89 protein-coding genes, 1 tRNA gene and 6 pseudogenes (1 of these 96 running past the window's edge) are annotated in these 115,343 nt (G+C 57.6%); 62 read left to right on the forward strand and 34 right to left on the reverse strand.

Annotated elements, in window-relative coordinates; genetic code table 11:
• Positions 1–724: 724 nt before the first annotated feature.
• From ACQ4N7_RS12285 to ACQ4N7_RS12395, 23 genes and pseudogenes are all read left to right on the forward strand, one after another.
• A pseudogene (locus ACQ4N7_RS12285) lies at positions 725–922 on the forward strand (response regulator transcription factor); the annotation flags it as partial.
• Positions 923–963: 41 nt separating this feature from the next.
• Positions 964–1,734 (forward strand): winged helix-turn-helix domain-containing protein, encoded by a 771-nt coding sequence (locus tag ACQ4N7_RS12290; protein ID WP_430711797.1) that lies wholly within the window; start codon positions 964–966, stop codon positions 1,732–1,734.
• Positions 1,735–1,993: 259 nt separating this feature from the next.
• Positions 1,994–2,466: pseudogene (locus ACQ4N7_RS12295) on the forward strand (SDR family NAD(P)-dependent oxidoreductase).
• Between the two features lie 74 nt (positions 2,467–2,540).
• A complete protein-coding gene (locus ACQ4N7_RS12300; RefSeq protein ID WP_430711798.1) occupies positions 2,541–2,735 on the forward strand; it encodes a hypothetical protein in 195 nt (64 codons plus the stop codon).
• Between the two features lie 230 nt (positions 2,736–2,965).
• On the forward strand, positions 2,966–5,380 hold the full coding sequence (locus tag ACQ4N7_RS12305) for a filamentous hemagglutinin N-terminal domain-containing protein (RefSeq protein ID WP_430711799.1): 2,415 nt from the start codon (positions 2,966–2,968) through the stop codon (positions 5,378–5,380).
• 78 nt (positions 5,381–5,458) lie between these two features.
• Entirely contained in the window at positions 5,459–8,056 is a 2,598-nt protein-coding gene (locus ACQ4N7_RS12310; protein WP_430711800.1) for a CHAT domain-containing protein, read from the forward strand.
• A 4-nt stretch (positions 8,057–8,060) separates the two neighbouring features.
• Positions 8,061–8,867: a DUF928 domain-containing protein gene (locus ACQ4N7_RS12315; protein ID WP_430711801.1), complete on the forward strand. Its 807-nt coding sequence runs from the start codon at positions 8,061–8,063 to the stop codon at positions 8,865–8,867.
• 155 nt (positions 8,868–9,022) lie between these two features.
• A pseudogene (locus ACQ4N7_RS12320) lies at positions 9,023–10,033 on the forward strand (CHASE2 domain-containing protein); the annotation flags it as partial.
• Between the two features lie 201 nt (positions 10,034–10,234).
• Positions 10,235–11,308 (forward strand): annotated as a pseudogene (locus ACQ4N7_RS12325) (PAS domain-containing sensor histidine kinase); the annotation flags it as partial.
• 79 nt (positions 11,309–11,387) lie between these two features.
• Positions 11,388–16,442 carry an AAA family ATPase gene (locus ACQ4N7_RS12330; RefSeq protein WP_430711802.1) on the forward strand — a complete coding sequence of 1,685 codons (5,055 nt, stop codon included), beginning with the start codon at positions 11,388–11,390 and terminating at the stop codon, positions 16,440–16,442.
• A complete protein-coding gene (locus ACQ4N7_RS12335; protein WP_430711803.1) occupies positions 16,439–17,071 on the forward strand; it encodes a response regulator in 633 nt (210 codons plus the stop codon). Before ACQ4N7_RS12330 ends, ACQ4N7_RS12335 begins: the two co-directional genes overlap by 4 nt.
• Positions 17,072–17,611: 540 nt before the next feature.
• Entirely contained in the window at positions 17,612–18,610 is a 999-nt protein-coding gene (locus tag ACQ4N7_RS12340) for an alpha/beta hydrolase (RefSeq protein ID WP_430711804.1), read from the forward strand.
• A gap of 181 nt (positions 18,611–18,791) precedes the next feature.
• Positions 18,792–19,772, forward strand: a complete 981-nt coding sequence (locus ACQ4N7_RS12345; protein WP_430711805.1) for a zinc-dependent alcohol dehydrogenase family protein — start codon at positions 18,792–18,794, stop codon at positions 19,770–19,772.
• A gap of 157 nt (positions 19,773–19,929) precedes the next feature.
• A pseudogene (locus tag ACQ4N7_RS12350) lies at positions 19,930–20,043 on the forward strand (oxidoreductase); the annotation flags it as partial.
• Positions 20,044–20,119: 76 nt separating this feature from the next.
• Entirely contained in the window at positions 20,120–20,632 is a 513-nt protein-coding gene (locus ACQ4N7_RS12355) for a nuclear transport factor 2 family protein (RefSeq protein ID WP_430711806.1), read from the forward strand.
• 16 nt (positions 20,633–20,648) lie between these two features.
• Complete coding sequence (locus ACQ4N7_RS12360; protein WP_430711892.1) at positions 20,649–21,674, forward strand: zinc-binding dehydrogenase; 1,026 nt, start codon at positions 20,649–20,651, stop codon at positions 21,672–21,674.
• Positions 21,675–21,686: 12 nt separating this feature from the next.
• Entirely contained in the window at positions 21,687–22,790 is a 1,104-nt protein-coding gene (locus tag ACQ4N7_RS12365; protein ID WP_430711807.1) for a Gfo/Idh/MocA family protein, read from the forward strand.
• A 163-nt stretch (positions 22,791–22,953) separates the two neighbouring features.
• Entirely contained in the window at positions 22,954–23,601 is a 648-nt protein-coding gene (locus ACQ4N7_RS12370) for a cysteine hydrolase (RefSeq protein WP_430711808.1), read from the forward strand.
• A 347-nt stretch (positions 23,602–23,948) separates the two neighbouring features.
• Positions 23,949–24,296 carry a DUF302 domain-containing protein gene (locus ACQ4N7_RS12375; protein ID WP_430711809.1) on the forward strand — a complete coding sequence of 116 codons (348 nt, stop codon included), beginning with the start codon at positions 23,949–23,951 and terminating at the stop codon, positions 24,294–24,296.
• A 274-nt stretch (positions 24,297–24,570) separates the two neighbouring features.
• The gene (locus ACQ4N7_RS12380) at positions 24,571–25,482 is read left to right on the forward strand and encodes an SDR family NAD(P)-dependent oxidoreductase (protein WP_430711810.1); all 912 of its coding nucleotides are present in this window, start codon (positions 24,571–24,573) and stop codon (positions 25,480–25,482) included.
• Positions 25,483–25,653: 171 nt separating this feature from the next.
• Positions 25,654–25,878 (forward strand): FAD-dependent oxidoreductase, encoded by a 225-nt coding sequence (locus tag ACQ4N7_RS12385; protein ID WP_430711811.1) that lies wholly within the window; start codon positions 25,654–25,656, stop codon positions 25,876–25,878.
• A 29-nt stretch (positions 25,879–25,907) separates the two neighbouring features.
• Positions 25,908–26,252: an FAD-dependent oxidoreductase gene (locus tag ACQ4N7_RS12390; RefSeq protein WP_430711812.1), complete on the forward strand. Its 345-nt coding sequence runs from the start codon at positions 25,908–25,910 to the stop codon at positions 26,250–26,252.
• 91 nt (positions 26,253–26,343) lie between these two features.
• Positions 26,344–26,652, forward strand: a pseudogene (locus ACQ4N7_RS12395) (transposase); the annotation flags it as partial.
• 45 nt (positions 26,653–26,697) lie between these two features.
• Here the strand turns inward: ACQ4N7_RS12395 and ACQ4N7_RS12400 are convergent.
• From ACQ4N7_RS12400 to ACQ4N7_RS12415, 4 genes are all read right to left on the reverse strand, one after another.
• Positions 26,698–27,162 carry a hypothetical protein gene (locus ACQ4N7_RS12400; RefSeq protein ID WP_430711813.1) on the reverse strand — a complete coding sequence of 155 codons (465 nt, stop codon included), beginning with the start codon at positions 27,160–27,162 and terminating at the stop codon, positions 26,698–26,700.
• A 269-nt stretch (positions 27,163–27,431) separates the two neighbouring features.
• Entirely contained in the window at positions 27,432–28,016 is a 585-nt protein-coding gene (locus ACQ4N7_RS12405) for a hypothetical protein (protein ID WP_430711814.1), read from the reverse strand.
• A gap of 153 nt (positions 28,017–28,169) precedes the next feature.
• Positions 28,170–28,577 (reverse strand): hypothetical protein, encoded by a 408-nt coding sequence (locus ACQ4N7_RS12410; protein WP_430711815.1) that lies wholly within the window; start codon positions 28,575–28,577, stop codon positions 28,170–28,172.
• 400 nt (positions 28,578–28,977) lie between these two features.
• Complete coding sequence (locus ACQ4N7_RS12415) at positions 28,978–30,228, reverse strand: alpha/beta hydrolase fold domain-containing protein (protein WP_430711816.1); 1,251 nt, start codon at positions 30,226–30,228, stop codon at positions 28,978–28,980.
• A 283-nt stretch (positions 30,229–30,511) separates the two neighbouring features.
• Between ACQ4N7_RS12415 and ACQ4N7_RS12420 the strand changes: the two genes are divergently transcribed.
• From ACQ4N7_RS12420 to ACQ4N7_RS12430, 3 genes are all read left to right on the forward strand, one after another.
• Complete coding sequence (locus ACQ4N7_RS12420; RefSeq protein WP_430711817.1) at positions 30,512–31,282, forward strand: sterol desaturase family protein; 771 nt, start codon at positions 30,512–30,514, stop codon at positions 31,280–31,282.
• A gap of 164 nt (positions 31,283–31,446) precedes the next feature.
• Positions 31,447–32,232: a transglutaminase family protein gene (locus tag ACQ4N7_RS12425; protein ID WP_430711818.1), complete on the forward strand. Its 786-nt coding sequence runs from the start codon at positions 31,447–31,449 to the stop codon at positions 32,230–32,232.
• A 394-nt stretch (positions 32,233–32,626) separates the two neighbouring features.
• On the forward strand, positions 32,627–34,210 hold the full coding sequence (locus tag ACQ4N7_RS12430) for a B12-binding domain-containing radical SAM protein (RefSeq protein ID WP_430711819.1): 1,584 nt from the start codon (positions 32,627–32,629) through the stop codon (positions 34,208–34,210).
• On the opposite strand, the gene ACQ4N7_RS12435 is transcribed toward ACQ4N7_RS12430, so the two are convergent.
• The 5 genes from ACQ4N7_RS12435 to ACQ4N7_RS12455 all read right to left on the reverse strand — a co-directional run bounded on the left by ACQ4N7_RS12435 (position 34,196) and on the right by ACQ4N7_RS12455 (position 39,730).
• A complete protein-coding gene (locus tag ACQ4N7_RS12435; protein ID WP_430711820.1) occupies positions 34,196–35,512 on the reverse strand; it encodes a diguanylate cyclase domain-containing protein in 1,317 nt (438 codons plus the stop codon). The genes ACQ4N7_RS12430 and ACQ4N7_RS12435 overlap by 15 nt on opposite strands.
• A 99-nt stretch (positions 35,513–35,611) precedes the next feature.
• Entirely contained in the window at positions 35,612–36,730 is a 1,119-nt protein-coding gene (locus ACQ4N7_RS12440; protein ID WP_430711821.1) for an EAL domain-containing protein, read from the reverse strand.
• A 131-nt stretch (positions 36,731–36,861) separates the two neighbouring features.
• Positions 36,862–37,104: a hypothetical protein gene (locus tag ACQ4N7_RS12445; protein ID WP_430711823.1), complete on the reverse strand. Its 243-nt coding sequence runs from the start codon at positions 37,102–37,104 to the stop codon at positions 36,862–36,864.
• An 84-nt stretch (positions 37,105–37,188) separates the two neighbouring features.
• The gene (locus tag ACQ4N7_RS12450) at positions 37,189–37,566 is read right to left on the reverse strand and encodes a response regulator (RefSeq protein ID WP_430711824.1); all 378 of its coding nucleotides are present in this window, start codon (positions 37,564–37,566) and stop codon (positions 37,189–37,191) included.
• A 73-nt stretch (positions 37,567–37,639) separates the two neighbouring features.
• Positions 37,640–39,730, reverse strand: a complete 2,091-nt coding sequence (locus tag ACQ4N7_RS12455; protein WP_430711825.1) for a response regulator — start codon at positions 39,728–39,730, stop codon at positions 37,640–37,642.
• A 563-nt stretch (positions 39,731–40,293) separates the two neighbouring features.
• Between ACQ4N7_RS12455 and ACQ4N7_RS12460 the strand changes: the two genes are divergently transcribed.
• The 3 genes from ACQ4N7_RS12460 to ACQ4N7_RS12470 all read left to right on the forward strand — a co-directional run bounded on the left by ACQ4N7_RS12460 (position 40,294) and on the right by ACQ4N7_RS12470 (position 50,581).
• Positions 40,294–44,526, forward strand: coding sequence for a response regulator (locus ACQ4N7_RS12460; RefSeq protein WP_430711826.1), 4,233 nt, complete (start codon positions 40,294–40,296; stop codon positions 44,524–44,526).
• A gap of 93 nt (positions 44,527–44,619) precedes the next feature.
• Positions 44,620–45,756: a sensor histidine kinase gene (locus ACQ4N7_RS12465; RefSeq protein ID WP_430711827.1), complete on the forward strand. Its 1,137-nt coding sequence runs from the start codon at positions 44,620–44,622 to the stop codon at positions 45,754–45,756.
• 43 nt (positions 45,757–45,799) lie between these two features.
• The gene (locus ACQ4N7_RS12470) at positions 45,800–50,581 is read left to right on the forward strand and encodes a PAS domain S-box protein (protein WP_430711828.1); all 4,782 of its coding nucleotides are present in this window, start codon (positions 45,800–45,802) and stop codon (positions 50,579–50,581) included.
• A gap of 9 nt (positions 50,582–50,590) precedes the next feature.
• Here the strand turns inward: ACQ4N7_RS12470 and ACQ4N7_RS12475 are convergent, their stop codons facing one another.
• Together ACQ4N7_RS12475 and ACQ4N7_RS12480 are read right to left on the reverse strand one after the other, a co-directional pair.
• Complete coding sequence (locus tag ACQ4N7_RS12475; protein WP_430711829.1) at positions 50,591–51,454, reverse strand: DMT family transporter; 864 nt, start codon at positions 51,452–51,454, stop codon at positions 50,591–50,593.
• A gap of 18 nt (positions 51,455–51,472) precedes the next feature.
• Entirely contained in the window at positions 51,473–52,108 is a 636-nt protein-coding gene (locus ACQ4N7_RS12480) for a class I SAM-dependent methyltransferase (protein WP_430711830.1), read from the reverse strand.
• 70 nt (positions 52,109–52,178) lie between these two features.
• Here ACQ4N7_RS12480 and ACQ4N7_RS12485 point away from each other — a divergent pair, with 70 nt between their 5' ends.
• Positions 52,179–53,744: a metallophosphoesterase family protein gene (locus ACQ4N7_RS12485; protein WP_430711831.1), complete on the forward strand. Its 1,566-nt coding sequence runs from the start codon at positions 52,179–52,181 to the stop codon at positions 53,742–53,744.
• An 82-nt stretch (positions 53,745–53,826) separates the two neighbouring features.
• Here ACQ4N7_RS12485 and cobU read toward each other — a convergent pair whose 3' ends face one another.
• From cobU to ACQ4N7_RS12500, 3 genes are all read right to left on the reverse strand, one after another.
• Complete coding sequence (gene cobU, locus ACQ4N7_RS12490; RefSeq protein ID WP_430711832.1) at positions 53,827–54,402, reverse strand: bifunctional adenosylcobinamide kinase/adenosylcobinamide-phosphate guanylyltransferase; 576 nt, start codon at positions 54,400–54,402, stop codon at positions 53,827–53,829.
• 19 nt (positions 54,403–54,421) lie between these two features.
• Positions 54,422–55,012 carry a Uma2 family endonuclease gene (locus ACQ4N7_RS12495; protein ID WP_430711833.1) on the reverse strand — a complete coding sequence of 197 codons (591 nt, stop codon included), beginning with the start codon at positions 55,010–55,012 and terminating at the stop codon, positions 54,422–54,424.
• A 126-nt stretch (positions 55,013–55,138) separates the two neighbouring features.
• Positions 55,139–56,503, reverse strand: a complete 1,365-nt coding sequence (locus tag ACQ4N7_RS12500) for a serine/threonine protein kinase (RefSeq protein ID WP_430711834.1) — start codon at positions 56,501–56,503, stop codon at positions 55,139–55,141.
• A 277-nt stretch (positions 56,504–56,780) separates the two neighbouring features.
• On the opposite strand from ACQ4N7_RS12500, the gene mgtE reads away from it, so the two are divergent.
• The 11 genes from mgtE (at position 56,781) to ACQ4N7_RS12555 (ending at position 70,242) form a co-directional block, all read left to right on the forward strand.
• Positions 56,781–58,187: a magnesium transporter gene (gene mgtE / locus ACQ4N7_RS12505; RefSeq protein WP_430711835.1), complete on the forward strand. Its 1,407-nt coding sequence runs from the start codon at positions 56,781–56,783 to the stop codon at positions 58,185–58,187.
• 400 nt (positions 58,188–58,587) lie between these two features.
• On the forward strand, positions 58,588–59,361 hold the full coding sequence (locus tag ACQ4N7_RS12510) for a DUF502 domain-containing protein (RefSeq protein WP_430711893.1): 774 nt from the start codon (positions 58,588–58,590) through the stop codon (positions 59,359–59,361).
• A 108-nt stretch (positions 59,362–59,469) separates the two neighbouring features.
• Positions 59,470–60,132, forward strand: coding sequence for a transcription antitermination factor NusB (gene nusB / locus ACQ4N7_RS12515; protein WP_430711836.1), 663 nt, complete (start codon positions 59,470–59,472; stop codon positions 60,130–60,132).
• 273 nt (positions 60,133–60,405) lie between these two features.
• Positions 60,406–62,136, forward strand: a complete 1,731-nt coding sequence (ftsY, locus tag ACQ4N7_RS12520) for a signal recognition particle-docking protein FtsY (protein WP_430711837.1) — start codon at positions 60,406–60,408, stop codon at positions 62,134–62,136.
• 246 nt (positions 62,137–62,382) lie between these two features.
• The gene (mfd, locus tag ACQ4N7_RS12525) at positions 62,383–65,940 is read left to right on the forward strand and encodes a transcription-repair coupling factor (RefSeq protein WP_430711838.1); all 3,558 of its coding nucleotides are present in this window, start codon (positions 62,383–62,385) and stop codon (positions 65,938–65,940) included.
• 17 nt (positions 65,941–65,957) lie between these two features.
• Positions 65,958–66,236, forward strand: a complete 279-nt coding sequence (locus ACQ4N7_RS12530) for a BrnT family toxin (protein ID WP_430711839.1) — start codon at positions 65,958–65,960, stop codon at positions 66,234–66,236.
• Positions 66,217–66,432 carry a hypothetical protein gene (locus ACQ4N7_RS12535; protein WP_430711840.1) on the forward strand — a complete coding sequence of 72 codons (216 nt, stop codon included), beginning with the start codon at positions 66,217–66,219 and terminating at the stop codon, positions 66,430–66,432. The genes ACQ4N7_RS12530 and ACQ4N7_RS12535 overlap by 20 nt, the downstream gene beginning before the upstream one ends.
• A 92-nt stretch (positions 66,433–66,524) precedes the next feature.
• Positions 66,525–66,791: a hypothetical protein gene (locus ACQ4N7_RS12540; protein ID WP_430711841.1), complete on the forward strand. Its 267-nt coding sequence runs from the start codon at positions 66,525–66,527 to the stop codon at positions 66,789–66,791.
• A 271-nt stretch (positions 66,792–67,062) separates the two neighbouring features.
• Complete coding sequence (locus ACQ4N7_RS12545; RefSeq protein ID WP_430711842.1) at positions 67,063–68,115, forward strand: DNA topoisomerase IB; 1,053 nt, start codon at positions 67,063–67,065, stop codon at positions 68,113–68,115.
• 7 nt (positions 68,116–68,122) lie between these two features.
• Complete coding sequence (locus ACQ4N7_RS12550) at positions 68,123–69,358, forward strand: sulfotransferase family protein (RefSeq protein ID WP_430711843.1); 1,236 nt, start codon at positions 68,123–68,125, stop codon at positions 69,356–69,358.
• Positions 69,359–69,363: 5 nt separating this feature from the next.
• Positions 69,364–70,242, forward strand: a complete 879-nt coding sequence (locus ACQ4N7_RS12555) for an S-methyl-5'-thioadenosine phosphorylase (RefSeq protein WP_430711844.1) — start codon at positions 69,364–69,366, stop codon at positions 70,240–70,242.
• Positions 70,243–70,281: 39 nt separating this feature from the next.
• On the opposite strand, the gene ACQ4N7_RS12560 is transcribed toward ACQ4N7_RS12555, so the two are convergent.
• Entirely contained in the window at positions 70,282–72,045 is a 1,764-nt protein-coding gene (locus tag ACQ4N7_RS12560; protein ID WP_430711845.1) for an SUMF1/EgtB/PvdO family nonheme iron enzyme, read from the reverse strand.
• Positions 72,046–72,524: 479 nt separating this feature from the next.
• Between ACQ4N7_RS12560 and ACQ4N7_RS12565 the strand changes: the two genes are divergently transcribed.
• Positions 72,525–75,026 carry a ligase-associated DNA damage response DEXH box helicase gene (locus ACQ4N7_RS12565; RefSeq protein ID WP_430711846.1) on the forward strand — a complete coding sequence of 834 codons (2,502 nt, stop codon included), beginning with the start codon at positions 72,525–72,527 and terminating at the stop codon, positions 75,024–75,026.
• A 182-nt stretch (positions 75,027–75,208) separates the two neighbouring features.
• Here the strand turns inward: ACQ4N7_RS12565 and ACQ4N7_RS12570 are convergent, their stop codons facing one another.
• The 3 genes from ACQ4N7_RS12570 to ACQ4N7_RS12580 form a co-directional block, all read right to left on the reverse strand.
• Entirely contained in the window at positions 75,209–75,730 is a 522-nt protein-coding gene (locus ACQ4N7_RS12570; protein WP_430711847.1) for an NADPH-dependent FMN reductase, read from the reverse strand.
• An 87-nt stretch (positions 75,731–75,817) separates the two neighbouring features.
• A complete protein-coding gene (locus tag ACQ4N7_RS12575) occupies positions 75,818–77,713 on the reverse strand; it encodes a GTPase family protein (RefSeq protein ID WP_430711849.1) in 1,896 nt (631 codons plus the stop codon).
• 181 nt (positions 77,714–77,894) lie between these two features.
• Positions 77,895–78,764, reverse strand: coding sequence for a class I SAM-dependent methyltransferase (locus ACQ4N7_RS12580; RefSeq protein ID WP_430711850.1), 870 nt, complete (start codon positions 78,762–78,764; stop codon positions 77,895–77,897).
• A 149-nt stretch (positions 78,765–78,913) separates the two neighbouring features.
• On the opposite strand from ACQ4N7_RS12580, the gene ACQ4N7_RS12585 reads away from it, so the two are divergent.
• A complete protein-coding gene (locus ACQ4N7_RS12585; protein WP_430711851.1) occupies positions 78,914–79,408 on the forward strand; it encodes a GNAT family N-acetyltransferase in 495 nt (164 codons plus the stop codon).
• Positions 79,409–79,440: 32 nt separating this feature from the next.
• Here ACQ4N7_RS12585 and ACQ4N7_RS12590 read toward each other — a convergent pair whose 3' ends face one another.
• The 4 genes from ACQ4N7_RS12590 to ACQ4N7_RS12605 all read right to left on the reverse strand — a co-directional run bounded on the left by ACQ4N7_RS12590 (position 79,441) and on the right by ACQ4N7_RS12605 (position 83,121).
• On the reverse strand, positions 79,441–80,016 hold the full coding sequence (locus ACQ4N7_RS12590) for an SMI1/KNR4 family protein (RefSeq protein ID WP_430711852.1): 576 nt from the start codon (positions 80,014–80,016) through the stop codon (positions 79,441–79,443).
• A 470-nt stretch (positions 80,017–80,486) separates the two neighbouring features.
• Positions 80,487–80,987 carry a crossover junction endodeoxyribonuclease RuvC gene (gene ruvC, locus ACQ4N7_RS12595; RefSeq protein ID WP_430711853.1) on the reverse strand — a complete coding sequence of 167 codons (501 nt, stop codon included), beginning with the start codon at positions 80,985–80,987 and terminating at the stop codon, positions 80,487–80,489.
• An 8-nt stretch (positions 80,988–80,995) separates the two neighbouring features.
• Positions 80,996–82,102, reverse strand: a complete 1,107-nt coding sequence (bchI, locus tag ACQ4N7_RS12600) for a magnesium chelatase ATPase subunit I (RefSeq protein WP_430711854.1) — start codon at positions 82,100–82,102, stop codon at positions 80,996–80,998.
• 323 nt (positions 82,103–82,425) lie between these two features.
• The gene (locus ACQ4N7_RS12605; RefSeq protein ID WP_430711855.1) at positions 82,426–83,121 is read right to left on the reverse strand and encodes a DJ-1/PfpI family protein; all 696 of its coding nucleotides are present in this window, start codon (positions 83,119–83,121) and stop codon (positions 82,426–82,428) included.
• A gap of 93 nt (positions 83,122–83,214) precedes the next feature.
• On the opposite strand from ACQ4N7_RS12605, the gene ACQ4N7_RS12610 reads away from it, so the two are divergent.
• Positions 83,215–83,928, forward strand: a complete 714-nt coding sequence (locus tag ACQ4N7_RS12610) for a LuxR C-terminal-related transcriptional regulator (protein ID WP_430711857.1) — start codon at positions 83,215–83,217, stop codon at positions 83,926–83,928.
• Positions 83,929–84,123: 195 nt separating this feature from the next.
• On the opposite strand, the gene ACQ4N7_RS12615 is transcribed toward ACQ4N7_RS12610, so the two are convergent.
• Positions 84,124–84,444 (reverse strand): hypothetical protein, encoded by a 321-nt coding sequence (locus tag ACQ4N7_RS12615; RefSeq protein WP_430711858.1) that lies wholly within the window; start codon positions 84,442–84,444, stop codon positions 84,124–84,126.
• On the reverse strand, positions 84,426–85,481 hold the full coding sequence (locus tag ACQ4N7_RS12620) for a ParM/StbA family protein (protein WP_194050975.1): 1,056 nt from the start codon (positions 85,479–85,481) through the stop codon (positions 84,426–84,428). The genes ACQ4N7_RS12615 and ACQ4N7_RS12620 overlap by 19 nt, the downstream gene beginning before the upstream one ends.
• Before the next feature lie 432 nt (positions 85,482–85,913).
• On the opposite strand from ACQ4N7_RS12620, the gene ACQ4N7_RS12625 reads away from it, so the two are divergent.
• From ACQ4N7_RS12625 to ACQ4N7_RS12660, 8 genes are all read left to right on the forward strand, one after another.
• A complete protein-coding gene (locus tag ACQ4N7_RS12625) occupies positions 85,914–87,203 on the forward strand; it encodes a glucose-1-phosphate adenylyltransferase (RefSeq protein WP_430711859.1) in 1,290 nt (429 codons plus the stop codon).
• Between the two features lie 34 nt (positions 87,204–87,237).
• Positions 87,238–87,756 carry an AAA family ATPase gene (locus ACQ4N7_RS12630; protein WP_430711860.1) on the forward strand — a complete coding sequence of 173 codons (519 nt, stop codon included), beginning with the start codon at positions 87,238–87,240 and terminating at the stop codon, positions 87,754–87,756.
• A gap of 76 nt (positions 87,757–87,832) precedes the next feature.
• On the forward strand, positions 87,833–89,563 hold the full coding sequence (locus tag ACQ4N7_RS12635) for a peptide ABC transporter substrate-binding protein (protein ID WP_430711861.1): 1,731 nt from the start codon (positions 87,833–87,835) through the stop codon (positions 89,561–89,563).
• 84 nt (positions 89,564–89,647) lie between these two features.
• A complete protein-coding gene (locus ACQ4N7_RS12640; RefSeq protein ID WP_430711862.1) occupies positions 89,648–89,935 on the forward strand; it encodes an MSMEG_0570 family nitrogen starvation response protein in 288 nt (95 codons plus the stop codon).
• A gap of 135 nt (positions 89,936–90,070) precedes the next feature.
• Positions 90,071–90,144 (forward strand) — tRNA-Asp (locus ACQ4N7_RS12645).
• Between the two features lie 167 nt (positions 90,145–90,311).
• A complete protein-coding gene (gene ftsH, locus ACQ4N7_RS12650; RefSeq protein ID WP_430711863.1) occupies positions 90,312–92,216 on the forward strand; it encodes an ATP-dependent zinc metalloprotease FtsH in 1,905 nt (634 codons plus the stop codon).
• 274 nt (positions 92,217–92,490) lie between these two features.
• A complete protein-coding gene (locus ACQ4N7_RS12655) occupies positions 92,491–92,838 on the forward strand; it encodes a hypothetical protein (RefSeq protein WP_430711864.1) in 348 nt (115 codons plus the stop codon).
• Positions 92,839–92,950: 112 nt separating this feature from the next.
• The gene (locus tag ACQ4N7_RS12660; protein WP_430711865.1) at positions 92,951–93,760 is read left to right on the forward strand and encodes a Nif3-like dinuclear metal center hexameric protein; all 810 of its coding nucleotides are present in this window, start codon (positions 92,951–92,953) and stop codon (positions 93,758–93,760) included.
• An 85-nt stretch (positions 93,761–93,845) separates the two neighbouring features.
• Here the strand turns inward: ACQ4N7_RS12660 and ftsH3 are convergent, their stop codons facing one another.
• From ftsH3 to ACQ4N7_RS12675, 3 genes are all read right to left on the reverse strand, one after another.
• On the reverse strand, positions 93,846–95,687 hold the full coding sequence (gene ftsH3 / locus ACQ4N7_RS12665; RefSeq protein WP_430711866.1) for an ATP-dependent zinc metalloprotease FtsH3: 1,842 nt from the start codon (positions 95,685–95,687) through the stop codon (positions 93,846–93,848).
• A 199-nt stretch (positions 95,688–95,886) separates the two neighbouring features.
• The gene (locus ACQ4N7_RS12670; protein ID WP_430711867.1) at positions 95,887–96,687 is read right to left on the reverse strand and encodes an aminotransferase class IV; all 801 of its coding nucleotides are present in this window, start codon (positions 96,685–96,687) and stop codon (positions 95,887–95,889) included.
• Between the two features lie 7 nt (positions 96,688–96,694).
• Positions 96,695–98,230: an N-acetylmuramoyl-L-alanine amidase gene (locus tag ACQ4N7_RS12675; RefSeq protein ID WP_430711868.1), complete on the reverse strand. Its 1,536-nt coding sequence runs from the start codon at positions 98,228–98,230 to the stop codon at positions 96,695–96,697.
• Positions 98,231–98,369: 139 nt separating this feature from the next.
• On the opposite strand from ACQ4N7_RS12675, the gene ACQ4N7_RS12680 reads away from it, so the two are divergent.
• Together ACQ4N7_RS12680 and ACQ4N7_RS12685 are read left to right on the forward strand one after the other, a co-directional pair.
• A complete protein-coding gene (locus ACQ4N7_RS12680) occupies positions 98,370–99,599 on the forward strand; it encodes a DNA double-strand break repair nuclease NurA (protein ID WP_430711894.1) in 1,230 nt (409 codons plus the stop codon).
• A 616-nt stretch (positions 99,600–100,215) separates the two neighbouring features.
• The gene (locus ACQ4N7_RS12685) at positions 100,216–101,262 is read left to right on the forward strand and encodes a WD40 repeat domain-containing protein (protein ID WP_430711869.1); all 1,047 of its coding nucleotides are present in this window, start codon (positions 100,216–100,218) and stop codon (positions 101,260–101,262) included.
• Positions 101,263–101,305: 43 nt separating this feature from the next.
• Here ACQ4N7_RS12685 and ACQ4N7_RS12690 read toward each other — a convergent pair whose 3' ends face one another.
• Positions 101,306–102,049 (reverse strand): succinate dehydrogenase/fumarate reductase iron-sulfur subunit, encoded by a 744-nt coding sequence (locus ACQ4N7_RS12690; RefSeq protein WP_430711870.1) that lies wholly within the window; start codon positions 102,047–102,049, stop codon positions 101,306–101,308.
• A 158-nt stretch (positions 102,050–102,207) separates the two neighbouring features.
• Here ACQ4N7_RS12690 and ACQ4N7_RS12695 point away from each other — a divergent pair, with 158 nt between their 5' ends.
• Positions 102,208–102,582 carry a translation initiation factor gene (locus tag ACQ4N7_RS12695; RefSeq protein WP_430711871.1) on the forward strand — a complete coding sequence of 125 codons (375 nt, stop codon included), beginning with the start codon at positions 102,208–102,210 and terminating at the stop codon, positions 102,580–102,582.
• Between the two features lie 14 nt (positions 102,583–102,596).
• Complete coding sequence (locus tag ACQ4N7_RS12700) at positions 102,597–104,666, forward strand: glycoside hydrolase family 10 protein (protein ID WP_430711872.1); 2,070 nt, start codon at positions 102,597–102,599, stop codon at positions 104,664–104,666.
• A 1-nt stretch (position 104,667) separates the two neighbouring features.
• Here ACQ4N7_RS12700 and ACQ4N7_RS12705 read toward each other — a convergent pair whose 3' ends face one another.
• Positions 104,668–105,078, reverse strand: coding sequence for a cupin domain-containing protein (locus ACQ4N7_RS12705; protein WP_430711873.1), 411 nt, complete (start codon positions 105,076–105,078; stop codon positions 104,668–104,670).
• Between the two features lie 311 nt (positions 105,079–105,389).
• Between ACQ4N7_RS12705 and ACQ4N7_RS12710 the strand changes: the two genes are divergently transcribed.
• The gene (locus ACQ4N7_RS12710; RefSeq protein ID WP_430711874.1) at positions 105,390–105,674 is read left to right on the forward strand and encodes a DUF3493 domain-containing protein; all 285 of its coding nucleotides are present in this window, start codon (positions 105,390–105,392) and stop codon (positions 105,672–105,674) included.
• A 9-nt stretch (positions 105,675–105,683) separates the two neighbouring features.
• Positions 105,684–106,676: a ligase-associated DNA damage response exonuclease gene (locus ACQ4N7_RS12715; RefSeq protein WP_430711875.1), complete on the forward strand. Its 993-nt coding sequence runs from the start codon at positions 105,684–105,686 to the stop codon at positions 106,674–106,676.
• Positions 106,677–106,723: 47 nt separating this feature from the next.
• On the opposite strand, the gene ACQ4N7_RS12720 is transcribed toward ACQ4N7_RS12715, so the two are convergent.
• Both ACQ4N7_RS12720 and ACQ4N7_RS12725 read right to left on the reverse strand, forming a co-directional pair.
• Complete coding sequence (locus ACQ4N7_RS12720; protein WP_430711876.1) at positions 106,724–107,335, reverse strand: hypothetical protein; 612 nt, start codon at positions 107,333–107,335, stop codon at positions 106,724–106,726.
• A 120-nt stretch (positions 107,336–107,455) separates the two neighbouring features.
• On the reverse strand, positions 107,456–108,427 hold the full coding sequence (locus tag ACQ4N7_RS12725; protein WP_430711877.1) for a DUF4349 domain-containing protein: 972 nt from the start codon (positions 108,425–108,427) through the stop codon (positions 107,456–107,458).
• A gap of 162 nt (positions 108,428–108,589) precedes the next feature.
• Here ACQ4N7_RS12725 and ACQ4N7_RS12730 point away from each other — a divergent pair, with 162 nt between their 5' ends.
• From ACQ4N7_RS12730 to ACQ4N7_RS12745, 4 genes are all read left to right on the forward strand, one after another.
• Positions 108,590–108,880, forward strand: a complete 291-nt coding sequence (locus ACQ4N7_RS12730; protein WP_430711879.1) for a hypothetical protein — start codon at positions 108,590–108,592, stop codon at positions 108,878–108,880.
• Between the two features lie 40 nt (positions 108,881–108,920).
• Positions 108,921–109,178, forward strand: a complete 258-nt coding sequence (locus ACQ4N7_RS12735; protein ID WP_430711880.1) for a MoaD/ThiS family protein — start codon at positions 108,921–108,923, stop codon at positions 109,176–109,178.
• 225 nt (positions 109,179–109,403) lie between these two features.
• The gene (locus ACQ4N7_RS12740) at positions 109,404–109,889 is read left to right on the forward strand and encodes a MerR family transcriptional regulator (RefSeq protein WP_430711881.1); all 486 of its coding nucleotides are present in this window, start codon (positions 109,404–109,406) and stop codon (positions 109,887–109,889) included.
• 80 nt (positions 109,890–109,969) lie between these two features.
• Complete coding sequence (locus tag ACQ4N7_RS12745) at positions 109,970–110,206, forward strand: hypothetical protein (RefSeq protein WP_430711882.1); 237 nt, start codon at positions 109,970–109,972, stop codon at positions 110,204–110,206.
• Positions 110,207–110,273: 67 nt separating this feature from the next.
• Here ACQ4N7_RS12745 and ACQ4N7_RS12750 read toward each other — a convergent pair whose 3' ends face one another.
• The 3 genes from ACQ4N7_RS12750 to ACQ4N7_RS12760 form a co-directional block, all read right to left on the reverse strand.
• Positions 110,274–112,091, reverse strand: a complete 1,818-nt coding sequence (locus tag ACQ4N7_RS12750; protein ID WP_430711883.1) for an ABC transporter ATP-binding protein — start codon at positions 112,089–112,091, stop codon at positions 110,274–110,276.
• A 164-nt stretch (positions 112,092–112,255) separates the two neighbouring features.
• Positions 112,256–112,903, reverse strand: a complete 648-nt coding sequence (locus tag ACQ4N7_RS12755; RefSeq protein WP_430711884.1) for a DUF1294 domain-containing protein — start codon at positions 112,901–112,903, stop codon at positions 112,256–112,258.
• Positions 112,904–113,033: 130 nt separating this feature from the next.
• A protein-coding gene (locus tag ACQ4N7_RS12760; RefSeq protein ID WP_430711885.1) for a PAS domain-containing protein crosses the window boundary here: on the reverse strand, positions 113,034–115,343 show its 3' portion. Its footprint extends 330 nt past the window's final position; the window shows 2,310 of its 2,640 coding nt (coding positions 331–2,640); its start codon lies off the right edge, out of view — the gene reads right to left on this strand; its stop codon occupies positions 113,034–113,036.

A 115,343-nucleotide genomic window follows, 5' to 3' on the forward strand; every position in this document is an offset into this window, starting at 1 on the left:
GCCCCTTGCTCTTCAGGGTCGATCTCCGGCAGGTTTGGCTCTGGACGTGGCTGTATCGTCATGCCCCTTATGCTACAAACTTTTGCCCCATTCCCAGTAGGTCAGCTTTGTTGCGGTGACTAATTACCATTTTGCTTTTTCTCAAGGGCGCAAGGTCTGCGTCCCCTGGGGCATGCGGTTCGGGTTTGAAATTAAATCAATGTTGAAGGTTCACTGAGCTGGCCAACTCTAACGCGATCAGATTGGGGCCTGGGGATGGGGCTCAAGTTCCAACCTCAGGTGGGGTGAACCGTCCGGTAGGAGATGGACGATTGGGTCAATCACGCTGTGGGACAGAAGTGCCAACTCTGAGTGGACGACAGGGCAGCGAAAGTTTCCTATATTGAACCCATACAAACGCAGGTTTCAGAAGATTTTTATTCTCTGAAATGGTCTGATATCAATTGCGACATTAAAGCTGGATAGGGTTTCAAATTAATATATCACTGGAGATAGTATTATGATGTCTGCTTCAGCAGTGGGCTGTGGTGAGCGCGAATTTCTAGAGCGCTCGGCCCAGATTAGTTCATTCGATAAAGCCTTGATTAATCAAGCCTTAACCACCGTTGCTCAGGAGGTGACAGAGTTATTGAGTCATTCTCATTTGAGCCACTCTGATCATGTCAACTATGTTGAGATGGTTATGATTCGGGCCGTGGAGCCAAAGTATAAAGAAATTATTGCGACGGCCTCCTTGACGCCCCGCGAACTGGAGGTGTTGCAGCTCATTGTCGATGGGCTCAGCAATTCTATGATTGCCAAAAAGCTCTACATTACAACAGGCACTGTCAAAAGCCATGTGCGAAATGTTCTAACTAAGCTCTGCGTGAGCGATCGCACCCAGGCTGCAATTCGAGCGCTGCGGTCTGGTCTGGTTCATTAAACCAAATCAGGGGTTAGTTGAGCTTGAACAGGAGTGAACCTATGAATATTCAGATTTTGTTAATTGATGCCAATATTCAGCGAGTTCAATTACTGGCATCACATTTGCTCAAATCATCAGAGTGCGATCTGGGCAGTCATATCTACCTTGCCGTAGCTTACAGCGGCGCAGAAGGCGTGATCTACGGGCATGAATTGCAGCCCGATCTGATTCTTTTGGGTGCGAGTCTGCCTGATTTTTCGGGCCTGGAGATTTGTCGTCAGCTGCGCTCAACGGGTAATCGGGTTCAGCTCATTTTGCTGGGCGCAAGCCAAAATATTGAAGATTGTGTTGCCGGTCTAGATGCTGGAGCCAATGATTATGTGTTTCCTCAGATTTCAATGGAAGAATTAATGGCCAGGGTGCGATCGCGCCTGCGCCGGGCCAGACTAGAAACTCAGCGCAATCGCCTGCATTTTGGCGAATTAATGCTCGATCGACTGACCCATGAGGTCTATCGTTATCGCTATGCGATCGCCCTTACGGCCAGAGAATTTTCTCTTCTAGAGTATTTTATGGAGCATCCGCAGCGGGTGATGACTCGCGATCAGATTCTTGAGCAGGTCTGGACTAAAAATTCTGATATTGACTCCAATGTTTTAGATGTCTATATCCGCTATCTCCGCGTGAAGCTAGAGCAGCATCAAATGCCCCGACTAATCCATACGGTGCGAAGTGTGGGGTATGTGCTTCGAGCACCTACCCCAAGACAGGCTTCACCCTTAAATCTAGTCAAATCTGATGTTCAGCCAGCCTTTTCAGTGGCAAGCTGAATAGCCACTGCTAACTTGCTAAAGGCAAGGGTTTGGGTTGTCAGTTTGTTTTACGGCTAATAGTCTCCAACTTTAGTTGGAATGCACACTCCAACTTTAGTTGGAGTGTTTTTACCTTTTTAGGAAGGACAGGCTCATCCATCTTTATGGGGTACAAAAACCTCAACTCAGAAGGGAAGACGGATTAGAGCAGGTTGTTTACAGTTAGCTCACATCAGCTACTTAAACGCCTACACAATGCATATTCCAGGTATTGACCATGACCCACCCCCTTAAGACCAAGCGTGCCCTCGTTACGGGTGGCAGTCGCGGCATTGGGGCTGCGATCGTCAAACAATTAGCGGCTGAAGGCGCTGATGTTGCCTTTACCTACGCCAGTTTCCCCGATTCGGCCAAAGCCGTCCTCCAGGCCGCACAAGATTTTGGCGTGCAGGCGATCGCCATTCAGACCGACAGCGCCGATGCCAGTGCGGTGGTCGCCGCTATTGAACAGACCGTGGACAAGTTAGGGGGTATCGATATCCTCGTCAATAGCGCTGGGGTGCTGGCGATCGCCCTCGTAGCATGACCATCAACAGCGTTCAACCCGGCCCGATCGCCACCGACATGAATCCTTCAGAGGGGAAAACGGCGGAAATGCTCAAAACCCATATCACTGTGGCCCGCTTCGGCACGGTCGAAGCGGTGGCGGGCATGGTCGCCTATCTAGCAGGGCGAGGGGAAATATTTTAACCAGACTAGCCAGCTATATATCCCCGGCAGCGCTCTCAATTTATTCAATCCACTTCAGATTGAGGACTGTACCGATGCCAAAAATTTTCGTGATAACCCACACCATCATTGCTGTGACAACTCCAGTTCTGGTGTTGCTCAACAGCCTGCTAATTACAGAAGCTTCCGTTACATCAGCTTTGGCGCAGCCTTTTTTGTCAATGTCATTTGATCAAAATCTAATACAGGTAAAAGACGAAAGTCTCCAGCGGTTTTTGGGAGAATCCTAGCTAACCTCATTGTCAAAAGCGTGTCTTATATAAATATTGGCGTTGAATCAAGTCAATACTGTTCCTTGTCGTTGTTTTGATTAAAACGAGCCACTTTTAAGCCAGTTAGCTTCGATTAAACCCTAACTAAAGGTGGAAGTGAAGACCATTAAATGAGCCAATTCTACTGGAACACGTTGTTAGTGATAGTGTGCAGCGTACTAGGCGTTTTAGAGCCCTCTCAACCCATCGTGGCCCAGGTGGTTTCTGACGACACGCTGCCCGCAGGGGAGCGATCGCAGGTTTCAGGCGATCCCAACTTTCAGGTGGATGGCGGGGCCAGGCGCGGGGGCAATTTGTTCCACAGTTTTAGTCAGCTTTCGGTGCCCACCGGAGGATCTATTTACTTCAACAACGCCGCCGATGTGCAGACCATTTTCAGCCGAGTTACGGGTGGTGCGGCCTCTAATATTGATGGATTAATTCGGGCGAACGGCACTGCCAACCTGTTTCTGCTCAACCCCAACGGCATTTTGTTTGGCCCTAATGGAGAATTGAATATAGGAGGATCTTTTGTAGCCACAACGGCCAACGACATCAATTTTGCCGATGGATTTCAGTACGGCGCTACCAACCCTCAAACAGCACCACTCTTAACCATAAGTGCTCCCATTGGTTTGCAGTTGGGAGAAAATTCGGGGCAGATTGAAGTGCAGGGAAACGGATATGACTTATCCGTTATTATCCCTATTTTTACCCCTTTGATTAGAGGGAGTGGTGCAGCAGGGTTGCAGGTGCCAGCAGGTCAGACTCTTGCTTTGATTGGGGGAGATGTAGACGTTGATGGAGCCACGCTGACGGCAGAACAAGGCCACATTGAGTTGGGCAGCGTGCGCGATGGACAAGTAAGCCTCAGGGCTATGACTTCTGGCTTTGCGTTTGCTTATCAAGGAAGCCAACGTTTTGGAAATATTCGTCTCTCGCAGCAGGCATTAGCAGATGCCAGCGGCGGCGGTGTGATTCAGGTGCAGGGAAATCAGGTGTCGCTGGCGGATGGCTCACTGCTGTTGATTCAAAATCAAGGGGTACAACCAGGGGGAAACATTCGTATCCAGGCTGCCTCTAGTCTCAATGTGAGTGGGGAAAGCCCAACGCAGAACATATTAAGTGGCTTACACAGTGAGACGACGGGCAGTGGTGGTGGGGCCAATATCGCTGTGTTGACGCCGATGTTGGTCGTTCAGGAAGGAGGAGAAATAGTGACGTATTCCTTCGGTTCTGGTAGAGGAGGGAATGTGACGGTTTCCGCCCCTAATAAAGTGCAAATCAGTGGAGTCTCGCCTTCTGGTATTAGCAACAGCCGTATTATTTCTTTCGCTCTCAGTTCTGGAACTGGGGGAGATATCACGCTATCAACTAGAGGGTTAATTATCGATAGCGGAGCAACCATATTAACCATAACTCCGACTGGGACGGGCCGCGGTGGAGATGTGGTGGTAGATGCTGCTGACTCTATAGCCATCAATGGTGCAAACATCATTGGTGCAAGTAGTGACACGATCAGTAGTTTGGGTACTTCTTCGGGGACTGGCGATGCTGGCAACTTGATTGTCAATACGCGAAGACTGACACTTAGCGAGGGCGGAAGCATTTTGACTTCCACTTTCTCAAATGGTGATGCGGGTAGTCTGACTATTAACGCGTTAGAGTCCGTGGACATAACCGGGAGAGCGCAGCTAACCATTCCCGTTTCCAGCCAGATTAGTTCGTCAGGATTTCTTTTTCCCTTCCCAGGACGAACCTTGACAGGAGGTGCCGGAGATATAGCCATCACCACCGGACACTTGAGCGTAACTGATGGTGCCAAAATCGATGTAAGCAATCAAGGGACAGGGGATGCTGGGACACTCCGGTTAGTTGCCAACTCTGTAGTTCTAGACGGGGGCGGTTCAATTACTGCGGCGACAGCCTCTGGCGAAGGCGGTAACCTTGACCTCAACGTGCGAAATTTTCTGCTGCTGCGAAACAACAGTTCGATCACCGCATCTGCTAGCGGCACAGGTAATGGTGGCAACATTGATATTAACGTAGGCTCAATCGTTGCCATTCCTAACGAAAATAGCGACATCCGTGCCAACTCAGTGAACGCTCGGGGCGGCAACGTCACCATTAATACGTCGGGCATTTTTGGCCTTCAGTTTCGCTCTCAGGAGACGCCTTTGAGCGATATCACCGCGACCGGAGCCAATTCGGCCTCCAGCGGCACGGTGCAGCTCAACATTAATCAGCTCGACCCCACCTTTGGCTTGGTTGAGCTACCAGATAACCTGATCGATCCATCTCGGCTGATTGCCCAGGGCTGTCTGGCCAGCCAGGGCAATTTCTTTGTGGTCACGGGGCGAGGTGGCCTGCCGCCTAACCCAGAACAGCAGCTGGATGACGATGCCGACTGGCAAGACCGCCGCCGGCTGGTGGCACGGTCAGCCTCGCTACCTGAGTTAGCCCCCTCTCCCACACCCACGTCCGATGGGCGACGCTCGACTTCACCCCTGATTGAAGCCACCGCATTGCAGATTGCCCCCAATGGAGCCGTTCGGCTCGTTGCCCCAGAGGCCGCTGTCCATGACCCAGTAGGTTTATCTATCGCCTGTCAGGGAGGCGAGTAGATGCATGAGACTCACCAGACGAGGCAAAACATATTTGGGGGATGCGGGCGATCGCCCATCCAGGCCCAGGCAAGATGGTTGAGATGGTTGCAGTTGGCGGCTTTAGGGTTTTTGCTAACCATTACCCTGCACGCCAATATGGCGATCGCTGAGCAGAATGCTGGCGGCGAACGATCGCTACCGCTCAATCAGCTGGTGCAGCAGGCCGAGGATTACTACCAGGCGGGTCAGCCGACGCAGGCGATCGCCCTCTGGCAGCAGGTCGTCACGGGCTACGAGCAGGCGGGTGATGCCCTCAATCGGGCGTTGATTCTAAGTTTTCTGGCCCAGGCCTTTGACGATTTAGCCCAGTGGACCGCCGCTAATGATGCCATCACGCAGGCGATGTCTCAGCTCAATGCGCTCCCCCCAGCCTCCAGTTCAGAGGCGGCAGGGGTGCGGGCGCAGGTGCTCACCATTCAGGGCCAGCTACAGCTTGATCAGGGGCTGGCCTCAGACGCATTGACCACCTGGCAGGCGGCGGAAGCAACCTACCGGGCCACCGATGATGCCGACGGCATCGTGGGTAGCCAGATCAATCAGGCCAGAGCCTTGCAGTCAGCCGGATTTTATCGGCAGGCCAGAGCCCTGCTAACCCGGGTCGAGCAATCCTTGCAGGTGCAGCCCGACTCGCCGCTAAAGGTGACGGGGTTGCGCAACCTGGGCAAGGTGTTGAGATGGGTGGGGGACCTGGGGCGATCGCGCCAGGTTTTAGAGCAGAGTTTGGCGATCGCCCGGCAGATTCCGTCAGCGCCCGCAGCCGACATCAGCGGCATTCTGCTCAGCCTGGGCAACACGGCGCGTGCCCAGGCAGACCCCGAGGGGGCCATGGCTTTTTACCAGCAGGCGGCGGCGATCGCGCCCTCCCCCGCAGCGGTGGCTCAAGCGCAGTTGGCCCAGCTCAGTCTTTTGGTGGAAGCCCAGCAGTGGGCTGAGGCTGAACGATTGGTATCGCCTATTCAGGCCCTTCTGAGCCGCTTGCCGTCCGGAAATTTGGCCGTTTATGGGCAAATTAATCTGGCCCAGAACGTGGTCAAGCTGAGCGGCAAAGCCGCCAGCGCCGCCGGAGAAACGCTGCCTCCCGAGCTGTTCAAAACCTCAGCTCAAGGCCTGGCCACAGCGGCTCAGTACGTTCACCAGGCGGGCAATACTCGGGCTGAATCCTATGCCCTGGGTACTCTGGGCAGCCTATATGAAACCACCCGCCAGTGGGACCAGGCTCAGGATTTGACCCAGCGGGCCCTGGAGCTGGCCATGGCCATGGGTGCCGCTGATATTGCCTACCAGTGGCAGTGGCAGCTGGGCCGCATCGGCTGTCGCGACACTCAGCCCTGCACCGGCCATGTGCCTCAGGCCACGGCGGCCTATGGGGACGCGGTTAAATCGCTGCAATCGCTGCGCAGCGATCTGGTGGCGATTAGTCAGGATGTGCAGTTTTCCTTCAGGGAGAGCGTGGAGCCGGTCTATCGCCAGTTTGTGGAACTGCTGCTGCAATCTGACACATCCAGCCCAGACCCAGTACCCAGTCAGGAAAATCTGAAACAGGCGCGGGAGGTGATCGAAGCGCTGCAGCTGGCCGAACTCGACAACTTCTTTCGGGAGGCCTGCGTGAATGCGCGCCCGGTTGGCATCGACCAGATTGATCCCCACGCCGCTGTGATTTACCCGATCATTCTGCCGAGCCAGCTGGCGGTGATTCTGGCGTTGCCCAACCAGCCGCTGCACTACCACAAAACCCAGCTCTCCCAGACGGAGGTTGAAGGCATTCTGACCGAAATGCGCCAGTCGCTCAGGCCGACCGCCTTTGTCGAAGACTGGCTGCCTGCCGCCCAGCGGGTCTACGATCTGCTGCTGCGCCCGATCGCCGATCAGCTCACGGCCAGCGGCATCACCACGCTGGTTTTTGTGCCCGATGGCCCGTTGCGAAACTTGCCCATGACCGCCCTCCACGACGGCGATCGCTACCTGGTTGAAACCTACAGCGTTGTGCTCACCCCTGGGCTACAGCTGCTGCAACCCCAGGCGCTGGAACGGCAGCGCCTGCGCCTGCTGTTGGCGGGGCTGAGTCAGGCCCGCGAGGGGTTTTCGGCCCTGCCCAACGTGGCGGTGGAAATTGACCAGATCAAGGCCGAACTGCCGGGCCAGGTGCTGCTGGATCAAGCTTTTACCAGTCAATCGTTTACCACTCAAGTAGAGTCTACCCCGGCCTCTGTGGTGCACCTGGCTACCCACGGTCAATTTAGCTCCAGGGCAGAAGACACGTTTATCTTGACCTGGAATGGCCGCATTGACGTGAAGCAGCTCGATCAGATCCTGCGCTTTCGCGAAGGCGATCGCACTCCGATTGAGCTGCTGGTGCTGAGCGCCTGCCAGACCGCTACAGGCGATCGCCGGGCCGCCCTGGGCATGGCCGGGGTGGCGGTGCGATCGGGGGCGCGCAGCACCCTGGCCTCGCTGTGGTCGGTGGGCGATCGCTCTACCGCCGCCCTGATGATTGAGTTTTACCGCCAGCTGGGGTTGCCCGGCGTCACCAAGGCCGAGGCCCTGCGCCGCGCCCAGGTTACCCTGCTGCACCAGGACGACTACCTCTCTCCCTACTATTGGGCACCGTTTATTCTGCTAGGAAATTGGCTATAAAACCATGATTAAGCTCCTCGTTTATAGGGCTCTCGTTTATGGGGCTGCCGCTGGCGTTCTCCTGGGGCTAGACCTGGGGACGAGGGTCAACGCCTCTCCCCAGCTTGGGGCCAACAATCCCTCAGCGGCCTTGACTGGGTCTCCCGTAGTCAGAGATACCCGCCTGAAGCAGAGCAACCCGCCGCCACCGCCGACCAATCCGGGCAGCTCGGCCCCAGGGGGACGCCGAGCTGCCGCCGCCTGTCCGCAAGACACCGCGACATCCTCCAGTTCAACGACTCCAACCCCCTTACTGACGGCGCTGAGCCCGATCGCGCAACCAGGCATCGCCCTAGTGACCCACCCCACCTTTCTGGTCTACGTGCCCACCACGAATGCTGAAAACGCAGAATTTAGTCTCCGCAATCAGGCTGGTCAGGGCCTTTATCGCACCACCGTGCCTCTGCCTACCACGCCCGGCATTGTCAGCATCAGCCTGCCCGCGCAGACCACTGCTTTAGAAGTAGGCAAGACCTATACCTGGACGTTTGCAATCATTTGCGACCCGACCGATCGCCTGGAAGATCAGTTTGTCACCGGCACCGTTCAGCGCCGCGATCTTGACCCGGCTCGGGCGGCGCAGCTAGAGCAGTCTTCCGCCAGCGATCGCCTGGCGCTATACCAGCAAGACGGCGTTTGGTACGATGCCCTCGCCCTTTTGCTGGAGCTACGGCGCACCGATCCAGAAGATACCAGCCTCACTACAACCTGGCATGAGCTGCTGCAATCGGGTGGAATCAATATACCTGGCGAAAGCGACTCGATTCCATAGTTAAGAATGCCGAAGTGCTGAAAGTTGAGGGTTGAGGTTTGAATTCAGCGGCTCACTCAAACTTCAAACCTCAAAATCAAACTTTAAAAACCTAACCTATTCAATTTCAGTTCCTCAACCATCTGCCTTGAGCGATCGCACTAGAGTTAGAGTCTATGTGGACAACCTTAAACCAGCATCTAAGACAATGGCGGCACTGGCGCGGCGTTTTTGTGACCGTTCCCAGTGTCGCCAGTGGCTTGCTGATTTTGCGTCTGGCCGGGGCCTTTCAGTTCATGGAATTGGTCGCTCTGGATCAGATGTTTCGGCTGCGTCCGCCGGAACCGGTAGACCCGCGCATCATTCTGGTCACGATTGATGAATCGGATGTCAAACAGCTGGGGCAGTGGCCCATGTCGGATGCCACCCTGGCGCAGACTCTGTTGCTCATCCAGCAGCAGCAGGCGAGCGTCGTGGGTCTCGATCTCTTTCGCGACCTCCCGGTCGAGCCTGGTCATTCAGAACTCACCCATGTTTTTGCCACCATGCCCAATCTCTTTGGCGTGGAGAAGGTGATCAAAACGGCCCAGGGGGAACGAATTCAGGCCCCCTCTGTGTTGAAGCAGAACGATCAGGTCACCGCCAGCGATCTGCTCTTAGACTCCGACAACCGCATTCGCCGCAGCCTGCTCTATCTGAGAACGCCAGACGATCGCTCGATCTTTACCCTGGGGGCACGGTTGGCCTTTGCCTATCTAGATCAGCAGGGCATCGAGCGGCAGCCCCTGACCCCCGATCAGATGACGTTTCGGCTGGGGCGGGCCACCTTCACTCCCTTAACCTCCAATGCGGGGGGGTATGTAGGTATGGATGCGGGGGGGTATCAAATCCTGGCCAATTTTCCTCGATTTCGCCATGGGTTCCCCACGATTTCGCTCACGGATTTGCTCCAGGGCAACGTGCCGCCGAATTTAATACGCGATCGCATTGTTCTGATTGGGCTCACCGCAGAGAGCATCGAAGACAGGTTTTTCACGGCGTACACGACCGATACCCTGACGGCCCCGGCTGGGGTTGAGGTGCATGCGCTGCTCACCAGTCAATTGCTCAGCGCCGCCCTGGAGGGTCGCCCGCTGCTGCGGGTCTGGCCAGACCTGCTGGAGTGGCTGTGGATTATCGCTTGGTCAGCGATCGGAGCCGTGATCGGCTGGACCTCTTCATCCCCACGTCAGACCGTTCTGCGGGTGGTGGTGCTGGGGGGGGCGCTGCTGGGGGTCGCCTACGCCATGTTTCTGGTCGGCTGGTGGGTTGTTGTGGTGCCGTCGCTGTTGGCCTTAGTCGGCGCGGCGATTTCTAGCCATAGCTACCTGCTGTGGGACAACTTCAACGACTATGCCCGCACCCTGGAGCACAAAGTAGATGAACGCACCCTGACCCTACAGCAGGAAATTGTTGAGCGTCAGCAGGCCGAACGCGACCTGGGGGAGAGCGAAGCCCGGTTTCGCCAGCTGGCAGAGGCCGCTGTAGAGGCCGTCGTCGTCATGGAGCAGGCGCACATTCTAGATGTCAATGCCGCCTTTACTCGGATGTTTGGCTACGCGCTGGCTGAGGCCGTAGGTATGCCGGTGGGCGATCTGGTGGTTGCAGACGATCGCGACCGGGTGATCCAGCAGCTGCAAGCCGGGGATGAAGGATTTCAGGAGACTACCTGTCTACGCAACGATGGCACCACCTTTCCCGCCGAGCTGCGGGTCAAGGGGGCAACCTACCGGGAGCGGAGGGTTAAAATCGCTTCAATTTACGACATCAGCGATCGCAAAAAAGCCGAGGCTGCCTCAATTCTGGACGAGCGCAACCGGATGGCGCGCGAAATTCACGATACCCTGGCCCAGTCGTTTACCGGCATTTTGCTTCAGGTTGGAGCCGCCACGCAGGTGGTGGCAGACGATTCGGATGCGACCCTGCTCCACCTAGACATGATTGATGCACTGGCCCGCACAGGGTTGATGGAGGCGCGGCGTTCGGTCACCGCCCTGCGGCCCCAACTGTTAGAAGATGGCAATTTGCGCAGTGCCATTCAAAGTCTGGTGGCTCAAATGCAAACGACGGTCGACGCTAAGCTGACCTACACCATGAAGGGTACGGCCTACCCTTTATCTATCGATGTTGAAAATAACCTGCTGCGCATTGGGCAAGAAGCCCTCACCAATGCCGTCAAATATGCAAATGCTAGCGAAATTCGAATTTCGCTATTGTATGAAGCTGATCAATGTAGTCTGCATATTAAGGATGATGGAGAGGGCTTCGGCGTGGGCAGTCTTCCTACCACAGGCGGCTTTGGTCTATTGGGTATGAGCGAACGGGCCGAGCGTATAGGTGCCCAGCTAACGATTCAAAGCCAGCCCGGGCAGGGCACCGAAATTGTTGTCATAGTCAATCCATCGTCGGCCCCTCAATCGTGATTTCTAACCAGGCTAAGAGAATGCCATAGATCTACTAGATAATCGTTTCAGGGCTTTTATGCCTATCCAGAGGAATTCTATGGTTACTCTACCGGGTATCACCATCCAGGCCAAGATCTATGAAAGCTCTAATTCCCTGGTGTATCGCGGTACGCGAGAGGATGGGCTGCCGATTATCGCCAAACTGCTTAAGCAAGAGTATCCCTCTGCCCAAGAAATAGCCCGCTACCGACAGGAATACGACATCACTCGTTCCCTCAATCTGCCAGGAGTTGTCAGGGCCTACGGTCAACAAACCTATCAGCGCACCCCTGCCATTTTGCTAGAAGATTTTGGCGGCGAATCGCTAGAGCAATGGCGGCAGCAACGCCCAGACGTTTACCCGATGCCCCTACCGCTATTTCTATCCCTCGCCGTTAATCTAGTGGATAGTCTAGGCAGCATTCATAACGCCACTATTATTCATAAAGATATTAACCCCAGCAATATTGTCTTTAATTCCGATACGGGGGTTGTAAAAATTATTGACTTTGGCATTGCCACCCGCTTTAACCGCACCAATCCAACCTTCAAAAGCCCCCACGGGTTAGAAGGGACGCTCGCCTACCTGTCGCCGGAGCAAACCGGGCGCATGAACCGGGCGATCGACTATCGCACTGATTTTTACTCCCTTGGCGTGACGTTCTATGAGCTGCTGACCGGGCAATTGCCGTTTCTCACAACAGACATTCTTGAACTGGTCCACTGCCATATTGCCAAGTCGCCCATACCGCCCCAGGATTTGAATGCAGCAATCCCTGAAGCTGTTGCAGCCATCATTTTGAAATTGATGGCAAAGAATGCCGAGGATCGCTATCAGAGCGCTTGGGGCATCAAGGCAGATTTAGAAGACTGTGCCGAGCAGCTAAAAACAAGGGGGCAAATCAATGCCTTTCCCCTGGGTCGGCAAGAGGTTGCTGATCAGTTGCAGATTCCTCAAAAACTCTACGGGCGGGAGGAAGAGATCGCGGCATTAGTCGCGGCGTTTGAGCGGGTCGCAGGCCGTTCTGCGTCGCCAGATTTGACGTCTGACTTAGAAGATTCAGCTCAAACCTTGAGCCCTACCACTCAACCTTCAAAACTAGAAATTATGCTGGTTTCTGGCCCGGCGGGGGTTGGTAAATCAGCCTTAGTCCAGGAGCTTTACAAAGCTATCACCGCCAGGCGCGGCTATTTTATCGCTGGCAAGTTTGACCAGCTCCAGCGCAATGCTCCCTACAGTGCGATCGCAGATGCCCTCAGAAATCTGGTGCAGCACCTGCTGGGCGAACCTGATCAGCAGGTGCAAAAATGGCGATCGCAACTTCTGGCTGGCCTGGGCAGCAACGGACAACTCATCATTGATGTCATTCCAGAAGTCGAACTAATTATTGGCAAGCAATCCCTCGCACCAGAAGTTGGGCCAACTGAAGCTCAAAATCGCTTCAATCAAGTTTTTCAGCAATTCATTCGGGTGTTTTGTTCTGATGGGCATCCGCTTGTGGTCTTCCTGGATGATTTGCAGTGGATCGACTCAGCTACGATTCAGTTGATTGAACTGATGCGGCTAGATGAGCAAACTCAATCTCTGTTTTTGATTGGAGCCTATCGAAATAATGAAGTGAGTCCAACTCATCCACTCGCATTAATGCTGGAGAGACTACGAACTCAAGGAACAATACTTCAGGAGATTATCCTGGAGCCTTTAACACTGATGCCGTTAACTCAATTGATTGCCGAGACAATACATCAAGATGTTAATACGGCTCATACCTTGACTGAGCTAGTGCGGCATAAAACCGAGGGAAATCCCTTCTTTGTGGGTGAATTTTTACAATTCCTGTATAGTGAAAATTTATTGAGCTTTGATGCAGATGACTTGAATTGGCAGTGGAGCCTTGCTCAGATTCAAGCTCACAATGTCACCAACAATGTGGTGGAGTTGCTGCTGATCAAGCTGAAGAAATTACCAGAGGTGACGCAACAGCTTCTTCAATTGGCCGCATGCATCGGGGCTGAATTTGATTTAGAAACGTTAGCGATTGCATGTGAACGATCGCCTAAAACGGTTTTTCAGGATTTATTAATAGCGATACAATCCGGATTCATTCAACCTGTCTCTGAACTAAGCGAGGACTTGTTAGTTCAAGATTATAAGTTCTTGCACGATCGCGTGCAGCAAGCGGCCTATGCTTTAATCGATGGGTTGCAAAAGCAAATTGCTCATCTCCAAATTGGTCGCAATCTTTTCAAAAAAATGCTGTCAGAACGACTGTCAGAGCGGCTGTTTGAAATCGTGGATCATCTCAATCATGGGATTGAACTAGTTACTGATCAGACTGAACGAGATGAAATCGCTCAACTGAATTTGAGGGCGGCACAGAAGGCAAAAGGTGCGATCGCCTACAGTGTAGCTCAAACCTATTTGACCAGCGCCAGATCCTGGCTGCCAACCTCTAGCTGGCAAACAAACTATGATCTGACGTTGAGTATATATCTGGAAACCACAGAAGTTGCGTATTTGTGTGGCGAAGAGGTTGAGAGCTTATTCTATTTGCCAGAGATAACCGAGTCGGCTCAAGCTGTTGAAAATGCAGCCCTGGTAGAGAGCTATTTGATCCGACTAACGGGCACGCCGCTTCAACCTTTGTACTATTTCTACGATGCTCTAGCAAGACTCGCAATATATTCTGAAAGCAGCGCTCAAGTCCAGGATCAAATCCTTGAGAGAGTTGCAGTTAGCCTGGCAAAAATGAAGCAGTGGGCCTATGATGCGCCCATGAACCATTTGCATAAATATCATCTGGTGGAGGCAGAGAAAGCGCGAGTGTTGGGTCAGCTGCTGGAGGCTGAAGAGTTCTACGAGCAGGCAATTCAGGGAGCTAGAGATCATGAGTATCTACAAGAAGAAGCTTTAGCCTATGAATTAGCCGCCAAGTTTTACCTGTCTCGCGGCAGAGAAAAATTTGCTCAAACCTACATGAAAGAAGCCCACTATTGCTACGAACGCTGGGGAGCAATGGCAAAGAGGAAGGATTTGGAAACTCGCTACCCTCAGTTCTTTGCTCAAGCCTCAGGTCAGCTTGAAGTGCCAATATTTGATCCCTCCAGAACGACCTCTAATCACTTAGACGATACGTTTGATCTGGCCGCAGTCTTAAAAGCATCCCAGGCGATTTCGAGCGAAATTGAGCTGGATCAACTACTCCACTCCTTAATGCAGATCTTGATCGAGACTGCTGGAGCACAAACTGGCTGTCTACTCCTGGAAAACTCAGGAGAATGGGTGATTGAAGCGGCTTGTGAGCTCAATGATGGTGGTAAGGTCTGTGCGATCCAGGTGCTGCAATCGATTTCAGTGGCTAATCATTTACCTGAGTCCGTAATTCAATATGTGATTCGGACGCAGGAATCAGTGATCTTGAATGATGCAGCCCATGAAGGAAATTTCGTCGATGATCCCTACATTCAGCACCACCAAACTCAATCCTTGCTCTGTTTGCCGCTGCTAAATCAGAGCAAACTCGTTGGGGTGCTTTATCTAGAAAATCAGCTAACAGCGGGAGCATTCACTCCCGATCGCTCGCAAGTGTTGAACTTGCTCTCCACTCAGGCGGCGATCGCGATTGCAAATGCCAAACTTTACTCAAGGCTGCGCGCTAGCGAAAGTCAAATGGCTCAATTTCTAGAAGCGATTCCGGTGGGAATTGCCATCCTTGATGCGACAGGTCACCCCTACTATGTCAATCAGCAAGGAATCGAGCTATTGGGTAAAGGGGTTGATCCTGCCGCGACGCCGGAGCAACTTTCAGAAGTTTATCAACTCTATGTGACGGGAACAGATCAAATTTATCCATCAGAGAGACTGCCCATTATTCGAGCGTTGAGTGGCGAACGCACCAGGACTGATGATGCCGATATTCACCAGAACAACGCAATTATTCCCGCTGAAGCCTGGGGCACCCCCGTCTTTGATGAACAGGGCAATGTCGTGTATGCGATCGCCGCCTTTCAAGACATCACGGAGCGGAAACAAGCAGAACACCTCTTAGCAAATTACAACCGCACTTTGGAACAGGAGGTTGCGGAACGAACAGCGGCGTTACAGCAAAGTGAAGCAGAACTGCGCGCTCGTGAACAGGAATTGCGGCTCATTACAGACGCTCTCCCGGTTGGTATTGGTTACATTGATGCCGAGCAACGCCACCGCTTCGTTAACCATACCTATGAGATTTGGCGCAACTGTAGTCGAGATGAAATTTTAGGCAAGTCGATTCGTGAACTGGTAGATCATACGTCGTATCAAGTATTAGAACCCTATGTTAATCAGGCTTTAGCAGGACAAACAACAACTTTTGAAGCAGAAATACTCCTGCCAACAGGCAAAAAGTATCTGAGTACAACCTTAATTCCCGATTTTAACGTCAATGCTCAAGTGATCGGGTTCTATGCCCTCAACACAGACATTGGCGATCGCAAGCGCGCTGAAGCAGCGTCAATTTTAGAGGAACGTAACCGCATGGCGCGAGAAATTCACGATACGCTGGCCCAGTCTTTCACCGGCATTTTGGTTCAGATCAGCGCCGCCACGCAGGTGCTCACCGACGATCTACAGGCGACTCAGACCCATCTGGAAATCATAGATGAACTGGCTCGCACTGGACTGGCTGAAGCGCGGCGATCAGTGGTCGCTCTGCGCCCCCAACTTCTAGAGGAGGGCGATTTAAGCAGCGCTCTGCATCGTTTAGTGACTCAAATGAGAGCGACCGCCGACACTGCCTTGATCTATGACGTTTACGGCACAGCCTATCCCCTCCCCACTGAGATCGAAAATCACCTGCTGCGGATAGGACAGGAAGCTCTGACCAATGCGGTCAAATACGCCAGTGCCCGTGAAATTCGGATTGAATTACGGTACGAAGATGGCCAATGTCGCTTGCGGATTCAAGACGACGGCATTGGTTTCAGGATGGATAGCCTGCCAGCGGAAGGGGGCTTTGGCCTGCTGGGCATGAGTGAGCGGGCCGAGCAGATGGGTGCACAACTGACGATTCAGAGTCAGCCGGGGCAGGGCACCGAAATTGTTGTTGTGTTTTCCCAAGAGCGAGCATCATGATAGACCCATCCAGTTCGATTCGCATTTTGATTGCCGACGATCATTCCATCGTCAGGCAGGGGTTGGCGACCATCATCAACCGGGTTCCAGAGATGACGGTGGTGGCCCAGGCCGAAGACGGACAGCAGGCGATCGCCCTCTTTCGAGAACACCAGCCCGATGTGACGCTGATGGATCTGCGAATGCCGCAGATGACTGGAGTAGAGGCGATCGCTGCGATCTGCACCGAATTTAAGCAGGCGCGAGTGATTGTGCTGACCACCTACGACAGCGATGAAGATATCTATCGCGGTTTGCAGGCCGGTGCCCAGGGCTACCTGCTCAAGGATGCTAAGCCCGACGAACTGCTCAAGGCGATTCGCACGATTTATAGCGGTCAGAAGTACGTGCCGCCAGAGGTGGGGGCTAAGCTGGTGCAGCGGATGAGCAATCCAGAGCTGAGTGAGCGAGAGCTAGAGGTACTCCGCTCGATGGCGCAGGGGATGAGCAATCTAGAGATTGGCACCGCCTTATGTATTGGTGAAAGCACCGTTAAGTCCCACGTCAATCGCATCTTAAGCAAACTGGGTGTCAACGATCGCACCCAGGCGGTGATTGTAGCGGTTAAACGCGGCATTGTCAGTCTCTAGCGGTCACTGAGGTTGATAGCAGATTCCAACTCAAGTTGGAGTTCCCCATCCGGTGGGAGATGGATGGGGCTATCAATCTGGTTAGGGGGTAAAAGTAGCAACTCTGAGTGGGCGACAGGTCAGCGGTCAGCCCCTATATTGAACCCAGTGGATGAACACCGATTCTCTCAGGTCCAGCTATAAATGAATCTTTTTGTAGGGGCACAAATTTTGCCCTCGGCATAGTATTTGTAGCTTTGTTGAAGAGAATTATTGTCCTATCTCTATCGAATACTTCTCAAAAGAATTCGATAGAGAGAGCAACTGGCTTGAGCATGGCGGGGAGGATGAGGCTCTGAAAGAAGATGGGGATGCGATCGCCAGCTACATTTCGCAGTTTTTGACCGCCCGCCTGCAACCCGTCCCAGTCTGACAGGCGCGAACCGGCAGTCGGTTTATGACTCGCTCTCACACCGTTTCGATCAATTGTTCGACTAATTGATCGCGTTTAGTGATTTCGATTCAACAGATTTTCACTTTCACTAACTAGAGGAAACCACAATGATTAGTCAAGCTAAGTCCCAAGCAATCCGTACTCAAGACGTTGCTACAGATTCCCGTCTTACCAGCGAAGTGAAAGCATTCTTAAACATGCTGAACTCAGACGATGGGCCACCGTTAGAGGCCATGACTCCCCTGGAAGCGCGTCAGGTGTTGGTGGATGCACAGGCGTCTGTTGACGTTGATCTGTCAGGCATTGACGAGTCTGAAAAAACAATTACCGCCGATGGATATTCGATTGTGCTCAACATCGTCCGACCTGAGGGCGTTCAAGGAATTTTGCCTGTATTCATCTTCATTCACGGTGGCGGCTGGGTACTGGGCGATTACCCGACGCACAAGCGCATGGTGCGCGATCTGGTCGTGCTGTCGGGGTTTTCAGGGGTTTTTGTCAACTACACGCGCACGCCCGATGCCCAGTATCCCCAGGCGATTAATGAGATTTATGCGGCGACCAAATGGGTGGCTGAGCATGGCGCAGAAATCGGGGTTGACGGCAGCAATCTGGCCGTGGTCGGCAACAGCGTCGGCGGCAATATGACAGCAGTTACGACGCTAATGGCCAAGGCCAGCGGCGGGCCAAACATTAAGCTGCAAATCATGATGTGGCCGATTGTAGACGCCAATTTTGAAACAGAATCGTATCAACAATTTGGTGAAAACCGCTTCTTGACCACACCGCTGATGAAGTGGATGTATGACATGTATATCGCTGACCCTGAAAAGCGCAAAGACATCTATGCTTCGCCCCTCCAGGCAACAGTCGAACAACTGAAAGGATTGCCCCCGGCCCTCATTCAGATTGCCGAAAGCGATGTTTTGCGAGATGAGGGGGAAGCCTACGGACGCAAACTCAACGAAGCCGGAGTCCCTGTTACAACGGTGCGCTACAACGGCATGATTCATGACTTTGGCCTGCTGAATGGGTTAGCGGAAATTCCGGCAGTGCGATCGCTCTTCGTTCAAGCGGCAGCCGAACTGAAAAAGCATCTGCAATAGAAAATTATTGTCCCATCCGTATTACTCGCAGGTTGGGTGGCGCGGCAGCAAAACCCAACAAGACTATCTTTAGTGTTGGGTTCCACTGCGTTTCACCCAACCTACCTCTAGCTTTTGTGTTGTCAGGTTTCGGCTGAGTCCTCTACAAATATGGAGTTGAATCGTGAAAGCATCATCAACAATGCGTGCGTTGATTGTCGATGATTTTCAAACGGCGTCATTTCGCAACGCCGAGATCCCACGACCAGAGCCTGATGACAATCAAGTCTTAGTCCGGATTAAGGCCAGTGGCGTTAACCCGCTCGACAGCAAAATCCGCACCGGCAAAGCGCCCCATGCAAAGCCCGTTCTCCCTGCCGTATTGGGCACTGATCTGGCTGGAATCGTTGAAGCCGTGGGGCGAAATGTCACCGCGTTTCAGGTTGGCGATCACGTCTATGGGCTAACCGGTGGCGTGGGTGGGCTGCAAGGTTCATTGGCTGAATTTGCGGCGGTCGATGCTGATCTGCTCGCCAAAGCACCCGCCAACCTGACCTTGCGGGAGGCAGCTGCCCTACCGCTCGTGTTTTTAACCGCGTGGGAAGGGCTGGTTGATCGAGCAAACGTGCATCAGGGGCAAACCGTTCTGGTGCTGGGTGGGGCAGGCGGGGTCGGCCATGTTGCGGTGCAAATTGCCAAGGCGCGGGGTGCCACTGTGTTTGCAACCGCGTCGGCGGCAAAACATGACTTAGTGCAACAGCTGGGTGCTGTGCCCATCGACTATCGCACCACTGCGATCGAGCAGATTGTGCAGCAGTTTACAGCCGGGCAGGGGTTTGATGTGGTCTATGACACCGTGGGTAGCGCCACGTTGGACGACGCATTTCAGGCTGTCTGTCGCTACGGTCACGTCGTCAGCAGCTACGGTTGGGGAGCCCATTCCCTGATGCCCCTTTCGCGGAAGGGGGCCACGTATTCTGGCGTGTTTGTCCTGCTGCCGCTATTGACGGGCATGGGTCGCGCCCATCATGGGGAGATTTTGCGTCAAGCGACTCAGTGGGTAGACGCGAATCTATTGCGTCCGGTGGTTGATCCGCGTCAGTTCACGTTAGATACAGCCCTGGCTGCCCACGAAGCGGCGGAGCAAGGCACAGCGATTAGCAAAATCGTGATTGATTTGTAGCCCAGATCTATAGCTCACATTCACTGCGAATCTTGTTTGCAATCTCAACGCTTATGAACAAGCTATAGGGTAAAGGCGCAGTGGGGCTTCTATTATCCTGAATGCCTCGATCATATCAATCAAAGGTACTCTAACGTTCAGTGTTTGTAGTGCAATCAAAGTCGGCACACTGGATGAGATGGCCAAAGCTGTGGCTTTTCTCGCGTCAGACGGCAGCAGCTTTGTCAACGGCATTGAGCTATTTTTTGGTAGCGGCATAGCGCAGATTTGAAACGTAAAAAGCAGAGAGCGAACAGCTTTTTGCCAAGATTGAGTAGGGATTTTGCAAGCCTGATATCCGATCAACAATGTCAGATTTCGTGGATTTTTGGGATGGAGCTTTAGCCCTAGAATTATCAAGAACCCTGGCAAAAGGAGAAAATATGAATCTTCACCAACTCACAGCGCTTGAAGACATTCGTCAGGCCAAAGCACGCTATTGCCGATTCATAGATTTGAAGCAGTGGGACAACCTCAAAAACTTATTTACGCCGACTGTGAATCTTACTTTTTATGGGGTTCAAGGAGAGCTGTTATACCAATTTACAGATCTTCAAATTTTTATTGACCAAACAGCAGCCATGTTAGACAACGCTCAGACTATCCATCAGGTTCATAACCCTGAAATTCAATTGACTTCGGAAACGACAGCACAAACGATCTGGTCAATGGAGGACTGGATTACTTATCCCGAAGATGTAAACGGGCTTTTCAAAACGCTTCATGGATTTGGACATTATTATGAAACGCTCGAATTTAGGAAGGGCTGCTGGCTCACCACGACACTCAGCTTAAAAAGAACCATTCTAACTATTGCCTGAGCGGCAAAAGGAAAAAATGTTGCCGAAAATGAAAGCGGTCATTATGACTAAACCCGGCGGTCCTGAGGTGTTGACCTACACAGAAGTCGATATGCCGCGTATTGAGCATCCAACCGATGTACTCGTGGCAATCAAAGCGGCAGGCGTTAATCCAGGCGATTGTCAAAACAGAAAGTTCGGGGTTCCTGCCTATGCAGCAGGGAAAGGGAAACAGGGCTTTAGCATTCTGGGGATGGACGGAGTTGGCGTCGTTAAGGCAGTGGGAACAGGCGTCACGCACATCAAGCCGGGTGATGAAGTGTGGTATTACGACGGCGGCTACGCAGATAAACACGGTAGCTACGCGCAATATAAGGTCGTTAATAGTCATTATCTAGCCCCCAAGCCGAAGTCGATCGATTATGTAACAGCCGCAGCGTTACCCGTCGTCGCCCTAACCGCATGGGAGGCAGTAGTCGAACGCGCAAACGTACAATCCGGGGACTTTGTATTGGTACATGGCGGTGCTGGTGGACTCGGGCATATCAGCATTCAGCTGGTGTTAAATCGCGGTGGACGTGTGGCGACGACAGTCACTGGTACTGCAAAAGAAAAATTAGTACGTGCACTAGGCGCTGAAGTGCTTATTGACTATAAAAAAGAGAATGTGAAGCAGGCGCTAATTAACTGGACAGGCAAAGACGGTGCAGATGTTGTGTTTGACTACGTTGGTCATGAAAATTTTGCCAACAGCATCGACCTGGTTGCGCCGTATGGAACGCTCGTCAATACAGTCGTCTCTGATTGGCCTAGTGGGACTAATCTCGTGGCTGAATATAAAAATTTGAGCATCAAGTTCGTCAATATCGGTCTGCCGCAAGTGTCTAAAAACCATGAATTTCGACTTCGCCAAACGCAGGTTTTGAAAGAAATTTCACGACTTGTCGATGCCGGCCAATTGCAGGTTCACCTCGACCGAATTTTTCCACTGCAACAAGTAGCAGAAGCGCAGCGATCGCTAGAGGCTGGTGAAATCATTGGGCGCGTTGTCATTGAAATATAATGAGGAGTTAGGATGAAAAACGGAAAAATCGGCGTGGGTATCATTGGTGTCCATCCTTCGCGTGGATGGGCAATGACCGCACATCTACCCGCATTGAAAGCATCACCCGACTTTGAAGTTGTTGCATTAACGAATTTAGATCCAGATATCGCGAGCAAAGCAGCGCTCAAATTTAATGTTCCTTACGCCTTCCAACTTCACGAAGATCTATTGGCTTGTCCGGATGTGGACTGGGTTGTCGTTACGGTCAAAGTGCCATATCACTTTGAATTAGTGAGTGCCGCAATCCGGTCTGGAAAATCGGTTTATTGCGAATGGCCTTTAGGCAACGGGCTGCAAGAGGCAGTAGAACTAGAGCAACTCGCTCAAAAATATAAGGTTCAGACGGTAGTGGGATTACAGTCTCGCACAACGCCAGAGGTGAATTTCATTCGGGACTTAATTCGTGACGGCTACGTTGGTGAGGTTCTGTCCGTTTCACTAATTGGTTCGGGGATGATCGGCGGAGCCATGATTCCTGAACAATTTGTTTACACGTTGAATTCGAAGAATGGCGCTGGCATGATAAATGTTGCCTTTGCCCATGTAATCGATACTGTCAGCTACATGCTGGACTCGGGCATCATTGAGGTGGTGGCAACCTTAGATAGTCGGAGAAAGACTGCACAAATTATTGAAACAGAAGCGATCGTGGCGATCGAAACGCCAGATCAAATTGCCGTTAGCGGCAAGATGAAAAGCGGTTCTGTGATTTCTGCCCATTTTCGAGGAGGGTTATCACGTGGCAGCAATTTCAGATTGGAAATTAATGGAACGCAGGGCGATCTAATCCTTACTAGTTCGCTTGGATATCCTGGACTGGGTGAAACAAAGGTTCAAGGTGCTCAAGGTAAAGCCGCCGCTGTGCAAGATATCAAAATGCCGCAAAACTACAAGACGGTAGATGCAGACCTTGAAATTATGGCAACGACTGTTGCTAGTAACTACGCCCTGCTCGCTGCCGACCTTAAAAATGGGACAAAAACAGTACCTACATTTGCAGATGCTGTCAAGTTACACCGTCTTATTTTTGCAGTTGAACAATCGGCTGCAACAGGTAATAGGCAGCACCTCTAGAATTGCCGCGACAGATCGACTAAGGGCTGTCTGTCAATTACAAGAAACAGCATTGTCTTTTTTTTGATTTCCGATTCAGCCGATATCACAAAAGAAAAATTAGCTATTTCAGGTGAGTTTTAGTCTAGAAAACTATGAACATCAGCAATTAAGGAGACATGGCATGAATATCAACAAGAATGATACCGCCGTAGTTGTAATTGACCCACAAAACGATGTTTTAAGTGAAAAGGGAGTTTCCTGGCACTTAGTGGGCAACAGTGTGAAGGAGAACAAAACCGTTGAGAACATTGAGCGCATCTTTAAAGCCGCAAAGCAAAATGACTTTGAGGTTTTTATCTCTCCCCACTACTACTATCCCACCGATTATGGCTGGAACTTTGCTGGAACTGTAGAGCACATGATGCTAGATATCAAAGAGTTCGATCGCAAGGGCGCGTTGAGCCTTGACGGTTTCTTAGGATCGGGTGCTGATTGGCTCGATCGCTACAAACCGTTCATTGAGGATGGCAAGACGATCGTCGTGAGTCCTCATAAAGTTTACGGACCGCAGACTAACGATCTTGTTTTGCAGCTGCGAAAGCGCAATATCAGCAAAGTCATTCTGCTAGGAATGCTGGCAAATCTTTGTGTTGAAGCTCACCTGCGAGACTTAATCGAACAGGGCTTTGAGGTACTCATCGTTAAGGATGCAACAGCTGCTCCCCATCATCCAGAGCTGGGCGATGGCTATAAGGCTGCGTTGATCAACTTTGGCTATCTTGCTAACGCCGTTTTGTCTACAGACGACGTTCTCAAAGCCCTAGCCTAAGCATCGCAGAAATTTAAACTTTATCATCAATGAAGAAACCATGAATAAAAAATGTCCCAATCCATCTCCCAGCAAACGACAGAATCTCAAAGGTACTAGCTCAGAAATAAGAAATCCCAGTCGTGAGGTAGCAGAAAACCAAACTGAATTGGCACTCGAAGAATTACTCAATGCTGAAGATCTTTCGCACGTTGTCGGTGGGGCGCATGATGAGTCTGCTCATGTAGAGAGCCAAACAGTTTTATCCCCTCCCAGAAGGAACGATAGCCCCTTTGAACCATCTCCGACCTATCCACCTGTACCGAATACAGGTATCCCTCCGGGCCATTCACCTGGGGAGTAACGCTATGGTTTTGACTGAAATTAACGGCATTATTAATCAGCCCAGTCCGTATTCAGTGTCTGAAACCCTCGATCGCCTGGTCACTGTTTTACAGGCAAAAGGCATCACTATTTTTGCCCGCATTGATCAAAAGATAGAAGCTGAAAAACTTGAGTTAAGCCTGCACCCGACCCAGCTATTGTTATGCGGTAGCCCCCAGACAGGGACGCCATTAATGGTCGCAGAACCAGCGATCGCCCCCGAATTACCCCTAAAAGTACTGGCCTGGGAAGCGGCGAACGGTAACGTATGGCTGAGCTACAACGATTTCCTTTACCTACAGCAGTGGTTCTCGCTATCGGATGAGCAGTGAAAAATATTGCGGTGATTGCGCCATTAATTCATCAGGCGTTTCTCTAAGCGCTCTTTATCGATTAGTAGGTCGAAAAAGCCACCGATTTAATCAAGGAAAGTTCTACCAGTCAAGCTATTCCCGCCCAATACAGCATTCAAAACTCAACTTATTCATTGATTTAGAAACCTGTGATAGAGCTTTGAGCGATCGCAAATCCCACACGTGGTGAGCTTTATCTGCTGATATCAAATAATAGCAAACAGAATAACCCAATATTTGAAAAGAGGATCTAATGGCACAGATCACAACACCATTTGGGCGGCATTCCACTGCCGCTGAAGTAGTAGAAGGAAACAATCTTTCTGGCAAACGAGCGATCGTCACGGGGGCCGCTTCAGGGATTGGCATTGAGACGGCACGGGCACTGGCTCAAACTGGAGCTGAAGTTACTCTGGCGGTACGTAACACTGCTGCCGGGGCGACGACAGCGGCTGATATCACCACCACCACAGGGAATGAGAATATTCATGTTGCCCCTCTTGATTTGGCTGACCAAGCCTCTATTGCCGCGTTTATTGCCGCGTGGTATGGCCCGCTGCACATCCTAGTTAATAACGCAGGGGTAATGGCATTGCCCGAACAGTACACCCCTGAGGGTTGGGAAATGCAGTTTGCCACTAACTATCTCGGCCACTTTGCCCTAGCTCTCGGACTTCATGATGCACTGGCGGAGGCTGGGGCGGCCCGTATTGTATCCGTCAGTTCTAGCGGACATTTGCTATCGCCAGTTGTCTTTGACGACATCCATTTTGCCTTTCGCCCCTACGATCCGTGGTTAGCCTATGGACAATCTAAGACCGCCAGTATTCTTTTTGCTGTAGGCGCTACTGTGCGCTGGTTTAGGGATGGCATTACTGCCAATGCGTTGATGCCGGGAGCGATCGCCACCAACCTCCAGCGCCATGTCGGCAGTATTCAGACCCCGCCAGAGCGACAAAAAACTCCGGCTCAGGGCGCTGCTACATCAGTGCTGCTCGCAACCTCTCCACTGCTAGAGGGCATCGGCGGGCGTTATTTTGAAGACTGCAACGAAGCCGCGATCGTGACTCGACGAACCAAAGACTACACTGGCGTTGCTCCTTACGCCCTCAACCCAGAAAACGCTGATCGCCTCTGGGCAGAATCGCTTTTAATGCTCGCTTGAACTGATTAATTTGAATAGGAGACACATGACTATCGCGTGGTTGAATGGTCAGTTAATTTAGACTTTTTGCTCACGCAATAACCCAAAGCAGCTATGTCAGGCTTTCTCAGCTTTTGCGATCAGTAAGTTGACAATACTATCGTTCGATTATCCTACCCAGAGGAGTGAGCCGTGGGCATTGAATATTACGACGACATTATTATCGGCGGCGGCAAAGCGGGTAAAACGCTGGCTCCCGCATTGGTTGCAAGTGGCCGCAACGTTGCTCTAGTAGAACGCAGTCTAAGCATGATTGGGGGCGGATGCATCAACGTAGCCTGTATTCCGACCAAAACGATAGTGGCGAGTGCAGCGGTTGCTCACACCATGCGCCACAGCGCAGCCTATGGCGTTTAAGCGGATGCCCCCATCGTTGATTTAGCCGCGTGGTTGAGCGCAAGCGATCGGTGGTGCAGTCGCTGCGGGCGATCAATTTGCACAATCTGGAAACGGCTCTAGGTCACGAACTGATTATTGGCCTGGGTCGGTTTGTGGCTCCTAAAACCATCGGAGTGGCAACGGCGGAGGGCGCTATTCGACACCTTACCGCCGAGCGAATCTTCATCAATACGGGGACACGACCGCTGATTCCATCGGTGCCGGGGCTGAAAGAGGCCGGTTTTTTGACCAGCGAGTCAATCATGGAACTGGAACAGTTACCTGAGCACCTGATCGTGCTGGGCAGCGGTTACATTGGGCTGGAGTTTGCCCAGATGCAGGATGCCGCCTAGCTTCTAGCCATACACCAGATTTGACAATATCTCGAATGGGCTTTTTGCTGCTGCCCAAAGCTATGCCTTTTCGGCTGTGGCTAAGACATAACTTGCCGACTACCGCTTACGGTGGGGCATTGAAACCCTCTTTGCGGCGTTGAAAAGTTGGGGCTTTAACCTTGAATCGACCCATTTCTGCCACGCTGAGCGCTTCAGTAAGTTGATAGCGCTGCTGGCGTTGGCCATGCTCACCGGGCTCTGGCAACACCAGCAGCAGCCGATTCCACTGAAGTCTCATGGCCGCAGGACCAAGAGCCTGTTCTGCCTTGGTTGTGATTTCCTGCGGCGTATCTGCTGCGATCTCACGTTGCGCACCACTGAGTTTAATCAGGCGCTTCAACTTTTGTCCCTGTACTGAGAGCTAAGCCAAGTCCTCTCTTGTTAGGTGTTAACTCAGCAATTTCTACATTAAGAAAATGGTGCCAGACTCTAGCAAAACGATAGAATTATCGTCTTCACTTAAAGTAGGTGCTTGAGTAAATTCAACCGTGAAGGCGTCATCTCGGGCGGCAAGATCTGAGATCGTAGCCTGAGTTAACCCGCCATCCTTTTCATAAAAAGCGATCGTGGTGGGAGCGCTGAGACCAGACAAAACCACCTCTTCGCCACTGGCCAGGGTACGTGGATCGGTAGCGGCGATCGCCTCATAGGTGATTTCAGAGGCACCCATATTTCGCAGGGTGATGGTTACTTCTCCACGAACTGGCGCAATCGATCCCCTGGGGGTTAAGCGAGCGCGCAGTGGCGGCAGGGTGTCTGTCGTCTGGGCGAGCAGATTGGTATTAGCGAAAGCAGGCTCAAAAGGCTGAACTGCGGGCGTGGTTTCGGCATTTACTTTGGCGACCCCTAGCACCGACAGCAGCAGCAAGCTATTGCCTAAAATTGATAGCCCTCGTCCCGCAGGATTAGATTTTGATACTGTAGACATGGTGTTTAAACCTTCCTTGTTAGTGTGCTGTCTCTATTGTTAGAAAGATGAATTTATAAGCCGTCCATCAGTCGAAGGAAATGGCTCTCTATCATCAGTCGGGCAATAGAGACGTTGTTATGCTTTAGTTTTAAGTGGATTGTTCACAGCGCACGTTGAGCTTTGGCGACGCTCTGCGATCGCCCCTAATTCTCAACTCATGGATCAACCTATAGATATAGATCGATAGTCGTGTTAGGCTCCACTACGACCACGCGATCGGCGGTAAGATTGCCGGTTGCTGCACCCGCCGCCGCACCGCCGACAATAGCCCCTAGTCCAGCATCGCCCAAAATTTCACCCAAAACCAGGCCACCGGCAGCGCCAATCCCTGCGTCTTCGGCGATTGAACCAACGGTGGTATCGCGGGGGTCTTTGATGTCCTCAATGACGCTAGATGAAGCGTTGAGAGGATAGCTGCGCCCGTCCACAACCACCGAGCTAGCGTCGTAGCGTAGCCCACCCTCGGCGGGTACGTACTGCCCCTGAATTTCTGCACCGGGGGGCAGATATAGACCATTTACGGTCACGCCCTGTTCAACGGTGAGGTTATAAGAATACGTGCGATCGGTGTTGAGGTACAGGGTTTCTTGCTGCACGCTGCTGGCCGGAATGACAGCGGCTTGGGCAATCGCAGCGCCGGGCAGAGCAACTGCCCTATCTGCGATCAAGGTTGTCCCCGTTATTACGGTTGAACTAACGGCTACAGCCGCGATCGCAGCGCGAAGAGTAAAAAAATGAAACTGAAAAATCATGAAAAAACGAAACTTTTGATATCGGCTAACTACACCTTGACAGGTTAGCCCCCCGCTTGACATCCCAAAATCGGGAGAGAAGCGGGGGGCTATAGCTTCATTCAGCCGAGTTCAGCCCAGCAGAGCCAAATCTTCTCGGCCTAGGCCGTTGCCTTATTGATTGTAGGGAGGGGTCAAATCGTCTACGATTTCGTTCTCTTGAGTAATTTCTTCTAAATTGAGCTTGTCTTTAACCTTTTCACCAACTGAACCTTCTGCCTCAATTTCTGTGTCGGCATTGGCTGATACTTCACTCTGCCACTTGCGACGCTGTTCGCGCATTTCCTCAAGTCTCGATTCAGAAATTTTTGGTTCTTCGCCGTTAAACGCGGCTTCGGCAGCAAAGCGAGACGATGCTGCTAGTGCGACTAGGGCGCTGGAGTTAGATCCCAATTCTGGCAGCGTCGGATTTGCCAGCGCCGCAGTTTGGGAAAAGCCAAACAGCACCATTACACTCACCAACAGCACAGAAAGGCGTTTGGCAATAGCTTTTAGCGAGGCATAAAACGTACGGTCTGCCATGATTTTATCCTTCCAAAAAAGAAAATAGATTGGAGGTTAACGGGTCGTCGATCGCCAGAGTTTAATCCGCAAAGAAGGTTGCCTCCTATGCAGGCAAAACCCTGTCTACGAGAACGATATCAGCCACTTCTTGCAGAAACTATTTCTCACAGGGCACAAAGCGAGTTTGCTAACTCTCCAATTTCAGTAGCGTAAGCAAAAGCGCTAAATCTAACGTCCTCCTCCAGATAGACCCAGTCCCCAGAAGCAGTCACACACAACGAAGAAGAGGAAAACCACCTCTGAGGCCAGGTATTTATGGAAACTGTTAGATAGACCGTTGGAGTAGGCTAAATTTATGAATCAGAGCAAAACGTTAAAGCTGACTTAAGAGGTTGTCAGGCCTGTGAGTTGGGCTGATCTACATAGGGCTGGCATAGAGCGCCCAGGCTAAAAAACGTTCGGTGTAGTAAAGGGCTATCTGATTGCCGACGCCGCTAAACAGAATGTCAAAAGCATGTTCAGACCACGGGAGCTTAAGCCAAACGGCTTGATTGCCGGTGACCTGAAGCTGGCGGTACAGCTGGTGGCCATATTTGGCCTGCACTAAATGATCGCGCCCCGCATACACCAGCAGGGTGGGGGGCAAGCCGGGCTGAACATAGTTGATGGGCGATGCCTGGCGGTACAGGCTGGGCTTTTGGTCGGGGGTGCCGCCCAAAAAAGCTCTGAGTACGGCGCGGGTATCAATGGGGTCTGGAACCGGGGGATCGTCGTAGCCTGCGGTCAAGTCTACCGGGCCGTAATAGTTGATCACGGCTCGAATCGGCAGAATGGAGGGCTGTTGGTAGGCGGCGATCGCGGCCAGCTGTGCCCCGGCCGATCGGCCCATGATGGCCAGGCGGCTGGGGTCGGCACCCAGCTCGGCCCCGTGGCTTTTCAGGTAGGTGAGGGCCGCGCGCACGTCCTCAATTTGAGCGGGAAAGGGATACTGCGGCGCATGGCGGTAGTCGATCGCGACCACGGTATAGCCCTGGGCCGCCATGTAGCGGCTAAAGGTTTCGTGGCTGTCGGGGCTGCCCCCCTGCCACGCGCCGCCGTAGATGACTACCAAGGTGGGGTAAGTGCTCGCTGCCGATGGCCGGTAGACATTGAGCCGCAGCGGTACGCCAGCCGGAGCGGCAAACACCAGCCCTCGCTGGATCGCCAGCGGCTCGGGGACAGGGTCAATGCTGCCAAAGACATCCCAGAGTCGAAACGGCTGAGGTCGCAGCTTTTTTTGGAGCGAAGGCGGAATTTGAGCCAGGTAGTCTGACCCCAAAACGGCCCGCATTTCTGCCGCGATCGCATTGCTGGTGCCAGTGACCTGCATCAGCGGCAGCAGGCTCAGGAGCAAGGCGATCGCGCAAAGGCCCAGGGCAATCGCGGCTGTTTTGGCCCAGCGCTGGGTGAGCCAGACGGCTACGGCGGCGATCGCACTCAGGCCTGCCAGCCAGGGGCTAACCTCTGGTGCCCCCACGCCCAGCGGCAGCAGCCATCGGGTGGGGGCTGGCACCACAATCCAAAGGCTTAGGCCGAGACTGACGCCGACCAAAAGCCAGGCCAAGGCCTGAGCGCCACGGGCAAACCATAGAATTGGCCGCTGCTGAGCGGTGCGCCGGGCGGCAGGCATAGGGTTTTCTCGCAATTAAGGACCGCAGATGATCCCAGTCTGGAGGGGAATGGCCATACTTTCAATCAGCGGCTCAAGCAATGGCCTCACTTCACCACACAATCAGCGGGTTGCAGGGCATAGCTGAGGCTGGCAGACAAACCATTACGATCGCCCGCCCAGGCCAGTTCAAACTCGACCGCCCCCTCTCTAGCGAGAGAATTTGCGCCCACCTCCAGGAAAATTGCTGCATTATGCACTAGTAAGAGGCACTAGTTAAGAGCAACGTAAGGACCTAAAGCGGTTGAGAGAACGCTCCTTTGAGTTTTACAGCATCGCCCTGTGGGGAATCATTCTGTGCCGCTACTTTCTCGTGGCGGGGCTTACCTACTGGTTTTTTTATTCGCCAATCGGTCGAGCGTTTCGTCGCCCCAGATGTCAGTCGCCATCCTGGCGGACAATCTGGCACGACATCAAGCTTTCTGCGATCGCGGCGGTGGTGTTTGCCCTGGCCGCCGCCTTCGTGCTCTCCGCTTACCAGGAGGGCGCAACCCGTCTCTACGTCAATCCGCAAGACTATGGGCTGTGGTATTTGGGGGTCAGCTACGCCGCCGCGCTAGTGCTGCAAGATACCTACTTTTATTTCACCCATCGGCTGTTTCATCACCCCAAGCTGTTTGCCTGGCTGCACCAGGGACACCACCGATCGCGCTATCCCACCCCCTGGACATCCTTCGCCTTTGACCCCCTAGAAGCCGTCGTTCAGGCCCTCTTTTTAGTCGGTATTGTCTTCGTGCTGCCGCTGCACATCATCACCGTCATCGCTGTGATGATCACCATGACCCTGTGGGCCGTACTCAACCACCTCGGCCCCGATCGCCTGCCGACGGTGTTTCCGCACCACTGGCTGGGGCGGTGGGTGATTGGCCCAGCTCACCATTCGGTGCACCACCTCAGATATACCCTGCACTACGGGCTGTACTTTACCTTTTGGGATCGGCTGCTGGGCACCCAAGATCCTAGGTACGTGCAGATGCTCAATCACCCTGTGGCCGATCGCCCCGATCGCCACTAGCCTGCCCGGTCTTTGCCACTGCCCGCGCTGGTTGGGAACGGCAGCGGACGAAAATCCTTAAAACCCGCCATACTCTAACTAGCCATCGACTGATTGGGCGCTGGCTGGGCGATCGCGGCAACCCTCTGCCCTGATCGCGATTGTACTGTGCTGCTGGAGAGACCATGCGACTAAGTGCGGGGTGCGAGCTTTTGTACGAAACGACCGAGCCTGCTCCGCTCATCCTGATGCTGCAACCGCGCAGTGGGGCGGCTCAGCAGGTTGTTCATGCAAACTGCCAGCTAGAACCCCCGGTGCCGATGACCGACTACATCGATAGCTACGGCAACCTGTGCCAGCGGCTGGTAGCGCCAGCGGGTGAGCTGCGAATCAGGAGTACCGTGACGGTTGACACCGCCGATGCGATCGATGTTCAGCCCGGAGCGGCGTTTGTGCCCGTGCAAGATCTGCCCGACTACGTGCTGCAGTTTCTCCTGCCCAGCCGCTACTGCCAGGCTGATTTGCTAGCTCAACTGGCCAGCCAGATCGTTGGCGATATTGAGCCCGCCTACGACCAGGTAGAAGCCATTCGCCACTGGATTCATACCCACATTGAGTACCGCTACGACACCAGCGACGCCTCTACCTCTGCGATAGACACTGAAAAAACTCGCGTCGGCGTCTGCCGTGATTTTGTGCATTTAGGTATGGCCCTCTGCCGCAGTCTGAGCATCCCGGCCCGGATGGTGGTGGGCTACTTCTACCAGCTCGACCCGATGGATATGCACGCCTGGTTTGAAGCGTTTGTGGGCGATCGCTGGTATACCTTTGACCCCACCCAGTCCACGCCCCGAGGCAACCGAATTGCGATCGCCTACGGTCGAGATGCCGCCGATGTTGCCCTGGCTACCCAGTTTGGTCCCCTCCAGTTGACCGAGATGAGGGTTTGGGTAGAACCAGCTCAACAGTAGCCAATTAGTCAGTATTAATAAGTGCTTATTGTTCTCCAGTAAAAAAGCTCTAGCTAGATTCATTCGCCGCAAAAATTTTGCCGACGGTTTTATCGAAATGACACAGTCTTATTCGACAGTGGCCATTATTTTTCTTTTTCAAAATCATTTGAAATTTGCTTTTTGCCTCTATCTTTTGATAGGTGCCCACAGCCAAAGTGCCCCCTAACCTACTGAAGCATACGCAGGAATTTGCAGCTAAAGACTTGTGGTATATCCAAACTTTTTTAACAATTTAATCGGCGTTATAGCAGCGAAAACCATAGCTTAGGACGGTATTAAGCAACCAGGATGCGCTCAGGCTGAAGCATTTGGCGACACAACCTCAGGCTCTCTTATCCCACCGCATAAACCTATGAAAGCACTCTTGCTCTATCCTAAATTTCCTCAGTCCTTCTGGTCCTACGATCGCTTTATGCAGCTGGCCGGGCTCAAGGCCACCATTCCGCCTCTGGGAATTATTACGGTGGCGGCCCTGCTGCCTGCGGACTGGGAAATTCGCTTTCGCGATCGCAATGTCACCCCCGAAACCGACGCTGACTGGGCCTGGTGCGACCTGGTGATTATCTCCGCCATGCTGGTGCAAAAACCAGACTTTCAGGCGCTAATTCAAAGGGCGGTGCGGCTGGGCAAGCGCGTGGCTGTGGGCGGCCCCTACCCCACCTCGGTACCCCAGGATGCCCTCGCTGTCGGCGCTCAGTTCTTGATTTTGGACGAAGGTGAAATCACCGTACCCCAGTTTTTAGAGGCCCTGGAGCGGGGCGAAACCGAAGGCATTTTTCGCTCTCTCGAAAAACCCGATGTCACCCATAGCCCAATGCCCCGATTTGACCTGCTAGAGCGCGAGGCCTACCTGGCAATGGCGATGCAGTTTTCGCGCGGCTGCCCGTTTAACTGCGAGTTTTGCGACATTATTTCGCTCTATGGCCGCAAGCCCCGCACCAAGGAAACGGCTCAGGCGCTGGCGGAGCTGCAAACCCTCTACGATCTGGGCTGGCGCGGCTCGCTATTTATTGTGGACGACAATTTCATTGGCAACCAGCGCAATGTCAAGCGCTTTTTGCGCGCGCTCATTCCCTGGATGCAGGATCGCCAGTATCCCTTTACCTTTATCACCGAGGCGTCGGTCAATTTGGCCGAAGACGACGAACTGCTGCAGCTGATGGCCGATGCCGGGTTCTACGCTGTTTTTCTCGGCATTGAAACCCCCGATCAAGACAGTTTGCAGGTGACGCGCAAGGTGCAAAATATCCGCAACCCGCTGGTGGAAGCCTGCCGCAAAATCAACGAGGCGGGCCTGCTAATCTACGCCGGATTTATTTTAGGGTTCGACGGCGAGCGAGCGGGGGCGGGCGATCGCATTCAGGCTTTTGTTGAGCAAACCAGCATTCCCCAGCCCATGCTGGGTCTGCTGCAAGCCCTACCCAATACCGCCCTCTGGGAGCGTCTCAAGCGCGAAGATCGACTGCTCGACGACAGCAGCCACCCCACGGGCGACCAAAACACCCTGATGAATTTTGTTCCCACTCGTCCGGTGGCAGACCTGGCCCAAGATTACGTAGAAGGGTTTTGGCAGCTCTACGAACCGAGCCGCTACCTGAACCGCTGTCTCCAGCAGTGTCTCAACATTCGATCGCCCCAGCGCCCTCGCCAAACCATGCAGTTCCCGTTAAACAAGGGCTTGCAGCTAGTCGCTAAAATTCTCTGGCACCAGGGCATTCGCCGTCCTGACATTCGCCGCCAGTTCTGGCACCAGCTCTGGATCATTCTGCGCCGCAAACCACAGATGCTCAACATGTATCTGGGACTGTGCGCCGCTGGTGAGCACTTTTGGGAATATCGGGCTTTAGCCCGCCAGCGCATCACGCAACAGCTCGGCTACGACCCGCTGCAAGCGCCCAGGGTAGAAGCCCCAGCCCTGGCCTTAGTTAGCCGGTGACGGGTGTTCCTGACCTGACGCCAGCGGCGACTCGTCTAGGGTGGGGGCAAACAGAGCGTACTGCGATCGCCCGGCGGCCTTAGCCCGGTACATCGCCACATCGGCGTGGTGCAGTATGGCCTCAACGCTGTCGTACTCACCATCGCTATAGGCAATGCCAATGCTGGCGCTGGGAAACACCTCGCGATCGTCGAGCCGCAGGGGCATCGCCAGACTCTGCTGAATCTGGCTGGCCAGCTCAAGGGCGATCGCCACTGACGGAATATCGTGCAGCAAAATGGCAAACTCGTCGCCCCCCAGTCGGGCTACGGTGTCGTAAGAGCGCAGCCCCGCTTTAAATTTGAGGGCAATTTCGATCAGCAGCTGGTCGCCCACCAGGTGGCCCAGGCTGTCGTTCACCACCTTAAAATTATCGAGGTCAACAAACAGCACCGCAAAGTTGTAGGCGGCGCTGCTCTTTTTGAGCGCGATCGCCTGGGCGGCTTTTTCCATAAACGCGCTGCGGTTGAGCAGCCCGGTCAAACTGTCATGGATAGCGTCGGCCAGCAGCGCCTGCTCCAGCCGCTTGCGCTCCGTAATATTGCGAATAATGGCGATGTGCTCCCCCTGCCCAGCGGGTACCAGCCTGACCTCGCAGAAAAGCTGCTGGTTGTCGAGGGTAATGGCGGCCTCAAAACTTTGCAGCGATCGCGTTTTGGTGGCCCGCTGACCGTGGCCAAACAGGTTGGCAATAAAGCTGGCGTCAAAGCATTCGCTCAATGATTGGCCTACGGTGCAGGTCAACCGACACAGGTCAGGGTCTATGGCAGCCTGAACCTCCAAAATGTTGCCATTGGTGTCGAAGCGAAGAATGAGGTCAGGAAAAAACTCAATCAGGCCGCAGCTGGGTTGCCCTTCCATCGCCGGGGGCCGCAAGAATAGGGGCGGGGGCACCGGGGGGGCAGGCCGCACCGCGACCAGGCGGGCGCGCACCTGCTGACCAAACACCAGCGAGTCGCCAGGGCTGAGATGGCCAGCCACCAGCGGTTTGCCATTGATGGTTAGGCTGCTGTTGCCGGGGTTTTCGCCGCCGTCGCTGGTTTGAATAAAGTAGTGATCGCCCAGCCACACCAGGCTGGCGTGGTAGCGAGAAACGCCCTGAGAAGCCAACCGAATATCGTTATAGCCGTCGTGGCCGATGGAATAGTAGCACTTGTTCAGCGGCACAATTTGACGGCGCTTGCCATCTTGAATCAGCAAAGCCAGATGCGGTCGTTCTGTCGTTGTTCCCTCGCAGGGCGTCTTACGGGCGTTAGTCATCATGGCGGTAGAGCACAGAGAGAAACAGCGTGGCCTAGACAATGAGGCTTGAGGGCGGCGGCTAGCCCAAGATCAAACCGATAACTGGACTGGGCTGCCGCCCTAGGATTGGGCCGGGCTCAGCGGTGCCAGACTGAGCGGAGCCGTGCCCCTGAGTGCCTGACGCAGCAGTAGACCTGTCATGCTGGTGCTGTCGAGGGGTTTTGAGAAGTAGTAGCCCTGCATTTTTTGGTAGCCTAGCTCCTTAAGGCAGAGCAAGTCTTCCAAGGTTTCTACCCCTTCGACAATGACATCGAGCCGCAGCCGCTCGGCCAGCATCAAAATGGCCTCGCTCATGGCCCAGTTTTTGTTGCGAACAAACGAACGATCGATCTTGAGGGTGTCGAAGGGCAAATCCTGCAGCCGCCCCAGCGACGAGTAGCCGGTGCCAAAATCGTCGATGTAGAGCTGAATGCCGAGCTGCTGTAGCTCGACTAGGGTGGCCAGGGCCAGGGCTTTGTTTTCAATCAGAGCGCTCTCGGTCACTTCGAGCTTGAGGCTGCTGGGGGAAATGTCGTTTTGCTGCAAAATATGACGAATGCGATCGACCAGCTGCGGTTGAAGCAGCTGCACCGCCGATAGGTTGACGCTCACGCTCAGGGGCAGCAGGCTCGGAAACTGGGTTTGCCAACGGTGCAGCTGCTGGCAGGCCTGCTCTAGCAAAAATAGGCCCAGACCATTGATCAACCCTGCCTTTTCGGCCAGAGGAATAAACACCTCGGGAGAAATGTCTCCCCGCTGGCCGTGTCGCCAGCGAGCCAGGGCCTCAAAGCCAATAATTTGGCCCATGTCCTGGTCTTGGTCGATGGCCACAATCGGCTGGTAGTCTAGGTAGAGCTGCTGCTGCTCTACGGCCTGGTGCAGGTCATTTTCCAGCTGCAGCAGCTCCATCTCGGCAGTAGAGAGCAGGGTGAGCAGCGGCGCGGGCTGGCTCTCCAGGGCGTTGGCCAGGCGGGTCAGGCGGTCGGCGTTATTGATGGCGATCGCGAGCAGCCTCTGGCCGTCGTCGGAGAGCGACCCCGACTGCTGATAGCCCAACAGCTTGAGCGCTCCCTGAATTGAGGCGAGGGGAGTGCGCAGCTCGTGGCAGATCAGCAGCGAGACATCGTCAAAGGGGTGCGTTGAGCAGTCGGCAAAATCACACAGGTCTTGACTGAAGCGGGCCGGGGTAAGGTGTGCCATGGAAGATGCTCAACAGGTTAAAAAACATAGGCTTGGGGGGGCAAGGAACAGACCAGACTGGAACGGTTTGACGCTTCGGGGGAGGAGCTAGGGCCAGGGGGAAGGCTGAGCAAGAGAGAGCGGGAGAATGGCTAGGTCAAATGCGATCGCATTTCTACCCATACCGTGTAGTGAGTCTTTGAAACCGTTACGCAAACCTTAAACCCCTTATTGCTTTCCTGGGTGGCGCGGTGGTAGGCCTCTGCGCGATCGGCCAGGGCAAACTGGCATCGGCTGACGTAGAAGTCATTGCGGTAGAGCATGCCGTCGTGGATGCCCTCATTCCAGAATTTGAAGGCCGAGATCAAATCCTCGACCACGATCAGGGGAAGCATGGGGCGCTAGGGAAGACGTCTCTCTTAACATAGAGATTGAATGTGACAACTCTGTGAACGCCATCGCCCCGGCTGTGGCGATGGTTACTGCCATCCCAGCACAGACTCGATCTGACCTCCCAAAAGCCCTGGGTCAAAGGGTTTGACCAGCACTGCCCGCGCCCCGGCTGCCACAAAGGTCTGCTGAGTCGCCAGCCGCAGAGTAGCGGTCAATAAAATCACCGGAATGTGGCAGGTATCCGTATTTTTACTGAGCTGCTGTAGGGTGGCCAGGCCGTCGGTTTTGGGCATCACCACATCCAGCAAAATGGCGTCAGGATGGTGGGTTGCCGCCAATCTGACGCCCTCTTCTCCCGAAGCGGCGGTGGTCACCTCCCACTGCCGGGTAATTTCCAGGCTGACCTTGGCAATCTCGCGCACGTCAGCTTCGTCGTCGATGATCAAGATGCGTTTGATGGTCATGGTAGAACGTCCTAAAAATGGGCCAATGGCAGAGGTTGGGCAAACAGCGGTGAGGCCGCGGCGGGCGAGGTGCTTAGCGGCGCGACGGCTGGCCTCTAGAGCTAGCGGGCTGCGGTGAGCCTCGCCGCTGGCAGGCCATCTGATAAAGCTCGGCCAGGCAATGGCCATCTCGGGGATAGGTAGCTCCGCTCAGGTAGAGCCCAGGGCTAACGGCACTGGCTGCTTTCGCCGCCGCCACAGCCGACTCAAGGGCAGGTCGCAGCTGCGCCTGGGTTGTTGCCAAGTCGTTATCGAGCACACCGACTAAAATCTCCGATTTGCTCCAGCAGGCGATCGCATCGCCCTGGCGCACCTGGCCTACCAGGGCCTGGCCCAGGGCGCTCATCAGGGCTTTGGCGGCGTGGGCGGCTTCGGCCACCTCAACCCGCACCAGGCTGAAGGGCTGCCCGTAGCGCTGGGCCAGGTGCAGCAGCAGGTCCAGCTCAATCGTGCCCTTTTGCCGGTTGGCCAGGCCGGTGGTGGGGTCGGTGCCCGCCAGGGTTTGCAGCAGCCGACCCCGCTCCAGGCGCTGAAACAGGCGGTTGATCAGTTCTGGTTCCAGGATGGGCTTGGGCAAATAGTCGTCGGCCCCGCTCTGGTAGAGCTGGTAGATGACGGCAGGATCTCGGCAGGCGGTGAGAAACAAAACCGGCAGGGTCTGCCAGCGATCGCCCTGGCGCAGCTGCTGGCAAAGCTCCAGCCCGCTCAGGTGGGGCATGTCGAGGTCGAGCAGCACCAGGTCGGGGGGGCTGGCCTTTAGGCTGGCCCAAATCTGGCGCGGGTCGTCTAGGGTGACGACATCTAAGCCCCAGGGCGGCAGCAAGCGCCGCAGCTGGGCAAGCATGGCGGGGTCGTCGTCGATGGCTAGCACCTGATAGCGATCGCCTCCAGCGCGATCTACACCGTGCAAAGACGGGCCGACCACAGGTGCTGTGTTGGATTCTGGGGCCACCCCGCTAGGCCCAGCCTGCAGCTGCTGATCGAGCTGATCAACCAGAGCGATAAAAAACGGCCCCTCGGCCAAACTGGGCTGCTGCAGCCAGTCTTCGAGACGGCGGGCCAGGTGCGAGCCCCCCATAAAGCCGAATAGCCCCAGCGACCCGGCCAGCTTGTGGGCGGCGGCGCAGGCAGACGATCGCACGGCCTCTGGCAAATCGCCAGCCCTGAGGGTACTGGCGGCCTGGTGCAGGGCGGCCAGGCGATCGTCAATGGCGGGCCGAAACCGCTCAAAGGCGGCGATCGCCGCCGCCCGCGCCGCCTGTTCCTGGGTCGCCGGCTGGTCTGGGTCGGGCGCGGCTGCAAGGGAAAGATCTGTTTCAAACTGAGCCGGTAGGGCGGTAGCAGCGTCGCGATCGCGGCCTGTAGTTTCCCCCCGTGCTGAGGCCTGGGGCGTTTCCTTGGGCACGCCATGAGGCGTGGTGGGGCCGCTCTGCGTGGTCCCAGTCGGCTCTGGCGGCAGGGCTCTGAGCCGATAGCCCATGCCGTAGACATTCTCAATGACGTCGTCGCCCCCGGCCTGCTTGAGCTTGCGCCGCAGCCGCTTGATGTGGGTGCGAATAGTCTCTTCGCCAGGGGCTTCGTCAGTACTCCAGAGCCGCTCTAGCAGCACCGTGTTGCTAAAAATCCGGTCGGGGTAGCGCAGAAATAGCTCCAGCAGGCCATATTCCTTAGGCGAGAGCACCACCAGGCGATCGGCTACGGTTACCTGGCCAGCATTGGGGTTCAGCTGTAGCGAGCCCCAGCGCAGGCTGAGATGATTGACCGCCGGGGGACGGCGCAGCAGCGCGCGGATGCGAGCCGTCAGCTCAACCAGGGTGTAGGGCTTGACCAGGTAGTCGTCGGCCCCAGCATTCAGGCCTAGCACTTTGTCGGTGCTGCTGCTGCGCCCCGTCAGCAGCAAAATTGGCCCAGCGTAGCCCGTCTGACGCAGCCGCTGACAGAGCGAAACCCCGTCAAGGCCCGGCAGGTCGATGTCTAGCACAATTAAGTCGTAGGAGGCTGCGGTGGCGTATTCCCAGCCCAAAAGCCCGTCAGTAGCCGTGTCAACCACGTAGTTTTGGTCGGCCAGGTCGCTGGTAAGCTGCCCAATTAAGATGTCGTCGTCGTCAACGAGAAGGAGTTTCATGGCAGCATCGAACCCTAGCGTGGGGAGCCCAGTCACGAGGCATTAGCCCAAGTTTCCTGGTCAGATTTCTCCGTCCGGATTGTTCTGGCCCCAGCCCTGCTCAAAGCCTCTGGCTAGCGATTGTGCCCCAGTGCGATAGTACCCGCCTGGCCCCAGCCTCAACCGCCGCCGCCGCTCCAGGGGCGACTGTCACCGCCATCGCTAGCGCCACTCGTGCCATTCATCATGTGTAAATTTATGATGAATGAATCTCGGCCAGGGTAACCCGTCACAGCAATGTCACAATTATTTGCCACTGTGGAAAAATTCCTGTGGCTTTTGACTATGGTAAAGAGCTGAAACGTTAGTATGAGCGAATAGGCGCTCCTGACGACTTAAAAATTGTCTGTGGTTTTAGCTACGGAATTCTCTATTTTGAGCTAATTTGATCTGATCTTTTAACCTTTACTCTCGGCCTTTTATTCCCTATTGATGAGTCTGCTGCTGTTCGGCTCGACGGCTTGGGCAAACGTAGGCTAAATAGGGAATGTTGGCTACATGCTTATTGTTTTATCCCCTACTCCATGCTGCGCCCTGCCCCTGCTCCGTCCGCGCCCGATCGCGCTGCTGGCGTTACGCTGCTGATCGTAGACGACTCCCTCGAAAATCTTCGTTTTTTGGCCCAAACCCTGTCCGGGCAGAGCTACGGGGTCCGCTGCGCCAGAAGCGGGGCAATGGCCCTGATGGCGGTCAAAACAACCCAGCCCGACTTGATTTTGCTCGATATCCGCATGCCGGAGATGGATGGCTATGAGGTGTGCGAGCGGCTCAAGGCCGACCCCAGCACCGAGGCGATTCCGATCATTTTCCTCAGCGCCCTCGACGAAGCCCTCGACAAGGTGCGAGCGTTTGCGGTGGGGGCCGCCGACTATTTGACCAAGCCCTTTCAGGTGGAAGAACTGCTGGCTCGGGTCGCCAACCAGCTCACCATTCGCCACCTGCAGCAGCAGATGACGGCCCAAAACCAGCAGCTGCAGCAGGAGATCTGCGATCGCAGCCAAATTGAAGCGAGCCTACAGCAAATGACGGCGCGGCTGGCCACGCTGATTGAGCACCTGCAGGTGGGGGTAATTTTAGAAAATTTGGCGGGTCAGGTGGTGATGGTTAACCAGCCCTGCTGCAGTTTATTTCGGCTGGCCCTGCCCCCCGCCGAGCTGGTGGGGGCTAGCAGCCAGGCCCTTGTGCAAGACAGCGTGGGGCTCTGGGGTGATCCCGTCGCCTTTAACAACCGCATTGAGGCGCTGCGGGCAGCGCAGCGGCCCGTTGTGGCCGAAGAAATTGCCCTGGCCGATGGCCGCACCCTAGAGCGCGACTATGTACCCCTGGTGGGCGATCGCGGGCTGGAGGGTCACCTCTGGCAGTACCGCGACATCACCGCTCGCAAGCAGGCTGAGCAGATTTTGCTCAGCAACTCCCAGGCGCTCAACCACTTTAGCCAGAGCCTGAAGCAGCTGCACCGCCTTAGCCTGACCCAGTTTGACAGCTTTGATGCGCTGCTGGCTGACTACCTCGACACCGGCTGTCAGGTGCTGGGCTTTACGGGTGGGCTGGTGGGTAAGGTCGAAGGCCCCGACTTTGTGGCCCAGGCCATGGTGGCCTGTCTGCCGGAGCTAGGGTCAACGCTGCGCTGCCCCCTCGACGATACCCTCTGCAGCCTGGCTATTCGGCGGCAGCAGACCGTCAGCTTTACCGATATTGACGATCGCCCCGACTTGGGGCGTCGTCCTCTGCCTCGGGCGCTGCGGCTCAAGTCGTACCTGGGCACCCCCATCGTGGTCGAGGGCGAGGTCTACGGCAGTCTGTGCTTTTTTGACCCAGAGGCCCGCTCCCAGGGGTTTAAGCAGCACGAAAAAGAGATCATTGAGCTGATGGCCCAGAGCATTGGCAAGGTGGTTAGCACAAACCGCCTGGAGCAGCAGCGGCAGCGGGCCAGAGCCAGGCTCCAGCAGAGCGAGGAGCGCTGGCAGCTGGCGATTCAGGGCAGCAACGCTGGCATCTACGACCTCGACTTTCGCCAGCAGACGGCCTTTTTCTCAGAGCGCTACAAAGCGCTGCTGGGCTATGGCGACGACGCCTCAAACGCCCCCTCAGACCCCAAAAAGCCCAGCGATGACGACCTGCGCTGGGAGTCGCGCATTCACCCCGATGACTTTGACCGGGTGATGGCGGTGCACCACGCCTACCTGATTCAGCGCACCCTGCCCACCTACGAAATTGAGTATCGGCTGCGCTGCCGCGACCACAGCTACAAGTGGGTGATCTCCCGCGGCCAGGCCCTCTGGGACGAGCAGGGGCAGCCAATTCGGCTGGTGGGCTCGACCGGCGACATTAGCGATCGCAAGCGGGCAGAGGCCGCCCTGCGCCAGAGCGAAGAAAAATTTCGCCAGCTGGCCGAATACATCGACAGCGTTTTTTGGATCTACGATCTGCAGCCCCAGCGGTTTAGCTATGTGTCGCCCGCCTACGAGAGCATCTGGGGACGCCAGCGCAGCGACCTCTACGCTCACCCCTCGGCCTGGCTGGTGGCGGTACACCCCGACGATCGCGATCGGGTGGTGCGGCGGCTGCCCCAGAGCCAAACCCCCGCCGCCCTGGCCTACTTCAGCTACGACGAAGAGTTTCGCATCGTGCGGCCCCAGGGGGAGTCGGCCTGGGTGCGGGCGCGAGCCTTTCCCATTCGCAACGACCAGGGCGAGGTCTATCGGCTGGTGGGGGTAGCCGAAGATTTGACCCAGCTGAAGCGCCAGGAAGAATCGCTGCGGCTGATTGTCGAGGGCACCGCCGCCAAGACGGGCCGCGATTTCTTTGAGTCACTGGTGCGCTACCTGGCCGACATTTTGCAGGTACGCAATGCCATCGTCACGCAGCGGCTGCCGAGCGAGCCAGCCCGAGTGAGTACGCTGGCCCTCTGGCGGGATGGGCGGCTGGGCGATCGCGTGGAGTACGACCTGGCGGGCACCCCCTGTGAGCGAGTGGTGGTCGGTGGGGTCGTCTATGTGCCCCACCGGGTGCAGGCCCTCTACCCCGACGACCCCAAGCTGGCGGCGCTACAGGCCACCAGCTATTTGGGTATTCCCCTGGTGGATGCGATCGGTGAGGTGATTGGGCATCTGGCCGTCATCGACGATAAACCCATGGTCGAAGACCACACCCGCGAGCTAATTTTGCGCATCTTTGCCGCTCGGGCGGCGGCCGAGCTAGAGCGGCAGCAGGCCGAAGATGCCCTGCGCCAGGCCCGTGAAACCGCCGATGCCGCCAATCGGGCCAAAAGCACCTTTTTGGCCAATATGAGCCACGAGCTGCGCACCCCCCTCAACACCATCATTGGCTTTGCCCAGCTGATTGCCCGCGACTGCCAGCTCGAAGCCCAGGCCCAGGACTACCTGACCATTATCAGCCGCAGCGGCGAGCACCTGCTGGCTCTAATTAACGACGTACTCGAAATGTCAAAAATTGAGGCGGGCCGCATTTCGCTGCACGTTACCACCTTCGATTTGTCGTATCTGCTGACCAGTCTAAAAGCGATGCTCACGCTGCAGGCCGAGGCCAAGGGGCTGAGCCTCAGCTTTGACTGCGACCCGGCGATCCCCGCCTATATTGCCACCGACGAGGGTAAGCTGCGCCAGGTGCTGATTAACCTGCTGGGCAACGCCATCAAGTTTACCCAGGCCGGTCAGGTCAGCCTGCGGGTCAAGAGTCTGCAGCCCGTGCCCGCCGACCTGGTCGCCGCCTACCCAGAAACCAGCGGGGCGCTAGAGTTTGCCGTGGTCGATACCGGCCCCGGCATTGCCCCCGAAGACATCAGTCGGCTGTTTGAACCGTTTACGCAGAGCGCGGCTGGGCTGCAGTGGTCAACCACAGGTTCGTCGCACCAGGGCAGCGGCCTGGGGCTGCCGATCAGTCAGCAGTTTGTACAGCTCATGGGCGGTGAACTCATCCTCAAAACCCAGCTCAAGCAGGGGTCAACCTTTACCTTTGTGCTGCCGGTGCGGCGGGTCGAGCGCTCGGCCATATTTCCGACTCCCGATGCCGCGCCCATTTTGGGGCTGGCCGAGGGGCAGCCCCCGTGGCGACTGCTGGTGGTCGAAGACCACCCCGCTAACCGCTATTTGCTGGTGCGCCTGCTCACCTCAGCCGGGTTTGAGGTGCAGTCTGCCGCCGATGGTCACGCGGCGGTGGACCAGGCCCAGGCCTGGCTCCCCCACCTGATTTGGATGGACATTCGCATGCCTGGCCTCGACGGCTATGCCGCCACCAGCCAGATCAAAGCGCTGACCCTCGACCCGCCCCCGGTAATTATTGCCCTCACCGCCAGCCCCTTTGAGGAAGAACGGGCTAAAATTTTGGCCGCCGGGTGCGACGATTTTGTGCGTAAGCCCTTTCAGATGCAGGGGCTGCTGCAAAAAATTGCCGCCTATTTGCCGGTGCGCTACCGCTACGCCGAGACTGCTGAGTCAGCGGTCTGCTACCCTGAGGGGCCAGAGGTGGCAAATTTAGCCAGCCCTCAGCCCGATCGCGCCGAACTGCGGCTATGGCTGCAAACCATGGCCGCCGACTGGCAGCAGGCCCTGGGGCAGGCCGCGATCGCGGGTTCCGACGATCGCCTGATTGAGCTGCTGGGGCAGATGCGCGACGCGCCAGTCAGCGTTACCCAAACCCTAACCAGCTGGGCCCAAAACTTTGAGTTCGACCGCATTCTCGACTGCTTGCACCCTGAAACCCATGGCCCTTCACCCGCAGCGTCAGGGAATAAATAGACCGTCGCAGACTAGGGCAGCGCGGCTGAGGTTTGCGCCGCGCTACCGAAAGGGCATTAGACCAGGCTTATGAGGCAGACACAGGAGACCAGTATGAACTCCCTCACCGATGCGGGCGATAGGGGCGACAGGGGCGACATTTTGATTGTGGATGACACCCCCGACAACTTGCGGCTGCTGTCGGCCATGCTGGGGCGGCACCAGCTGGGGGTGCGCAAGGCGCTGACCGGGCAGTGGGCGATCGCCGCCGCCCAGGTGGCCCCCCCCGACCTGATTTTGCTCGACATCAAAATGCCGGAGATGAGCGGCTACGAAGTGTGCGAGCGGCTCAAGGCCGACCCTGCAACCCAGGCCATTCCGATTATTTTTATCAGCGCCCTCGACGATGCCATTGACAAGGTCAAAGCCTTTGCCGCTGGCGGGGCTGACTACATCACCAAGCCCTTTCAGGAGGCCGAGGTGCTGGCCCGCATTGCCCATCAGCTCAACCTGCGACGGCTCCAGGGGCAGCTGGTGGCCCAAAACGAAGAACTGGTGCGCTCAAATCGAGAGCTGGAGCAGTTTGCCTCGGTGGTCTCTCACGACTTGCAGCAGCCCCTGCAGAGCATTTTGGGCTACACCAAGCTGATTGGCCTGGCCTGCCCAGACATCGCAAAGTCGCCCGCTCAGCCCTATCTAGAGAATATCTTGGACGCCAGCGGCCGCATGCAGCAGATGATTCAAGACTGGCTGGCCTACGCCCAGGCGGGGCAGGCCCAGCCCCTGATGGCCCCGGTCGACGGCAACGCCCTGCTCGACCAGGTGCAGCTCAACTTGAAAGTGGCCCTCACCGAGACCGGGGCCGAACTCGTCTACGGCGACTTGCCCAGGGTAATGGGCAACGACGTGCAGCTCATGCAGCTCTTTCAAAACCTGATTAGCAATGCCCTTAAATTTACCCGGCCCGACACCCGACCTGAAATCACTATTTCGGTAGAACCATTACCCCAGTCCTGGCGGTTTGGCATTCACGACAACGGCATTGGCATTTCAGCTGAGCACCTGGGGCAAATTTTTGAGGCCTTCCATCGCCTCCACGATGCCCAAACCTACCCCGGCAGCGGCATTGGCCTAGCCACCTGCCAAAAAATTGTGGAGCACCACGGGGGCCGCATTTGGGCTGAGTCGCAGCTGGGCCAGGGCACGACGTTTTACGTCATTCTGCCGGCCATCCCCGATAGCGACGGCTAGACAACCGCCGGTACCCCCCTGCCCCTTGCGCCCCTTTTTTTCCATGAGCACGCCCACTATTCTCTGCTTCGACGCGACGGCCTCGCTGCTCGATCGACTGACCGCCAAATTTTCAGACTGTAGCGTGAGGCAGGTCGAGACGGCTGTGGCGACGGCGGCCTGGGTTGAGCCGCTGCTGGCCGATGGCGGTGAGGTGGCGGTGGCGATCGCTCCCTCAGCATGGCTAGCGACCGGGGCGCTGCAGGCCGTCTATGACCACTTTCCCCAGGCGCTGACGGTGGCGCTGGGCAACTCGACTGGCACGCCCAACCCAGCCGCCACGCCCCAGGCTGTGATCTATCGCTGCCTGCCCTACCCCGGTAGCGACGACGAGCTGATCTTTACAGTGACGGCCGCCCTGGGCCACTACCGGCAGGGGCAACAGCTGGCCCTGGGGCAGGCCGCTCTGGCCGAGGCCCACCAGCAGCTGGCAGCTGTTGAACGGCGGCTGTCTGCCCTGGCTGTGCAGCTCGACTGGGGGGTGTCGAGCCTGGGCGATCACGCTCAGATGGAGCGGGCTCTGCGGCAGAGCCAGAGCAGCCTGGCCGAAGCCCAGCGTATTGCTCAGATGGGCAGCTGGGAGTTTGAGCTGGCCAGCCAGACGATCACCTGGTCGGCGGAGCTGTTTCGCATCTACGGTTTAGCCCCGAACCAGCCCGCCCCCAGCTATGCCCAGTGGCGGCAAACCATTCCCTCCGCCGACTGGCCGCCTCTGGAGGCTGCGATTGAGCGGGCGATCGCCGTCGGCATGCCCTACGAGGTTGAGCACCGAATCGTGCGGCCTGACGGTTCTATACGCTACATTTTGGCCCGAGGCGAGGCCGTCTACAACGACCAGGGCCAGGTGGTGCAGCTGCGGGGCACAGGCCAGGATCGCACCGCAGCCCGGCTGGCTGAGCTGGCCCTAGAGCAGAGCGAAGCCCACAACCGGGCCATTCTCTCGGCGGTGCCCGACCTGATGATTGTGATGAGTGCGGCGGGGCAGTACCTCGATTTTTCGGCCAATGGCTTTACGGGTAATCTGGTGCCGCTGGCGGCCCAGGGGCCAGTGGGGGCTACCATTGCCGATGCCCTGCCCGCTGAAGTCGCCCATCAGTGGCTAGAGACTATAGCCCGTACCCTGGCCACAGAGACAACCCATTTTTTTGAGCAGCAGCTCAGGTTTGGCGATCGCACCCAGTATGAAGTGGTGCGCATGGTGCCCTACCAGGCCGACCAGGTGCTGGTCGTGGTGCGCGACATCAGCGATCGCAAGCAGCTCGAACAGGAGCAGCGCCAGGCAGAAGCTCGCTTTCGGCAGCTGGCCGAAACGGTGCGGGAAGGGTTTTTTGTCTTTGATGCGCTGGCGCTGTGCTACGAGTACGTCAACCCCGCCTACGCGGCTATTACCGGCGCTGATCTGGCCACTATCGATGATCAGCAGCACTGGCTGACGCGGGTGCATCCCGACGATCGCGATCGCATTGCGGCCCTGGCGGTCCGAGAGCTGCAGGGCGAGGCGATCGACTGCGAGTACCGCTTTTTGCACCCTGACGGCGACCTGCGCTGGCTGCGCTGCCAGGGTTTTCCGCTAACGGATGAACAGGGGGTGGTCTTGCGCATCGTCGGCATTCTCGACGACATCACCGAGCGCAAGCGCACTGAGCTGGCCCTAGAGCAGGCCGAGGAGCGCTATCGCCGCGCCACCCAAGCCGCCGGGGTGGGCGTGTGGGAGCTCAACCTCGCCACCTACACAGGCTACCTCGATCCCACCATTACCCTTCTGGTGGGGCATCGCCCCGAGGCGGTTGACAACACGCTAGACCAGTGGCTCACCCTGATTCACCCTGGGGATCGAGACCGGCTGGAGGCGGCCATTCGAGCTTGCCTACGGGGTGAATCAGCAGAATTTTTCGTTGAGTACCGCATGCTGCACCGCGACGGCTCGGTGATCTGGGTGCTGTCGCGGGGAGAGCTACACCGCGATGCCGCAGGTCAGCCAAAGACGTTCCTGGGTACCACCACCGACGTCACCCCCCTCAAGCAGGCCGAACTGGCCCTCAAGCAGCTCAATGAGGAGCTAGAACAGCGGGTTAAGCAGCGCACCCTGGAGCTGCAAACCCTGGCGGCCGTCGTTGAAAATAGCACCGATCTGATTGGCACCGCCAGCCTCAGTGGCACCGCTCTTTACCTCAACCCGGCGGGGCGCGACCTGCTGGGGCTGGGAGATGCGGCCCTAGCAGGCCGCTCGGTTACCTCGTTTTTCAAGGCTGAGGCCGTCACGCAGTTTGAGCGCGAGGGGCTACCAGCCGTCATGGCCAAGGGGGTATGGCAGGGAGAGTCGCTATTCTGCCATAGCCAAACCGACGAAGCCATTGCCGTGGAGCAGGTGATGTTTCTGGTCAAAGATCCTGAAACCCACAGGCCGCTCTGTATCGCTATCATTGGTCGCGACATTCGCGATCGCAAACGCAGCGAGGCCGAACGCCAGCAGGCCGAACGCTCCCTGAAGGCCAGCGAGGAGCGCTTTCGAGGCACGTTTGAGCAGGCGGCCCTGGGCATTATTGAAACCGAGTTAAACGGGCGCATCGTGCGGGTCAACCAGATGATGTGCCATCTGCTGGGCTACTCGGCCTCAGACCTGCTGACCAAGACCTGTATGGAGCTGACCCATCCAGACGATCTGGAGCTCAATCGGGCTCGAGTACGCCAGTTGCTGAGCGGCGAATGTGCCGACTTTAAGCTCGAAAAGCGCTACCTGCGGGCTGATGGAGCGGTTGTCTGGGTGTCGCTGGCGGTGTCGCTGGTGCGCGACGGGCTGGGTACTCCCCAGTACCTGCTGGGGGTTGTCAATGACATCAGCGAGCAGCGGGCTGCCCAGCGTGAACGCGATCGCGCCGAAAATCAACTGCAGGAACAGGAGCAGTTTCTACGCAGCATTTATGAAGGCGTGAACCAGCCGATTTGTGTTTCTGAAATTGCGATCGACGGTACAGTAACCGTTTTGGGACTCAACCCGGCTGCTGCAACCTTGTTTGGCCGACCCAGTGCCGATCTGGCGGGCAAATCTTTAGCAGCGGCCTTTGGCCCCGTCGAGGCCGATTCTATTTTGCAGCGCTATCGATACTGCGTTGAGACGAACCAGCCCTTGACCTTTGAGCGATCGATTGAGGCTGAGGGCCAGGTGCGCTGGCTGATTGGCACCTACAGCCCGATTTCTGATGCGACGGGGCGGGTCTACCGCATTGTCGGCAGCATGTACGACATTACCGATCGCAAACGCACGGAAGAAGCGCTCAAAACTCTCAACCAGAAGCTAGAGCAGCGGGTGCAGGAGCGCACCTGGGAACTGGAGCAGGCGGTGGCGATTTCGGAGGCGGCCAGCCAGGCTAAAAGCACCTTTTTGGCCAACATGAGCCACGAGCTGCGCACCCCCCTCAACGCCATTTTGGGCTTTGCCCAGCTGATGGCCCGTGACTCCGCCCTCAGCGCTGACCACCACCAGGCGCTAAGCATTGTCAACCGCAGCGGTGAGCACCTGCTGATGCTAATTAACGACATTCTCGAAATGGCCAAAATCGAAGCCGGGCAGGTCAACCTCAACGCCTCTAGCTTTGACCTCGACGCCCTGCTGAGCACCCTCAACGACATGTTTTGCCTGCGGGCCCAGAACAAAGGGCTGAGCCTGATCACCGATCGCCACCCCGCCCTGCCCAGCCACTTTAAGCTTGATGTCGCCAAACTGCGCCAGGTGCTGATTAACCTGCTGGGCAACGCGATCAAATTTACCCCCCAGGGCCAGGTGACGCTGCGGGTCGCGCCGACCTATACCATTGCGGCTGCGCCGCCCGGCACCGTTCTAACGGTGACCTTTACGGTTAGCGATACCGGCATTGGCCTGGCCGCCGCCGATCGCGATCGCCTGTTTGAGCCCTTCGTGCAGGCCAGTCAGGGGGGGCTGGGGGGCACCGGGTTGGGGCTCTCCATCAGTCGGCAGTTCGTGCGTATGCTGGGGGGCGATATTACCGTCGAGAGCGAGCTGGGCCAGGGCTCTACCTTTGCGTTTACCCTGCCCATGCCGGTCGTTGAGGCCGAGCAGAGGGCTGCGACCCCGGCTCAGGCGGCGGTGATAGGGCTGGCGGCGGGGCAGCCCGACTACCGACTGCTAGTCGTTGACGACAACGAAGACCACCGCTACCTGCTCAGTCAGCTGCTGCAGTCGGTGGGCTTTGAGGTGCGCGAGGCCATCAATGGAGCAGAGGCGATCGCCCTGTGGCAGAGCTGGCAGCCCCAGCTGATCTGGCTCGATATGCGAATGCCCGTCATGAGTGGCTATGAGGCGGCCCAGGCCATTCGCGCCCAGGAGCAGGCCCAGGATCGAGACAGATCTCAACCGCCAACCATCATCATTGCCCTGACCGCCAACGCTTTTGAAGACGACCGGGCTCGGGCGATCGACAACGGCTGCGATGACTTTGTGCGCAAGCCTTTTCAGGCCAACCACCTGCTGGCCAAGCTGACCGAGCACCTCGGCGTGCAGTACAGCTACAGCCCCCTAGCGCCATCGAGCGGGCCTCAGCCCCTGGCTCATACCGAGGCGATCGCCCTCTTGAGCGGGCTATCTGACTCTCTGCTGGATCAACTGCAGCAGGCCACCCTTCAGCTTGATGGCGATCGACTGATCCAGCTCATGGCTCAGTTCTCCGAGGCCCAGAATCCGCTGGTGGCTTGGCTGACCCAGCAGATTGAAGACTTCGCCTTTGACACCATTCACGACTTGATCAAGCAGGCAAAAAGTGCGGAATAGCAATCGGCTCTAGCGGTTGGTGATAACCACCCCAGCAATTACCAGGCTGCCGCCCATCAGCAGCGATGAGGTGGGGGTTTCGTTTAAAAATAGAGCCGCCAGGGCGATCGCAAACACTGGCACCAGGTTAATAAACACGCCCGCCCGAGCTGGCCCCAGCTGTCGCAGGCCGTCGTAGTACCAGCTAAACCCCACCGCCGAGCCCAGCACCCCCAGATAGACCAACCCGCTCCAGGTGGTGACGGTAGCGGTGGCAATCGCGCCCGCTAATCCCTCCCCTAGCGCTGGCCCCAGCAGCATGACGGCCCCGGCCATACAGGCGTAGGTGGTGGCTGCAAAGGGTGAGAGTTCGGCCATCACGGCTTTGCCTAGCAGGGTGTAGCTCATCCAGCTGAGCACGCAACCCAGCATAAATAGCTCGCCCAGACCCACATCGCCCCGCAGCAGTTTTACCGGGTCGCCGTCGCTGATCACTACCGCCGCCCCCAGCAGCGAGAGGCCAATGCCCGCCAGCTTGGTGCGGGTGAGAGGGTCTTTGAGCCAGAGGGCGGCCCCGAGCGCGATCGCCACCGGGTTGAGGGCAATAATCAGCGCCGCCCGCCCCGCCTCGACGGTCTTTAGCCCCGAGAAGAAAAATACGTTGTAGGCAAAAATGCCCGTTAGCCCCAGCAGCGCGATCGATAGCCACAGCTTTTGCGGGGGCCGAGGCAGAGAACCTTCGATGGTGTAGGTGAGGAGCAGGAGGGCGATGGATGCGATCGCAAAGCGACAAAAGGCAGCAGAAAAGGCCCCCATATCCTGCACCACCAGCCGCCCCGCAATGAAGGTGCCGCCCCACAGCGCCATAGTAATCAACAGTTTGAGGTAAGTCATAGCTACGGCATCCCAGGTTCAATGGGCTATGCCTGTCTCCTGGTGCTTGGTCGCAACACCCTGATAAAAATAGCCTGCTACCTTCGGTATTTTCTCGGCATAGGCGGCCTCTAGCTCTACCTGGTCAAACTGCTGCTCGATTAGCTGGCGCATGTTGCGGTTGATGTGGCACCCGCCGGCAATGCGCTTTTGCAGGGGCGTCAGCCGGTTTTGCCAGGTTTGAATGCCGGGCTCGGGGCTGAGACCGTGCTCAACAAAAAAGAATCGACCACCGGGCTTCAGCACCCGATAAATTTCGGCCAGGGCCCGCTCAATATCGGGAATGCTGCACAGCGTGAACGTGCTAATTACACTATCAAAGGTGCCGCCCGCCATGGGCAGCGCCTCGCCGCTCAGCATGTGGTGCTCGACTGTAATCGGGGAAGCCTCGATGCGCTTTTGGGCCAGGTGGTGTACCCCTGGGCTGGGGTCTACGGTGACGATCTGGCGCACGCGATCGGGATAGTAGGGTAAATTTAACCCGGTGCCAAAGCCAATTTCGAGGACTTCGCCGCTCACCTCGGCCAGCACGTCTCGTCGGTAGCGCGCCAGCGTCGGTCCAGACATAGACAAGTCGAGCAGGTAAGGCAGAATTTTTTCGTTGTAAAGGCCCATTGAGCTATGTTCCCGTCGATCTAGCATCATTCATGCTACGGGGTTATTCTACACACCGCACCTAAGCACTATGTCTTTCAAACTGATCACGGAACCCTCGATTGAGACCAAAATTCGCTGCATGCGGCAGCGGGTGCGGTGGCAGCATCCCCAGCTGGTCGAGCGCGATATTGACCAGACCCGCCTGGTCATTGACGATCGCGGCGCAGACGACGAAGCTTTCTCGTTTTTGGTGGTGGGCGACAGCGGCACCGGGCGGCACCGCCGCAGCAGCCCCCAGCGTCAGGTGGCCAAGCAGCTGTTGGCCCACGCCGACTCGGCCCGGTTTATGCTGCACACGGGCGATGTGGTGTACCTGGTGGGCTCTCGCGACCAGTACCAGTCGAACTTTATCAAGCCCTATCGAGAGTGGCTGGTGGGGGGCGACGACTACCGACACCTGGCCTACGATCGCATGGTGTTTAAGCGGCCCGTTCTGCCAGTACCGGGCAACCACGACTACTACGATCTGCCGACCTTAATTGGGCTGGTATCGGGGATCACTGGGCCGCTGCGCTATGCCCTGCGCTCGTACCTAGACCTGGATGTGAGCTGGCGCGGCTCTCACCGGGGCGACGCCTACGCTAGAGCGTTTTTAGACTACCTGAAGGCGGTGCCGCAGAACGGGCTGGGCCAGCATTTAGATACCCACTACACCAGCTCTGTAGATGATCCGGTGGGGGGCAGCCGCGCCCTCACCTACCGGCCCGGTGAGTTTACCCGGTTGCCCAACCGCTACTACACCTTTCGCTACGGCGGCATCGACTTTTTTGCCCTCGACTCCAATACCTTTAATCAGCCCCTACCCGTTGTTCACGACCGGGCCAGCCGTCAAGAGCTGCAGCAGCAGTGCCAGCAGCTTGAGGCCAAAAAGGCCGATCTGCTGCGGCAGGCCGGTGCCGAAGTCCTCAGCCTCGATGGTGAAGATCCTCAAGAAGACATCACCGAAAAGATCGAATCGATTGACGAGCAGCTCAACGACATTGCCAAGCAGCTCGACAGCGCTCGCATTTCCACTGTGGATGCTGAACAGCTCGATTGGGTGCGCGATCGCCTGATTGCCTCCTGGCAAAACCCGGCGGTGCGGGGGCGCATTCTGTTCTTTCACCACCCACCCTACGTTACCGAGGCGACCAAGTGGCCCCAGGGGCAAACCCTGGCGGTGCGCCACCACCTGCGCCAGGTGCTCGACGCCGTCGCCGCCGAGGTGGGCGAAATCGCCCAGGGTCGCCCCCTGGTCGACCTGGTGCTCAACGGCCACGCCCACTGCTTCGACTACCTGCGCACGGGTGACACCGGCCACGGCGATGCCCACATTCCCTGGGTAGTCTGCGGCGGCAGCGGCTACAGCCTCAGGCGGCAGCGCGAAGAAGGCCCCGAGCTGACGGAAACGATCGATGGCACCCCCCGCACTGTGGCCAAATCGCACCTGTACCTGGGCCGCAGCGGCAAGGGCAGCCAGCTCAAGCGGCCCTACTCGGGTCTGCGAGTGGAGGTGTCCGGCGGCAGCCCACCGCAGCTGATTCTGACGCCACTGGTGGCGGAGAAGTTTGACGGCCACTGGAAGGGGTTTGAGATGGAGTCGTTTGAGGTTTAGCGGGGGAAGAGGAGGCGGTGAGGAGGGTGAGGCGGTGAGGAAGGTGAGGAATTCAAAGTTCAAAGTTCAAAATTTTGAATTCTCAATTTTGAATTTTGAATTCTCTCATCCCCTCATCCACCTTCGTGCCTAAAGCCTTAACGTCCACCGCATATCCGGCCACCACTAAGTACACGGCGTCGGCGACGGTGCCGACTTGGCGAGTCAGGCTGCCGAGGCGATCGCGAAACAGTCGTCCAATCGGGTAGGCGGGCACCACGCCCCAGCCGGTTTCTTCGGAGACCAGAATGACGGTGGCGGGGGTTTGGCGCAGGCTCTCAACCAGGGACCGGACGGTTTGCTGCCAGGTAGCGTCGTCTTGCTCTAGCAGGTTGGCGAGCCAGGTGCCGAGGGAGTCGATCAGCAGGCAGTCCTGGGCGGTGGCGGCGAGAAGGGCCTCAGGCAGGGCGATAGGGACTTCTTTGAGCTGCCAGTGGGCGGGGCGGCGATCGCGGTGCAGTTCCACCCGCTTTTGCCAGTCCAGATCCGTTGGGTCAACGCTGGAGGTGGCAATGTAAACGACCGATTGGCCCGATTTGATGGCCAGGGCTTCGGCCCACTCGCTTTTGCCCGATCGCGCCGGGCCAGTGACTAGAGAGATGCGATCGCTTGTAGCCAATGGAAGTATTGTTTCCGAATTACGCTAGGGACGCTGAAAGTATCTGTTGAGCTGTCAGAGCCAAACCTGGTAGCACCGAGCATCGAACGACCTCGCTGCCCGTAAATATCTCATCGTCGTAGCGGCCCGATTGTAGACGGCCCACTATCACCTGCCCTTTAAGCGGGTCAACAATCCAGTATTCAGGAATGTCTAGAACGCTGTATTCACTGTGTTTGGCGCGGTAATCAATGGTAACAGTAGAATCGCTGACGACTTCGACTACCAGCAGCGGGGGTGGGTCAGTCAGTTCAATAATGGCTTCCTTGGCTCGCATGGCCTCCCACTGTACCGTTGGCAGCAGCACTACGTCGGGAATACGGGAGGTATCCCAGCGAGTGCTGCGGGGAGAGCGCACCCCAATGCGCATATCCTTCGCTGTCCAGGGCTGGCCTGCCTGCTGGGCAGCGGCCTTGAACTGCTCGGTGAGAAATTCGGCGATCGCTCCGTGCAGTCCGGTACCTATGCCCATGGGCACCAAGTCCCCATCCACCAGCTCGTAGCGGGTGCCGCTGCCATCGTCGTAGGCCAGGTAATCTGCCAAGGTCAGTTTTTGAGTTGTAACTGCCATGGCTAGTGACCTAAAGGCGCTGGTTTCAGTGTAGATCAGCGAGCGTGGGACGATTCTTAAACTGCGAAATTCCAGGTGCTACTCCAAATCCCAGAGTTCTTCAAAAACCCTGGAATTTTTCTTGGCCTAGTGCAAAAAAGCGTCGATTTCGTCCACCAGCCAGGCTTTTTCGACTTGGGTTAGGGGCGTGCCAAACTTATGCTGGTTGAGGTCGTCTAACAGGGCGATGGTATATACGGGGCGATCGCCTTCGGCCTCCACGCTAGAGCCAGAATGCCCTGTTCTCACTTCTACCTTGACCAGATCGGCGGTGTTCCCCGTCATCTGGTGTCGCCAATTCCACAGGCGACGGGTGAGGGAGAAGCGTTGCTGGTCAATGCTCAGGCGCACGTGAGCCATCAAAGAATTTGCAGCAGCGGAAATCAGGCCAAAACCCAACACCCCAAAGGGGGCCACCAGCAGCAGCACAAAACCTTCTCCCGCCAAAATCAACGCTCCTAAAACCAGCAGTACGAACCCGTTCCAAAGCAAGCTGAGCAGAGCTAGCCCAGCGGTTTTGCCCCGCAGCCCCGGCGGTGGAATAGTAATCACTAATTCTTTCGGAGACTTGTATACCTGCACCTTTGTACCCGCTGGCGGGCGAAGACTGAGGGGTCGGGGCGCAGCGGCGGTAGCCAGGGAGGCAGGCTGGGTCAGGGCCGCCAGCGCCACCTCAGCCGAGGCAAAGCGGTCTTCGACCAGGGGGTCAATCAGCTGGTCGAGCCAGTCGGCAAAGGCGGGCGATACCGATACATAGGGGCGAAAGTTGATCCGCAGGCGCTCCTGGGGCAGGTCGGCGGGCGACTGATGGGTGAGCAAAAACAGCAGCGTGGCCCCCAAACTGTAGAGATCGGTGGCGGGTACGGCCTGACCGCGAAACTGCTCGGGGGCCATATAGCCGTAGGTGCCAACCACCGTGCTGCCCTGGCTAAGGCTGTGGTGGTAGACGGTTTGTACCGCGCCAAAATCGACCAGATAAATGTGGCCGTCGTCGCGGCAAATGAGGTTCTGGGGCTTAATGTCGCGGTGAATAACGGGCGGGCTGAGGCCGTGGAGATACACCAGCACCTTGAGAACCTCGGCGGCAATGCGGCGGGCTTCTGTTTCATCAACCCGACCCCCGACCTCAACCCAGTCGGCCAGAGAGGTGCCCTCGGCCAGGTCTTGGGCTAAATAAAACCAGCGGTTGTCGGCGGTATCGACCTGGAAAAAGTCGATATACTGCGGAATCGCAGGGTGGTCGAGAGTTTTGAGAATGCGGGCCTCGCGTTCAAACAGCTCAATTTTCTTCCAGTCTTGCAGGCCGCGCAGTGAGAGCGCTTTGAGGGCAATGGTTTGGCCCGTCGCCAGCACCTCGGCAGCATAGGTGGTACCGCTGCTGCCCTGGCCCAGGGGTCGCAGAACGCGGTAGCGTCCGTCAATGATGTCGCTGCCAGCTTGGGCGAACGTCATGGTAAGGGTTTAGGTTTAAAATAGCCTATGCCTATTATGCCGCTGGCTTATACCGCTAGCCCAAGGGTGCCGCTAGCCCAGGTATGCCGCTGACCCAGAGATGCCGCTGGCCCAGACTGGCCGTCGCCGCATTCCCTTGGCTAGACCAACACAGGCCAGCCGCAGCCCAAAAATCTCTCTTTGCCGGGTGTTTAGCGGGGCTGAGAGAATAATCCTGCTGGTTTAGGTTCTCTGGGGAGCCAGGGGCCACTAGACTAGTGGCAGTCGTTTAGCTGAGATGCAGTCGTTGACCGATGCGCAAACTACACCAATTCCCCTCGCAGTAGACCGCAGAGAGCTGCAAGAGCTGGTGCGATCGCAGCTACAGGTACTGCTGGAGCAGGGCAATTTGCCAGGGGCCAAAGCGCTGCTGGTGCCGGTGCAGCCTGCCGATATTGCCGAGGCGATCGAAGACCTGCCCGAGGCCATGCAGGCGATCGCCTTTCGGCTGCTGGGCAAGGGCGAGGCGATCGAGGTCTACGAAAACCTCGACACCAGCATTCAGCAGGCCCTGATCGAAGACTTCAAGCGCCAGGATGTGCTCGACATCGTCGACAAAATGTCGCCCGACGACCGGGCCAGGCTGTTTGACGAGCTGCCCGCCAAATTTGTGCGCAGCCTGCTCTCCCAGCTCAGCCCCCAAGAGCGCGAGGCCACGGCCCAGCTGCTCGGCTACGAGGCCGGTACCGCCGGACGCATCATGACCCCGGAGTACGTCGCCCTCAAAGAAGGCTGGACCGTGCTGCGCGCCCTCGACTACATTCGCAGTCGCGCCTTCGTCAGCGAAACCATTTACTACCTGTTTGTCACCGACGCCGCCCGCCGCATGACCGGCATTCTCTCGCTGCGGCACCTGGTCACGGGCCAGCCCGAGCAAACCATCGGCGACCTGATGACCCGCGACGTGATCTCGGTGCGCACCGACACCGACCAGGAAGAAGTGGCTCGCCTGGTGCAGCGCTACGACTTTTTGGCGGTGCCTGTGGTCGATACCGAAGACCGTCTGGTCGGCATCATCACCGTCGACGACCTGATCGACGTGCTAGAGGCTGAAACCACCGAAGACATCTACACCCTGGGCGGCGTGCAGAGCGGCGGCGACAGCTACTTTCAAGCCAACCTGTTTGATGTAGCCCGCAAGCGAGTGGTGTGGCTCTCCATTTTGCTGGTCACCAACACCGCCACCACCGCCGTCATTCGCAGCCAGCAGGATATTTTGCAGCAGGTGGTGGCCCTGGCGGCGTTTATTCCGCTGCTGATTGGCAGCGGCGGCAACGTGGGGGCGCAGTCGTCTACAGTGGTAATTCGCGGTCTCAACACCCAGGAAATTAGCTCTAAGCAAGCCCTTTCGGTCATTCGACGAGAGGCGATCGCGGGGGCCGTGCTGGGCCTCATGCTGGGGGCCGTAGTCACGGCCTGGGCCTACTTGCTCCAGGGCAACCTGCCGATCGCCATTACTGTGGGCATTAGCCTGGTCGCCATCTCCATTTTGGCCTCCACGGCTGGCGGCACCCTGCCCCTGCTGTTTGATGCCCTGAAGTTTGACCCGGCCCTGATGTCGGCCCCGTTTATCACCACCATTGTCGACGTGCTGGGGGTGCTGCTCTATCTCACCCTGGCCCGGCACATGCTGGGGCTGGCCTAACCGGCGAAATGGGCATGGACGGCCCGCCCTGGCACCTCGCTCCCTGCCTCGTTTTGTTAGCCTTGCTACCTATTTGTCTTAGGATAGAAGCACAGTGGCTGGTTCCTGGTTCACAATCTGATCACGAGGCTGTACTTTTTGCCCGCTTCCCTATACAAATGTTTACAATACTCGTGTGAGGTTGTTGCGGTTTAGGCCGCCTGGCTGCCCATACTCAAATGTCAACTTTTAATTAACTCAAGACTAAAATTCAAGCCCAAGCTTACTCAAAAAGCTCAGCCACCGTTCTACGTTTGTAGCCTCAGCCATCCCTAGACACTATTTTGGGATTATGGATTTAAACGGTTCGCCTACTCTGAACAACCCATCGCGCTCAAATCCCGACCACCCTGAGCCCTCCGTGCTGCAAAAGATCAAGCAAGACCTCAAGAACGATCTGATCGCCGGGCTGCTGGTGGTTATTCCGCTGGCCACGACCATTTGGCTGACCATTACGATTTCGGCCTGGGTGGTACGTCTGCTGACCCGCTTTCCCCGGCAGCTAACCCCCTTTGATGGTCTCAACCCCGTTCTGCTCAACTTTATTAACCTGCTGATTGGCCTGTCGGTGCCGCTGCTGGCGATCTTAATTATTGGTTTGATGGCGCGCAACATTGCCGGGCGCTGGCTGCTGGATGTGGGCGAAAAGGTGGTGCAGTCGATTCCGCTGGCGGGGTCGGTGTACAAAACCCTGCAACAGCTTCTGCAAACGGTCTTTCAAGACTCCAGCACTCGCTTTCGCCGCGTGGTGCTGGTGGAGTACCCCCGCAAGGGCGTTTGGGCGATCGCCTTTGTGACTGGTGCCATGACCGCCGCCGCCGCGCCCAACCCCTCCAACATGCTGAGCGTGTTTGTGCCCACCACCCCCAACCCCACCAGCGGCTGGTACGCCATCGTGCCCGAAACCGACGTGGTGAACCTGGCTATTTCCATTGAGGACGCGTTTAAGGTGCTGCTCTCGGGCGGCATTGTTGGCCCTAACCTGGCCTCGGCTGTGCCCGCCGATCGCACCATGGCTTTGGTCAACGAAGGCGATGCGCCCATTTCTCTAGGCCAGGGCGACGCCGAAATGGCCCCCGAAAGGGCTACCTATCCGCAGCAACTTTCCGTCTTGCCGATGGAAGAAGATTGCTAAGATATAGCCTGGCTCTAGCCTGCTCGCCCCCGGCTGCGCCCAAATGGCCGCTGGGGCAGCGCTGTCTGGGCAAATATTCTACACCGCCGCTTCTGGGAGACAATGACTATGCAAGCCCGCCGTATGGCCCGCGAGTTGGCCCTGCTGGGCCTCAGCCAGCTTCCTGAACAGCCTGGCAAACTGGCTATGCAAGACTTTGAGAAGCTGCTGCTGGCCGCCATTCAAACCCTGACCACCGAGGCTAAAGACGCTCTCGAAACTGCCTCCGATGAGCTCAAGCGGGGCAACCAGCACCTGGTCGATAGCGGCACTCGGGCCAGCGATGTCGAAAAAGGGCGGGCCATGGTCGAAGCCGCGATCGACCTCACCCAGAACGCCATCAACCGCCTGGCCCATGCGGTCGAGCTGCCTGAGTTTATCCGCCTCAGCAACCAGTCTGAAATTGAAGCCTTTGCCCTGGAGCTAATCAGTAACACTGCCAAGCACCAGGCCCAGGTCGATACTATTCTCGACGAAGCGATGGTCGCCTGGAACCTCAAGCGCCTGGCCCGCATCGATCGCGACATTTTGCGCCTGGCCGTGGTCGAAATGAACTACCTGGGCACCCCCGACCGGGTCGCCATCAACGAAGCGGTAGAGCTGGCCAAGCGCTACAGCGACGAAGACGGCTACCGCTTTATCAACGGCGTGCTGCGCCGGGTGGTAACCCGTGGAGAGGCAGAGTCAGGTGTCGAGGAGAGTGGGGCGACGGTGGATGGCTCGGTGGTGTAGGTGAGTAGGTGGGTGGATGGGTAGATGGGTAAATGGGTGACGGTCCCTGAGCGAAGTCGTTCGCGCTAGCGTCTCCCGTAGGGAGAAAGGGAGCGGAGTCGTTCGCGTTAGCGTCTCCCGTAGGGAGAAAGGGAGCGAAGTCGAAGGGAGCGAAGTCGAAGGACGTGAACGGGTGGGTAAGCCCGAGGCTTCTGGTGTGGATTGGCGAACCTAGCTAGGCCCTCAGGACGATACTATTAAAAACAGTAACGACATCCGCAAGGTAGCTCTGATATGTCTGGGTTCAACTGGTTTCAGCGCAGTTTCGACAAGTCTAAAAGCGCCGAGGCCGACGCTAAAGCCACTGATGAAGCCAAGGCCGCTGAAGCCAAAGCGCCTGAACCCGCAAAAGAGCCCAGTACCGCTAGCCCGCAGCTCTCGTCAGAGGACTACCTGAAGTGGGCCAAGGCGGCCTACCAAAACATTCAAAAGCAGCAGAGCGAAGCAAAGCCCGAGGAACCGCCTGAAGAGCAGCCAGAGCAGCGATCGCCCGAGCCTGAGACAGCCGCTGAGGCTGAGGACACGGCTGCTGCCCAGACGGTAGAACCTGAGGTGGCGGCAGCGATAGATGAGGCTGAGGCCGAAGCCGCTGAACCAGTAGCCCCCGAACCAGTAGCCGCTGAAGAGGCGATCGCAGCCTCAGCCCCCGCAGTCTCGCCTGAGGCCGAAGCCCCTGCCACAGAACCTGTGGCGGCTGAAACCGTGGCGGCTGAGCCTGTAGCGCCTGAAACCCAAGCGCCTGAAACCCAAGCGCCCGAAACTAGAGCAGACAAGGTAGCAGCGCCCGCTGCCGAAACGACTGAGCCAGAACCCGCCGCCCCTCGCCCCTTTTGGGCTCAGGCCGAAGCAGAACGTCAGCAGCGCCTGGCCCAGCTCGAAGCGACCGCGATTGCAGAGCCAGAACCCGAACCCGTCGCCGTCGCGGCTGCTCCACCGGCCCCCGTCCTCCCCGATATCGACCTCGATGAGGCCTTTTTATGGTCGGCAGAGGTGCTGGCGGCCCAGGGGCGACGACCCGACGATGTTTCGGCAGAAGAAATTACCTGGCTCAACAAGCTGCGCCAGGGGCTCAACAAAACTCGCCTCAGCCTGGTCAACCAGCTCAAGGCCATCGTCGGTCAGGGGCCGCTCAACGACGATGCGGTAATGGAAATTGAGGCGCTGCTGCTGCAGGCCGATGTCGGTGTCGCCGCCACCGATAAGGTGATTGCAGCCCTGCAGGAGCGGATGCGCCAGGAGGTGCTGCCGCCCGACCAGGCGATCGCCTATCTGAAATCCATTCTGCGCGACATGCTCGACGCCCCCCTGGGCAACACCCACAACCTCACCTTCACCCCCGAAAAAGGCAGCTTTAACATTTGGCTGATGACTGGGGTCAACGGGGCGGGCAAAACGACCACCATCGGCAAGCTGGCCCACATTGCCAAAAAATCGGGCTACAACACGCTGATTGCTGCCGCCGACACCTTCCGGGCCGCTGCCGTAGAGCAGGTCAAAACCTGGGGGGCTCGCAGCGATGTCGACGTCATCGCCAACCCAGGGCAGAATACCGACCCGGCGGCGGTGGTCTACGACGCGATCGCCGCTTCCCAGTCTCGCCACATCGAGCTGCTGCTGGTCGACACCGCCGGTCGTCTGCAAAACAAAAAGAATCTGATGGACGAGCTGGCCAAGATTCGCCGCATTGTCGATAAAAAAGCCCCCGATGCCCAGATCGAGGCCCTGCTCGTGCTCGACGCCACCCTGGGTCAAAACGGTCTGCGCCAGGCCGAAGTCTTTGCCGAAGCCGCCAACCTCAGCGGCGTGGTGCTGACTAAACTCGACGGCACCGCCAAAGGCGGCGTGGCCCTGGCCGTAGTTGAGCAGCTCGGCCTGCCGATTCGATTCATCGGCGCTGGCGAGGGCATCGAAGACCTGCGGCCCTTCTCCAGCTACGAGTTTGTCGAAGCGCTGCTGAGCGGTTGAGCGGTTGACCGCTGCTGAAAACATTCTGTAGTCACTCGATTGTGGCCCCATCGCTGTGCGGTAGCTAAAAGGCTTTTGCGCAGGGACAACGCGCGATTTATAGAGAATCGGCTGCCATGATAGGCTGACGATTATTACAATAGGTAAACAAAGGGCACTGCCCCGCCTGCCGCTTTAATTACCCTTGACTGCAACGTTAAGGGGCATTTGTGCTTGCAATTTCCCCTTTTTCCTGTAGCGCGTCCTATGGCTTTCTCTTCGATTACCCGTGCTCTGCAACGCTCTCCCCTCACGGGCGAACTGCTGGGTAAGCTCGACCAGCAGGGCAGGCTGGTGCTCAATGGGGTCGCTCGATTGCCCAAAGGCCTCGTCTCCTCGGCGCTGGCCCAGGCTCAGAATCGGCCTTTGCTGGTGATTACCGCCACCCTCGAAGAAGCCGGGCGCTGGGCCACTCAGCTCGAAGCGATGGGCTGGGATACAGTCCACTTCTACCCCACCTCTGAGGCATCGCCCTACGACCCCTTTGATCAGGAGTCAGAGATGACCTGGGGCCAGCTTCAGGTGCTGGCCGAGCTGCTGGCGCTGAAAGGAGAAGACTCGGCAACGCGCAAACTGGCGGTGGTTGCGACGGAGCGAGCCCTGCAGCCTCACCTGCCGCCCGTTTCGGCCCTGGAGCCCTACTGCCTGCGGCTGGAGCTAAAGCAGGAGATTAACTTTAAGGAACTGGGGCAGCGGTTGGCCACCCTCGGCTACGAGCGAGTCACGGTGGTCGAAACCGAGGGCCAGTGGGCGCAGCGGGGCGACATTATCGATGTGTACCCGGTAGCGTCGGAACTGCCTGTACGCCTGGAGCTGTTTGGCGACGAGCTAGAACGGCTGCGCGAGTTTGACCCAGCTACCCAGCGATCGCTCGATGCGATCGATCACCTGGTGCTTACCCCCACCCAGTACGGCCCGGTGATTATTGAGCACCTGCGCGACCAGGGCAAGCTGGAGGGACTGCTGCCGGTCGCCGCCCAGGAAGGGCTGGAAAGCGGCATTCTCCCTGAGGGAACCCGCCGCTGGCTGGGGCTCGCCTTTGCTCAACCCGCTTCCCTGCTAGACTACCTGCCGGAAACCAGCCTGGTTGCGGTAGACGAGGTTGACCAGTGCCAGGCCCACAGCGATCGCTGGCTAGAGCACGTTGAAGACCACTGGCAGGAGGTCAGGAGTGGGGCGTGGGGAGGTGAGGAAGATGAGGCGGCTGGGGAAGATGACGAGCAAGACCCATCCACCCATCCACCCATCCACCCATCCACCCATTCCCTTCCCAAGATCCACCGCTCCTTCACCGATGCCCTCAGCGACGCTGAGGTATTCCCGCGCATTGACCTCTCAGAAATTGCCGAGACCAACAATGGCCTGAACCTGGCCAGCCGCCCGGTGCAGGCGATTCCGCACCAGTTTGGCAAGCTGGCGGAGACAATACGCAGCGAAACCAAGCGCAAGTATGCCGTCTGGCTGGCCTCGGCCCAGCCTTCTCGCTCGGTGGCGCTGCTGCAGGAGCACGACTGCCCGGCCCAGTTTATCCCCAACCCCAGGGATTTTAATGCGATCGACAAGCTGCACGCCCAGCACGTGCCGGTGGCGGTGAAGTACTCGGGTCTGGCAGAGCTGGAGGGCTTTGTGCTGCCCACCTTCCGCATTGCGGTGGTCACCGATCGCGAGTTTTTTGGTCAGCACACCCTGGCCACGGGCGGCTATGTGCGCAAGCGGCGACGGGCCGCCTCCAAACAGGTTGACCCCAACAAAATGAAGCCGGGGGACTTTGTCGTCCATCGCAGCCACGGCATCGGCAAATTCATCAAGCTGGAAAGCCTGGTGCTCAACCACGAGACCCGCGACTACCTGGTGATTCAGTACGCCGACGGGCTGCTGCGGGTGGCCGCCGACCAGGTGGGGTCGCTGTCGCGGTACCGGGCCGCCAGCGGCCAGGCCCCGGTGCTCAACAAAATGACCAGCACCGCCTGGGAAAAAACCAAGGGCCGGGCCAAAAAAGCGATTCAAAAAGTCGCGGTCGACCTACTCAAGCTCTACGCCCAGCGGGCCAAAATGGAGGGCTACGCCTACCCCCCCGACATGCCCTGGCAGCAGGAGCTGGAGGATTCTTTCCCCTACCAGGCTACCCCCGACCAGCTCAAGGCCGTGCAGGACGTGAAGCGCGACATGGAGAGCGATCGCCCCATGGATCGCCTGGTCTGCGGCGATGTGGGCTTTGGCAAAACCGAGGTGGCGCTGCGGGCCATCTTCAAAGCCGTCACCGCCGGACAGCAGGTGGCGCTGCTGGCTCCCACCACCATTCTCACCCAGCAGCACTACCACACCCTCAAAGAGCGCTTCGCCCCCTACCCGATTCAGGTGGGGCTGCTCAACCGCTTCCGCACCCAAAACGAGAAAAAAGAGATCTTGCAGCGGCTAAAAACCGGCGAACTCGACGTGGTAGTCGGCACCCACCAGCTGCTTGGCAAAGGCGTATCTTTCAAAAGCCTGGGCCTGCTGGTGGTCGATGAAGAACAGCGCTTTGGCGTCAACCAAAAAGAGCGAATCAAATCGCTCAAAACCCAGGTGGATGTGCTCACCCTCAGCGCCACCCCGATTCCGCGCACCCTCTATATGGCCCTGTCTGGCGTGCGCGAGATGAGCCTGATCACCACGCCGCCACCTTCGCGCCGCCCGATCAAAACCCACCTGTCGCCCATGGACCCCGAAGCCATTCGCACCGCCATTCGGCAAGAGCTGGATCGCGGTGGTCAAGTGTTCTACGTGGTGCCGCGCATTGAGGGCATTGAGGAGGTTTCCGCCAAAATTCGCGAGATGGTGCCGATGGCTAGAATTGCGATCGCCCACGGCCAGATGGACGAAGGCGAACTTGAATCGACCATGCTCACCTTCAGCAACGGCGAGGCCGAAGTGCTGCTCTGCACCACCATCATTGAGTCAGGGCTAGATATCCCCCGCGTCAACACCATTTTGATCGAAGATGCCCACCGCTTTGGCCTGTCGCAGCTTTACCAGCTTCGGGGCCGGGTAGGACGAGCGGGCATTCAGGCCCACGCCTGGCTGTTTTACCCCAAAAAATCGCTCACCGACAAAGCCCGCCAGCGCCTGCGCGCCATCCAGGAATTCACTCAGCTCGGCTCTGGCTACCAACTGGCCATGCGCGATATGGAGATTCGCGGCGTCGGCAACTTACTGGGGGCCGAGCAGTCGGGCCAGATGGATGCGATCGGCTTCGACCTCTACATGGACATGCTGGAAGAAGAGATCGCTGAGATTCGCGGCCAGGACATTCCCAAAGTCGAAGACACCCAGGTCGATCTCAACGTCACCGCCTTTGTGCCCAACGACTACATCCCCGATCTGGAGCAGAAGATGGCGGCCTACCGCTCCCTGGCCTCGGCCAGCAGCAAGGTAGAACTGGTGCAGATTGCGGCAGATTTGAGCGATCGCTACGGCCCCATCCCCCACGCCACCGAGCAGCTGGTGCGCATGCTAGAGCTGAAGCTGGTCGCTAAAACGGCAGGCTTCTCGCGCATCAAGCCCGAGGGCAAGCAGCACGTGGTGCTAGAAACCCCGATGGAAGAACCCGCCTGGAAGAAGATCAGCGAAAAGCTGCCCAGCCACCTGAAGTCGCGCTTTGTCTACAGCGGCGGCAAGGTCGTAGTGCGCGGGCTGGGCGTGCTAAAGCCCGAAAAGCAGCTAGAGAGCCTGACCGAATGGCTGGGGTATTTGCAGGGGGTAGTACCAGAGCCACTGGCTAGCTAAACTAAAGGGCTAACTTCATGAGATTCGAATGGGATCCAGCCAAAGCCGATAGCAATCTCAGGAAGCATGGTGTTAGCTTTGAAGAAGCTCAAGCTGTCTTTGCCAACTCTCTAGCCGTCATCTTTGAGGATCCAGTTCACTCAGTGGATGAGCAGCGTGAGATTATCATTGGCCATTCCCAGCGGAATCGACTGCTGCTAGTCTCTTTCACTGAACGACCTGGCAAGATTCGTATCATTAGTGCCCGTTTAGCCACCCGACCAGAGCGTGAGGATTATGAACGAAATGGCCTCTAACCCTATGCCAAGTTCTGAAGATGATCTGCAACCGGAATATCGCTTTGACTATCAAAAAGCGAAGCCCAACAGGTTTGCCGTCAGAAATGTAGAAAAGCTCAAAGTTGTTGTTTTAGACGACGATGTGGCCCAGGTGTTCACGACTCCTGAAGCGGTCAACAAAGCCCTTAGGGCATTTATCGAAGCAATGCCGTAGCCCCAGATTTAATGATTGAGTTGAATCAAGCCAAGTAGCTGCCAGTGCCTATGGTTTAATCACTCTGTTATTTTATGGAGAGGTGAGAATTGATGCAGAAGATCGATACCACGTCACCCCCTGCACGCGACCCAACCAAGACTGACTGGGATTTTGTTGAAGTGTGGATCGACCCTTTGCTGTCTCCGCCTTACCTTTTGTTGTTGATGGGTGAACCCTCTGGCAGTTGCCGTGTACACGACCCATCTGATGGATACAAGGTTGTGTTTAGCAGCGCTACCTACGATGAGGCTCAAACCTGGCTGCTGGAAGATGAATACGATCCAGTTGAAGGACGACTTGCTGCATCAGAATTATAGGTTTGTTCAATTCCCCATCCAGTCGTTGAGCTTCGCCTACGCCCTTGTGAAAACCTCAGCATCGCTCCCCTTGCTGAGCGGTGGAAGTCATTTATCCTCCCTTGGAACTCAACTCAAGCTAGAGCCAACTGACCTTTAGCTCCTTCTAAGCTGAAGGGAATGCCAGACCAGTGCGTTTGTAGCTGGTAGGGAATGACTCTTTGCCTGGTTTAGAGCCTAAATGGTTACCGTTTCGCAACAGCTTGCAGATAGTGCAGATTCCGAGTTGGCTTTGCCTTCGGTAATCATAGAAGAACCGGCCCAGGCGGCTAAATCGGCTGGGCTGCGCTACGTCAGCGACGATCGCCCTGGTTTTGGTCGGCGGCGGTGCGGCAAGGGGTTTACATATTTGGATCGCAAGGGCGATCGCATTTCTGACCCCAAGGTGTTAGAGCGGCTCAAGGCCATCGTCATTCCACCCGCCTGGGAGGAGGTGTGGATTTGCCCCTACCCCAACGGTCACCTGCTGGCCACCGGACGCGACGCCAAGGGCCGCAAGGTGTATCGCTACCATCCCGACTGGCGTGAGGTGCGCAATAAGACCAAGTTTGACCGCCTGATTCCTTTTGGCTACGCCCGCCCGCTAATTCGCGAAGTGACTGATCGCCACCTGCGCCAGCGCAATTTAACCCGCGAAAAGCTGCTGGCGATCGTGGTGCGGCTGCTCGAGGCCACCGTGATTCGCATTGGCAATGACGAGTACCGCGAGCAAAACCAGTCCTTTGGGCTGACCACCCTGCAGCAGGAGCATGTGGAGGTGGGGTCGAGCACAATCAGCTTTCACTTTATTGGCAAAAGCGGGGTAGAGCACGAGATTGAGCTGAGCGATCGCCGCCTGGCCCGAGCGATCAAGCGCTGCCAGGAACTCCCCGGTCAGCAGCTATTTCAGTATGTCGATGAGGATGGCGATCGCCGCGCCATTGACTCTGCCGATGTCAACGAGTATCTGCAAACCATCACTGGCGAAGACTTTACCTCGAAAGACTTTCGCACCTGGGCTGGCACCGCCTGCACCGCCGAAATTCTCAATGAGCTGGGGGAACCAACCTCGGCGACCAATGCCCAGGCCAATATTCGCGAAGCGATTAAAGGGGCGGCCCAGCACCTGGGCAATCGGGTGGCCACCTGCCGCAAGTTTTATGTGCATCCCACCGTGATTAAGGCCTACGAAGACGGCTGGCTGCTGGAGGTCTGGCGCGAGGCGGCCCAGGCCCCCAGCGAGTTTGACCTCACCACCGAAGAAAAAGCCCTAATCGCGGTTCTAAGTCATCCCCAACAGCCGTAGGTCAGCGATGGATGGGTCTCAGTCGCCTATTTTTATTGTTGGTGCGCCGCGATCGGGCACGACTTTGCTGGCGACAATGCTGGCCAGCCACAGCCAGATTAGTTGTGGGCCAGAAACCCACTTTTTCCCGTATTTAGAGGCGAACTATCAGCACCTGGCTGCGGTGCTCAGGGATGCGAACTGGCCCATGGAGGCGACCGAGTTTGTGGGGGCGATCGCCGTTGAAGACCATCCCATTGCCGAGCTGTTTGGCGTTACGCCCCAGGCGATCTATCGCTATCTGGCCGCTCGCAAACCTTCGCTGCAAGCCCTGCTCGAAAGCCTGACCGACCAGCACTGCACAGCGTTGGGCAAGCGCCGCTGGGCCGAAAAAACGCCCAACCATATTCTGCATCTCGCCACCCTGCGGCGGCTGTACCCAACTGCAAAAGTAGTTCGCATTGTGCGTGACCCACGCGATGTGGCGCTTTCGATGGCGGCCAAGCTGCCCTGGACCAGCGATATGCCCCTGCACAGTGCTTACCTGATCGAGCGCTGGTATCGCCAGAGTAAGGGCTTTTTTGAGCGCGATCGCCAGTCCTACACCCTTCAGTACGAAACCTTAGTCGCCCAACCATCCGAGACGCTGGAAAAGCTCTGTGACTTTCTCCAGGTTCCCTTTGAACCCGCTATGCTCAATACCGCCGCCGCCGCCCGCCACACCGCCCCCGCCCACGAAACCTGGAAAAATCAAGTGGTTCAGGGGCTGGATGCATCCCGCTGTTTGGCCTGGCAGCGGCAAAGGCCCGACGCCAGCTTGAAAGCCATCAGCACCGTCTGCCAGGAGATGATTAAAGACTTCGGCTACCGCCCGCTTGAGCCTGCCTTTACGCCGATCTTGGCCCACCACATCAGCGAGCGCTTTGTGCGCGATCGCCATCAGGAAATAGATCAACTCCTGGCCCATAGCCACCTTTTAGTTCCCTGCGATCCGTTGCAACTGCCTAGAGGTGAGCAGGTAGTCTATTGCGATGTGCCCATTAACGGCCACAACTACGGCAAGAGCCTGAGAAAATTTTGGCGATTTTGTCTGACGCTGGTGGCCCTGCGGCTCAGAGGGGTGATCATCAAATTCTGCGATTTTGGCCCCCGTCCTCAAGCTGAAAAGAACTGGCTCGGCCAACTGGCAGCGCACCTGCTGAAGCGCCTGGGTTCGCCCGTAGCACTGTTGGCTATGATAGGGCAGTCCAGCTCAAGGCAATAACCACCATGGCGGCACATGCACAGATTGGCATCATCGGCGGCAGCGGCCTCTATCAAATGGAAGCCCTCACCGATATTGAAGAAATTCGCATTGACACCCCCTTTGGCGCACCCTCCGATGCCATCATTCTGGGCACGCTGGATGGCACTCGCGTTGCCTTTCTGGCTCGCCACGGGCGCGGCCACACCCTGATGCCCACCGAACTGCCCTTTCGCGCCAACATCTACGCCATGAAATCCCTTGGGGTGGAGTACCTGATCTCGGCCTCCGCCGTCGGTTCGCTCAAAGAGGCCGCCAAACCGCTAGATATGGTCGTGCCCGACCAGTTCATCGATCGCACCCGCAACCGCGTCAACACCTTCTTTGGCGAGGGGCTGGTGGCCCACATCACCTTTGGCGACCCGGTGTGCAATGCCCTGGCGGGGGTGCTAGCCGATGCGGTCGAAAGCCTGGAGTTGCCCGATGTGGGCCTGCACCGGGGCGGCACCTACGTTTGCATGGAAGGGCCAGCGTTTTCGACCAAGGCCGAGAGCGAGCTGTACCGCAGCTGGGGAGCCACCGTCATCGGCATGACCAACCTGCCCGAGGCCAAGCTAGCCCGCGAGGCCGAAATCGCCTACGCCACCCTGGCCCTGGTCACTGACTACGACTGCTGGCACCCCGACCACGACAGCGTCACTGTGGAGATGGTGATCGGCAATCTGCAAAAGAATGCCGTCAACGCCCAGCGGGTGATTCGCGAGGTGGTCAACCGCATCGCCGCCAATCCACCTGAGTCAGAGGCCCATTCGGCGCTGAAGTACGCCATCATTACGCCCCTCGACAAAGCCCCGGCAGCGACGCTCGATAAGCTCAGCCTGCTGATCAAGAAGTATCTGCCCTGATTAGAAACCTGGTTTTTTGGGAAAAACCGGGTTCTGTAGCTACGACTGGACGGCTTCGCCCACGATGCGAAAGCCCACTTCGTTGCTGCGGGTATCGGCTTTGCGGCCCGATCGAAACGCCGAGCGGCACTGCTGGGGCGGGCTTTGCCACGAGCCGCCCCGCACCACCTGCCAGGTGTCGTCAGCGGCAGGGTTGGGCTGAGCTGAGCACCATTCCAGCACGTTGCCGTGCATGTCGTAGAGGCCAAAATCGTTGGCTTTGCCAAAGGCTCCGACCGCCGTGGTGGTGCCGCGAAACTGGCCGGGAGGCTCTTGGCGGTAGGGCTGGGTGCCGTTGTAGTTGGCCAGATCGGTGGTCAGGGTTTGGCCGGTGTGGAAGGGGGTGGTGGTTTTGGCGCGGCAGGCGTATTCCCACTCGGCCTCAGTGGGCAGGCGGTAGTGCTTAAGACTGGAGCCAGAGGGATATGTTTTAGCGAACTGGTTGAGCCGATCGCAAAACTCCACCGCCTCGGCCCACGACACCTGCTCGACGGGGCGATCGCTGCCGGTAAAGTAGGCCGGGTTGGGGTTGAGATCGAGGTTGACCCTGGGCATCTGCGCCACCGCCCGCCACTGCCCCTGGGTAATCGGGTGTACGCTCATCCAAAACGAATCGACGGCAGCAATGGTTTGGGCTGGCTGGGTTGGGTCGCGGCCTGGCTCGCTGTCAGGAGCCCCCAGCACAAACTGGCCGCCTGTAATGGCGACCAGGCGCAGCATCACCGGGCCAACTGGGGTTTCTAGCTGGAGGGCCTGGTGGGAGGGGGTGGAAAATTTGACCTGCGATCGCCCCATGCCAAACTCATCAACGCTCACCGATTCATAGCTGTACAGCTCGCTCGAAGTCATAGCCCCCAGACCAGGGTCAGAATTGGCCAGCTCAGAAGACTCCGGTTCAGGAGTTCCCAGTTCAGATGCCAGGTCAGGCGATGCAATAGCCGCCTCCGCCTGCTCGAGAGCGGTTTGAATGCGGTGGGGCAGAGTCGAAAGGTCAGGCATGGGGGGAGTCCCGCCCGTTCTCAGGGTTTGAAGCGCTGGCACCCGCTGATGAATGGCCAACGCCGAGCCGCTGCCCACCAGACCCAGCCCCATCATCCGCAGCCAGCGCCGCCGCCCCATTTTAGGCACAGGGGTAGTAGCCGCAGCACTGGCGGTGGCCAGTGCTGCGGCCAGTTCGTCAATCAGGTTGGCAGGGGGGGAGGTTGGGGTGCTGGGCCAAGATCGGCCCTCCGGGGCCGTCGCCCCCAGTCGGTCTTTGACCAGCGCTGCCGATTCGGTACCCACGGCCAAGCTAGTGAATACCCCTTCGACGCGGTGAATCAGCCGGTCGAGATCGCGGTGAAAGTCGGGATCGCAGCGCACCTGAGCGCTCTGGCGGTAGGCCAGGGCCTTGAGCCCCTCGGGCAGGTCGCGTTCTTCGGGCAGGGTGGCCCCACCCACCAGCACCGGAATGACGAGGCGATCGCGCTGTAGAGCGGTTTCAATCTCAATGCGCACCCAGTCGGCCGGGTTGACTAGTTTGGGCCGACCGCGATCGTCGGTAACGCCAAGCCAGTCGGGGTCAATAATCGCCAGCAGCACCGGGCAGTGGCTCACCTCCTGCTCTAGGTGGTGGCGAAAGTTCACCCCAAAGGGAATCGAATCGACATCTTTAAATACGCTGTTTTCACCAAAGTGCGCGACCAAGCGATCGTAGATTCGTCCCGTTATGTCGATGCTCGTGCGGCGACGGTAGGAGATGAAAATAGATTTAGCACTGCTCATAGTTGTTAGCTACCGAAATGGAGATTGCACACCTGATAGCTAGGATGAGCGACGCCTGTAGAAAGATTCCCGTTCTGAAAGAGTTGTCAAACTCCTTACATAGCTAGGTCTAATATATGAATCTTTTACGATCGCTTAAGGGGTAAGACCCCTTATTTGCAGCGGCAAAAGAATGCCTCAATTGAGTTAAAGACCTATGTTTTTTCTACCCGCTGCGCTGAATCTAGGCTTAATTACTCAACCCTAGGACCGATTGAGAAGCCAGGGGAAAACAGAACAATTAAGGCAGTCTAGGAGAGTTATAGCGGTATATAGAAGGACTATGTTACAGAACATCAAATTATCGCGGCCAATCGTTCTGCTAGCTAGCGATCGGTGACAGCAAAGCGTCTATTGGTTGCCTCAGTGAGCGATTCTGTTCCGACGCTGGGAGCTAACACCTTACAATCTTTAGGCTACCCCGCTGCTAGGAACCTGCTGTGACGGCTGACCCTCGCCTCGACGCGATCGCACAATACTTCGCCACCCGTGGCTGGCAGCCGCTCGCGTTTCAGGCCGAAACCTGGGCCGCCTACCTGGCCGAACGCAGTGGGCTGGTGCAGGTGCCCACCGGGTCGGGCAAAACCTACGCGGCGGTGATGGGGCCGATCGCCGAGATGATCGCCCAACCCACCGAAGGCTTGCAGCTGCTCTACATCACCCCCCTGCGCGCCCTGTCGCGGGATATTGAACAGGCGATTAAGCTGCCGATTGAGGCGATGGGTTGGAAGATTACCGTCGAGTCGCGCACGGGAGACACTAGCTCGTCGCGCAAGACCAGGCAGCTCAAGCATATGCCCAACATTCTGATCACCACGCCCGAGTCGCTGGCGGTGATGCTGTCGTACAAAGACGGAGCCAAGCGGTTTGGCCACCTGCGGGCGGTGGTGCTGGACGAGTGGCACGAGCTGATGAGTTCGAAGCGGGGCACCCAGGCGGAGCTGTGCGTGGGGTATTTGCGATCGCTCCAGCCCCATCTCCGCACCTGGGCCATCTCCGCCACCCTGGGCAACCTGGAAGAAGCCGCCCAAACCGCCGTGGGATTGGGCACCGAGCCTGTGATTATTCGCTCCAACCTACAGCGCGACACGGTGATCACCAGCATTCGCCCCGACTCGGTCGATACCTTTCCCTGGGCTGGGCACCTGGGCCTGCGCATGTTTGAAACCCTGATCGAGGCGCTCGATATTGAGAAATCGACCCTGATCTTTACCAACACCCGCAACCAGGCCGAGCGGTGGTACCAGGCGCTCAATTTTGCCCTGCCAGAGGAGAGCGATCGCATTGCCCTCCACCACGGATCGATCGATGTTAAAGAGCGAGAGGCGATCGAGGCGGGGGTGAAGTCGGGCGACATCAAGTGGGTGGTCTGCACCTCCTCGCTGGATTTAGGCGTAGACTTTCAGCCGGTAGAGCGAGTGGTGCAGATTGGCAGCGCCAAGAACCTAGCCCGGCTGCTCCAGCGGGCCGGACGCAGCGCCCACGTCCCAGAGGGCACCTCGGAGGTGTTCTTTTTACCCACCAATGCCCTGGAACTGCTGGAGATCTCGGCCTTCCGTCGGGGGCTAGAGCTGGGCGATATGGAAACCCGCCGCCCGCAGCACAAGCCCTACGACGTGCTGGTGCAGCACCTGGTCACCCTGGCCTGCGGCGATGGGTTTGAGCCGCAAAAGACTCTGGAAAACCTGCGCCAGACCGTCGCCTACGCCGACCTCACCGACGCAGAGTACCAGTGGATTTTAGACTTTATCGAAAATGGTGGACAGTGTTTGGGGGCCTATCCTCGCTATAAAAAAGTGGTGCGAGAAGACGGGCTTTTCAAAGTTAGCGATGCGAAACTGGCCCGCATTCACCGCATGGGCATTGGCACTATCACCTCCAACACGCCAGTCAAAATCGTTTACACCAACCGCAAAGAGATTGGCACCGTCGAAGAAGCCTTTGTGTCGCGGCTGAAGCAGGGGGATGTGTTCTTTTTTGCCGGGCGACAGCTGGAATATTTTCAGATGAAGGACATGGTGCTCTACGTGAAGGGCACCCGCAAAAAATCGACGGTGACGCCCAGCTGGGGCGGCGGGCAGCTGGCCATTTCTGACACCCTCAGCCATCACCTGCGCCGCGAGGTGGAGCGGGTGCGCTGCCTTCTCACCGCCGCCGATGATCACCGTAGGGTGCATCCGCGCAGCGATGCACCACCCCTAACCGTCAACCACGACATTGCCCTCGCCAACGCCGAAATTCTCACCATTGCGCCCATTCTCGAAGCCCAGCAGCGGCTCTCAACTCTGCCCAGTGCAGATGAGCTATTAGTCGAAAGCTGCAAGACCCGCGAGGGCCAGCACCTCTACGTATTCCCCTTTGAGGGCCGCTTTGTTCACGAGGGGCTGGGCTTTCTCTGGGGCTACCGCTTCGCTAAGCAAAAGACGGCAACCTTCACCATTTCAGTCAACGACTACGGCTTTGAAATTCTTGGCCCCAAGGGGTACCCCTACCAGGATCTTTTCTCCAGCGACTTTTTTAGTTTAGAAAATTTGGAAGATGACATTCGCGCCAGCCTCAATATTTCAGAGCTGACCCAGCGCAAGTTTCGCGGCGTTGCCCAGGTAGCAGGGCTGGTGTTTAAGGGCTATCCAGGGTCGCGTAAAACGTCGAGCCAGCTTCAGGTCAGCACGTCACTACTCTACGAGGTCTTCACCAAATACGAGCCCGATAACCTGCTGCTGAAGCAGGCCGAACGGGAGGTACTGCAAGACCAGCTAGAGACGCACCGATTGGCAAAAACCCTCAGTCGGCTCGATCAGCGATCGGTGGTGTGGAAAGAGACCAAGCGCCCCTCCCCCCTAGCATTCCCACTACTGGTAGAACGGTTGAATTCTCGCATGTCGAACGAGACCCTGCTGGAACGCATTCAGCGCATGAAAGAGCAGTGGGAGAAGCGATAGCTGGCTCTGATACCAAAGCCTGAATGAACACCACCGACTTGTGGGGCGTAGCATGCTACGCCCCTTCGGGGTTCCTGATTATGAATCGGGGTTTATCGAAACTGAACTGGCGTTCTAGCCTCCGTGGAAGTCAGGCGTAACGCTGATTTGTTATTTGGTTGGCTTGACATTAATGACCTGACTTATACTCTGGCGGGCACTCCTGCGTAGGAGGGTTCGAGGGTAGCAAGCTGGCTAACGAGGGCCGTGATCGTCTCGGGGTTGGCGGCTTTTTGAGACGTAGACAGCAGTTCTCGCCCCAGTACGGTACAGCCCAGGTGGGAGAGCTGCAAGCGCATGGCCACCAGCACCTTTTGGCCGCCGCCGCCGCTGTGGGTCGCCAGAGCCACGGGCCGACTGTTGAACAGGGCGCGAAAGTCGTCGGTGCTGACCGACAGCCAGGCGATCGCATTGCTCACTACCGGCGGAATCGAACCGTTGTACTCCGGCGCACAGATGACTAAGCCCTTGTGTTGCCTCAGTGCTTCTGCCAGCTTGGTTAGACCATCGCCTGCACCACGCTCTTTGGTGAGCGAATCGTACAGCGGTATTTGCAGTTCGGGCAGGCTCATAACCTCTGCCGCTAAACCCTGAGCAGTGGCTTCGGCTGCAAAAGCGTGGGCCAGGTTGAGGTTGTTGCCGCTAGTGGCAGATAAAATCAGCATTGTTTTCAAGAGGTGAATGGCGGGTCGCGCTTTTAATCTACCACCGCCGTTAGGACTCTTCATCGGCTCAGAGGTGGGTTGGTGGTTCTAGCGGGCGTCGTACTGCCCCAGGTAGTGCTCCACTCGCTGGCGGGTGGCGTCCACCGTCAGCTCCTGGCTCCAGTATTCGACCATGGCGTGACCAAAGGCCCAGGCGGCGCGATCGGGCTGGTCGTTATGGTCGAGCAGCAGGGGCCAGAGGGCGAGCAAATCGAGCTGGGCTTTGTCGGGGCCGATGACCTTAAACAAGTCGTAGGCGAGCTGGAGCTTACCCAGCACCACGGGCAGCTGCTCGACCGGAATTTGCTCGGCCAGCAGGTAGGCCAGGGTCGGAGATCCGGTGGTGAGGGTGGCGAGAAACTTGAGCACCGGGCTCTTGAGAAAGGCGGTCACCCCCTGGGTGGTGCTCATCTGCAGGCGGTAGCGATCGATCAGGCGGGCCGCAGCCGTAATCTTGGTTTCGCGATCGCGCAAAAACCGGGCCAGCCGCAGCTCTTTCACCGGGTCGATTAGCTCGATCAGGGCATTGGCGATGGCATCGGCATTCCAGGCGGAACGCTCGCCGTCGCGGGTAACCAGGGGCAGAATGCGATCGCACAGTTCCCCCAGCTGCTCCTGCCGATAGCGGGTGGCCTCGCGGATGGAAACTTCCTTAGGGCGATCGCCCCACTGCCAGTCGTAGGGGGGCTGCCACTCCCGCAGCGGTCGCAGCCGATCCACTTGCGTCAGGGCCGTAATGGCGGGCAATTCGGGCACTTCTTGACGCATATCGCGCAGCAGATCGGCATCCATTTGCAGGGCCGGGTCGAGGGCGGGGGTGACCAACAGCAGCAGGTCGGCCTCGTGGGCGCAGTCGAGCAGCTGATCGCGATAGTCGGCGCGGTTCACCTGCTCGTAACCAGGCGAATCCCATAGGGTGAGGGTTTCGCCGCCATCGCCCTGCCAGCGGTAGGTGCTAATTTCGTCGGTGCTGGGCAGCACGTCGACCTCGGCCAGGTCAGCGTCAAACAGCGTGTTGATCACGCTGCTCTTGCCCGCCCCAGTGCGCCCCACCAGCAGAATGTTGACGGGCTTTATAGCCACGGCCTCCACAGGCTCAGCCTGGTCGAGAATCTCCCGCAGGGTTTGGGTCTGGGCCGTCGGCAGGGGTTTGGCTGGGCCTGGCATTGTAGGCAGTTCGCCGCCGTAGAGGGCCACCGACTGGCGGTACAGGTTCCGCAGGGTGGCCTCTCGCAGCAGGGCGTTCAGGTTCCCCAACAGCTGCTGGTTGGCCAGGTTATTGGTCGGCTCGCTCAGGGTGCGGGCGGCGGCGGCGGCGGGGTTGATCAACCACTGAGCCCAGTTCCACGCCTGCCAGAGCTTGCGAGCCGAGGGCTCGACCTGGCGGTAAACTTCGTAGCCCTGCACCGCCTGGCCCACGGTCACCTGGCCCAGCACCGGGGTCAAGGTCTCAATCCAGCGATCGACATCGTCCACGGTGCCGCGCAGCAGGCCGTAGGCATCGGGCAGGTAAATGTTGAGCAGCGGGTACTTCACACCGGGATGGTAGGCCTGGGCCACCGCCGTCACCACCTCACGGCAGCGCTCCCAAAAGGGGTTCCAGTCTTCCCACAGCGGGGGGTCTTGCTGGGCGGCGGCAAGAATATCTTCCAGAGCGGCAGCGGCGGATTTGGCATTGGGGATACCGATCGCAGCTTCTGCCTCGGTCACCTCATCCAGTTCATGCTGAGCCTGCTCCAGGGCCTCTTCCACCTGCTTAAATACAGGCTTGGTCCAGCGGGCCAGCAGCCCCCGCCACAGCACCAGCATGAGAATGATGACGCCCCAGATCCAGTTCAGACCCCAGACGTGAATTTGCACCCCTGCCGCCGTTAAGATAAATCCGGCGATCGCTACCACAGGCAGCGCCAGCACCGCCCACTGCCAGGGTTGAAGCCGCACCATACCCCATTCCTCTATGCCAACGCCTTTAGTGTAAGCAGGGTTGACTAGAACCTAGGGCACAGATAACCGAATATAAGGCGGGAAATTTTGGATGTTAGATTTTGGATTTTAGATTTTGGCCAGACTGCCTCCAGTCTGCACCCGAACCATCCACCCATCCACCCATCTACCCATCCACCCTTCATGCAGGCTGCCCCAGCGGCACAGTCTCAGCGCTGCGATCGCCCTCTGGCTGCTCAATGCGCTCCACCACCGGCAGCGGCTTGCGGCCATAGCTCAACTGGTTGAGCCAAAACACATCCTCAGTGCGCACCCGCTCAAACCCGGCGTAGCCCAGCCAGGCATCCACATTGCCCTGGCCGTAGTCGCGAATGAAGGGTTCCTCAAAAATGGTGCTGAGCCAGTCGGCAGCCCGCAGGGTGCGCTGGTTGCCGTCGAGCACCAGCATTTGCCCACCCGGTGTCAGCAGCCGAAACGCCTCTGAAAGAATGGTTTTAGCTACCGCCGGAGGTGTTTCGTGGAACAGCAGCGTGGCGCACACCACATCAAATGATGCGGCGGGTAGCCCCGTAGCCATCGCGTTGCCGTGGCGAAAAGTCACGGCTAGGTTAGCGGCTTGGGCCTTGTAGTCGGCCATCACCAGCATTTGGGGCGACAGGTCGAGGCCAACCACCTCCGATTGGGGAAAGCGCCGCTTCAGCATTAGCGTGGTGGTGCCCGTGCCGCAGCCCAGGTCTAAAATTCGCCGAGGCTCGCCCTTGATCGCTTTGACCAGGCTCTCTCGCACCCAGGTTTCACCGGGGGGCAGCACGTAATGGGTAATGGGGTCATAGGTAATGGCAGCGTCGATATTTAAATAGCCGTTTTTAATGCCGTGAAAGTTGCTGTCTTTGTAATAGTTGGGGTACACCACCTGGGGGTTGGTGAACTGGGCCACCCCAGCCTCCCAATCAATGCTGTCGCGCAGCCGCAGCAGGGCGTCGCGATCGACCAGGTGAGAAAAGATCGGCGCTAAGAACTGCTCAAACAGGGTTTTAGACTGGGTTGCCATGGGGTAAATACCAACGCCGCGCAAACTTCCCCTCAGCCTAGCAAGTTCATTTCTCTCTGGCTAGAAAAAAGTAGGATGAGTCAGGTGCACTCGCATCGCACCATTCACATTGCACTAATCGCATCTACCAATCGCACCGACGGAGGGGCATGGCATCTGAGCAATCCTTCGCGCTACCGGGTTACAGCCTGCGGATAGGGTCCACCCTCGATCGCACCACCGTGGTCAAATTCATGGAGCGCACCTACCGCGAGCTTGACCCTCAGCAGCCCACAGACCACATTGCCGCCACGGTTGATCGCTTCCTCGGTCGAGACACGCCTCTCTGGTGGGTAGATGCGGATTCAGCCGCCTCCCCTGTAGGAGCACTCTGGCTCGGGCAAGCGACCGATCAGCGCAGCGGCATTCTGCATCCCTACGTGCTGATGCTCTACGTTGCCCCTGCGCATCGGCGGTGCGGCATCGCCACGGCCCTGCTCGCGGTGGCCGAAACCTGGGCGCAGCAGCAAGGGCACAGGCAGATTAGCTTGCAAGTGTTTAGCGACAACCAGGCGGCCCAGGCGCTCTACAACCGCTTGGGCTACCAAAGCGAAGCGGTATTGATGAAGAAAAAGTTGTCTGAGGAGACGGTCGAGGAAATTTGAATTTGCTGTTTTAGAAACACCATAAACCTTTGTCAAAAAGCCACTGAACCAATTGAGGAGTCGTAGCGTGTAAACCGTCGGGCGATCGTGCCCTCACATGGGTAGAGATGTTCGGGCAAGTTTTTATATCCTTGTTCCCCTATGCAGAAGTCTTCAAGGAATTTCAAAAAGCTTCTCCCTAAAAAATAAAACTCATCCAGTGGATCCAAGGGAATCAAATAAATATCATAGCTGTCATCCGATTCTTGGTAGGTTCTCAAATCCCACACAACGTCTTGGCAATTTGGATTTGTGCCAAAAACAAAACATGCGTTGAGTAAATCTTTAATTTCTTGGGCCAAGTCAAAGTTTCCAAATTCTTCCTTAGCTAGCCAAAGAGCAATTTTCATAAAGCTTATTGACTTCCGAGAATATTCGATTCTCGGACAGCAAATCTTCATGTGCCCCCCGAATTGGCCAGAGCCAAGGGTACGACAAAATTGTTTATAGTCATCAGGGAGCCGAAAACCTGCTTCCATCTCAAATTGAGCTAGATCTTCTAGCGTGAAGATATCAGGGTTGGGGCTGCCAACAATTTCTAAGGATGACACTAAGTCTTCTATAGTCATACCTAAAACATTAGACTATGCTTTTTCTACTCTAAACTAGAGGTTAAAAGTGGCTTAGTTAAGGCAAAGTGTACTCCAGGATTAGAATGGATGGCATTAGCCCTTTGAAAGGGCTAATTTCTATTTGATTTTACTCATATATAAAGGCAAGGAAGAGCACAATGAGCGATCGCTTTCTAGTTGCTCAAGTTTTCCTTCTCTCCGCAACATCGATTCATAATACGCCGCCTCTGAATCACTGAACGTTAGCGTATTAATGTTTGCGCATTTCGACAAATGAACTATCGTAACGCCCAGAAAAAAAGTAAAAACGCTCAGGAAAGCCAAAAGCACATAAAGCTTAAATTTAGTCCTTTCAAAAGACATGTTGTCGTTTTCTAGACAATCTTTGTTCGCACGTATACGGATAGGTCTATCAGGTGGACTGAATGAATAATATCTAGCTCTATTTGATAAAGGCACAAGCTTTATTACCGCTGATACCAGGCCGTCAGCGCCAGCGCTAGCCCATCCGCCGCATCGTCAGGACGAGGGATGCGCTCTAGGCCCAGCTCTCGGGCCACTGCCTGCTGCACCTCGGCCTTGTCGGCATTGCCGTAGCCCGTCAGCGCCTGCTTCACCTGGGCCGGGGTGAATTCCACAAAGGGCAGGCTGTGCTGGGCCAGTACCAGCATCACCACCCCCCGCGCCTGGGCCACCAAAATCGTGTTGCCCATACGGTAGAAGAAAAACTTTTCGATCGCCACTAAATCCGGCTTGTACAGCTCTAGCAGGCTGTGTAGATCGGTGTAGATGGTACAGAGGCGATCGCCCACCGGAGTCTTGGCAGGCGTTTCAATCACGCCAAAATCAACCACTGCGGCCTCGGCGTGGGTGCCAGCGGCTTGGGGAGCCGAGAGATCGGCCCCGTCAATTACCCCAAACCCTAAAATGGCTAACCCTGGGTCAAGCCCGAGAATGCGCTGACCCACGGCGATACTTACCGAGCCCCCACGGGTTGGCGACCATTGACCGCCGCTTCATCGGGGTCGGCCAGGCCAAACACTTTGCAGAATACTTTCTCGACTTTGTAACCCGAGTCGATGCTCTCCAGGGGGTCTTTGCGCAGGCGGTGGCGCAGGCAGAGCACAATCACCCGCTTGATGTCGTCGAGGGTGACTTCGGTGCGGCCCTCGTAGGCGGCGATCGCCTTAGCAGCCCGGTTGGTAACGATATCGCCCCGCAGCCCGTCCACATCCAGCTCGGCGCAGACTTCAGAAATGCGAACGCGATCGTCGTAGTCGAGGGTGACTGAGGGCAGGCGCTTTTGGGCCTCGACTAGCTTGGCCTGGAGGGCTTCCTGCTCGGCCTGGTGCTGGGCCAGGTAGGCGGCGGGGTCGGCGTCAAACTCCGATCGCTGCTCCACAATCTGCACCCGCAGCTCGGGGTCACGCACGGTGCGAATTTCGGCGTGCATGCCAAAGCGATCGAGCAGTTGGGGCCGCAGCTCGCCCTCCTCAGGGTTGCCCGAGCCCACCAGCACAAACTGGGCCGGGTGGCGAATGGAGATGCCCTCGCGCTCCACCGTGTTCCAGCCCGAGGCGGCGGAGTCGAGCAGCACATCCACGAGGTGGTCGTCGAGCAGGTTGACCTCATCGACATAGAGAATGCCGCGATTGGCCTTGGCCAGCAGACCCGGTTCAAAGGCTTTGACGCCCTCAGAGAGGGCTTTTTCAATATCAATGGTGCCGCAGACCCGGTCTTCGGTGGCCCCCAGGGGCAGATCGACCATGGGCACTTTTTTGAGCGCCACGGGCAGGTCGTCAGTACCGCGCTCGGCCCATACGTCACGATCTTGAGGTGAGCGGCTAAAGGGGTCGTCGGCCACGACCTCGATCTCCGGCAGCAGGTCGGCCAGGGCGCGAATGGTGGTGGATTTGCCGGTGCCGCGATCGCCCATGATCATCACCCCGCCAATTTTGGGGTCGATGACGTTCAGCAGCAGGGCCAGCTTCATGTCGTCTTGGCCAATCACGGCGGTGAAGGGAAATACCGCGCGGCGGGCGGGGGCAAAGGTGGCCGAAGGGGTCGCAACAGTAGAATTCACAGGCGTTTCAAAAGGTGACGGCAAAATTTAAGACTGTCTTTCATTGTGCCATAGTACCTGCGCTCCTTCGGCTGAGCACTGGGTAAATACAGAGTGATTCTGACAGCCACACCCTGGCGCGGCACAGAGTAGGTATCTTCAGGGGCAATTAAACGGCAAGACTGGGAGGCCCGGTGCAAGTGCTCCCCCCCAGCTCTGCTGAGAGGGGCTGAAGCCAAGGGAGCTTGAATACACAAAGTTTCTCTCTCTGGATGACTCGTCGTCTACCCGATAATTGATCACAATACGGCCTGTAGATAAGCGGTAAAACTCAGCCTTAGAAACTAGTTTTTGAGTCTTAATTGGGCCGCTGTCTCTTTTGTTTGGATGAGAAATGTGTCGAGAAGAGGTTTGCCAAGCTGGGTTAGCGATCGCACTATTTCTGGAGCGGCTGTTTCTGGTGTACCGGCATTGAACGGGGGGGCAGGACTGTATTCCATCATCAATTGGGTCATCTTCGCGACCGCTTCACCACACAGCAAACCCAACAGCGTTAGGCCAAAATCAATTCCCGATGTGACACCAGCCCCCGTGACTCGATTGCGATCGATCACGACTCGCTGGGGGATGACTTCGACCCCCAGCATGGCCAGTTGCTCTCGAAAGGCCCAATGGCAGGTTGCTCTGTAGCCTTGCAGTAAACCAGCTGCCGCCAAGATCATCGAGCCTGTACATACGCTAGTTATGTATTGAGCCGATACAGACTGCCGTTGCAGAAAGTGCAAAACCTCCCTATCGCCCATGATTTTGGCTTGCCCAACACCGCCCCCCGGAACACAAATCACGTCCAGAGGCGGGCAATTGGTAAGGGTTACGGTCGGCATTAGGCTCAGGCCTTCATTACTGACAATTGGGCTCAGGTGCTTCCAAATCAAATGCACCCTAGTATTAGGTGGAAAGGCTAGCACCTGGTAAGCTGCCGTCACGTCAAGCTGAATTACATCGGGGTAAATGAGAAAGCCAATTTGCAGTTGATCCATATGCCTTCAGTGGTTAGAGCTGTCTAATTGTGGAACGATTGTAAGAACAGTCAGCCAGCGCCGATAGTCCTCAAGTGGGTACACTTTTGACCTATGACTCGCTCTCTTCACCCTTTATTTGAAGCGATCGCCGCCGCAACCACAGAGCAATCACTGCGGTTCAGAGTGATGGACGGTGTTAGTGAATATTTTGGCGTACAGCGCTGGGGAATTTACCTTCTCGATGCAGATAACGGCTTGGCCAGCGTCGATACAAAAGGGGTGTCAGCTACGTTTATTGAACAATATCAAAAGGTGGGCAAAGCGGTTGATCCAGTTTTGGCCTATGTTCTGAAATACCATGCTCCAGCCCACGAAGCGTTGGTTTTGCCCCCAGGAGCCTGGAAACAGTGCGAGTTGTATAAACGATGCTGTTCTACCTATGACCACGAACATATCATGACGGGTCCGCTGGTTGGCCGGGGGCAATTAGTTGGCACCATCAATTTTGCTCGCATTGGCCATGTGCCTGCGTTTGATCAGCTTGATCTTGCTAGGTTAGGAGCGGTTTGCGCTCACGTTTCTGCGCGTCTTGCGGAGCTAAGCAAGCCTGCTTTGGTGCCCAATTCAGTTAAATGTCGGCTTACGCCAAGGGAGATTCAGATTGCTAACCTCGTGGCCAAGGGGCTGACCAATGCAGAAATTGGTGCAGAGCTATGGATTACGCAAAATTCTGTCAAACAGGCTTTAAAGCGCATGTTCCGAAAACTAGAGGTTTCGGCTCGCACGGAGATGGTGACAAAATTGAACGATATACCCTGGCAATAGATGAAGGAGCCGCTCAACCATCCGGCAGGGCTACGGCAACTGTCTCAACCTGAGTACTAAGAATGGCGTAGCGGCCAAGGCCGCGATCGCTATCAGCGACAAATCTTAGCACCTGCAACTAAATAGGGTGCGCAACCGTAGACCACTGGCGCACCCCATAAGGAAACTAAATTTTTGCTGGCGTTCTGAACGATCTCACAGCGCCAGCAGCTGATCTAAGGCGTCCAGCGCTTCGCACTTGGGCGAGGTGGGGGCCGATCGCTTATCTGGGGTAGGCATCGTCCCGCCGTAGCGCTGGGCATTGCTCTCCCGAACGGCGAAGGCATCCCCAGTCTCGGGCGGTCGACCGTACAGATAGTCGTCGCAGTAGCGGCGAAACACGGCCTCGACGGCGGCGCGGGCGTTTTTAAGACCCCACTCGGCAGCAATGCGATCGGCTTTTTCGAGCACATCCTGGCTGAGGCGCACCTTATTATCCTGCCGGGTCGTACCGGACTTTACTTGGTGGTCATGCATAGTTGGGTATCCCCAGTCATCAAAAACAGGCCGCGAACGTTGGCAAACTGTGGGTCGCCCATGACGGCGAACAGATCGTGCCCCTGGAGGCGATCGGCGATCAGGTGAGAGCCGCCGCCGGTTACCAAAAAGCGAGTCACCCTGGGCATGTAGGGGGTGTACTGGGCTTTTACGGTTTGAAAAATGCCCTTGAACCAGGGGTCGAGGTACTCATCGAGCCAGTCGGCCCAGGCCAGGCCGGTGTCGGCGTAGGCGTGGTCAAAGCGAAAGCCATCCATGACGATGCAGGGGTCGGCGCTGCTGCCCAGGTGGTCGGTGAGGCGGTGGTCGAAGCTGATGGCAGTGGCCAGCTCATAGGTGCCGCCGCGATCCATGATGTTTTCGTCGATTACTTCGCCATCGGCATCTACCAGGCGGGTGAGCCAGGTGCCGCCGCCGATATCGACCACAATGGTGTAGCCCTGGCCGGGGATAATGCCCTGGGCCTTGGCGTAGTGGTAAGCGCCCATGCCCTCGCGGCCCACCTCGACCGACTCGACATTGACGCGAAACTCAACGTCGTTGCGGACGAACTCGTGAACGCCGAGCAGCTGAGCCTGAATGTCTTCGCCGTTGCGGGCCGGGTCGGGGGTAGAAACATGGAGATTGAGGCTGTAGTCGGCTACGTCACCGGGCAGGGGCTCCAGGCAGGCGTAGAGGTGCAGCTTGGCCAGTTCTACTTTGTTCTCAATCACGGTTTGCTGCTGACGGCGGTACTTATAGGCCTGGGCACCAAAGTGGTAGCGACGGCCATCGGGCAGCTCAATCAGGGGCGAGGCTTCGGAGAAGCTGACGGCATCGCGCCCCTGGGGCAGCTGGTAGCGCACCGAGCGAATGGCTTTGGGATGACCGCTGCCGGTAAAGAATTTGAGGTCGTAATTGCCGGCATCGAGGGCGAGCACTACACCAGTGCCAGCCGTTTGAGTGCCGCGAGCCTTGGCCGAAGACCGGGTCGCACCAGCGGCGGAACGGCTGCGGGGGGCGGTAGTCGTGGTCATAGGAAACTCTCGTGGGGGTATCAGGACAGCGGGGTTTTGGGTTACCGTCTTAACCGTTGCCCGGTTGTCAAAACAGAGCGATCGGGAACGGTTGTACCCATAAGTACGCATGAACCAATACTAATGCACCTGTACTGTTCTGGCAAGGGGCTGTTGCTGCAGGTTCAGGAGCGCGATCGCAATGCTGATAGACCGAGCCATACAACCCTTACTACGGCTTGGTCCGAGCCCTCCCGCCCACCTTGCCAGTCACCGCTTAACGTTAAGCTCAGCCTATAGGGATCATCAAAAACCGCTATCGTATTACAGGTCACATTCCGCCACAATCTTTCCTGATCCCCCTTGTCAAGCGGTACCCTCAGGCTCACACTGTAAATGTGCAACAGAGTGGTGTAAAACAGGCCAGTTTGTGGGGCTTATCGAGGAAAACTTGTGAAATCAGTTCTGGCTATCATTCTCGGTGGCGGTGCCGGTACCCGCCTCTATCCATTAACTAAATTTCGGGCTAAGCCAGCGGTTTCTCTGGCAGGTAAATATCGTTTAATTGATATTCCCGTTAGCAATTGCATCAATTCAGACATTAACAAAATTTACGTGCTAACCCAGTTCAACTCCGCCTCGTTGAACCGGCATATTAGCCGTGCTTATCAATTCTCGCAGTTTACCGAAGGCTTTGTCGAGGTCCTGGCTGCTCAGCAAACCCCCGATAGCCCCAGCTGGTTTCAGGGCACCGCCGATGCTGTGCGCAAATACCTCTGGATATTTGACTCGTGGAATGTAGAGGACTTTATTATTCTCTCCGGCGATCACCTCTACCGGATGGACTATAGCCTCTTTGTAGAGCGCCACCGGGCCACTAACGCCGACATCACTCTGTCGGTGGTGCCCATTGGCTACAAGCAAGCCTCTGACTTTGGCCTGATGAAGGTCGACGGCACCGGACGCGTGATCGACTTTAGCGAAAAGCCCAAGGGCGCAGCCCTAGAGCAAATGAAGGTCGACACCACCTCCCTGGGCCTCAGCCCCGAGCAGGCGGCGGAGAAGCCCTTTATTGCGTCGATGGGTATCTACGTGTTCAAAAAGCAGGTCTTGATCGATCTGCTGCGCAAGAACCTCGACCAAACCGACTTCGGCAAAGAAATTATTCCGGCCTCGTCGAAAGACTACAACGTGCAGGCCTACCTCTTTGATGGCTATTGGGAAGACATCGGTACCATCGAAGCCTTTTATGAGGCCAACCTGGCGCTGACCCAGCAGCCCCACCCTGACTTCAGTTTCTACCACGAAGACGCGCCCATCTACACCCGCGCCCGCTACCTGCCGCCCAATAAACTGCAAGACTGCCACATTACCCAGTCGAGCATTACCGAGGGCTGCATTCTTAAAAACTGCCGCGTGCACCATTCGGTGGTTGGCCTGCGCCAGCGCATCAACGCCGACTGCGTGATCGAAGACTCGCTGCTGATGGGGGCCGACTACTACGAGCCGCTGTCCGAGAGCAGTCAGCACCTGACCCGAGGCAAAATTCCGATGGGGATTGGCGAAGGTTCAGTCATTCGCCGCGCCATCATCGACAAAAATGCCCGCGTTGGCCGCAACGTGCAGATCGTCAACAAAGAAAATGTGCAGGAAGCCGAGCGCGAAGACCTGGGCTTCTACATCCGCAGCGGCATTGTTGTCGTGCTGAAAAATGCGGTGATTCCCGACGGCATGATTATCTAGCACCAGGTATGCGGTGACGCACGCTCAAATCCCTGTGCCTCTGTTGATGCTGGTGGGTGTTCCCGGCAGCGGTAAATCAACCTGGGCCAGGGATTTTGTTTTGGCCCATCCCCGCTACCGTATCGTCTCTACCGACACCATCAGGGCAACGCTCTATGGCAATGAGACTATCCAGGGCGACTGGCGGCAGATTTGGCACCAGGTCGTTGTTCAGTGGCAGCAGAGTATTGCGGCTATCCAGCGGGGAGAGCTAGAGGGGGTCATTTACGACGCCACCAACGCGCGGCGGCGAAACCGGCGTGAGGCGATCGCCGCCGCGCGCCACCTGGGCTTTGCCCCCATCGCCCTGGGCTGGTTTGACGTGCCGCTGAGCCTGGCCCTGGAGCGCAACCGGGGGCGATCGCAACCGGTGCCCATCGACATTATTGCGACGATGCATCGCCAGCTTCAGGGCGCACCGCCGTCGGTAGCTGAGGGGGTCGATCAGGTTCTGCTTTTACCCTCAGCTTCGTATCCTAAATCACTCTTTTCATCCTCCGACCCGCTACGCTAATGCCTGGGGATCGCGGAATTGCCCAGGCCTTGTCGCTTTGGGGTTCGCATCACCTCAAAACGTTATTGGGTTTGCTATGAACGCTCGCGCCGTTGCCGCCGCTGGTCTATGTTTGCTGCTGTTTACCGGATGTCGATCGGCTCAAAGCCCGCCCCAAGCCGAGACCGGAGCCACCGCCGAGCCCGCCGCCAGCGACGACACGCTGCGCCTGCTCTACTGGCAGGCCCCCACCATTCTTAACCCCCACTTTTCGAGCGGCTTCAAAGACTCAGAAGCCAGCCGCATTACCCTGGAGCCCCTGGCCAGTTTTGATGCCGACGGCAACATGGTGCTGTTTTTAGCCGCCGAAGAGCCCACCCTCGACAACGGCGGCGTCGCCGCCGACGGCACCTCCGTCACCTGGAAGATCAAGGAAGGCATTACCTGGTCAGACGGTACCCCCTTCACCGCCGAGGATGTGGCCTTTACCTACGAGTTCATCGTCAACCCCGATGTAGCCACCGTCAACGCGGGCACCTACGAGCTAGTCGAGAGCGTAGAGGCTGTGGACGACACCACCGTCCGGATCACCTTCAAAGAGCCCAACCCGGCCTGGTATCTGGTCTTTACCGGCACTGAGGGTATGGTGCTGCCCAAGCACATGTTTGAGGCCTACAACGGCCCCAACGGCCGCGAGGCCCCCGCCAACCTCATGCCCGTCGGCACCGGCCCCTACCGGGTCACCAGCTTTACCCCTGGCGACGTGATTGTTTACGAGGCCAACCCCAACTACCGCGATGCCGACCAGCTGGCCTTTAGCCGGGTCGAACTCAAGGGCGGCGGCGATGCCACTTCGGCGGCGCGGGCGGTGCTGCAAACCGGCGATGTTGACTACGCCAACAACCTTCAGGTTGAGACGGCTATTTTAGAACAGCTAGAAGCGGCTGGGCAGGGGAAAATTGTCACCAACTTTGGCTCGCTGGTCGAACGAATTGTCTTTAACTTTACCGACCCCAATCAGGCCACTGCCGACGGCGAGACCTCCAGCGTCGAGTTTCCTCACCCGATGTTCAGCGATCGCCTGGTGCGCCAGGCCGTTAATTTAGCCATCGATCGCGACACCATCGCCGCCCAGCTCTACGGCCCCACCGGCCAGCCCACGACCAACTTTTTGGTCGCCCCTGGCCCCTTTGCCTCGGGCAACACCAGCTATGACTACGACCCCGAAGCCGCCGAAGCCCTGCTCGACGCTGCGGGCTGGATCGATAGCAACGACAACGGCACCCGCGACAAAGACGGCCAGGAAATGCAGGTGGTCTTTCAAAGCTCGGTGAACCCAGTACGCCAGAAAACCCAGGAAATTGTCAAACAAACCTTGGAACAAGTCGGTATTGGCGTAGAGCTGAAAAGCATTGATGCCAGCGTGTACTTTTCGGGCGACCCGGCCAGCCGCGAAACTCTAGAGCGCTTCTCAGCCGACCTGCAAATGTTCGCCACGGGCAACACCAACCCCGACCCCGGCAGCTACCTGCAAACCTACACCTGCGACGAAATTGCCCAAAAGGCCAACAACTGGTCTAAAAGCAACTATGCCCGCTACTGCAATCCCGAGTTTGACGCCCTCTGGCAGCAGGCGGCGGCTACCCTCGACCCCGAAGAGCGGCAAGGTCTCTTTATTCAAATGAACGATCTGCTGATCAGCGACGCAGCGGTGCTGCCCATCGTCCACCGTGCCGATGTCTCCGGCGTGAGCAATCGCCTCACCGGCATCAGCCTCACCCCCTGGGATCTCAGCACCTGGAACATTGCTGACTGGAGTCGTCCGTAACCCTTCCTCCCTTCGACTCTGCTCAGGGACCGGCCCCTTACCGATCCACTCATCTACCGATCCACCCATCCACCCTCCCAACCCATGCCCGAAATTCGCTTCCAAATCCAGTGGCCCGATGGCAGCCAAGACACCTGCTACTCCCCTTCGCTGGTGGTCAAGGACTACTTCGCCCCGGCTACGACCTATCCCCTAAATGACTTTGTGGCGCGATCGCGTACTGCCCTGACCATTGCCAGCGATCGCGTGCAGGCCAAGTACGGTATGCCCTGCGGCCTGGCCCTGGGGCAGCTCCGCCAGATTGAAGCCACCGCCAGTCGTTATGAGCAGCTGCCCACCCCCACGGTGACCGTGCTCCAGTTTTTGGAGTAGAAAAGACCTATCCAGTAGGGGTTTTGGCTGGGTCAAACGGTGAAATAACAGGTGCCCAAAAAAAAATTAGAAAATTCTGGCCAACTGTTTGACAAAAGCCCCCCCAGGGCGCAATATAGAGATCGCCCAGCGCAAGGGCCTGTAGTTCAATTGGTTAGAGCACCGCCCTGTCACGGCGGAAGTTGCGGGTTCGAATCCCGTCAGGCCCGTTATCAACTTGAAAAAACCATTAAGGCAAGGATAACTATCCTTGCCTTAATGGTTTAGTTTTTAGGCAGGGCGGTCATTTCAGAACCGGGGGGTTAGACTAATGAAAAGCCTATCCGGTATCTGAGGATACTAGCCCTGGGTATAGTCTCGCCGAGTTAAACCGTCTATGTCCCCACGTTTTTCTGGTCAGCAAAAGTCCCCTCGCGCTGGTGCTGCCGCCACTGGCCTGGTAACTATTGGCTGGGTCTTGCTGCAAAGCCTGATGCCGCTGCCCCCTGCCCTAGCCCAAACCCAACCCGAATCGGAGGGGCTGTCCTACGGACAGTTTCTAGAAAAAATTGAGCAGGGCGAGGTTGAACAAGTTGACCTAGACGAAACTCGGGGCATTGCCTACGTGCGCCTGGAGGGTGACGCCGAAGATGCCGACCCCCAGCAGGTGGCCCTTTTTGCCGGGGAACGCAATGCCGAGCTGATTCGCCGTCTGCGGGATAACGATGTCGATGTCGAAATTCGCGACTCGTCGGGCAGTGGGGCGCTGGCCTGGCTGGCGACCAACTCGCTGCTGGCCCTGATTTTGATCTTTGGTCTACTGATGCTGCTGCGGCGATCGGCGTCGGGGGCAGGCAACGCCATGAGCTTCGGCAAGTCAAAAGCGCGCTTTCAAATGGAAGCCAAGACTGGCGTTGTATTTGACGACGTAGCCGGCATCGAAGAGGCGAAGGAAGAGCTGCAAGAGGTGGTTTCCTTCCTAAAAAGCCCGGAGAAGTTTACCGCCATTGGCGCTCGCATTCCGAAGGGCGTGCTGCTGATTGGTCAGCCCGGTACCGGAAAAACCCTGCTGGCCAAAGCGATCGCGGGTGAGGCCAGCGTGCCCTTCTTCAGCATCTCGGGTTCTGAATTTGTTGAAATGTTTGTGGGGGTCGGTGCCTCGCGGGTGCGCGACCTGTTCCGCAAAGCCAAAGAAAACGCTCCCTGCATCGTCTTCATTGATGAAATTGATGCCGTCGGTCGCCAGCGGGGCGCAGGCATTGGCGGCGGCAACGACGAGCGTGAGCAAACCCTCAACCAGCTGCTCACCGAGATGGACGGCTTTGAGGGCAACAGCGGCATTATTGTGATTGCGGCCACCAACCGGGTCGATGTACTCGATGTGGCGCTGCTGCGTCCGGGCCGGTTTGACCGCCAGGTGGTGGTCGATTTGCCCACCTACAAGGGGCGGCTGTCGATTTTAGAAGTTCACGCCCGCAACAAAAAAATTGAGCCCGAGGTTTCGCTGGCAGCAGTAGCGCGCCGCACCCCTGGCTTTTCGGGGGCAGAGCTGGCCAACCTGCTGAATGAAGCCGCCATTCTCACCGCCCGCCGCCGCAAAGAAGCAATGGGCATGGTCGAAATTGAAGACGCGATCGATCGGATTACCATTGGCCTCAGCCTTACCCCCCTGCTCGACAGCAGCCGCAAGCGCATGACGGCTTACCACGAGGTGGGCCACGCCCTGCTCACCACCCTGCTCACCCACTCCGACGAGCTGAACAAGGTGACAATTATCCCGCGATCGGGAGGAGTCGAAGGCTTTACCCAGTCGCTGCCCAACGAAGACATCATCGACAGCGGTCTCTACACCCGCAACTGGCTGATTGATCGCATTACCGTAGCGCTAGGGGGCTTTGCTGCCGAGGCCGAAGTCTTTGGCGACGACGAAACCTCTACTGGAGCCAGCGGCGACATTCAGCAGGTCACCAACCTGGCCCGCCAAATGGTGACCCTCTACGGCATGTCTGAGCTTGGCCCTGTGGCCCTGGAGAGCATGGACAACCAGGTGTTTTTGGGTCGCAACCTGATGCCTCGCAACGAGGTATCAGAGGAGATGGCCAGCAAAATCGATGCCCAGGTGCGCAGCATTGCCCTATCTTGTCTCGATCGCGCTCGCACGCTGCTGCGCGAACACCGCGTTTTGATGGATCACCTGGTGGATGTGCTGCTGGAGCGCGAAACGGTAGATGGCGACGAGTTTCGCCAGATTGTCAGCCAGTACACTCAGATTCCCGAAAAATTCCTTGTTAAGGCTGGTTAGGTTGCCGTCTCGGCTGTAATTGAACGCTGTCGAACAGCACCGCTTACGACCCGATGTAGGCGGTGCTGCGGTGTTTAGATCCCCCCCTTATTTCATCGGCCTCTCTCCTCAGAAAGGCCCATCTCTTCAAAATCTATGCCCTGCTTCTACTTCTGAAGAACGATTCACAACCGGGGGCAAACCCGGTACAAAGGTGAAGCTCTGGCCCGCAGCCGTTGCTATACAACGCTTGCATCAGGGCCGACTTCTCTCTCTTCCGATTAGGAGACTAACGATGAAATCTTTTGCTTTGGCTTTGTCCTGGGTTCGTAAAGCTGCGATCGCCCTGGCCTGTGTGCTGGTGTTGTTAACCGCTACCCCCGCTGCTCTGGCTAACAGCAGCACCCCCAGCCGTCCTGACGAGGGCACCGCACCGCTCAACGGCATCTACAGCGAGGCCGAAAAGTCGGTACAGCCCGACAATGCCCTCAACGGCGATAAGATGATCGATCGCGCCAACCAGGGCCTGAATGAAGTACAGGGCAATGCCGACACTCACCAGATGAATCGGCCCGAAAACTCTAACCAGGCTACAAGCCCCATGGAGAACATCAAGGACGCCCTGAGCAACATCGTCAATTAAGGCAACACGTTTTAACAAACCTAACCGATGCCGTTGGCCAGGGGTAGCACGGTACACTGAGGGAGTTTGCTCTCAGCCTTAGCTACGCTGTCCAGCGGTATCTTCTTTTTTTATGGCCCTTGCGATCGCCGATCTGATTGCCAAACTCGAAGCCTGGGCCGACCCCGCCTGGCAGGAAAGCTGGGACAACTGCGGCTGGCAGGTGCAGCCCGGTATACTCGACCAGCCTGCCCAGGTGCTGGTCTGCCTCACCCCCACCCTGGCCGTGATGGCCGAAGCCCTCAAGCTGCGCGAGCAGGGCACGGGCGTCAACCTGATTTTGGCCCACCACCCGCTAATTTTTAGCCCACTCAAAGCCATTACCCAGGGTGACCCGGTGGGCGATATGGTGCAGCAGGCGATCGCCCACGGCATTGGCATTTACACCGCCCACACCAACTTTGACCAGGTGCAAGACGGCACCGCCGACCTGCTGGCCCAGGTGCTGCACCTGCAAAACTCAGAGCCCGTGGTGCCGACCCAGGCCGGGCTGGGCTACGGACGAGTGGGCGATCTGTCTCCGGCAGTGAGTTTGAAAGAGCTGCTGGATCTGATTCAGGCCAAGCTCTCGCCGCCCCGCCTGATCTACTCGCCTGCGGCTGACCTAAACCAAAAAATTGATCGACTGGCGGTTTTAGGGGGTTCTGGAGCCAGCTTTATGGCGGCGGTGGCCAAAACTGGAGCCCAGGCTTATCTGACCTCCGACTGCAAGTTTCACCAGTTTCAGGAGGGGCGCGATCGCAACCTGGTGCTGATCGATGCGGGCCACTACGCTACCGAACGCCCCGCCTGCGATCGCCTGGTCGAAATTGTGCAGCAGTGGGGTGCCCCCTGGGCGCAGCTCAGCGCCCAGGATGAAGACTTTCGTCAGTTTTGGGGCTAAGGATCACCTGCAATGCCTGGTTACGAAAAAGGGGATGCCCGGTGGACATCCCCTTTTCTTGCAAGTAAAGCAGGTTTAGCGTGAACTACACGATCGACGCCATGCTGACATCGTTGGTAGCTAGCAGATGTTGTAGCTCTTCCGAATCCACGGTTTCTTTATCAACCAGCATCGTCGCTAGCTGATCGAGCACGTGGCGGTTGTTGACGAGCACCTGCTTGGCGCGGGTGTAGGCCTGGTCAACCAGGCTCCGCACTTCAGAGTCGATGGTGGCAGCGGTTTCTTCAGAAAAGTCACGCTCGGCGGTGATGTCGCGCCCCAAGAACATGTTGCCCTGCTGACGACCGAGGGCAACCGGGCCGAGCCTATCGCTCATGCCAAAGCGGGTGACCATCTGGCGGGCAACGCGAGCCACCTGCTGCAAGTCGTTAGAAGCCCCGGTGGTAACTTCTTCTTCACCAAAGATAATCTCTTCAGCGATCCGGCCGCCGAGGGCGACAGCCATCTGATTTTGCAGGTAGGAGCGAGAGTACAGACCCGACTCTAGACGATCTTCGCTGGGAGTAAACCAGGTTAGACCACCAGCACGACCGCGGGGGATAATGCTGATTTTTTGGACGGGGTCGTAGTCGGGCATCAGCGCACCGACCAGGGCGTGACCCGCTTCGTGATAGGCGACTAGCTCCTTGCGCTTTTCGCTCATGACGCGGTCTTTCTTTTCGGGGCCAGCCAGAACGCGATCGATCGCATCGTTGACCTCATCCATCGAGATTTCGGTCAGGTTGCGGCGGGCGGCGAGAATGGCGGCCTCGTTCAGCAGGTTAGACAGGTCTGCCCCGGTAAAGCCAGGAGTACGGCGAGCAATCTTCTGCAGATCGACATCTTTAGAGAAGGTTTTGCCGCGGGAGTGAACGTTGAGAATTTCGAGGCGACCGGCGTAGTCGGGGCGATCGACTACCACCTGGCGGTCGAAACGACCGGGGCGCAGCAGGGCCGCATCCAGCACGTCGGGGCGGTTGGTGGCCGCAATAATGATGATGCCGGTATTGCCCTCAAAGCCGTCCATTTCAGTCAGCAGCTGGTTGAGGGTCTGCTCACGCTCATCGTTGCCGCCGCCGAGGCCTGCGCCCCGCTGACGACCCACGGCGTCAATCTCATCGATAAACACGATACAGGGAGCGTTGGCCTTGGCCTGCTCGAACAGGTCGCGCACGCGGGAGGCACCCACACCGACGAACATTTCAACGAACTCAGAGCCGGAGATGGAGAAGAAGGGCACGCCCGCTTCGCCCGCAACGGCCTTGGCTAGCAGGGTTTTACCGGTACCGGGAGGGCCGACTAGGAGCACGCCCTTGGGAATTTTGGCCCCGACGGCGGTAAAACGATCGGCATTCTTAAGGAAGTCAACCACCTCGGTCAACTCTAGCTTGGCCTGCTCAATACCGGCCACATCGCCAAAGGTGACCTGGGTCTGGGGCTCCATTTGGACGCGAGCCTTTGACTTACCAAAGTTCATGGCCTGGTTGCCGGGGCCGCTCTGAGCCCGGCGCAGCACGAAGAACAGCACCCCCAGCAGCAAAATCGGGATCAGCAGGGTGCTAAAAGCCCGCACCCAAACGCTGTCGTCGCTCTGGGGTGTGACGACGATATCGACATTGTTGGTTTCCAGGGTGCTGATTAGCTCCTGGTCGTTGGGCAGGTTGACGATCACCTGACCATTGCCTTCAGGATCGGTAAAGCGCGCGCGGGTGCGATCGGCGCTGATGCTGACGCGCTCGATCTGGTTGTTTTGTACCGCGTCTAAAAACTGGCTGTAACGCCAGGTCTGGGTTTCGGGGCCAGAACCATCAAAAATAGCGGTCGCCAGCGCAATCACTACTACGACCAGCAGGGCGTATAAACCTGCATTTCTCCACCGTTTGTTCACCGGGCTATTGCCTCCACTAACTTCTTGGAATGAACCGTTTCTAAGAAACGGCCCTTTAAGGCTGAATCTTAAACAAGCCGTATTAATTAGAAGGATATTAACTTATGTTAACGTCATCTGTCGGAATGAACCAACTAAACTCAGACCAAGTCCAGGCGGGAGGTTGGCCGGTAAGAGGTGGCGGCTCCCGAACTAGACGCTAATTTTCTCGGAATGCAGCCCGCAAAGCCTCTAGGGCCGGGTGCTGTGGGTTAATTTCCAGTCTACTGCGATCGCTCAAAACTGTGTGAATCGGCACCACCTGCACCCCTGAGTTGCTATAGGCCAGGGCCTCAAAGCGCTGAATAATGCCGGGCGGCCAGGGGGCTTGCTTCACCCGCTGTCCCTGCTGCTTGAGATGGCTGAGAATGTGCAGGCGAGTGATGCCCGGCAGTAGCCCTGCCCCCAGGCTGGGGGTATGCCACTGGCCGTTGGCCCAGCCCCAGAGGTTGCCGGTGCTGGTTTCAAGCCATCGACCCCGAGCATCGACCAGAATGGCTTCGCGGGCACCATGCCGCTGAGTCGCCTGTAAAGCCAGCCAGGCCCCCAGGTAGTTGCCGGTTTTATAGGCGGGCAGGGGGCGCTGGTACAGGTCTCCCTGAGCGACCCAGGCGGCGATGCCGTGAGTCTGCATCGGGTTTAAGTCGGCGGGTAGGTTGCGCCCAGTTACCAGCGCCCGACCGTCGGGAAAACAGGTGATGCGCAGGATAGGGTAGTCCTGTAGCATCAGCTCCGCGCCCTGGCGCACCTGATGCCAGTCGGGGGCAAGCCAGCTAAAGTTTTGTAGCGCCTGGGTTAAACGGTTTTGGTGAGCGGCCCAGAGGGTGAGGGGATGGTCTAGGCTGCTGCCGTAGACGCGCAGGGTGGTGAATACTGTAGCCCCATAGAGGAAGGCAGGATCGTCAACAGCCAGGGCAATTTCGCTGCCGTCGAAAAGCTGTCTGTCAAACCAGTAGGGCATATGCCCTTTACACTCCCCCCTGGATGTATTGCAAAATGCCGCGCGCAATCGCCTGAGCCATGGTTTCGCGCCAGGCGGGGTCGGCCAGGCGGGGGGCATCTTGAGCGCCGGTCACAAACCCCACCTCAACCAGGGCAGAGGGCATGTTGGTGGCCCGCAGCACGTAGAAGCGAGCCTGCTTGACGCCGCGATCGCGCATTCCCGTCGCTGCCAGCATGCTGGCCTGAAGGGCTGCCGCCAGCCGCCGCCCGCTCTCCGACGCGTGGTAGGTCTCAATGCCGTTAACATCGGGGCGGCTGAGGCTAATGGCGTTGGCGTGAATGCTGACGAACAGATTGGCCGAAGCGCGGTTGGCCGTATCAGCTCGGGCTTGCAGATCAACGGTGACATTGTCCTGCCGGGTCATGACCACTGTCACCCCCTGGGCTTCGAGCAGGTCTCTCACGCGCAGTGAGATGGGAAAAATCACCTGTATTTCTTGCAGGCCGTTAATCCCCACGGCACCTGGGTCCCGACCACCGTGACCCGGATCGATGGCCACGACTACTCGCCCGTTGGGTACCGCAGGCAGATCTGGGGGAGCCGTGGGAGCCTCTACCGACCGCGTGGGGGGCGGTGACGGCTGGGTCGGCTGGGCGGGCGGAGCCGGTTGAGGAGCCTGCGCTGTGGCAGCGGGTAGAGCAGCAGCGGTAGCCAACGGCGGCTCGTCAGACACGCTAGCAATCGGTACGCCGCTGGGGGGCAGCACAATCACCCCGCTGTTGTTGCGCAGGGCGCGCCAGTCGGGGCTGGTGGGGCCAAGTTTGAGGGTAATGCGCGTGGAGGGAGGGCTGCTGGGCTGCTGAGCGACATCCCAGGCGATGATGCTGTAGCGGTAGTTGGGCAGGTCGCCGGGCCGTAGAGTGCTGGCAACGGTGGTATTGGGCAGGTCGATGATGGCAAAGCGGTTGTCGGCGCTGTCGTTGGTGAACTGCACCGTGGGGGTTGGGGCGGTGCCGCTCATTCTCAATAAAAAGCCGTCGCCCGTTGTGACAACGCCCGTAAGGGTGGCCGCCGCTCCGGTGCCGGTATTGCCTGCCACCCGATTAGCCGTCGCCGACGGCGCTGGGATGGCCCCTGTGGGAGGAGCCGCGCTCTGACTGGGGGTAGGCAGCTGCACCGCCCACTGGTTGGGCCGAACGCCCTGCACCCGCACGTCTTGAGGGTTGAGGCTATAGCCGGGGGCGACTTCGATGACCAAGCGGGCCGTTTGGCGATCGAACTGACCCGCCCTCACTTCGCGAATGGCACCACCGACAGTTTGACTGGTGCTGGTGCTGCCCAGTCGGGTGTTGGGCAGGTCAATCACAATGCGGGTGGGGTTGACTAACAGCTGCGCCTGGGGCTGCACCTCGCCGTCGGTCGTAAACACCAGCTGATTGGTTTGGGCATCGAACCACCAGTACTGAAGGGTGGCGGCCCTAGCTGGGGCCGCCACAACTAGTGCCCCCAGGGTTGCCAAAACGCCTGAGGTAACTGCTGAGGTGAGCCATCTCGACTCCATAAGCACGACCAGAACACGATCAAGACATAAGCCACCCGACAGTATACCGATGAGGGACAAAGTGGCATCCGTAGGCCGCTGATTCTAGCGAAATTTTTTCGTCAGGGATGATAGTATGGGTGTACTAAACTTTCACGCCATGCTCGACCTGATGAAGCTGGCCCGGCAGATGCAGGGCATTAGCCAGCACCTCAGCCAGGAGGCTATCGCCGCCCAGGAGCGAGTCGCCGTGGCTCGTAGGCTGCTGGCGATCGCGGCCCTTCGCCAGTCCGAGCTGGTGGCTAATGCCGAAACCTGGGGCGATCGCGCCCCCTTCACCGCCGCTCAGCCTACCGAATCGCTACAGCTGCGCGCCGCTGTGGCTGCCGCCCCCGAGGCCCACACGGTGCTGGCCACCGACGGGTCGCAAATCTCCCCTAGCCACCACGAGATCGCCTACTGCTACTTAATTAACGTGGGCCGGGTGGTGCTGCACTACGGCCAGAGCCGCTTCCCGCTGCTCGACAGCCTGCCGGAGGTGGTGTATCGGGCCGAAGACCTTTACCTGTCGCGCCAGTGGGGCATTAGCACCGAGGAGTGGATGGGGCACCGCCGCACCGTAGCCGAGGCGATCGTGCTGGCGGAACTGGGGGAAGCGGTTCACGACAGCTTGATGGCTTCCGACTCGGGACTAGAACCCGTGCCGGTGCTGGCCCTGGTCGACGGATCGCTGATCTACTGGTTCTTGGAGGCGCTGCCGGGGGAGGCCCGCGATCGCATTCTCCCCCCCATTCTCGACTCGTGGGAGCGACTGCGGCGGCAAAACATTCCTCTGGTGGGCTACCTCAGCGCCAGCCGCAGCGGCGAGGCCATGAACTTTTTGCGGTTCGCTGCCTGCCCCTATACTCAGCCCGACTGCCAAACCCACTGTAGTAGCGGCGGGGGCAGCGACGATAGGGGGCAGGCCGATCGGGCTCCCTGCGGCAGTTTTTTGCCCCTGCGCGATGCGACGTTTTGGGCCACGGAACTAGAGCCTGGACAGCGCAGCCCCTTCTGGCGCAGCACCGCCAGCATTTTGGACCTCTACGGGGAGCATCGCGTTTACTTTTGCTACCTGAATGTTGGCCCTGAGGTGGCGCGGGTAGAGGTGCCCCAGTGGGTAATGGCCGATGAGACTCTGTGCGAGATGGCGCTCAGCATGGTGCTAACCCAGGTGCAGAAAGGCTACGGCTACCCGGTGGCGCTGGCCGAGGCCCACAACCAGGCGGTGGTGCGGGGGGGCGATCGCACCCGCTTCTTTGCTCTGCTTGAGCAGGAGATGATCCGCGCCGGCCTGAAGAACGTGGGCACCTCCTACAAAGAAGCCCGCAAGCGCGGCAGCATTGCCTGAGCCTAACCGATGCATGCGGAGGCTTCACGCATCGGGGTTGAGAGCAGTGTTTTGATTATTGCTCTCTAGAGTTTTAGCGGCAGCAGAGGTATTTTTGGCGGTTGATCATTGCTATTTTCTATGGTTCTTGAGTGCGTTGGATGGCTGTCTTGACAGTTCAATTTTGGTTGTTCTTGTTACATTTTCTCTGTAATTCAGTCACTTTTTGGGGGAAGTTACTGAGCCAGTGTTGCGACTGCCCTGGTAACAATTCGCACTTTTGAAATGCTTTTGCTTCCAGGCTTTACCGCCTCAGCACTGAACCTGCTCAGACAGCGAAAAGGTCTATTTGCAAGGATTTGAACCGTCCGTCGCATCACTTTCAAACTCCAGCAAGTTGACCAAAGGTTCGCGGATATGAATGCGCTGGCCTGTATCGTTTGAAATAGGGTCAAACCGAGACTAGAAAGATTGGACTGTCCATTTAGCCTGTTGCCTGACATTTGAATAAGTTAGTAGTCTAAATAGCAGGCCGCATTTCGGAATAGGATGCTGGCAGGGTGTAGTCGACGGTGGTTTTTGCAGACTGGGATTAGTTTGCGCTTAGGTTCACCGTTGTTACCGACCGATAAAGCTCATGTCGATCTGTACCCTTGCCATGCCCTCCCAGCCCCACGATTTTCTCCCCCAGGGCAATCAGGATAGCGATTCGTCCGCCTTTGAGCTGATAGATATGGCTACCGCCCTCGATCAGGCTGCCAGTTCGGCCTCCCCCCCAGCGGCAGCCCGCCATCCCAAGTGGGTCTGTAGCCGGGTACTTACAGGCCACAGCAGCTGGGTGCGATCGGTAGCGGTGAGTGCCGACGGCAACTTTATTATTAGCGGCAGCGGCGACAAAACCGTGCGGGTGTGGAACCTGGCCACCGGCCACACCATGCAGGTGATCGACAACCACCGAGCCTGGGTGCGGGCGGTGGCCGTCAGCCCCGATCGCACCTGCTTTGCCAGCGTCAGCAATGACAACACCGTTCAGCTGTGGGATTTCACCACTGGGGCAGCCCTGGGGCAGCTAGAGGGCCACAGCAACTGGGTGCGGGCGGTGGCCTTTAGCCCCAGCGGCAAGTATCTGTTTAGCGGTGGCCAAGACCACAAGATCTGCGTCTGGCGGCTGAGCGATCAGACCCTCATCCATCAGTTTAATGGCCACACCCACTGGATTCGCGCGATCGCTGTCAGCCATGACGGCACGACCCTGATCAGCGGCAGTCAGGACAAAACTCTGCGCCTGTACCGGCTCAAGGGCAAGGGCAGCAACCATGTGCTCACCGGTCATACTGGCGAAGTGCTATCGGTAGCCGCCAGCCCCAATAACTGGCTGCTGGCCAGCGCCAGTGCCGACTGCACCGTGCGCTTTTGGAAGCTCAACAGCGGTCGTGAAACCACCTGCTTCAAAGCGCATTCGGCCCCGGTCAACAGCCTGGCCTTTAGCCCCGATGGTCAGCTACTGGCCACCGCCAGCAACGACAGCACCATTCGCCTGTGGGACATGGAGCAGGGCCGCTTGATCAGCATTCTTACCGGGCACGAGGGCTGGGTGTGGGGGGTGGATTTTGCCCCCGATGGCAAGACTTTGGTTAGCGCGGGCTGGGACGGCACCGTGCGAATCTGGCAGGAGGAGGGATGAAATTTTGGATTGGGGATTTGGATTGGGGATTTTGGATTGGGGCTTACAGACCCGTTATGGCTCGCAGGTACTCGCGGCGCATGGTGGCGATCGCATCGATCGAGATGCCCTTGGGGCACACCGCCTGACATTCGCCGTGGTTAGAGCAGTCGCCAAAGCCCTCGGTTGTCATCTGTTTGCCCATCGCCAGTACCCGCTGCTGGCGCTCGGGGTGGCCCTGGGGCAGCTGGGCCAGGTGGGCTACTTTGGCGGCGGTGAACAGGCTGGCCGAGGCATTGGGGCAGGCGGCGACGCAGGCTCCGCAGCCGATACAGGCGGCGTAGTCGAAGGCGGCATCGGCGCTGGCCTTGGGGATGGGGATGGCGTTGGCCTCCGGGGCCGACCCGGTTTTGACCGAGATATAGCCGCCCGCCATGATGATGCGATCGAGCGCGGCCCGATCGACCACCAGATCTTTAATTACCGGAAAGCCCTTGGCCCGCCAGGGTTCAACAGTAATTTCGTCACCATCGCTGAAGTGCCGCAGGTACAACTGGCACGTCGCCGTCTGGGGCAGCCCGCCGTGGGCTTTACCGTTGATCATGACGCCGCACGAGCCGCAGATGCCCTCGCGGCAGTCGTAGTCAACTTCTACCGGGTCGACCCCGGCCTGAATCAGCTGCTCGTTGAGCACGTCGAGCAGCTCTAGGAACGACATATCGGGGTGGGCATTGGCTACGGTATAGGTCTGAAACTGGCCAGGAGCATTGGCGTTGGCCTGACGCCAGACCTTGAGGTGAAGTTGCATAGCGGTGGCAAAAACAAATCTATCTGTAGTGTAGCGATCGCAGAGAAAGGGTTTGAGATTTGCAGGGGCAGGGGGCTGCTGCCCCTGTGCCTGCTGCCCTGAACCTTGCACCCCGTTTCCCCCTAGATGGTATAAATCAGGCAGTTTACTGAACGCTTATGGCTAAGGGTAAATCTAAATCTGGGGCTAAATCTGGAGCGGGAGGAGATTCGCGAGCGACCGACCGCCACGTCTACCGCGAGTTTGGCCCCGCTGACCCGATGGCGCGGGGGGTGCCCGATCGCCCGCCCAACCAGCAAGCGGTGCGGGTGCAGGTCAGCCGCAAGGGACGCGGCGGCAAAACCGTGACGGTGATCACGGGTTTTCAGCACAGCCCGGCCACCCTCACCGCTTTGGCCAAGCAGCTCAAGGCCCAGTGCGGTACGGGCGGTACCGCCAGGGAAGACAGCATCGAAATTCAGGGCGACCATGCCCAAAAACTAGTCGAACTCCTGGTGGCGAAGGGCTACCAGGCTAAACGGAGCGGAGGTTGACGGGTATGAGGTGGATGGCCAAGAGACGGGTCAAGGGATGGCGGCGATCGCTGCTGGGTTTTGGGGCGGCGCTGATTGTGGTGGTGGGTGGCTCAGGGCTACTGCCCCTTCTGCCTGGGTCGGCAGCAGTGGTTCCGGCTGAGGTGGCCCCAGCCCCCGGCCCTAAGCAGGGATTGAGTGAGCAGATGGATCCTAGCCCCAATATTCCTTTGCCCTCCATTCCTGTCGTTATCCCCACCGATATTCAAAATCACTGGGCGAAAGACTGCATCACAGAACTGGTCGAACAGCGCCTGATCGCCCCCGACGCCAGGGGGCTGTTTTACCCCAATGACCCGATTCTCTGGGGCGACTACATTACCCTGCTGAACCTGCTCTCGCCCGTGGGGCCAGTCCAGGGGTGGATGAATCCCCTAGAGCGGGTGCTGGGGGTGCAAAATACGCCCACGGTGGCGGCCCACTACCCCGACCAGTACTTTCAGCCCGATCGCCCCCTGGTGCGAGCCGAAGCCGTCATGGCCCTGGCGGCCAAGCTGGGGGCCAACTACGAGCTGGCCGCCAACACAATCATCAACGCCAGCCTCGAAGACGGCCCTCAAGTGCCCCCCTACGCCCGCGAAGGGGTGGCCGCTGCCCTCACCCAGGGCGTGGTGGTGAACTATCCCCAGGCCAACCGCCTCAACCCTGTTCAGCGGCTGACGCGAGGCGAGGCGGTCGCGTTGCTGTGCCACGCCGCCCCCAATAACCCGGCCCTGCGCCAGACTATTGACCCCGCCTGGGTAGCCCAGGCCCAAACCCCCGCCGTGCCCTCGCCCCTGCGCGAAACGCGCGGCGTGTGGCTGACCAACGTCGATAGCTCAGTGCTCTTTTCGACCGAGGCACTGCAAGGGGCGGTGAACCGCCTGGCCGACCTCAACTTCAACACGATTTACCCCGTGGTGTGGAACTACGGCCACACCCTCTACCCCAGCGCTACGGCCAAGCGCGAGCTGGGGGTGAGCCAGCACCTGATGGGCGACCTGCGCGCCCCTGGGCCAGCCTCCGAGAGCGATCGCGACATGCTGCGGGAGGCGATCGAGTTTGGCCACGCTCGGGGCATGGCGGTAGTGCCCTGGTTCGAGTTTGGCTTTATGGCCCCCGCTAACTACGAGCTGTACCGCCGTCACCCCGACTGGTTTACCCAAAAACAGGCTGCCTCGGTTTCGACCCTGCCCAAGGCGGGGGCAAAACCCTCAGCATCGACCAAACTCAGTGCGCTAGAGCGGCTTCAGGCCGCTGACTTGAGCCGCGAAAAAAACCGAGCCAGCCAGTGGATTGCCCAGGTGGACGAATTTCTGCCCGACGAAGCGCCCCTGGCTGACCCCGGCATTTGGATGGAGGGCAACGTGATTCCGCGCCGCTGGATGAACCCCTTTCACCCGCAGGTGCAGAAGTTTCAGCTAGAGCTGATCAACGACCTGGTCAGCAACTACGAAATCGACGGCTTTCAGTTTGACGACCACCTGGGTTTGCCGGTCGATTTTGGCTACGACCCCTTCACCATCAACCTCTACCGGGCTGAGCACGGGGGGCAAGCGCCGCCCAGCGACCCCCAAGATGCCGAGTGGATGGCCTGGCGAGCCAGCAAAATCTCCGACTTTTTAGGAGAAGTGTACAAGCTGGTCAAGGCCCGTCGCCCCAACGCAGTGGTGTCGATTTCGCCCAACCCCTACCCCTTTGCCTATGCCAACTACCTGCAAGACTGGCCCACCTGGGTGAACCGGGGCATTGTCGATGAGCTGGTGGTGCAGGTCTACCGCAGCGACCAAAACCGCTTTATGTGGGAGATGAACAAGCCCTCAATACAGGCGGCGCGGCGCAAAATTCCGGTCAGCATCGGCATTCTCAGCGGGCTGCGGGCCGCCCCGGTGAAAATGGACTTTATTACCGACCAAATGACAGCGGTGCGCGATCGCGCCTACTCGGGCATGTCGTTCTTCTTCTACGAATCGCTGTGGATTTCGCCGCCGCCCGAGACTGCCGCCCAGCGGGTAGAAAAACTCCAGCAGACCTTTGCCAGCCAGGCGGGCCGTCCTGGTCGCTAAGCTACACCGCGTACAGCACCACATTCTCCTGCTCGTTGGGGTCGTTGCGGGCGACGATCGCCTGAGCCGGTTCACTGTCGCTCAGGTTGGTGGGCTGGTGGGGCACCCCCGGCGGAATGTAGAGAAAGTCGCCCGCCTCGTTGACGATGGTTTTGGCCAGTCCTTCGCCGTAGGCCGTTTTGACTCTGCCCTTGAGGATGTAGATGGCGGTTTCGTAGTCTCTGTGAAAGTGGGGTTCTGCGGTCGCCCCCGGCGGAATGATCACTAAATTCATTGACAGGCCCTGGGTGCCTGCCGTTGCGGCAGAAATGCCGACAAAGTAGGGCAGCTTTTGCACCGTGGCGGTGTCGTGCTGGGGCCGCACGGTAACAATCTCGGCATCGGCGGGCGTTGAAGCAGATGAATCGGCCATAGAAGTTTCCTCAAGCGTGGTGAACCAGAAGGGCAAGCTATCGCAAATAAACCACAGATTACGGGCTAGTCAGAAGCAGGGTTTAGCCCTGTCGTCAGCCTGGGCCAAGTTCTACTGCTAAGGCTGAAACGGTCTAGGGTGACGAACGACCTGAAAGGTTGCCCCGCCGGTCTGTCTGAGGTTTGAGCAGTACTAGAAAAGTTAACGCTGCGGTAGGCCCAGCCCCTGGTCTGGAGAATGCCGCCAAAGGATGCATCGGATGATGCCCTGTAGGATGGTAAATACGTCTTACCTTGAGCGATCGCGATCCGATGCCCCCCAAATATAGCCGACCTGACCAGCTACCAGAGCAGCCCCCCGAAGGCATGAATCCTGAAAAATATGCTCGCCTCAGGGCCGAAGCCCAAGCGCCTTACAAAGGCCTGCGCAAGTTTATCTATGGGGCGGTAGGGGCCTCAGGGGCGATCGGGGCCTTTGTCTTTTTTACCCAGCTTTTGGCCGGGCGCGATGTCAGCAGCGCGCTGCCCAACCTGGCCGTGCAGCTGGGGGTAATTGCCCTCGTGGTGGTGCTATTTCGGTTAGAGAAAAAAGATTAGCGGGTTATTATGGCGCTGATTACCGTGCGCCCTGAGGGGCTGTACTGCGAAAAAGGTGACTTCTACATCGACCCCTGGCGATCGGTGCAGACGGCGCTGATTACCCACGCCCACAGCGATCACGCCCGCTCTGGCTCTGTACAGTACCTGGCAACGGCTCAGTCAGAGGGCATTTTGCGGCGGCGGCTGGGGGGCGATATTCAGCTGCGGGGGCTGACCTACGGCGATCGCATCAAGCTGGGCGAAACCTGGGTGTCGTTTCACCCAGCGGGGCACGTCTTGGGCTCGGCCCAAATTCGGGTTGAGCATAAGGACGAGGTGTGGGTGGTGTCGGGCGACTACAAGCGCTGCGCCGACCCCTCCTGTGCCCCCTTTGAAGTGGTGCCCTGCGACACGTTCATTACCGAAGCTACCTTTGGTCTGCCGATCTACCGCTGGGAGAGCGGCGCTGAGACGGTGCGCCGCATCTACGACTGGTGGCAGGCCGACCCTGAGCGGCCATCAATTTTGTTTTGCTACGCCTTTGGCAAGGCCCAGCGGGTGCTGAGCGAGCTGACCAAACTGACCGATCGCCCCGTCTACGTCCACGGCGCTATTCACGTACTGACCGAGATCTACCGCGAGCAGGGGGTGGCAATGGTGCCAACGATCTGCACCTCAGAGATGCCCAGCAGCCACAGGTACACTGGCGACCTGGTGCTCGCGCCCCCCTCAGGCCACCGCTCCAGCTGGATGAAACGCTTTAAGCACCCGCAAACCGCCTTTGCCTCGGGGTGGATGGCGGTGCGCGGTGCGCGGCGGCGGCGCGGCTACGAGCGGGGCTTTGTGCTCTCAGACCACGCCGACTGGCCAGGGCTAATTCAAACCGTCAAAGATACCGGCGCTAAAACGGTGTACGTCACCCACGGCCAGTCAGACGTGGTGTCGCGCTATCTGCAAGAATCGTTGAACCTGGAGGCCATGCCTCTAAAAACTCTGTACGAAGGCGAGGACGACATCTAATGGAAGCAACCCCCTGGCTCGATGCTGCAATGGGCGGGCTGGCCCTGCTAATTTTGCTGGGGGGCCTGTGGATGCTCTTGAGCGGCGTGGGCGACATGGATCGCTGAGGGCGGGCCCAGGGCTTTGGCGTAGGTCACTAGCTTACTGGCGCTGTAGAGAGCCGTAATGGCAAACATGCCCACCGCGACCCAGTTTTGAAAATGCTGGCCAATCCATAGACAGGCAAGGATGAGCGCGATCGCATCTAGGGTCAGCACGTCGAGGCGCGATCGCCAGTTCGCCGCCTGAATCGGCTGAGGACCAGTCGGCTCCAGCCGCAGGGTCGCCACCAGGTTAAAACCAATGACGCTGAGCAAAATAACCGCCATGCCCCAGCCCAAATAGCCCGCCGCCGCGCCGTAAAACCCCACCAGCTGGCCCACAACGGTCCAAATGACGACTTGGCCAAAGTGCTTAAGTCGCGGATCACCCAGGCGCTGACCCACCACTTCCACATTGCGCAAATCGACTCGGGCCATGTGGGCCTGCTCAAAGATGGCCAGCAGCAGCGCGATCGCCAGCAGTCGATGAGGCCAGGGGTGAGGCTGCACCGCCTGGTAAAGCAGCCCCACCGCCGCAGGCATAAATAGCATCGCCGCTAGGGCAGGAGAAAGTCTCATCGTCAATGCACCACCCGCTGGAGCGTTTCACCGGAATGGGTTCAAGCATACCGCCAGATCCAGCATTTATGCTTAGCTCTTGGGCCTATTTCCCATCTGGTTACTCCAAAAAGGGAATTTTTAGCCGTTGTCAGTCTCAGCTACGGCGGGCTGAGCCGGGCGGCTGTGCCACAGGCGATAGCCACCATAGCCTGCCGCCGCCAGCAGCGCCCAGTAGGGGCTAAAGGCCAGCAGCCACAGCCCCAGCTTCAATCCGCCCACGGTAAAAGCTTTCACCGATTGGGTGGCCGATTCCCAGGTGTTGCCCAGGGTTTCACCCACGGGTCGCAGCGGGGTAACTTGCGTGACCGGGCTTTGTAGGGTCAAAGCAATTTGTGAATAGGCCACCTGGCGCTTGAGGTTCTGCTGCTGAGCAGCCATGCGCTCGATCGACTCGCGCACGGTGCTCAGCTCTCGCGCCACCTCCAGCACGTGGGAAATTTCGCCCGATCGCTCCATAATTTGCAGCAGCGCCGCCTCCGACTGGCGCAAGTTCTTCAGTCGGGCCTCAAGATCTACCAGCTGGCTCGACACATCTTCAGCAGTGAGCGACTGCTGCTGCACGGTGCCCAGGGGACGCAGGGCATCGAGCACCTGATTTAACTCCGCCTGGGGCACGCGCAGGGTCAGCGAAACCTGCTGGGCAGCCCCTTCAGGAGAGCGGTGATCTTGCAGACTCAGCACATCTCCTTTGGCCTGCTGCACCGTGGTTTGCACCTGGTTTACGGCCGCGTCAATGTCGGTCAAGACCAGGGTGAGGCTGGCCTGCTTGACCAGCTGGGGGGTAGGCTGGCCAATATCGCTGGGAACCGGCTCAGTGATGCCGCTCCGTTTCGCCATATCTGCCGCTGGTTCTGCCGCTGGGGCAATCGCCTGGTTTTCAGCCGGAGGCGCAGCCCCGCCCATCGCTATATCAGCCTCAGTAGACATGGCCTCTTGCCGGAGCACAATCTCGGGTACCTCGGCACAGCCGCCAGTGAGCGTGGCCCCCAGGGCGATCGCCAACAGGGCCGCACGGTGGGTACGCGGAAAAGGGAATGCAGAGCGGGTCATGGGGCTACCTCAGCCAAACTCGGATGGCCTTACTATCGCCTGATCCTGGCGGACCTAAGGGGGACGTTACCAATACTGAAACCGAGCTGGGAAGGTTAAGCTACAGCGTTCTCTGGCATACCAGGAAGGCTTTGGCCTAAAATTTTAGCTATAGGAGTGCTTATGACCACGACCCCCGATCGAGAACCTACCCTGGCTGATATTGCTCAGCAGATCAGCGAATTGCAGGTTGATATGGAAAAGCGGTTTGAGGAAAGCCGTCAGGAGCTGAAGGCGGAGGTAGAGCGCTGGGACGAGCGCTTCTTTCAGTTTCAGCGAGATAACTTGACCACGGCGCGCACCATCATCATTACGGCGGGGAGTGTGGTAATTTTGTCGCCGGTACTCCAGGCACTGGCTCCAGCGATTCAAACGGTGGTGTCTCGGCTGGCTGGGGTAGATGTCGCCCAGTAGTGCTGGGCAAAACTTTTAGGACAGGAGCGATCGCACCCCCGTGCCCAACCCCATTACCGTTACCGTCAAGCTGTTTGCCATTTACCAGGAAGCCTACGGTACCCCCGAGGCTCAGTGGCAGTTTCCCGCTGGGGCAACGGTAGGGGCAGTGCGCGATCGCGCACTGGCTGAGCACCCAAGGCTGGAACCGTGGCGCGATCGCACCCGCCTGGGCCTCAACCTCCAGTTTGTCGCCGACGATACACCGCTACACGACGGCGACGAGGTGGTGCTGATCCCTCCCGTCAGCGGTGGCTAGGGCTAGTACAGACGACCTAGCTCAAGTCTGCTACTTTGCATAGAAAGCTTCAAAAAACTTTGGAATTGCCGCATCCAGCGTGGGGTAAGCGATCCCCATTATTTTTGTCTTTAAAGGAATACAGAACCTCTCAAAAGGGTCTCAGCACTCCGGACATTTCCATACCCATAGCGTAGAGTTGATTGTATTGCCCCCACATCTAGCGTTTGTGTTGGAGCGCCCGCTATGGATTGGTTTCCTCGCCGCCACGCTGTTGTCTTAGCCCGCAGCAGCCCCGGTCGCCTCGCCTACCTCGAAAAAACCGGGATTGTTGTACCCCAGCGAGCCGGACACCCGCCCCGACTCGAAGTGCTCTACTCCTGGGAGCAAATTCTGGAAATTCGCGCCATTAGTCGCCTGCGGCAGCACCTGTCGTTTCAGACCATCCGCAAAATTTTACAGTATTTTGACGACCACGGCGTCAGCCGCACCCTGCGCGACAAGCATCTGGTGATCAATCACCACGGGGTCAGCTGGGTACAGCCGGGTGCGATCGCCCCTCCCCAGGTGATTCACTTAGTTGGCCACGGGTGCAGCTTCATGGGGCAGTTTGTGCTGGGCCCCGTCGAGGCTGACGGGTCAGATTTAGGATTTTCCAGTGACATCGCCAGCCCTACCACCCCTAAGGTGGTGAATATTGAGCAGTTTAGGCAAAAGGTGCGCCCGCGCTAGGACCGGATTGGAGTCGGTAGACCGCTCCTTGGCAACCTGTGGGTATGTTTAGGTCAGCCACTCTGCTCACCGAGCAAGCCATGGAAAAGCCTAAAATGCCTGGGAGTATGCGATCGCGCTCCTATCGATGGATCACCGCTACGTTTGGCCTGGTGTTTGTCTTGCTAGCGATCGCTATTCTTGCCACCGCCGACAGCAACCGCAAACTCGGCTCTGCGCTAGTCGCCATCATCGTCGGTGGCCTTGGCGGTGATGCTATGGTGAGTGCGGCCCGCAACGGGCGATCGATCCTGTCGCGCCTTGGGCCGCTACCCTGAGAGGTTCAGGCCAATTCGGGCTGATCGATAAAAAGCCCCTGGATGAACTCACCCAGGGGCTTTTTGGTTAGCTCACCATCTCGCCGGTTTCTTGCAGCACGTGCAGGCGGTGGTAGATGCCGCCGTGGGCCAGCAGCTCTTCGTGGTTGCCCACTTCGGCAATGCGGCCCTCCTCTAGCACCACAATTTTGTCGGCTTCGCGCACCGTGCTCAGGCGGTGGGCGATGATCAGCGTAGTGCGGGTGCCAAGAATCGATCGCATGGCCAGCTGAATCGATCGCTCCGACTCGTAGTCGAGGCTGGAGGTGGCTTCGTCAAACACCAGCACGTCAGGGTTGACCAACAGGGCGCGGGCAATGCCCAACCGCTGCCGCTGACCGCCCGAAAGGCGCACCCCCCGCTCGCCCACCACCGTGTAGTACCCCTTGGGCAGGCGGTGAATAAATTCATCCACCCGAGCGATGCGGCAGGCTTCGTTCACCTGCTCTATCGACGCGGTGGGGTTACCGTACTTGAGGTTGTCGAGCAGAGTGCCGTTAAACACGTCCACTTCCTGGTGCACGATCGCCAGCCGCTTGCGGTACCCCGTCACATCCAGGCGGCGAATGTCTTCGCCATCGATCAAAATGCGGCCGCTGTGGGGGTCGAAGTAGCGAAACAGCAGCTTCACCAGCGTCGACTTACCGGAGCCCGATCGCCCCACCAGCGCCACCGTTTGGTAAGGCTCGATCAGCAGGTCGATGTTTTGTAGGACGGGCTTTTCGTCGTCGTAGCCAAAGCTCACCTGGTCAAAGTGCACCTTGCCGGTGAACTGGTAGGTGGGCAGGCTCTCGAGGGCGTCGGTCAGGTTCACCGCGTCGGTGCCCAGGGGCTCTTCCATAAATTCGTGGAAGTGCAGCATCGAGGCATAGCGGCGGGCGAAGACTTCGCCCACTTCGCTAATCGGCCCCAGCTCCGAGTAGGCCATACTCGACACCGTCAGGGTAGTGATAAAGTGCCCCAGCGAGATGTGACCCTGCAGCGTGGCCAGCAGGGTCATTACCAGCAGACCAAACACACAGCTCTGAACGATCAAGTCCTGCCAGGTGCCGAGGATGACGTAACCCTTGTGAATGACGCGGATGACGACAGCAAACTCGCGCTGCAGCCGCTGGCTCTGCCGCCGCAGCTCGTCCCGCTCAGCCGCAAACGCTTTCACGGTTTTGATGTTGGTGATGATCTCCGAGGTGCGGCTCTCGGTATTCTCCATGTAGGTGTCGAGGGTCTGCTCCTTTTTGTTCAGGCGAATCAAATCCTTCAGACTAAAGCTGAGAATGCCGATAAACGACACCAAAAAGACCAGGGCAATGCGCCAGTCAATCCACCAGATCAGAACGAAGATGCCGGTGATGCGCACCAGCTTGGGAATTAGCTGATTGGCAATTTCGGGGTAGGTCCAGGTGTGGTTGGACAGACCCCGCGCCACCCGCCCCGAGATTCGGCCGGGGTTGTTCACGTCGTAGAAGCCCAGGGGCAGGGTCAGCAGCTTGCGAATCACCGCATGGGTGTGGTCGTGCCGGGTGCGCAGGGCAATATCCCAGTGGAACCAGTCGGCCACCCAGGGTTGAATGGGGGCGCGCACTACGGTGGCGAAGAAAATAATGGTCAGCAAGAGGGCAATAGCCAAACCAGGCCCAGCCGGATACCGCACCACGGCAGCGACCCGATCGACCATACCCTGGCTCAGGGGGTCAATGGGCTGGTTCGAGAGCACGTTGAGCAGCTGGCCAATGCTGTAGGGCACCACCAAATCTACTACCTGAAACAGGCTGCTGGCGGTAATGCTCCAGATCGCCATCCAGCGGTAGCGACTGTAGTAGCGAATAACGTGTTGAAAAGAAGCCATGACGGAAGCCGTCCTGCGATCGAGTACCTTGTAGTATACATACTACAACACAGGATTACGGATTCTGCAAGGCCGTTTAGGTTAATAGCTCTGTTCGGCTCGCTGCTTCAGGCTCGCTAGCCAGGCCATCAGCGAAGTGTCGAGGGTGCTCTGCATCAAGCCTTTTAAGCGATTAGCGTGGGGCCAAACACCAGCCAGATCAGCCAGGCGACCTGGTGAATCACCACAATCAGCCAAAACTCAAACTGGTAGGACCGCTTCAGACTCTTGTGGCGCAGAAGCTGCTGGGCGACATACCCACCCGGCCAGCCCCCGACCAGTTCACAAACATGCAGAGTCTGTTCAGAGGTGCGCCATACTTTTTGCTTGGCGCGGATTTTGTCGTCGGCATACAAAACGTAGGTAAACACGCTCATTACCGGGTAGAGCAGCAGCGGCCAAACATTACCGGTTATCCAGCTAAAATGGGCGGCCCCGGCCAAAGGAAGACACAGCAGCAACAGTAGCTTAGCCAGCAGCAAGATTGTGGATCTTTTAGAACCTCGCCTACCGCTAGATTTTGGCTTTTCTAAGGGGGGCTGCGATCGCTTTCTAACGCCTTGTATAAAGGCATTGACGGCGCGGGTTTTGCCGTCAGAATTGATTACACAGTAGTAATAAATCGTATCGTTGAGGCGCGGGCGGCGAACTGAGTCTTTAAGCTCGGAGATGTGTAGAAAAACCTCTTTGCCCCCATCATTGGGTTGAATAAAGCCAAAGCCGCGATCGTCTTTCCATTTTACTAGCTTGCCGCTGCGTAAATCAGCATCCATAGTCGAGTTGTTTCATAACGTTTCCTGTGAGCGTCACAGGCAGATTTTGTGATTTAAACAGGCTGAAGCAATGTTGAACGTGAATTCAGACCTTTACGGTAGGTGACATCCCTGTAATCTTCTCAACGGCTCACCCCGATCGCTGGGGCACCAGCGCCAAAATGGCCTCGATCAGCTCGGCGACCTCCATCGGCTTGGGCAAGTGCTTTTGAAACCCGGCGGCAAAAATTTTCTCACGGTCTACATTAGTGGTGTACGAGGTCAATGCAATCGCCGGAATTTCGCTGGCAGAGGCCATCTCTCGCAGGTGCTGCATCAGCATATAGCCATCCATGCCGGGCATACCAATATCGCTGACTAAAACATCGGGCCGGGTTTTAGCCAGCGCCACCATTGCATCGGCGGCGGAAGATAGCGCCGTCACCTGAGCCCCAAACTGCTGCAGCGTCGCGGTAATTAAATGGCGGCTATCGACATCATCTTCAACAATCATGATGTGAATATTGAGCAGGTCATGGCCATTGGTCTGTTGGGGGATGGGGAGCGGTTCTTCGACCCCGGCCAGCATTACCGGCAGCCGCACGGTAAAGTTCGCCCCCTGCCCCTCGCCAAGACTTTCGGCATGAATAGTGCCGCTGTGCATATCGACAATTTGATGGGCGATCGCTAGCCCCAGCCCCAACCCACCAAAGTCTCGGGTAGTGGTGCTATCGGCCTGTCTAAAGCGGTCAAAAACGTGGGGCAAAAACGCCGGATCAATTCCTTTGCCGGTGTCGCTAACGTGAATTTCTGCCCAATTTTCAGCGTAGTCTAACCGCACGCTCACCCGGCCCCCCGTAGGGGTAAATTTCACCGCGTTAGACAGCAAATTCCAAACCACCTGCTTGAGCCGGTTGTGGTCACCTAACACCTTAAAGGGAGCCGCATCTAGCTCAGTTTGAATCTGTACGCCCTTGGCCTCGCTCACAGAGCGGACGGTTTCTAGGGCATCGTCAATAATCGCGGTTAGCGACGTGGGCAGACTGTTTAAGATCAGCTTGCCGCGCAAAATGCGAGAGACATCCAGCAGGTCATCAATTAGCTGAGACTGCTGGCGGGCATTGCGCTCAATAGTTTCCAGGGCGTATTCAGTTTTGGCTGCACTCAGCTGAGTGGTGCGCAGCAGCCTGGCCCAGCCCAAAATCGGGTTCAGGGGTGACCTGAGCTCGTGGGAGAGCACCGCCAGAAATTCGTCTTTAATGCGGTTGGCGTTCTCGGCGGCTTCTCGGGCCACGCGCTCCTGTTTGAGCAGGCGGGCGCGCTGGTCTTCGAGCTGCTTTTTGTCGTCTACATCGGTGATGGTGCCCACCCAGCGGGTCACCTCGCCGCTGCTGTCTTGCACCGGCAGCCCGCGGTTAATAAACCAGCGATAGACGCCATCGTGGCGACGAATGCGCTGCTCGATTTCAAACGCTTCCCCCTTTTCTAGGGCCTGTTGCCAAAGCACCATGACGCGCTCCTGCTCATCGGGATGCACCGTCTGCGTGCCAGCTGTGCCCAGGGCTGTTCCTCGGGGAATGCCTGTGTAGTCGTACCAGCGCTGATTCCAGTACTGAACGCCGCTGCGATCGGCCATCCAAACCATTTGAGGCATGGCTTCAGCCAAAACTCGGTAGCGTGCTTCGCTCTCTCGCAGGGCATCTTCAGCCTGCTTGCGAGCCGTAATGTCAATGCCGACCATCGTCACAACCCAGCAGTTTTGGGCCTCGTCGCGGCGGGAGGTGAGGCTGTCGGCTATCCACCGCATCGTGCCATCTTTGTGCAGAAACCGATATTCCACCGTAATCGGCTGCTGCCCAAACACAGCCGCAAACATGGCCTCAGCATTGGCCGCCCAGTCTTCTGAAAAGGTGCGGGCCGCCCAAAGCTCGGCGGTCAGCTCCGCCAGGGTATAGCCGGTCAGGGCTTCGCACCCCACCGAGCGATAGTCTAAAACGTAGGTGCGATCGGCAAAAAAGCGGCCGCGAGCAATAGATGCAGGGGCCGTATTGAGCAAGCTGTCGAGCTGCTCCTGGGAGGCGTGCAGGGCCTGCTCCAGGTGTTTGCGATCGCCAATATCGACCCGCAGCAGCGACACCCCATCGCCAAATGGGTAGACCCTGTTTTCGAGCCAGCGCCCCTCGTCGGCGCAAAACAGCTCAAAGCTCGTGGCGGTTTGCGCCTCAACCGCCCTGTGCAACCCCTGGTAAAAAGGCGTGGCCACCGCCTGGGGAAATACCTCCCAAATCGATCGCCCCAGCAGAGCCTGCCGAGGGGTGTGCAGGGCGGCAACGGCGCGGTCATTAACGTAGGTAAAGCACCAGTTTGAGTCAAACATCATGAACTCATCGCTGATGCTGGTTAAAACATTCTCCAAACTCCTGGCAATTGTCTGAGCCTCTGCCCGCAGGGTCCGCTCGCG

The organism is Nodosilinea sp. AN01ver1, assembly GCF_050565655.1.
Classification (GTDB): domain Bacteria; phylum Cyanobacteriota; class Cyanobacteriia; order Phormidesmidales; family Phormidesmidaceae; genus Nodosilinea.

What these genes read in the sequence shown, in the direction of transcription:
- ACQ4N7_RS12290 (WP_430711797.1), top strand. Translation starts at nt 964, where the DNA reads ATGAATATTCAGATTTTGTTAATTGATGCCAATATTCAGCGAGTTCAA.
- ACQ4N7_RS12300 (WP_430711798.1), top strand. Translation starts at nt 2,541, where the DNA reads ATGCCAAAAATTTTCGTGATAACCCACACCATCATTGCTGTGACAACT.
- ACQ4N7_RS12315 (WP_430711801.1), top strand. Translation starts at nt 8,061, where the DNA reads ATGATTAAGCTCCTCGTTTATAGGGCTCTCGTTTATGGGGCTGCCGCT.
- ACQ4N7_RS12330 (WP_430711802.1), top strand. Translation starts at nt 11,388, where the DNA reads ATGGTTACTCTACCGGGTATCACCATCCAGGCCAAGATCTATGAAAGC.
- ACQ4N7_RS12335 (WP_430711803.1), top strand. Translation starts at nt 16,439, where the DNA reads ATGATAGACCCATCCAGTTCGATTCGCATTTTGATTGCCGACGATCAT.
- ACQ4N7_RS12340 (WP_430711804.1), top strand. Translation starts at nt 17,612, where the DNA reads ATGATTAGTCAAGCTAAGTCCCAAGCAATCCGTACTCAAGACGTTGCT.
- ACQ4N7_RS12345 (WP_430711805.1), top strand. Translation starts at nt 18,792, where the DNA reads ATGCGTGCGTTGATTGTCGATGATTTTCAAACGGCGTCATTTCGCAAC.
- ACQ4N7_RS12355 (WP_430711806.1), top strand. Translation starts at nt 20,120, where the DNA reads ATGTCAGATTTCGTGGATTTTTGGGATGGAGCTTTAGCCCTAGAATTA.
- ACQ4N7_RS12360 (WP_430711892.1), top strand. Translation starts at nt 20,649, where the DNA reads ATGTTGCCGAAAATGAAAGCGGTCATTATGACTAAACCCGGCGGTCCT.
- ACQ4N7_RS12365 (WP_430711807.1), top strand. Translation starts at nt 21,687, where the DNA reads ATGAAAAACGGAAAAATCGGCGTGGGTATCATTGGTGTCCATCCTTCG.
- ACQ4N7_RS12370 (WP_430711808.1), top strand. Translation starts at nt 22,954, where the DNA reads ATGAATATCAACAAGAATGATACCGCCGTAGTTGTAATTGACCCACAA.
- ACQ4N7_RS12375 (WP_430711809.1), top strand. Translation starts at nt 23,949, where the DNA reads ATGGTTTTGACTGAAATTAACGGCATTATTAATCAGCCCAGTCCGTAT.
- ACQ4N7_RS12380 (WP_430711810.1), top strand. Translation starts at nt 24,571, where the DNA reads ATGGCACAGATCACAACACCATTTGGGCGGCATTCCACTGCCGCTGAA.
- ACQ4N7_RS12405 (WP_430711814.1), bottom strand. Translation starts at nt 28,016, where the DNA reads ATGATTTTTCAGTTTCATTTTTTTACTCTTCGCGCTGCGATCGCGGCT.
- ACQ4N7_RS12410 (WP_430711815.1), bottom strand. Translation starts at nt 28,577, where the DNA reads ATGGCAGACCGTACGTTTTATGCCTCGCTAAAAGCTATTGCCAAACGC.
- ACQ4N7_RS12415 (WP_430711816.1), bottom strand. Translation starts at nt 30,228, where the DNA reads ATGCCTGCCGCCCGGCGCACCGCTCAGCAGCGGCCAATTCTATGGTTT.
- ACQ4N7_RS12425 (WP_430711818.1), top strand. Translation starts at nt 31,447, where the DNA reads ATGCGACTAAGTGCGGGGTGCGAGCTTTTGTACGAAACGACCGAGCCT.
- ACQ4N7_RS12430 (WP_430711819.1), top strand. Translation starts at nt 32,627, where the DNA reads ATGAAAGCACTCTTGCTCTATCCTAAATTTCCTCAGTCCTTCTGGTCC.
- ACQ4N7_RS12435 (WP_430711820.1), bottom strand. Translation starts at nt 35,512, where the DNA reads ATGATGACTAACGCCCGTAAGACGCCCTGCGAGGGAACAACGACAGAA.
- ACQ4N7_RS12440 (WP_430711821.1), bottom strand. Translation starts at nt 36,730, where the DNA reads ATGGCACACCTTACCCCGGCCCGCTTCAGTCAAGACCTGTGTGATTTT.
- ACQ4N7_RS12445 (WP_430711823.1), bottom strand. Translation starts at nt 37,104, where the DNA reads ATGCTTCCCCTGATCGTGGTCGAGGATTTGATCTCGGCCTTCAAATTC.
- ACQ4N7_RS12450 (WP_430711824.1), bottom strand. Translation starts at nt 37,566, where the DNA reads ATGACCATCAAACGCATCTTGATCATCGACGACGAAGCTGACGTGCGC.
- ACQ4N7_RS12455 (WP_430711825.1), bottom strand. Translation starts at nt 39,730, where the DNA reads ATGAAACTCCTTCTCGTTGACGACGACGACATCTTAATTGGGCAGCTT.
- ACQ4N7_RS12460 (WP_430711826.1), top strand. Translation starts at nt 40,294, where the DNA reads ATGCTGCGCCCTGCCCCTGCTCCGTCCGCGCCCGATCGCGCTGCTGGC.
- ACQ4N7_RS12465 (WP_430711827.1), top strand. Translation starts at nt 44,620, where the DNA reads ATGAACTCCCTCACCGATGCGGGCGATAGGGGCGACAGGGGCGACATT.
- ACQ4N7_RS12470 (WP_430711828.1), top strand. Translation starts at nt 45,800, where the DNA reads ATGAGCACGCCCACTATTCTCTGCTTCGACGCGACGGCCTCGCTGCTC.
- ACQ4N7_RS12475 (WP_430711829.1), bottom strand. Translation starts at nt 51,454, where the DNA reads ATGACTTACCTCAAACTGTTGATTACTATGGCGCTGTGGGGCGGCACC.
- ACQ4N7_RS12480 (WP_430711830.1), bottom strand. Translation starts at nt 52,108, where the DNA reads ATGGGCCTTTACAACGAAAAAATTCTGCCTTACCTGCTCGACTTGTCT.
- ACQ4N7_RS12485 (WP_430711831.1), top strand. Translation starts at nt 52,179, where the DNA reads ATGTCTTTCAAACTGATCACGGAACCCTCGATTGAGACCAAAATTCGC.
- ACQ4N7_RS12495 (WP_430711833.1), bottom strand. Translation starts at nt 55,012, where the DNA reads ATGGCAGTTACAACTCAAAAACTGACCTTGGCAGATTACCTGGCCTAC.
- ACQ4N7_RS12500 (WP_430711834.1), bottom strand. Translation starts at nt 56,503, where the DNA reads ATGACGTTCGCCCAAGCTGGCAGCGACATCATTGACGGACGCTACCGC.
- mgtE (WP_430711835.1), top strand. Translation starts at nt 56,781, where the DNA reads ATGCAGTCGTTGACCGATGCGCAAACTACACCAATTCCCCTCGCAGTA.
- nusB (WP_430711836.1), top strand. Translation starts at nt 59,470, where the DNA reads ATGCAAGCCCGCCGTATGGCCCGCGAGTTGGCCCTGCTGGGCCTCAGC.
- ftsY (WP_430711837.1), top strand. Translation starts at nt 60,406, where the DNA reads ATGTCTGGGTTCAACTGGTTTCAGCGCAGTTTCGACAAGTCTAAAAGC.
- mfd (WP_430711838.1), top strand. Translation starts at nt 62,383, where the DNA reads ATGGCTTTCTCTTCGATTACCCGTGCTCTGCAACGCTCTCCCCTCACG.
- ACQ4N7_RS12530 (WP_430711839.1), top strand. Translation starts at nt 65,958, where the DNA reads ATGAGATTCGAATGGGATCCAGCCAAAGCCGATAGCAATCTCAGGAAG.
- ACQ4N7_RS12535 (WP_430711840.1), top strand. Translation starts at nt 66,217, where the DNA reads ATGAACGAAATGGCCTCTAACCCTATGCCAAGTTCTGAAGATGATCTG.
- ACQ4N7_RS12540 (WP_430711841.1), top strand. Translation starts at nt 66,525, where the DNA reads ATGCAGAAGATCGATACCACGTCACCCCCTGCACGCGACCCAACCAAG.
- ACQ4N7_RS12550 (WP_430711843.1), top strand. Translation starts at nt 68,123, where the DNA reads ATGGATGGGTCTCAGTCGCCTATTTTTATTGTTGGTGCGCCGCGATCG.
- ACQ4N7_RS12555 (WP_430711844.1), top strand. Translation starts at nt 69,364, where the DNA reads ATGGCGGCACATGCACAGATTGGCATCATCGGCGGCAGCGGCCTCTAT.
- ACQ4N7_RS12560 (WP_430711845.1), bottom strand. Translation starts at nt 72,045, where the DNA reads ATGAGCAGTGCTAAATCTATTTTCATCTCCTACCGTCGCCGCACGAGC.
- ACQ4N7_RS12570 (WP_430711847.1), bottom strand. Translation starts at nt 75,730, where the DNA reads ATGCTGATTTTATCTGCCACTAGCGGCAACAACCTCAACCTGGCCCAC.
- ACQ4N7_RS12575 (WP_430711849.1), bottom strand. Translation starts at nt 77,713, where the DNA reads ATGGTGCGGCTTCAACCCTGGCAGTGGGCGGTGCTGGCGCTGCCTGTG.
- ACQ4N7_RS12580 (WP_430711850.1), bottom strand. Translation starts at nt 78,764, where the DNA reads ATGGCAACCCAGTCTAAAACCCTGTTTGAGCAGTTCTTAGCGCCGATC.
- ACQ4N7_RS12585 (WP_430711851.1), top strand. Translation starts at nt 78,914, where the DNA reads ATGGCATCTGAGCAATCCTTCGCGCTACCGGGTTACAGCCTGCGGATA.
- ACQ4N7_RS12590 (WP_430711852.1), bottom strand. Translation starts at nt 80,016, where the DNA reads ATGACTATAGAAGACTTAGTGTCATCCTTAGAAATTGTTGGCAGCCCC.
- ACQ4N7_RS12605 (WP_430711855.1), bottom strand. Translation starts at nt 83,121, where the DNA reads ATGGATCAACTGCAAATTGGCTTTCTCATTTACCCCGATGTAATTCAG.
- ACQ4N7_RS12610 (WP_430711857.1), top strand. Translation starts at nt 83,215, where the DNA reads ATGACTCGCTCTCTTCACCCTTTATTTGAAGCGATCGCCGCCGCAACC.
- ACQ4N7_RS12615 (WP_430711858.1), bottom strand. Translation starts at nt 84,444, where the DNA reads ATGCATGACCACCAAGTAAAGTCCGGTACGACCCGGCAGGATAATAAG.
- ACQ4N7_RS12620 (WP_194050975.1), bottom strand. Translation starts at nt 85,481, where the DNA reads ATGACCACGACTACCGCCCCCCGCAGCCGTTCCGCCGCTGGTGCGACC.
- ACQ4N7_RS12635 (WP_430711861.1), top strand. Translation starts at nt 87,833, where the DNA reads ATGAACGCTCGCGCCGTTGCCGCCGCTGGTCTATGTTTGCTGCTGTTT.
- ACQ4N7_RS12640 (WP_430711862.1), top strand. Translation starts at nt 89,648, where the DNA reads ATGCCCGAAATTCGCTTCCAAATCCAGTGGCCCGATGGCAGCCAAGAC.
- ftsH (WP_430711863.1), top strand. Translation starts at nt 90,312, where the DNA reads ATGTCCCCACGTTTTTCTGGTCAGCAAAAGTCCCCTCGCGCTGGTGCT.
- ACQ4N7_RS12655 (WP_430711864.1), top strand. Translation starts at nt 92,491, where the DNA reads ATGAAATCTTTTGCTTTGGCTTTGTCCTGGGTTCGTAAAGCTGCGATC.
- ACQ4N7_RS12660 (WP_430711865.1), top strand. Translation starts at nt 92,951, where the DNA reads ATGGCCCTTGCGATCGCCGATCTGATTGCCAAACTCGAAGCCTGGGCC.
- ACQ4N7_RS12670 (WP_430711867.1), bottom strand. Translation starts at nt 96,687, where the DNA reads ATGCCCTACTGGTTTGACAGACAGCTTTTCGACGGCAGCGAAATTGCC.
- ACQ4N7_RS12675 (WP_430711868.1), bottom strand. Translation starts at nt 98,230, where the DNA reads ATGGAGTCGAGATGGCTCACCTCAGCAGTTACCTCAGGCGTTTTGGCA.
- ACQ4N7_RS12680 (WP_430711894.1), top strand. Translation starts at nt 98,370, where the DNA reads ATGCTCGACCTGATGAAGCTGGCCCGGCAGATGCAGGGCATTAGCCAG.
- ACQ4N7_RS12685 (WP_430711869.1), top strand. Translation starts at nt 100,216, where the DNA reads ATGTCGATCTGTACCCTTGCCATGCCCTCCCAGCCCCACGATTTTCTC.
- ACQ4N7_RS12690 (WP_430711870.1), bottom strand. Translation starts at nt 102,049, where the DNA reads ATGCAACTTCACCTCAAGGTCTGGCGTCAGGCCAACGCCAATGCTCCT.
- ACQ4N7_RS12695 (WP_430711871.1), top strand. Translation starts at nt 102,208, where the DNA reads ATGGCTAAGGGTAAATCTAAATCTGGGGCTAAATCTGGAGCGGGAGGA.
- ACQ4N7_RS12700 (WP_430711872.1), top strand. Translation starts at nt 102,597, where the DNA reads ATGGCCAAGAGACGGGTCAAGGGATGGCGGCGATCGCTGCTGGGTTTT.
- ACQ4N7_RS12705 (WP_430711873.1), bottom strand. Translation starts at nt 105,078, where the DNA reads ATGGCCGATTCATCTGCTTCAACGCCCGCCGATGCCGAGATTGTTACC.
- ACQ4N7_RS12710 (WP_430711874.1), top strand. Translation starts at nt 105,390, where the DNA reads ATGCCCCCCAAATATAGCCGACCTGACCAGCTACCAGAGCAGCCCCCC.
- ACQ4N7_RS12715 (WP_430711875.1), top strand. Translation starts at nt 105,684, where the DNA reads ATGGCGCTGATTACCGTGCGCCCTGAGGGGCTGTACTGCGAAAAAGGT.
- ACQ4N7_RS12720 (WP_430711876.1), bottom strand. Translation starts at nt 107,335, where the DNA reads ATGAGACTTTCTCCTGCCCTAGCGGCGATGCTATTTATGCCTGCGGCG.
- ACQ4N7_RS12725 (WP_430711877.1), bottom strand. Translation starts at nt 108,427, where the DNA reads ATGACCCGCTCTGCATTCCCTTTTCCGCGTACCCACCGTGCGGCCCTG.
- ACQ4N7_RS12730 (WP_430711879.1), top strand. Translation starts at nt 108,590, where the DNA reads ATGACCACGACCCCCGATCGAGAACCTACCCTGGCTGATATTGCTCAG.
- ACQ4N7_RS12740 (WP_430711881.1), top strand. Translation starts at nt 109,404, where the DNA reads ATGGATTGGTTTCCTCGCCGCCACGCTGTTGTCTTAGCCCGCAGCAGC.
- ACQ4N7_RS12745 (WP_430711882.1), top strand. Translation starts at nt 109,970, where the DNA reads ATGGAAAAGCCTAAAATGCCTGGGAGTATGCGATCGCGCTCCTATCGA.
- ACQ4N7_RS12750 (WP_430711883.1), bottom strand. Translation starts at nt 112,091, where the DNA reads ATGGCTTCTTTTCAACACGTTATTCGCTACTACAGTCGCTACCGCTGG.
- ACQ4N7_RS12755 (WP_430711884.1), bottom strand. Translation starts at nt 112,903, where the DNA reads ATGGATGCTGATTTACGCAGCGGCAAGCTAGTAAAATGGAAAGACGAT.